Source organism: Flavobacterium soyae (assembly GCF_021245985.1).
Taxonomy (GTDB): Bacteria; Bacteroidota; Bacteroidia; order Flavobacteriales; family Flavobacteriaceae; genus Flavobacterium; species Flavobacterium soyae.
Genome location: NZ_JAJQXA010000001.1, coordinates 1 through 115,343 on the forward strand (window position 1 = coordinate 1; position 115,343 = coordinate 115,343).

The window sequence follows — 115,343 nt, forward strand, 5'->3', positions numbered from 1 at the left end:
CAAGGTGTCCCCTGACTGGGAAACACCTGCCGAAGGGCTTATCGTATAGGTATTCGAAGCATCATAGTTTGTAATTGTAAAACTTCCAGATGCCGTTAAGCATGTAGGCTGGATCACAGCGCTTAATAACGGAACTGCCGGGGTAGCATTCACTGTGACACTTACCGAAGTTCTTGCACTTTCACACCCAGTTACAGTTTGACTTACATAGTAAGTTCCTGTTACTAAAGTTTCTGTTCCTGTATATAATGTTCCTCCTGTTGAAGCGCTGTACCATTTTAAGTTTGTTCCTGTCGCAGTAAGATCACTTACGTTTTTAGCATCAACTGAACAGAAATTCTGTGCTGTAGCTGTTGGGGCTGAAGGTATAGGATTTACTGTTACTATCGCAGCAGTTGAAGAGGCACTTTGACATCCTGAAGCATTTGCTATTCTTACACTATAAGTCCCTGAAACAGATACAGTAATTGACTGAGTAACAGCTCCAGTTGACCATAAATAACTGTTCCCTCCGGTAGAAGTCAAAGTTACCGTTCCACCAGAACAGAATGTCGTTGAACCATCTGCTGTAATAGTTGGTGCTGCTGGTGTTGGGTTTACTGTTATTGATACTAAGATTCTCACACTTTCGCATCCGCTTACGGTCTGGCTTACATAATAGTTGCCTGATGCCAATACTTCTGTTCCCGAATAAAGTGTCCCGCCAGTATTTGCATTATACCATTTCAAATTGGTACCTGCTGCCACTAAATCACTAACTTTTTTATTCTCAGAGGTACAAAATGTTTGTGAAGAAGCCGTTGGTACAGCTGTATTATTTACTGTAACTGCCACTAAAGTTCTTGTACTTTCACAGCTGTTTAGAGTCTGGCTTACATAATAATTTCCTGATGTTAATGTTTCTGTGCCTGTGTAAAGTGTTCCTCCGCTGCTTGTACTATACCATTTCAAGTTAGTTCCGGAAGCAGTTAAATCACTAACTTTTTTAGCATCAATTGCACAAAATGTTTGTGAAGATGCTGTTGGCGCAGTTGTATTATTTACTGTAACTGCTACTAACGTCCTGGTACTCTCTCCACAACTATTAGTAGTTTGGCTTACATAGTAATTTCCTGACGTTAGTGTTTCTGTTCCTGTATAAAGTGTTCCTCCGCTGCTTGCGCTGTACCATTTTAAGTTTGTTCCTACTGCCACTAAATCACTAACTTTTTTAGCATCAGCAGCACAAAATGTCTGTGAAGATGCCGATGGCGCAGATGGCACAGTACCTATTGTTACCGCTACTAACGTTCTGGCACTTTCTCCACAACTATTCGCAGTTTGGCTTACATAATAATTTCCTGTAGATAAAGTCTGGGTTGACAGAAGGGCTGTACCGCCTGAAGCAGCGCTATACCACTTTAAATTAGTCCCAACAGCCACTAAATCACTTACCTTTTTATTATCAGAAGCACAAAAAGTCTGAGAGGAAGCAACCGGGGCTGAGGAAGTCGTATTAATAGTTACTGATACCTGAGTTCTTGAACTTTCACATCCATTTACAGTTTGACTTCCATAATAATTCCCTGTTGCCAAAGCTAAAGTTGATGAAAGAGCTGTTCCTCCATTTGCTCCACTATACCATTTTAAATTAGTTCCTGAGGCAACTAAATCACTAACTTTTTTATTTTCAGAAGAACAAAATGTCTGAGCAGAAGCCGTAGGTGCAGCTGGTGTAAAAGTTACTACTGTTACTGCAGAACTATTACTTGCACAGCCAGAACTATTTATTATTTTAACGCTATAACTTCCTTCGCTGTTAATTGTAATATTTCTTGTAGTTTCTCCTGTTGACCATAAATAACTGCCACCGCTTGCACTACTTGATCTTAAAACTGTATTTCCGGCAGTTGTACAGGTAGCTGAACCTGAATTAACGCTAATTGTAGGTGCAGCTGGCTGTGGGTTAATTGTTACCACTACCGGTTTTATAAACTGACATCCGTCAGTAGAAACTGCCTTTATATAATATGTTCCTGAAGCAGTAACAGCACTTGGTGCTGCATAAGCAATCGATGCATTTGCATCTGTCCAATACGAAAGTGTCATATTTGAAGTACTTCCAGCTGTAACAGCCGGTGCAGTTAAATCTACTGCAGCAGGTGCACAAATTGCAGCAGGATTCGTAACAACAAGAGTTGATGTCTTTGGTGTTACCGCTGCACTAGCTGAATTGTTAGCAGTATTAGTGTCTATTGAAGCTGGTAATGAGGCAGTATTTGTATAGTTACCTGATGCATTTACTGTTGCAGTAATTTTTAATGTCACAGATGTTTGCGCCTCTACATCACCAATACTCCAAATACCTGTCGCCGAATCATAAACACCTACTGATGGTGTTGAACTAACGTAAGTATAACCCGAAGGAAGTAAATCATTTACTGAAACTCCAGAAACATTATTACCTCCTAAATTACTCACCGTAACAGTAAATTCAACTGCAGACCCTATACATGGTGCTGCATTATCAACTGTTTTTGTAATTCCTAAATCTGTACATAGAGTAACGCTGACAGGCTTTGACTGAATTTGAGCTCCACAAGTTAAAGTTGAAGCTACGGAATATGACCCTGTTTTTACAGCCGTATAAATTGACGAATTAGCACCAGCTATAGCAGTCCCGTTAAAATACCATTGATAGGGTGCAAAACCAGCTGGTGTTGTTAATTCTGCTTTATTATTAGTACATCCGCCACCTGAAATATAAGTCAAAGTTGGGTCTTCCGGCTGAGCTGCAAAATTAGAGAAAAAGCCTGCCATTGAGAATCCCCCTCCCTGCTGTACAATTGAAACCGTTAATTTTGCTGCGCTTGAAATAGAAAGAACATTTGGACTGCCTATTTGAGTATCTTCAAAGTTTATCAAATACCAGCCTGTTGTTCCTAATTGATGACGGGCTGTAATACCGCTTATAGTCTCAATATTAGTTCCATTTACTGTTACAACATCTGCAGCACTTCTCAAAAGTATATATCCAAAATACGGTAACGTTCCCGTACCATAATTTCTAAACTTTGCTGTTTCTATAAAATTAGATCCTCCACATTCAGATACCGGGGCAATTGTCGAAATATCAACCTCACAAGATTGTGCCGTACCTGAATATACAACAACTTTCTTATCTGCAGAAACACGTGATGCCGAAAAGCTTGTATTCGACACACCATTTTGAAAAGTATGAAAACTCCCCGCTGTTGCCAAAGTAACACTGTTCGTAGCTACTAATGCACCTGTTGTTGAATAAGTATCTATTGTTAAAACTGTATTGTCTTTTGTTGCAACTACAGTTGTTTGCTCTGCAGTATCATTTCCTTTTCCTCTTTCAATAAAGTACTCCGTACCTAAAACTGATTCAGGCGGAACCTGATTAAAAGCCCCATCCCCACAGCCGCCCGGCATATCTATCGCCGCAGAAGTGTTCATTACAGAAGGATTTGAGGACTCTACCAATGTTCCTATTGCAGCTTTAAACAAATAACTTTGTCCTGCATTTAATGTAGCTGCAATAGCATTGTTAATTTTTACTGTTGTATTATTAGCAGTAGCCATAATACTATAAATTGGACGTTGATCTCCTAAGCTGCTAAAATTTCCTAAGCTGCCGTCTCTATAATATCCTATTCTAAAACGTACACCTATTCCTGCATCACCAAAACTGGTCAATGCTGCATTTCCCTTCAGATTCGCATCAACATTCTCTCCGTTAGTATAGTCATCAGAAGCAACATTTCGCATGTTTACAGATGTTGGCCCATCACTTGTCACTATTAACCCTGCCCCCGAGATTACCGTATTTAAAGCATTCATAGGAAGATCTTTCGCAAGTAGATTAAATCTGTAGACCGCCGGAGTTCCTTTTATAGCGGTTAAAGTTGTTACTAAAGTACCATCGCTCTTTGTTAACGTAATATTTACAATACTTGTAGAATTTGTTGCAATAACAATTTCATTTGCTTTACTAAAATATTGCCAGGGAGCCGGCGCGATATAATGTTTCGTGTAAAACTGAGCTGAAGCACTATAGCTGAGCAGTAAAAAAAGTAAAACAAGAAAATTTGGTTTGAAGAACTTAAACCAATTAAGAGTAAAGTTACGCATAGACAAACTTGGTGTTAATTTGTGTAATAGATATTCTAAAACCTGAATACCAAAAATTGATTCTCAGATTATTTAGCAGATACGAAAAATTGAAAGGATTGATTCTTAGATTATTGAAAGGATTTTTTTCAACATCATAAAAATATTTGGAAAGCGTTTGGACCATAATTATTTTAGGTTCAAGACACATAGTCGTCTTTGGATTAAATTAGTAGTTTTGGTGCCGCGAAAATATATAAACACCTCAATACTAGCTACATTACTCGACAAACTACCCAGAAAAACGTTGAAATACACATTTTATCGAAGTAAGTTAACCTTGACAGGTAAATAAACATGATAATTTAACAATGAAACAACAGAAAATTCTTAATTTTTTAATAAAAAATTAATATTCAGTAATTTAAGCAACAAATACGCAACATTATCTTACAAATACAGAAAAATCTAATTAATCACAAAACACATAAAATACTTATTATCAAGTAATTAATATTTGTGTCAAAAAATAGGGAATGTAAAAAAATTGTAATAAAATATTCCTATTTAGATTCTATCAAGAAATTTAATATTTCTCTTGAGCCCATCAAATTTTGTTCTTTTAATCGGTGAATTTTTAAAAACTTTTTGGAAAGTTTCTTCAGTAATCTCTGTCCAGTCTTTTTTAGAAAAAGAAATTAAATCCGGATTTGGGTTAAAAAGGGGCTCAGAATGCGGTTTAGAAAATCGATTCCATGGGCATACATCCTGGCAGGTATCGCAGCCAAACATCCAGTTATCGAATTTTCCCTGCATTTCATTTGGGATATTTTCTTTTAGTTCAATTGTATAATAAGAAATACATTTGCTTCCATCTACAATATAGGGCGCAAGAATTGCCTGAGTGGGACAAGCGTCGATACACGCAGTACATGAACCGCAATGATCTGTTACCGCATGATCGTATTCCAGATCTAAATCGAGAATAAGTTCTGCAATAAAATAAAAAGAACCCACTTTTTGGGTTATTAGATTGCTGTTTTTTCCTATCCATCCCAAACCGCTTTTTGCAGCCCAGGCTTTGTCTAAAACCGGAGCAGAATCAACAAAAGCACGACCTGAAACTTCACCGATATTCTCTTGGATTGAATAAAGAAATTCTTTTAATTTTTCTTTTATAACAAAATGATAATCCTGTCCGTAGGCATATTTCGAAATCTTATAAGCTTCGTCATTTTGAGATTCAGAAGGATAATAATTCAGCAAAAGAGAAACCACACTTTTAGCATCATCAACCAATAAAGTTGGATCTAAACGTTTATCGAAATGGTTTTCCATATAAGCCATTTGGCCATTATGATTATTATTTAACCATTTCTCAAGCCGGGGCGCTTCTTGTTCCAAAAAGCCTGCTTTAGATATGCCGCAAGAAATAAAACCCAATCTTTTGGCTTCTGCTTTTATAAATTTTGAATATGTTTCTTTTGAATTGATACTCATCGTTTAAAAAATGAAACTTGAACGTCAACAGGTTTTAGAGTAATCAGCGGATTAAATTGAATGACATCATTATTAGATCGAATGACGTATTTTTTTACAATTTGAGATATCGTTAAACACATTTCATAAATGGCAAATCCGGTTCCAATACACATTCTTGGTCCCGCACCAAATGGATAAAAATATTGCATCGACTCCTTTTTTTGCTCACCAAGAAATCTTTCCGGAATAAATTCATCCGGATTATTCCAATATTTAGGATTTCGGTGCAATTCATAAAAAGAAACTCCAATTAATGTACCTTTTTTAATTTTGAATTGAGCCAAAGAGTCATCTTCAAGATTTTGTCTGTCGGTAATCCAGGCTGGCGGATATAAACGCATAGATTCATTCAAAACGGCATTAGTATATGTCATTTTTTGAAGTTGTTCTATAATGTTCTCAGTTTGCGACTCAATCTCTATGATTTCATCAAATACTTTTTGCTGCACTTCCAGATTTCTGCCTAAAAGATAAAGTGTAAACGTTAACGCATTTGCGCTTGTTTCATGCCCTGCGATAAACAAAACTTTAATTTCATCGATCAATTGTTCAGTAGACATACTTTCACCAGTATCTTCATATCTGGTTTCTAAAAGCATGTTCAATAAATCATTAACTTCTTCTTTTGAAGCTTTTCTTTCTTCAATGATTTCCTGAATAATTCTATTATTCTCTTCAGCCAGCATGAGATGTTTCTTTACCTGACCACTTAATGAAAACCACCACGCTTTATGCGGAAGCCTAATTTCTTTAATTAAAAAATTCTGAACTTCCTCAATGATAAATTTGATTCGATGAAATTTATTTTCGGCAGTTGAAAGCTGAAATAAAGATTTAGCCACTACATTAAATGCCAGCTGGCTCATTACAGGGAAAAGATCAATAGGTTTATTATCCGTTAAATTATCTAATTCTGAACTAATCGTTTTATTCATATTATCCACCAGCTGATTCATCTTTTGCTTGTGAAAAGCCGGTTGAATAAGACGTCTTTGCTTCAACCAAAAATCACCATCGCTGGTTAAAAGCCCTTTTCCTAAATATTTAGAAAGGTATACGGATTGAAATTTAGACTTATGATAGTTCTTCTGGTTTTTAACTAAAATATATTGTGCAATTTCATTATCTCTTGACAAGATTATATACTTTGAAGAGCTAATTCTAATAGAAAAAGAGTCCCCGAATTTCTCAAAATACCTTTTATGGAAAGGAATCGGGTTTTTACGAACACCTTCGGCATCTTTAAAAAATCTGACTATTGATAATTTATTAGGGTAAGTATATTTTATATTATTAGACATAACAATTAGAATAAACCTCCTTGAATATTTGTGTTTATCTTTCCTAAATGTTTATAAGCTTTCTCTGTAACTTCACGTCCGCGAGGTGTACGCATAATAAACCCTTCCTGAATTAAAAAAGGTTCGTAAACTTCTTCTATAGTTTCACTGCTTTCAGATACGGCTGTAGCTAAAGTCGAAAGTCCAACCGGACCTCCCTTGAACTTATTGATAATGGTTAATAATATCTTATTGTCCATTTCGTCAAGTCCATGAGCATCCACATTCAATGCTTTTAGTGCATATCTGGCAATTTCAAGATCAATAGTACCATTACCTTTTATCTGTGCAAAATCACGAACTCTTCGTAATAATGCATTTGCAATACGAGGAGTTCCACGGCTTCTTCCTGCTATTTCAATTGCTGCTTCGAGATCAATTGGCATTTTTAATATACCGGCACTTCTCTCCACAATAGTCGTTAAAAGCTCTGTAGAATAATATTGTAAACGAGATGAAATCCCAAAACGAGCTCTCATAGGAGCTGTTAATAATCCAGAACGAGTAGTTGCTCCAATTAATGTAAACGGATTTAAATTGATTTGAACTGTTCTTGCATTTGGACCAGATTCAATCATGATATCAATTTTGAAATCTTCCATTGCAGAATATAAGTATTCTTCCACAATAGGGCTCAAACGATGGATCTCGTCTATAAATAAAACATCTCTTTCATCAAGATTAGTTAATAAACCGGCTAAGTCTCCCGGTTTATCCAGAACAGGTCCCGAAGTAATTTTGATACCTACTTCCAGCTCATTTGCAAGAATATTAGCCAAAGTCGTTTTACCAAGCCCAGGAGGTCCATGAAACAAAGCATGATCAAGTGCCTCACCACGCTGATTTGCAGCTGCGACAAAAACTTTTAAGTTCTCTAAAACTTGGTCCTGCCCGGCAAAATCATCAAATGACAGTGGACGCAATCTTTTTTCAAGATCTAATTCTTCTGGGTTATATCCTTTTGTAGTAGGATCTAGGTTCTCATTCATTCTACAAAGATATAGAAACTAATCAGTTTGTAAAACAGTAAATCTGAACGATTAAAACTTTAATTAAACAAAAAAAAACCGTCATTTCTGACGGTCTTTTGATATTTCTAGTGGTGTAAAACTTCTTCACCTTCTTTCATTGGTACATTTTGAGGAACAAAATCTACATCATGATTTGGGTTACTATAGTCATATGGCCAACGGTATACATGAGGAATTTCTCCTGGCCAGTTTCCGTGAATATGCTCAACTGGAGTTGTCCACTCTAAAGTTGTAGATTTCCATGGATTTTGAACTGCTTTCTTGCCGTAGAAAATACTACTAAAAAAGTTGTATAAGAATACTAATTGGAACGCCCCACCTACAAGAGCAAATGTTGTAATTAAAACATTCACATTTTGTAAATCATCAAATAATGGGAAGTTAGTATTTGTATAGTAACGTCTTGGTAAACCAGCTAATCCGATAAAGTGCATTGGGAAGAAAACTCCATAAGCACAAACCGCTGTAACCCAGAAGTGAATATAACCTAAGTTTTTGTTTAACATTCTTCCATACATTTTAGGGAACCAGTGGTAAATACCAGCAAACATTCCGTAAAGTGCAGAGATACCCATTACTAAGTGAAAGTGAGCAATTACGAAGTAAGTATCGTGAACGTTAATATCTAAAGTACTATCTCCTAAAATGATTCCAGTTAAACCTCCAGTGATGAAAGTAGAAACCATTCCGATAGAGAATAACATTGCAGGGTTAAATTGTAAGTTACCTTTCCATAAAGTTGTAATCCAGTTGAAAGCTTTTACAGCAGATGGAATTGCAATCAATAAAGTAGTAAAAGTAAATACAGATCCTAAGAAAGGATTCATACCAGAGATAAACATGTGGTGACCCCATACAATAGTTGATAAGAATGCAATTGCAAGAACTGACATAATCATCGCTCTGTATCCGAAGATTGGTTTACGAGAGTTCGTAGCCATAATTTCAGAAACAAGACCCATCGCTGGTAAGATTACGATATAAACCTCAGGGTGACCTAAGAACCAGAATAAGTGTTCGAATAATACTGGAGAACCTCCTTGGTAATGTAAAACCTCTCCTGCAATGTAGATATCAGATAAGAAGAATGAAGTACCAAAACTTCTATCAAAAATCAATAATAAAGCAGCTGACAATAATACCGGGAATGAAATAACACCAATAATAGCTGTTACGAAAAAAGTCCAGATTGTAAGTGGAAGCCTAGTCATAGACATTCCTTTAGTTCTCAAGTTAATAACTGTTACAATGTAGTTTAATGACCCCATTAATGAAGATGCAATAAAGATAGCCATTGAAACTAACCATAAAGTCATACCTGCTCCTGATCCTGGGATTGCTTGAGGTAAAGCACTTAATGGAGGATAAATTGTCCAACCTGCAGAAGCTGGTCCAGCTTCAACAAATAAAGAACATAACATTACTACAGCAGATATAAAAAACAACCAGTATGAAATCATATTCATAAATCCAGAAGCCATATCTCGCGCTCCAATTTGAAGTGGAATAAGTAAGTTACTAAAAGTTCCACTTAAACCAGCTGTTAGTACAAAGAATACCATGATGGTACCATGAATTGTAACTAAAGCCAGATAAATATCATTTGCCATAACACCATCAGGTGCAAATTTATCTCCTAATAAAACATTGAATATTTTAAAAGACTCTTCAGGCCACGCTAATTGCATTCTGAAAAGCAAGGACATTGCAATACCAATTACTCCCATAACAATACCAGTAATCAAGTATTGTTTAGCAATCATTTTGTGATCAATACTAAAAATATATTTAGTAATGAACGTGTCTTTATGATGATGTTCGTGCTCGTGATCGTGTCCGTGATCGTGACCGTGCGCTTCTGCTGACATATATGTGTACTTTAAATTTTCTTAATAATATTATTTCATAGCTACTTTAGCTACCGCAGCCTTAACAGTATCGATAACTGCTTTTACAGTATCTTTTACTTTAGCAGCAGTATCTGCAGCGGCACCTTCAACTCCTTCAGCCGGTTTTTCAGCAGCCGCAGCTGCTTTAATATCCTGAGCTAAAGTTGTTTTTTCGCTTAACCATTTTTTATAATCTTCCGGAGTATCTACAACAACTTTCATTTGCATGTTATAATGTGAAGCTCCACAGATTTTATTACATAATAATAAATAATCAAATGTATAAGGATCTAAAGCTGTTCCGCCTTTTGCAACTAACTCTACACTTTTTTCAGCTCTAAGTTTATTGATATTTGCCACCTTTTCAATCATAAATGGCAGCTCTCTGTACTCTGCAGTAGTATAAGTTGGAACAAAAGCAAATTCTGTAACCATTCCAGGCACACAGTTCATCTGCGCTCTAAAGTGAGGCATGTAAGCTGAGTGTAAAACGTCTTGAGAACGCATTTTGAAATGTACTTTTTTACCTTTAGGAATATGTAACTCAGTAACTACAATATCATCTTGAGAGTTTTTATCAGACATATCAACACCTAATGTATTTACACCTTCAATTAAACGTACGTTAGCTTTTCCTAAAACATTATCATTTCCTGCGTATCTAGCTGTCCATTTAAATTGCTGCGCATATAATTCAATCTCGACTACATCTTCATCTTTGTCAACAAACATAATGTTATTCCAAGCATATAATCCATAAAGGATTAAACAAGCTAAAACTACAGATGGAATAATACTCCAGATTGCTTCTAATTTATTGCTATCTGCAAAGAATAATGCTTTTTTATCTTTATGTCCTCTATTTTTAAAAGAGAACCAATATAACAACCCTTGTGTAATAACCTGTACAGTAAAGATTAAAACCCAAGTAATATTCATTAAATTATCTACTAAAAGTCCATGCTCAGAAGCAGGAGTATGAAGCGCCAAATTACCCCATTTTAGTAAGCCATAAATAGTAAATATATAAATGAATGCCAAAAAGCCAAACATAATATATCCCTGAATGTTATTGTCATTATCTGATGCAACTTGAGAATCGTCCGAAGAAGATCCTACTTGAGTAAGATCAAATATCTTGGTCAATTGCCATAATGCAACTGCTAATAAAACTAAAACTATAATTACCAACAAACTTGTCATCTGTTTACTTCTTTAAATATTAATAATGAAAATGTTTACTTTCTTCGATGAAAGGATTTCTTTTTGCAAGCAAAGGTGATTTAGTTAATGCAGTAAATACAACAAATATAAATAATCCTAAGAAGAAAAGAATTGACGCAATTTCAGGAACTCCGATAAACCATTTGTCTCCAACTGTACCAGGCATAATCATATTAAAGAAATCAACATAATGACCTAACAATATTACAACACCCGCCATAACAATAACCCAGCTAAGACGTTTAAAGTCAGTATTGATTAATATTAATAATGGGAAAACAAAGTTCATAACAACTGCACCAAAGAAAGGCAGGTTATATAATTGAATTCTTGTTACAAAATAAGTTACCTCTTCTGGAATATTAGCATACCATATCAACATGAATTGTGAGAACCATAAGTAAGTCCAGAAAACACTAATACCAAACATGAATTTTGCTAAATCGTGAATATGGCTTGTATTTACATACTCTAAATACCCTTTAGATTTTAAATATATTGTAACTAAAGCAATCGTAGTAATTCCACTTACAAAGAAAGAAGCAAAAACATACCATCCAAATAAAGTACTGAACCAATGAGGATCAAATGACATAATCCAGTCCCAAGACATAATTGACTCAGAAACAATAAAGAAAACTAAGAATCCAGCGGATAACTTAAAGTTCTTTTTGTAGTTAAGATCATCATTAGCTTCGTCTTGAGCTAAACAGTTTTTTCTTGAAAAATGACGGTATAAGTTCCATCCTAATAAAAAGATAAAAGCTCTACCAATCCAAAATGGAAAATTTAAATATCCTGATTTTCCTGCAATTATTTCATCATAATCAGCATGAGTAGGATCTGTAACATGCTCACCTAACCAGACAAAAATATGATTGAAGTGTAATCCGCATAAAACTAAGATTATGAAAAAGATGATAGAACCAGCAGGTAAATAAGCTGTAATACCCTGCATAACTCTAAATAAAACCGGAGACCAACCTGCCTGAGCAACTTGTTGAATAGCATAAAAAGCTAAAACCCCCATAGAAAGCAGTAAAAAGAAAATACAAGCTACATATAATGCAGACCAAGGCTTATTTTGCAATTGGTGCAATACGTGAGTCAAATGTTCTGTGTGTTCATCAGCAGCACCAACTTTTGCATGCTCTCCTCCTTTGTGTTCTTCATGTGAACCTTCGGCTGCAGCTTCATGATGTCCTGCTTCTTTATGAGAAACCTCTGCAGATTCCGCATGCGCAGCACCATGTTCTCCATGAGCCTCAGCAGCTAGTATTTTTTCAACTTCTTGAATATCTTTAGGTGCACTTAAAAAACCATACCCAATTCCTAATAGTCCAAGAACCATTAAGATGATAGAAAAAGTTTTTAATTTACTTGAAAATGTATACATATCTATTACGATCAGTTTGTTCAACAATTATAATTGGCTTTTTAGTTTTAGAACATAGTCAGCAACTAACCAACGTTCGTGGGCACTTAATTGATTTGCGTGTGAACCCATTGCATTTAAACCATAAGTTTCAACATGAAATATACTTCCTTCAGTAATATTTCTGTCTTTATAGCTAGGTACTCCAAGAAATTTTTCTCTTTCAACCAATTTACCTTTACCATTACCAGTCGCACCATGGCAGCTGATACAATAAATTTCGAAAAGCTCTTTACCTTTTCCAGAATTTTTTTCTTCTTCAGTCAAAGGAGATTTTAAATTAGCTTTTGCTAATTCATAACCTGCAGTCGAATTTTCATACTCATAAGGTTCAAAACCTCTATTAATAGTTCCTTCTACAGGAAGCTGTCCTTCTTTGTCTCCTTTAAATATTTTTGCTTCTGAATACGGCTCATAGGCTACAGACTCATACATATTCGGGAAATACTGATAGTTTGGTGCCGAATTATTGTGGCAAGATGAAACTAAAATAGTTATACCAACTAAAAGTGTTATTTTATATATCCTTTTCATAGCTACAATTAATTCTTTTCAATTACTTTAACTTCAACAGCTCCTGTACCTTCGAAAAAAGAAACAAGTTCTGCTTCATTATCGTTTACAGCAACTTCCATTAAGAAATGGTCATCTGTTGTTCTTACATCAGGATTCTCAGCTTGCTTAAATGGCCATAATCTACTTCTCATATAAAAAGTAATTACCATTAAGTGCGCAGCGAAGAACACAGTCATCTCAAACATAATTGGCACAAAAGAAGGCATATTCTGAATGAAACTAAAACTTGGTTTTCCACCAATATCCTGCGGCCAGTCATGAATCATAATATAACTCATCATAAATGTTGCAACAGAAATACCAACACATCCATATAGGAAAGCACAAATTGCTAATCTTGTTGGTGCTAAACCCATGGCTTTATCCAATCCGTGAACTGGGAATGGAGTAAAAACCTCTTCAATATGATGATGAGCAGCTCTGGTTTTCTTTACTGCATTCATCAAAATATCATCGTCATTATAAATGGCGTATATTACTTTATTACTCATGATGTGAATCTTTATTTGCTCTTTCTCTAATGTAATTATCTCCTGTTCCTTTCAAAATTGTTTTTACCTCTGCCTGAGCAATTACAGGGAATGTTCTAGAGTATAATAAAAACAATACAAAGAAGAAACCAATTGTTCCAATAAAAATTCCAATATCAACAAATGTTGGTGAGAACATTGTCCAAGAAGATGGAAGGTAATCTCTATGTAAAGAAGTAACAATAATTACGAATCTTTCAAACCACATTCCGATGTTTACAACGATCGAAATAATAAATGAAAACATGATACTTGTTCTTAATTTTTTAAACCACATAAATTGCGGAGAGAAAACGTTACAAGTCATCATTGACCAATATGCCCACCAGTAAGGTCCGGTAGCTCTGTTTAAGAATGCATATTGTTCATACTCTACACCTGAGTACCAAGCTACAAATAGCTCAGTAATGTAAGCCACACCTACAATCGAACCTGTAATCATGATAATGATGTTCATTAATTCGATATGCTGTAATGTGATATATGCTTCAAGGTTAGAAACTTTTCTCATAACGATCAACAATGTATTTACCATTGCAAATCCAGAGAATACCGCTCCAGCAACGAAGTAAGGAGGGAAAATTGTTGTATGCCATCCTGGAATTACAGAAGTAGCAAAGTCCATAGATACGATCGTGTGTACAGAAAGTACAAGAGGTGTAGCTAAACCGGCTAATACTAAAGATACTTCTTCAAAACGCTGCCAGTCTTTAGCTCTTCCGCTCCATCCGAAACTTAGGATAGAATAAACTCTTTTATTAAATGGAGTTATAGCTCTATCACGAAGCATTGCAAAGTCAGGTAATAAACCAGTCCACCAGAAAACTAATGATACCGAAAGATACGTTGAGATTGCGAATACGTCCCAAAGCAATGGTGAGTTAAAGTTTACCCATAAAGATCCAAATTGATTTGGAATAGGTAAAACCCAGTATGCTAACCATGGGCGTCCCATGTGAATAATTGGAAATAATCCTGCCTGAACTACTGAGAAAATAGTCATTGCTTCTGCAGAACGGTTAATAGCCATTCTCCAACGCTGACGGAAAAGTAATAGTACTGCAGAAATCAAAGTTCCAGCGTGACCAATACCAACCCACCAAACGAAGTTAGTAATATCCCAAGCCCAACCAACTGTTTTATTTAATCCCCATGTTCCAATTCCGGTAGATATGGTGTAAATTATACAGCCTAACCCCCAAAGGAAGGCTATTAATGCGATTGAAAATACAATCCACCATTGTTTATTTGCAGGCCCTTCAACAGGGGCTGCCACATCTACGGTTACATCGTGATATGATTTATCACCTATAACTAAAGGTTTTCTAATGGGTGCTTCGTAATGAGACGACATAATCCTTTATATTGTTTCTTAATTAATAATTTTTCTAAGTGTTTCTAACTTTAACATGGTAAACCACATTAGGTTTTGTTCCTACATGCTCTAACAAGTGATATGATCTATCATCAGCAGCTAATTTAGCCACTTTACTTTCAGCATCATTAACATCACCAAATATCATTGCTCCAGAAGAACAAGCACTTGAACAAGCTGTTTGGAATTCTCCATCAACAATTGGACGCCCTTCTTTTTTCGCATTTAATATAGTAGCTTGTGTCATTTGAATACACATAGAACATTTTTCCATAACTCCGCGAGAACGTACGTTTACGTCTGGGTTTAATACCATACGACCTAAATCATCATTCATGTGATAATCGAATTCACTGTTTTTGTTATACAAGAACCAGTTGAAACGACGAACTTTATATGGACAGTTGTTAGCACAGTAACGAGTACCAACACATCTGTTGTATGCCATGTGGTTTTGGCCTTGACGACCGTGAGAAGTAGCTGCAACCGGACAAACTGTTTCACAAGGTGCGTGGTTACAATGTTGACACATTACTGGCTGGAATGCTACTTGTGGATTTTCTCCAGCTTTTTCCATTTCATTAAAAGTAGATAATGAACTAGATAAACCAGCAATTTTTTCTTTTCTTTCGTTATCACCTTCAAAAGTACTTTCAGAAGAATAGTATCTGTCAATACGCAGCCAGTGCATATCACGGCTTCTTCTTACCTCTGCTTTACCAACAACTGGTACGTTGTTTTCAGCGTGACAAGCAATAACACATGCTCCACATCCTGTACAAGCATTTAAGTCAATCGAAAGATTAAAATGATGACCAGTAGTACGATCAAATGATTCCCATAAATCAACAGTAGTTGCTTTAACTTCCTGGTGATCTAAAGATACCATTGGTTGTGGGTTCCAATGTTCAGCATTTTCTTTATTAAATACGTCCAGAGTAGTCTCTTTAATGATATCTCCTCTACCCATTAATGTTTTCTGCCCTTGAACACAAGCAAACTCATGCTCTCCATTTGCTTTAGCAATAGAAACAGATTGAACACTATTGAAATTTTTATATAAAGCGTAAGCATTTAAACCTACTTGCATTTCTTCTTTTAAAGCCGCTTTACGACCGTAACCTACAGCTAAACCAACTGTTCCAACTGCTTGACCTGGCTGAACAATTACCGGAACGTTTTCTAATTTAGAACCATCAGCTGTGGTAATAGTAGCATAACTACCATTTAAACCTCCGTTAGCAACAATTTCATTTGATAACCCTAATTTTTTAGCATCTGCATTTGAAACTGTAACATAGTTATCCCAAGAAACTCTTGTAATAGGATCCGGAAACTCTTGCAGCCAAGGGTTGTTTGCATGTTGTCCATCACCCATTCCTGTTTTAGTATACAATACCAATTCAAAGTCTCCCGCAGATTTTGATTTTGCAAGTGCACTTGCAGCACCAGCGAAATCAAACGAACCACCAGCTAAAGCAGTAGAACCAATTACAAAAACACCATCATGTAAAACTTTATTCCAAGAAGAACCAGCAATGATTGCTCCAGAATTAACCTTTAAATAATCATAGAAATTACCCGGTGTTCCGTTCAATGACAATAAAACATCTTGAAATTGTTTTGTATCAAAGATTGGACGAATTGTAGGCTGAGTTAAACTGTAAGTTCCTTTTGTTATTACCACATCACCCCAGGACTCTAAATAATGAGGCGCTGGAGCAGCAATTGTAGTTATAGCAGCAGTTTCATCTTCTTTTAAAGAAAAAGCAACTGATGTTTTAACTTTTTTCAATCCAGAAACAAAAGAAGCAGAATCAGCTAAAGTATAAGCAGGATTAACGCCACTCATAATTAAAGTATGAACACTTCCTGCATTCATATCTTTTAATAATTGTCCCACAACAGCATTAGAACCTTTTCTAATTTGTCTGGTTCCTGCAGTACTAAAAGCTTCACTAGCCAATGCCTGATTGATAGCTAAAACTAATAATTGTGCATTTTTATCTTCGATTCCTGATACCAAAATTCCTTTTGTACCAGAAGCTTTTAATTGCTGTGCTGCTTTTACAACTTCTGCTTTAAATTTAGCATCTAAAGCAACCGGAACAGAAGCACCAACAACGATATTATAAATTTGAACTAAAGCTTGTTTTTGATCAGCTGTACTCATAGGTACACGCTTATCAGCAGCAGCTCCAGATAATGTCATATTTGATTCGAACTGAAAGTGACGAGACATTTTTCCGTTTTGAGGAATACGTCCTTTTGCATATCCAGCATCATATCCGCCACCTTGCCAGTCTCCTAAGAAATCAGCACCAACAGATACAATTAATGAAGCTTTTGAAAAGTCATAATCAACCAAAGCTCTCTCTCCATATACAGTTTCGAATGCATCTAATGCATCAGAAGAAGAAACCGCATCATAAACAACATGTTTTGCATTTGGGTTTTTAGCAATAAACTCACCTATTAATTTCTCAGTAGATGGACTTGCTAAAGTATTAGTTAATAATACTACTTGACCTCCTTTTGCTTTTGCATCAGCCAAACTTGATTTAATTTTTAAATCAACAGCTGACCAGCTGCTAGCTTTTCCATCCAATTTAGGTGCTTTCAAACGCATGCTGTCATATAATCCTAAGATAGATGCATGAATTCTTGCATTGGCTGAAAACTTAGCTCCGGAGATAGTATTGTTTTCAATTTTAATTGGACGACCCTCACGAGTTTTTACCAAAAGGTTAGCAAAATCAAAACCATCAAAAACAGTAGTTGCATAATAATCTGCAACCCCAGGAATGATTTGCTCTGGTTGTAATACATAAGGGATAGACTTGTGCACAGGACCTTCACAAGCAGCAAGTGTAACTGCCGCAGTACTAAATCCTACGTACTTTAAAAAGTCACGACGTGAAGTTCCAGATGAAGCTAAAGCATCTGCATTTCCCAAGAATTCATCTGTAGGAATTTCTTCAACAAATTCGTTATTTCTAAGCGCCTCAACAATAGAACTATTTTCTAGTTCTTCAACACTTTTCCAGTATTTTTTGTTTGATGACATTGTATATAAATATTAAAATCTTAATAATTCGATTAATAGTGGCATTTACCGCATTCTAAACCTCCCATTTGCGCTGCAGTTAATTTCTCTACACCGTATTTTTTAGAAAGTTCAGCATGAATTTTATCATAATATGCATTTCCTTCCATCTTAACATCAGTTTTTCTATGGCAATCAATACACCATCCCATTGTTAATTTAGAGTATTGCTTCATGATTTCAAATTCCTGCACTGGACCGTGACAAGTTTGACATTCAACTCCAGCAACAGAAACGTGTTGTGAGTGGTTGAAATAAACAAAATCAGGAAGATTGTGAATACGAACCCATTTTACAGGCTGTGTTTTTCCGGTATAAACTTGTTTAGTTTTATCCCATCCAACAGCATCGTATAATTTTTGAATCTGAGCATCATAAAATGCTTTGCTGTACTCAGCAGTAGCAGTTGTTTCTGCAACTTCAGAAATATTTTTATGACAGTTCATACAAACATTTAAAGAAGGAATACCAGCAGTTTTACTTACACGTGCAGCTGAGTGACAATATTTACAATTGATCTCGTTATCTCCTGCGTGAATTTTATGCGAATAGTGAATTGGCTGAATTGGTTCATAATTTTGATCAACACCAACCTGCATCAAGTATCCATATACAAAATAACCACTAGCTAAAAGCAAAAATATAGAAGTAACTAATACTAAAAATTGGTTTTTAGCAAACGCTTTCCAAATTGGAATTCTGCCCTCTTTTGGAGCCACTTCAATTCCATTATTACTAGCAACTTTAGTTAATACTTTGTTCACCATAAACAACATAACAACCAAAATAGCCATCACTAAAGCAAGAGCTCCTAAAATAATATTATTAGAAATTCCACTTCCTTCAGCCTGAGGACCAGTTGGTAAAGCAGTTGCAGTTCCAGCAGGTTTTTCAGGTATAGGCTGAGAAGTATAAGCGATAATATTATCAATATCAGCTTCTGCCAATTGTGGAAAAGAAGTCATTACTGACTTGTTGTTTTCCTCAAAAAGTTTAACAGCAACAGGATCTCCTGATTTAATCATATCAGAACTGTTGTGTACCCACTTGTAAATCCATGCCATATCGTGCTTAGAAGCAACACCTCTTAAAGCAGGACCAGTTGATTTAGCATCTAATTTGTGACATGCAGCGCAATTTGCATTAAAAAGTTCTTTCCCTTTTACCGGATCACCACCAGCAGATGCCGCAGCAGGAGCCGCAGCAGCTTCAGTCGCCGCAGCAGCAGCAGCAGGATCTTGAGCAAATGAAGTTAGGGAGAAAATCAACGTTAGCGACAAACTAAGTAATAATTTTCTTGAGATCGAATTATGGTTACCCACCTTTTTCATATAGTATAATAATTATCTACTAATTTTTGGTATGATTTTTTCTGTAATAAATCAGACAAAAACTAATACCTTCTTTTAAAACTTGCACAAAAATACGACTTATGAACTATTCTCAAAACCTTAAAATAGTCTTAAATATCAATTTATATCAATTCTAAATAATATTAAAATTTCGCATACAAACTTTAAATAGTATTTTTGCATAAAAACCATCACATTATGAGAATTTTAACCTCTTCAAAAAACGTTTTCTTAACATTCACAATGCTGACATTGGCATATAATATTCATGCTCAAAGCCAAAATTTAACACTAAATCAAGACCCAAAGTTTGAACAATTACTGAACGACAAACGTAAATTTAACACATCAATAAGTACAAACGATTCTTATCGAATTCAAATTTTTAGCGGCAAAAGTGAAGACGCAAAAAAGACCTTGTCTGACTTTAAAAGAGAATACACAAATATTGATGGCACCATAATTTTTAACACTCCAAATTACAAGGTTATTGTAGGGAATTTTAAATCAAGAATAGAAGCAGAACGAAATTTAGCTGACATCAGAAAAAAGTACAAAAGTGTATTTTTACTTAAACCAGGAAAGTAAAAATTACAAACACTTAAATAACAAATAAAGGTAACTCTAACTGAGTTACCTTTATTGTTTTAATACAACTCTATATAAGGCAGCACTATTACACTACCAAATTATTTCTGGAAATATTTTTAACTTAATTTTTATCAATTTTAATTAACGTCCTTCTTATTTCTAACTGCAGCCAGCACTTCAAACATTTCTTCTTTCACCCCCACTAAATCTTCCCGAAAACTCTGGTTGGCAAAAAGACATTCAACAGTTGCTTTTCCCATAATTCTCCCCATCTCTACATCACTATGCCAATGTGCATTACAAACAACACGGCTTTCTCCAAAATCATATCCTCGTTTTAGTATTGCCTCTTTATTATGTGGAAAAATTTCAATTAAAATCAACGACCAGGCACAGCCAACAGCTGCATGACCAGATGGGAATGAACCAACTTTTCTCAATATTTCTTCCTGATCCGGTGTACAGGTTCTTGAACTATTAACAACAAATGGACGTACACGATTATAATAATTCTTTGCTGCATACGTTGACAACCCGGCATCTGTCATTACCCTGCGCATAAGTGTATAAAGTTTAGGCGTATTTTGCTCATCAATCTCAATTTCCAAAACAGCCCCAAAACATTTAGCCGCAATAGGGAATGACAGATCTGCATCGCTGGCAGCTTTCAAAAAACGAACCTTATCATTAGATTCAACTGCCTTTTTTGCATATTCTAAATCAATTTCATAAGCTCGAGAGGCAATCTCCGGCGGCGGCGACAGCAGCTCCAAACTATTCGGCATTTCTTCTTCAGATAAATATCCATACAACAAACCAGGCATAATTGCCCTTAGCTGTTCAACGGTCGTAAATTTAGAAATAACATTATTACGCTTAAAACTTTTACGAACAAGCTTACTAATAATATGAATTATTTTTAATCCCATATCCAACATTCATCTAAACTTCTACATATACCTGTTTTCTCTTAATTTTAATTACAATCAAACCTAAACATCAACAAACCTATTAATATCTAAAACCTTAAAACAAAGAAATAAATAATTCAGGAATCACAACACTCCTGTTTTTCAATATTATGTTTCATATTATAAGATGCAACATATTTTATTATCAAATTCCAAAATATACTAAACAAAAAAATCCCGATTGCTCGGGATTTTTTACAGATTAAAATATACTAAATTATTTCAATTTCTTTTTAATGGCTACTTCATGGTAAGCTTCAATAACATCATTCATTTCGATATCATTAAATCCTTTAATTTGGATACCACAATCGTAACCTTTACTTACTTCCTTAACATCATCTTTGAATCGTTTTAAAGCAACCAAGTCACCTGTATGAACTACAACTCCATCTCTAATAACTCTAATTTTAGAAGTTCTTAAGATTTTACCATCTGTCACCATACAACCAGCGATTGAACCTACTTTAGAAATTTTGAAAATCTCACGGATTTCAGCAGTTCCTAAAACTTCTTCTTTCATTTCAGGAGCTAACATTCCTTCCATCGCATCTTTCAAGTCATCGATTGCTGCGTAGATGATAGAATAGTAACGGATATCGATTTCCTCTTTATCGGCAAGCTGTCTTGCATTTCCGGCAGGACGAACATTAAATCCAATAATAATCGCGTCTGATGCAGAAGCCAGCATAACGTCTGTTTCTGTAATTGCACCAACTCCTTTATGTATAATATTAATTTGAATTTCTTCAGTAGAAAGTTTAGAGAACGAATCTGACAATGCTTCAACAGATCCATCAACGTCTCCTTTAAGTATTACGTTCAATTCCTTAAACTGACCAAGAGCGATACGACGTCCAATTTCGTCAAGTGTAATATGACGCTGCGTACGTACAGATTGTTCACGCATTAATTGAGAACGTTTAGATGCAATTTGTTTTGCTTCTTTTTCGTCTTCAAATACATTAAACTTATCACCCGCTGTTGCAGCTCCATCTAAACCTAAAACAGATACCGGAGTCGAAGGACCAGCTTCTAAAACAATATGTCCTCTTTCATCATGCATCGCCTTAACTTTTCCATGATGTTTTCCTGCCAGCATGTAGTCTCCAACTTTAAGAGTTCCGTGCTGAACTAAAATTGTTGATACATATCCTTTTCCTTTATCTAAGAAAGCTTCAACAACTGTTCCTTGAGCCGCTTTATTTGGATTAGATTTTAAATCTAAAATTTCAGCTTCTAATAAAACTTTTTCTAATAATTCTTTTACTCCTGTTCCAACTTTTGCAGAAATATCATGTGACTGAATTTTTCCACCCCAATCTTCAACAAGTAAATTCATACTAGCCAGACGCTCTTTGATTTTCTCAACATTAGCATTTGGTTTATCAATTTTATTGATTGCAAATATAATTGGCACTCCCGCAGCTTGCGCATGAGAAATAGCTTCTTTTGTTTGCGGCATGATATCATCATCCGCCGCTACTACAATAATAGCAATATCGGTAACCTGAGCTCCACGTGCACGCATCGCGGTAAACGCCTCGTGACCTGGTGTATCTAAGAATGCAATTTTTTGACCATTATCAAGAGTTACTCCGTAAGCCCCAATGTGTTGCGTAATACCTCCAGACTCACCAGCAATAACATTTTCTTTACGGATATAATCCAGTAAAGATGTTTTACCGTGATCGACGTGACCCATTACAGTAACGATAGGCGCTCTGGTTACTAAATCTTCTTCTTTATCTTCAACAACCTCGATTGCTTCTTCGATATCAACAGTAATAAACTCAACTTCGTAACCAAATTCATCAGCAACAATAGTTAATGTTTCAGCATCTAAACGCTGATTCATCGTTACCATGATTCCAAGAGACATACAAGTTCCAATTACTTTAGTAATCGGCACATCCATCATGATTGCAATTTCACCAACTGTAACGAATTCTGTAACTTTAATTGTTTTACTTCCTTCGTCAAGAGCTCTTTGCTCGTCATCAGATTTCTGACGGTGTGTTTCTCTCTTATCTCTTCTGTATTTAGCAGCTTTAGATTTACCTCCTTTACCCTGAAGTTTTTCAAGAGTTTCTCTAATTTGGTTTTTTACCTCTTCCTCAGTAGGTTCAACTTTTGCAACAATTGCCGGACGGTTTCCTTTTACAAAACCTGGTCTTGCACTTCTGTTAGCATTAAAGCCTCCGCCTCCTGTATTTGGAGTAATTTTATTAGGATTTGGTGTTCCCGGCGCATTTCCTGTCGCAGGTTTTGGCGCACCCGGCGTACCAGGTTTAGGAGCGATTCTTTTACGCTTATTTTTATTAGCGTTATTATTGTTTCCTGCTCCCGGAACTCCAGGTTTATTTGGAGTAATTTTCGGTTCTTCCTTCTTTTTCTTAGGCTTGTTAAATTGAGATAAGTCAATTGTCTGCCCAGTAAGAGTAGTTCCTGATAATTTTTGATATTGGGTAGTGATCGTTTCTTCAGCAGTTGCAGGATCAGTTGAAACAATTGGCTCCTGAGCTGTTTTAGAATTCTCAGCTTTTACTTCTTTTTTCTCTATAATAATTGGTTTTTCCACCTTTTTCTCTTCAGATACTACAGAAGCTGCAGGCTCAGATGGTGTAGTTTCTTTTTGAACAGGCTTTTCTGTTTGAGATGGAGCAACAGCTTTAGGCTCTTCAGCTTTAACTGGTTCTTCTGGAGAAACTGCAGGTTTTTTTGGATTTAAATCAATTTTACCAACTTGAACAGGTCCGGTTACAACAGCTCTCGCTTTAATGATTTCTTGTTGTTTCTGACGTTCTTCGTCTTGTCTGCGTTTGTCCTCGATTTCTTTCTCACGTTCAACACGCAATGCTTCTTTTTCTTTTCTTTTCTCTTCTCCTACTTCTTTAGAAGCTTCCTTATTCCCCTTATCGCCCGCAAATTGGCTTTGCAGGATATTAAATTCACTGTCAGAAATTTTAGCATTTGGATTTGCATCAATAGCAATTCCCTTATCTTTTAGATAATCAACAGCTCTTTCTAACGAGATATTTAATTCCCTTAAAACCTTGTTTATTCTTATTACTCTCTCTTCAGACATATAACCTTTTTATTATTACCTTTTTCGTTGTGTTGTTAGAGTTTAGGATAACTAGCTATCAAACTCTTCTTTTAGTATTTTCATAACATCAAGAATTGTTTCCTCTTCTAAGTCTGTTCTTCTTACTAAATCTTCTACTTCTTGTTTTAAGATACTTCTAGCTGTATCTAAACCAATTTTTGCGAATTCTTCGATAACCCAGTCTTCGATTTCATCTGAAAACTCTGTTAATTCAACATCGTCATCGTCTTCGCCATTTGCAGTATCACCTTCTCTGATTACATCTAACTCATAACCCGTTAGCTGACCTGCTAATTTAATATTATGACCTCCTCTACCAATTGCTTTAGAAACTTCTTCTAATTTCAAGAAAACTTCTGCTCTTTTGTTTTCTTCATCAATTTTGATTGAAGAAACTTTTGCAGGGCTCAATGCTCTTGTAATAAACAATTGAATATTGTTTGTATAGTTGATTACATCGATATTTTCGTTTCCTAATTCGCGAACGATACCATGAATACGGGATCCTTTCATACCAACACACGCTCCAACAGGATCAATTCTGTCATCATAAGAATCTACAGCAACTTTTGCTTTTTCTCCCGGAATACGAACTACATTTTTAACTGTAATTAAACCGTCAAATACTTCAGGAATTTCTTGTTCAAATAATTTTTCCAAAAACTTCTCAGAAGTTCTGGACATAATAATTTGTGGTTTATTTCCTTTTAACTCAACGCTTTCAATGATTCCACGAACATTATCTCCTTTACGGAAAAAGTCAGATGGAATTTGTTTTTCTTTTGGAAGTACAATTTCGTTTCCTTCATCGTCAACTAAAATAACAACTCTTGGACGCACGTGGTGTACTTCGGCAGTATAAATATCTCCAATAATGTCTTTAAACTGCTTATAAAGATTTGTATTATCGTGTTCGTGAATTTTAGATATTAAGTTTTGACGCAAAGCCAAAATAGCTCTTCTTCCTAAATCAATCAATTTAACCTCTTCAGAAACCTCTTCACCAATTTCAAAATCCGCCTCGATCATTCTTGCTTCAGTCAAAGTAATTTCTTCGTTTTCAAAATCCAGATCTTCGTCAGCAACGATAACTCTTCTTCTCCATATCTCCATATCCCCTTTGTCAGGATTTATAATGATATCGAAATTATCATCAGAACCGTATTTTTTCTTCAATGCATTTCTAAACACGTCCTCTAAAATTGCCATAAGCGTTACACGATCAATAAGTTTATTATCTTTAAACTCTGAGAATGAATCGATTAATGCTAAATTTTCCATGCGAATTCTTTAATTAAAATGTTACTGTAACAACTGCCTCTTTAATTTCTGTATAAGGTATCTGTTGTTCTTTTTGAACTGTTTCCTTTCCTTTTCCTACTTTTTTCGGTTCTCTTGCCTCCCAAGACAAAATTATAAAAACATCGTTAGCTTCTATCAATTCTGCTTCAATTTTTTCATTATTTGTAGTAACAATCAACGTTCTACCAATATTTTTCTTGTATTGTCTTATCAATTTCAAAGGAGAACCAACTCCAACTGATGCTACTTCAAGCGAAAAATCCTGTTCTTCACGATCCAGATTATTCTCGATTGCACGACTAATATCGATACAATCCTGAAGTGCAACTCCATTATCTCCGTCTAAACCAACACTAATTTTAAAAGAATCTGAAACCGCAAGATCAATCAAAAAGATCGATGGCTTTTCCAGAAGAGCTTCTGTAATTAATTCGTTTACTTTTTCCTTAAATGTCATAATTTTATAAAAAGAGGGGACATTTAGTCCCCTCATTATTTAGATTTTAATAAATAACGGTGCAAATATAGTGATTTTTTTATAAATCAAATAAATAGATTGCTCTAAAAATATTTCTTATCTTTATAGAAGCATTCAAAACATATTATTCAAATAATTTAACCCGAAAATTATGAAACGAATTTTAGTACCTACTGATTTTTCAGAACATGCAGAACACGCCTTAAAAATTGCAGCTCAAATCGCCAAAAAAAACGATTCTGAAATCATTATTTTACATATGCTCGAATTCCCGCATCAAACTAATGATGCAATATTTGGAGGTGTAGGCATTCCCGAAACCATGCTTTTTATGCAAAAAGCAAACGAAACTCTTGACACAATCTCACAAAGTTCTTTCCTGGATGGGATTCAGGTTACAGAAATTGTAAAAATGGACAGGCCAATTCACGGCATCACACAAGTAAGCAAAGATTATAACATTGATTTAATCATTATGGGTTCACACGGCTCTGCCGGAGTTGAAGAATTACTAATTGGTTCAAATACTGAAAAAGTTGTAAGAAATTCTGAAATTCCTGTTTTAGTTATCAAAAAAGACATTTCAGATTTTAACGTCCAGAATATTGTTTTCGCCTCTGATTTTACAGAAGAAACTAAAAAACCGTTTGAAAAACTTTTAAACTTTTCAAAATCATTTGATGCAAAAATTCATCTGGTTACAATCTGCACACCAAACAGCTTTAAACCCACACATGTAATCGAAAAAGCAATTAATAATTTCACCAATCATTTCAATCTTACAAATTACGATACACATATTTACAATGACACCAATATTGAAAAAGGAATTATCAATTTCTCTAACAGTATAAATGCCGATGTTATTGGAATGTGCACTCACGGAAGAACCGGTTTTGCACACTTCTTCAATGGAAGCATAAGTGAAGGATTAGTAAATCACGCGGTAAAACCCGTTATTACCCTTAAAATTTAAACCAAAATCCTAATGAAGAAATAACACTTGTTTTTTAAATTTATTCCATAAAAAAAGCCTCTCGATTGAGAGGCTTTTATGTTGGTCTACTAGGACTCGAACCTAGAAAGACTGCACCAAAAACAGTTGTGTTACCATTACACCATAGACCAGCAATGCTGTTAAGCGGGTGCAAAATTAAACCTTTATTTAACTTATGCAAATTTTTAAGTCAACTTTTTTGCATAAAAAAAAGCCTCTCGATTGAGAGGCTTTTTATGTTGGTCTACTAGGACTCGAACCTAGAAAGACTGCACCAAAAACAGTTGTGTTACCATTACACCATAGACCAGCAATGCTGTTAAGCGAGTGCAAATTTAAGGTTTTATTTAGTTTGCACAAACTTTTTAGTCAAAAAAAATGCTTTTTTTCATTTTTTTTCATTTTAAAGCCGCGTACTTTCTTCAAAGCACCTTATACACAACACATTAATCTTTACAGATAGTTTTATAGAATTTTTTGTTAATGCTCGTTTCTTTACGCAAAAAAACATTTTCTTTGTAGACTAGAAAAACACACAAAATTTTAACTCCTAAATATGGCACAATTCAATTTCAATAAATGGAATACTATTATTGGTTGGTTTGCATTTGCAATCGCTTTAATTACCTACACATTAACTGTCGAACCTACAATGAGCTTTTGGGATTGCGGCGAATATATTGCCACAGCAGCTAAACTAGAAGTTGGCCACCCCCCGGGAGCACCTTTATTCCAAATGATGGGCGCATTCTTTGCCATGTTTGCAACAGATGCTCAGCATGTGGCCTTAATGGTAAATATGATGTCTGTTTTTTCTAGCGCATTTACAATTTTATTCATGTTTTGGTCTTCGTCTATGATTTTAAAGAAAATCATAGCACGTTTTACCGAAATTAATCAAAATAATTCTATTGTAATTTTAGGAAGTTCTTTTGTAGGAGCACTAGCCTATACTTTCTCTGACAGTTTTTGGTTTAATGCTGTCGAAGCAGAAGTTTATGCAATGGCTTCCTTGCTAATAGCATTACTTTTTTGGCTTGGATTACGCTGGGAACAAGATATGGACAAACCAAAAGGAAACAAATGGTTATTAATCATCTCTTTGGTTATTGGTCTTTCATTTGGAGTTCACTTTATGGCGTTATTAACGATTCCGTCAATTGGATTTCTTTACTACTTTAAACATTACGAAAAAGTTACAATTAAAAACTTTCTTATTGCCAATGTGGCTGTAATAGGAATTTTGTTGTTTATATTCAAATTACTTCTGCCTTTAACGATGGCATTCTTTGGTAAAACCGAAATTTTTATGGTAAACAGTTTAGGACTTCCTTTTAATTCCGGAACTATTTTCGTGGTTTTACTTTTAATTGCTTTCTTCTATTTTGGATTAAAATTTACCAGACAAAAAGGATTGATTTTTTATAACACCATTATCCTTTGTATCTTATTTATATTAATTGGTTTTTCTACCTGGATCATGTTACCTGTTCGTGCAAATGCCAATACAGTAATCAACGAAAACAAACCATCTGATGCTGCCGAGGTTTTAGCCTATTATAATCGTGAGCAATACGGTGTAAACCCATTATTTTACGGCCCGCAGTATACTGAAGTTTTTTCCGGTCTTGACGCTAATGTTCCATATTTAGACAAAAAACCTAACTACGAAAGAGATTATAAAACGGGTAAATATATCATTACCAACAATTATAAAAACGCAGAACAAAACAGCGACGATAATCAAAAAACGGTTCTGCCAAGAATGTGGAGTACAGAAACCGGACACATTCAAAACTATATCAATTTTACAAATCCTCCTAAATTTCGAATCAATCCAAACTATAATTATGAGGATGATTTAGGTAAATACGGAATTGATCCAAGCCAATTAACAGAAGAAGAATATAATAAGGCAATAGGGCAGCTTCGTAATGAGGTTGAAAAAACAATTGGTGAATTTAGAAACGCCTATGCCCAAAAACAAATTGACAATGAAGGCTATGTTAAGTTCCTAAATAGCTATAAAGATTATTTAATTATAGAAAAACCTTCTACTGTAGATAATTTCAGTTTTATGTTCGAATATCAATTTGGATATATGTATTGGAGATATTTAATGTGGAATTTTGTTGGACGTCAAAGTGATGTTCAGGGAAAATACGACAATTTAGATGGAAACTGGATTAGCGGAATCAAAGCTCTTGACTCTATTCATTTAGGTTCTCAGGACAAATTACCCGCTGATGTTTTAAACAACAAAGGGCGTAATGTTTATTATTTCATTCCTTTCATTTTAGGCTTAATCGGAATAATGTATCATGCTAATAAAGATCTTAAAAGCTTTTATGTTCTTCTGGCACTATTTTTATTTACCGGAATCGCATTAAAAATCTATTTGAACGAAAGACCTTTTGAACCTCGTGAAAGAGATTATGCTCTGGTTGGATCTTTCTATGTTTTTGCAATCTGGATTGGCTTCGGGGTTTATTCTTTATATGAAAGTATTCAAAAATATATTGCTCCAAAAATTGCCGGACCAATTATTATTGCAGGAAGTTTATTGGCAGCGCCGGTTTTAATGGCTTCTCAAAACTGGGATGATCACGACAGATCAAACAGATACACTGCTGTTGCAATGGCAAAAGCATATTTGAGTTCGTGTGACAAAGATGCTATTTTGTTTACCATTGGTGACAACGATACGTTCCCTCTTTGGTATGCACAGGAAATCGAACATTTTAGAACTGATGTTAAAATCGTAAATACGAGTCTTTTCATGACAGATTGGTACATTGATCAAATGAAAGCCAAATCATATGAATCTAATCCCTTACCGATATCATTTACTCACGATCAATATGTTGGGGATAACTTAGATTATGTAGCTCATATACCGAAGATAGAAACACGCTGGAATATAAAAGATTTTCTTGATTTTATTAAAAACCCAAAATCAACTGTAGGTTTACAAAACGGACAAACAATTCATTTTTATCCAACGAATAAAATTAGAGTGAATGTTGACAAAAACATCATTATCAAAAATAAGATTGTAAATCCTAAATACAATGATTCAATTGTTCCTTATATGGATATTGACATTAAAGGAAGTGCACTTTATAAAAACAGACTGATGATGCTGGACATCCTGGCTAATAACAACTGGAAACGTCCAATTTATTTTAGCGGAGGAGCTTTTGATGATGAAGATTATTTATGGTTAAAAGACTATCTGCAGTTAGACGGAATGGTTTACAAATTAGTTCCTGTTAGAAACGTACCTTCTAAAGATGGCGGGCCTATGGATATGGGACAGATTGATGCCGATAAAATGTACGATATCGTGATGAAATGGGACTGGGGCAACAGCGAAAGCGAAAAAATCTATCACGATCCAGAAACCAGAAGAAACAGTATTACATACCGTACAAATTTATCTCGTTTAATGAATGAACTTATTGCCGAAGGCAAAATTGACAAGGCCAAAAATGTAATCAATTTAGCAATAACTAAAATGCCACTGGACAAATTTGGTTATTACTCTTTAGTAGAGCCATTTGCTGGTGGATATTACAAAGTAGGAGAAACGGCCAAAGCGCACGATTTATTAGATAAACTGGTTAATAAATACAAGGAAAACTTAAATTATTATGCTACCCTGCCTCCAGGTGACCAAACTGATCTGGCAATGGATATTATTACAGATATTGAACGTTACAGAAGTTTACTTCATGTTATGAAGGAAAATGAAGACAAAGTTTTCTATGAAAAACATAAAACAGTATTTAATACGTATGTAAATGTTTTTGAACGTTTTGGACGCGAAAAAGAATAATAATATACGAAAAATATATTGATTAAAAAAATGCAGTGCTTCTTGATAAAAAGCGCTGCATTTTTTATTTTTACATAGATATAAATAAAACCAAAATGAGCTTTTATTGGGTAAAAACTAATTCATTTATTAAAAAGGTGTTTTCTAAATATTGTTGGGATATTCCAAACAACGAAAAGAAAATATACTTAACGTTTGATGACGGCCCAACCCCAGAAATTACAGACTGGGTTTTATCTGAACTAAAAAAGTTTGATGCAAAAGCGACTTTCTTCTGCATTGGAAAAAACATTAAAGCAAATTTGTCTTTATTTGAAAAACTAATCCGAGACGGGCATTCTATTGGAAATCACACTATGAATCATGTAAATGGCTGGAAAATTCACACAAACGATTATATCGAAAATGTAAATAACTGCGCCAAGATTTTAGAAGAAGAAATAAAACCTAACAATTTAATATTTCGCCCGCCTTACGGGAAAATCAAAAAAGCGCAATCTAAAATTTTACGAAAACTAGGCTATAAAATAATTATGTGGGATGTTTTAAGCGCCGATTTCGACCAAAGTATAACTCCTGAAAAATGCCTTGAGAATGTTACTAAAAATGTAAAATCAGGGAGTGTAATTGTATTTCATGACAGCATAAAAGCATCGCCAAATTTAAAATTTGCTTTACCAAAAACACTGCATTTTTTAAAAGAGAATGGATATAAATTTGATATTATTCATTAGAAAATCAGAACAATATCTTATTTTCGGAAGTTTTTATACATCGAATTGATCCTGAACAATCCCGATAAGTGTATTTGCGTCAAGTTCTCCGGATTGTCTCCAGATCATTTGCCCTTCTTTATAAATCATTAAAGTCGGAAGTCCTTTAATTCGTAATGCTTCGGCCAGTTCCTGATTTTTATCGACATCAATTTTAATTACCTTCGCTTTGTCTCCAAGCGCAGCCGCGACATCCTTTATTACCGGATGCATCAATACTGATGATTCGTTCCAATCTGTGTAGAAGTCAATTAGCACTGGAACCTGAGCATTTATTAGTTCTCCAAATTTTGACATAAAACCAAAAATTTAATTCTTTTAATCTATTAAAAAGATATAATTAATACAAATGTAGCATTTTTAACGAATTAAGCCACATTCTTGCCTTTTTTTAGTTCAATCACCGTGATTTCAGGCATAATTCCAACTCGTCCCGGATAGGCATGAAAACCAAATCCGCGGTTTACATAAACATATCTGCCGGCTTCTTCATAAAGCCCTGCCCATTGTTTATAAATATATTGCGCCAGACTCCACTTAAAATATCCCGGAATTTCAATTCCAAACTGCATTCCGTGTGTGTGTCCTGATAACGTTAAATGAAAGTTTTTAGGGTGTTTTTTAATTTCATATTCCCAATGACTTGGATCATGGCTCATCAACACCTTAAAATCATCACGGTGAAGATTTTCTGAAGCCTTATTAAGATCTCCTGCCTTTTTAAAATTCTTTCCCCAGTTTTCAACACCAACCAAAGCAATTTTATCAGCTCCTTTTTGAATATATTTATTTTCGTTTAATAAAAGATTAAATCCTATTTTACCATAAAGATTCTTGATTTCTGCGAAGTTTTCATCTTTTTCTTTTTCAGATGGCCAGGTCACATACTCTCCGTAATCATGATTTCCTAAAACAGCATATTTCCCGTACTTGTAATCTTTAATTCTGCTAAAAGTTTCCAGCCACGGGTGCATTTCTTTGGCATGCGTATTTACAATATCTCCGGTAAACAAAATTATGTCTGATTCCTGTTCATTAATCAAATCAACTGCATATTTAATTTTATCAGGATTATCAAAACTTCCGCTGTGTACATCTGAAATCTGGGTTATTTTAAAACCATCAAATTCATCTGGAAGATCCGGAAAGAATATAGTCTGCTTAAATACTTTAAAATTATATTTTCCCTCAAAAATCCCATAAATCAAAGACAAAAACGGAACCGCTGCTAAACCTAAAGCTAACTGGCTGACAAATTTTCGTCTGTCCGGCATCATTTCTTTTCGAGGCGTATTGTACATGCAGTAATTTAATATACTGGTCCCAATCCTAAAAATATCTTCTCCAAACATTATCAGCGTAAGCAAAATTTTGGGAACATAAACCAATAACATTAATCCCATAGTAAACATGGTTTGTCTGGTCTGCCCAACAGAACGGTCAAATTGCGTAAAGGAATATATAATGAAAACTAAAAGCAGTACACTTATAATTTGATAGCTGATCAAAACCCATCTTAATTTGATTAAAGTACGAAAGGCTTGATACGAATAGAACTCAATAAACAGAAAGAGAGCACATAGAATTACAAAACGAAGGATCATTTATTTACAGTTTTAAGCAAAGTAACAAAGAATGAAAATTTAATCGCTTTTTATTATCAAAAATTTAACTCAAATAATAGCAAAAGCCGATAGATTTCTCTATCAGCTTTTGCAGCCAAATTATTTAAAACCTTTAGTCTACAACAAAGTTTATTTAATAAACTTATATTGTGTTATTTTTGTGCTTTTGCTGCCTCTGGCTTAGCTTCTGCTTTTTTAGTTTTTTTATCGGCTTTTTTATCTTTTTTAGCCGTTTTTGCTTCTTTAGCCGGAGTCTCTTTTACTGGAGCTGTCTGAGCATTTACCATTACAGTTGTTCCTAAAACTGCTGCTGCTAATAAAACTATTTTTTTCATGATTATAGATTTTGTGATTACTATTTCTTTATTTATACCTCAAAGATAGAATCAGTAAATGAAGACAAAATGAAGATTGAACCAATCAGAAAAAATTAACTTTTAATTGTGTTTTTGCATTTCCGGAAACAATAAAGTAAAAGTTGTTCCTTCGTTTATAATAGAGGTAACTTTAATCTCAATATGATGAAAAACAGCTATACTCTTAGCAATTGCAAGACCTAACCCCTGCCCTTCCTGATCAGAACTTACTCTGGCAAATCGGTTGAAGATATTTTCAATTTGCGATTCGTTTAAACCAATGCCAAAATCTGTAATTGAAATAATATATTGATTTTGCAAAAAGCCATCAGAAACAATAATACTTCCGTCCTGCTTATTATACTTTATGGCATTTGTAACTAAATTATAGATCAAAATATGAATTAAGGTTTTGTTTCCCTTAAAAGCAAAATCATATTCCATTTTATTAACGAACTCAATGCCTTTATCGTCAATACGATCCTGAAGATCTTCCTGAAGATCCTTTATAATTTCCTGAAAACTGATATTTTCGCTGGCTTCATATTGATTGTTTTCAATCCGTGAAATCAGCAGTAAATTATTGATGATTTTTTTCAGCATATCAAGCGTTTTCAATGAACCTGCGATTTTATCCACCGCATTATCATCTAAAGAATCATTTTGCAGTAAATTCTCCAGTTTGTTTTTCAATAAAGCAATCGGGGTCAAAAGTTCGTGAGAAACATTAGAAATAAACTGTTTTTCTTTTTTAAAAAGCTCTGCAATACGATTCATCATTTGGTTTAAAACCAAATCTAATTCTCTAAAATCTCTTGATTTTGCTTTTATCGGAGTATGATCAAAAACCTCTGGTTCGTTGACCCGCCTTATTTTAGTATCAATAATTTTATAAAACGGTTTCAGTAAATATTCGATATAAAAAGTATCTGCCAAAAAAGTAACCAGAAGAATAACTACCAAAACAACTATTATAAAAAACTTTATAATAAAAGTAAGGTCTTTTACTTCGCTTAAACTGCTCCCTATTTCGAGTTGGTAATCTTCATTTTGATAACTAAAGTGATGCTGCAGAATTCGGTATTCATTTTCTTCACCTTCAATAATTCGATATTCATTACTAAAAGTTGTTCGCTTTTGATGTGTCTTTATGGGAACTCTGGAAAGAACCAAAAATTCGCTGTGAAGTGTAGAAAACTGCGAATAGGTTTCGGTCGAATCATCTGCATTTTCGATAAAATCATTAATTTCCTGCTGATTTAAATGATCGATGAATTTCTTTTTCTTTTCAATTAATCCATTATTAATGTGTCTGTAAACCACATTTTCGACCAAAATAGGAAGCATGAGCCATAAAATCAAAATCACCAACAATCTTGTTAGTGCATTAAATATGGCCAATTGATGTTTTATCTTCACAAAAAATCTATTTATTCATTAATACGGTAACCCACATTTCGAACGGTTTCAAACCAATCAATCGAAGTATGTTTGTCTAATTTTTTTCGAAGGTTACGAACGTGTACGTCTATAAAATTAGAATCGGAGTTTACCTCCAGAATATCGCCCCAAATATGTTCTGTTAATTGTAATCTCGTAATTACCCTGTTTTTATTCAAGACTAAATATTGAAAAATATCAAATTCTTTTTTAGTTAAACTTAAAGGCACTTCATCAAAACTCACTTTATAATCCTGAAGCTGCAGTAAAAATCCGTGAATACTTAAATTGTTTAAAGTAAAACCATGAATCCTGCGAATTACGGCAAATAATCTCGCAGCCAATTCTGTCAATGCAAAAGGCTTCGTCAAATAATCATCCGCACCTAGATGAAGCCCGTTAATCCTGTCATCTAATTCTCCGCGGGCCGTTAGCACAATTACCGCAATTTTTGATTTTGTTTTTCGAATAGTCTGTAAAACTTCAAAACCATCTCCATCAGGCAATCCCAAATCAAGCAGCATAGCATCATAATCATTACTGGCAAACTCTTCAAGAGCATCGGCGCAGTTATTTGCAATTTTACAAATATAACCTGTGCTGCACAGAAAGTCGTAAACCTCTACAGCAAGTTCTTTATTATCTTCAACAATCAAAACATTCATAAATAGGGCGTTTAAACGCAACTAAAATTAAATCAATTATCAAAAATCCAGTTACGTGTTATTAAAAAATTAACGAATAAAAAAAGCCGACAAATTTCTTCATCAGCTTTCTTCAATCGCATTCATCATAATCATTATTCCTGTTTTGCCTCCGTTACAATGCTTCGAAAACAAAACGAGAGTAATTCTTATTTTTTCACATTTGCAGCTTCGTCTTTTGGAGCCTCAGCTTTTGCCTTTTTGTTTCCTTTATGATGGTGTTTTGTTGCTTTAACCTCTTTTGCGGGCGCTGCCTGAGCTGGAGTTGTTTGAGCATTTACCATTACAGTTGTTCCTAAAACTGCCACTGCTAATAAAATTAATTTTTTCATGATTTTAAATTTTTAAATTAACCAACCTTTTATTCTAAATTATTTTTTTTCTTATTTTGTCACTTTTACTGCTTCTGCTTTTGGAGCTTCACTTTTTACTGATTTTGTTTTTTTATCTGTTTTGCTTTTTGGGTGTTTTGTTGCTTTAACTTCTTTTGCAGAAACTGTTTTGCCATCTTTTGCAGGAAACGCATGAACCATTGCACCTGTTCCTAAAACTGCTACTAATAACATCAATAAATTTCTCATGATTTCTAAAATTTAAATTAATTACCTTTTATTTTACAGATCAAAATTACCCCCATAACATGAAGACAAAATGAAGAAATCCCTGTATAAAAAAAATTAACTTGACATTAACGCTTTGCTGGTTTTTGAACCATATAAGTTATATAAGTTTATTTAATACATAGGACACAACTAATCGTTATGTATTAAAATGCGGAGACGCACTGCAGTGCGCCTCTACTAAAATGAACTTATATAACTTATATGGTGGAAAAAATCTATGGTGGAAAAAAAATCTTCTTAGTCTAATTTTTGAGGACTCAATTGTTTATTTTTACAGACTAATATTTTTTATATGTCAACTCAAAAACGCCTTTTTCTTCTAGATGCTTATGCATTAATTTTTCGCGGTTATTATGCTTTTATAAAAAACCCGAGAATCAACTCAAAAGGAATGGACACATCTGCAATTATGGGTTTTATGAACTCACTTTTGGATGTTATTAAAAGAGAAAAACCAGATCATTTGGCCGTTGCTTTTGACAAAGGCGGAAGTCATGTAAGAACAGAAATGTTCGTAGAATATAAAGCTAATCGTGACGCAACGCCTGAGGCAATTAAAATTGCTGTTCCGTATATTCAGGAATTGTTAAGAGCAATGCATATTCCGATAATTGAAGTCGAAGGCTGTGAAGCCGATGATTTAATTGGAACCATTGCCAAACAAGCCGAAAAACAAAATTATAAGGTTTTTATGGTAACACCGGATAAGGATTTTGCGCAATTGGTTTCTGAAAATATTTTCATGTACAAACCTGCCCGTATGGGTAATGGAATCGAAATTTGGGGAATTCCTGAAGTTTTGGCAAAATTCGAAATCGAAAGACCAGACCAAGTAATTGATTTTCTTGGAATGATGGGCGACGCTGTAGATAATATTCCAGGATTACCGGGAGTTGGTGAAGTGACCGCCAAGAAGTTCCTGAAAGAATTTGGTACAATGGAGAATCTTTTAGAAAACACTCATTTACTAAAAGGAAAAATGAAGGAGAATATCGAAGCCAATAAAGACAAAGGTATTTTGTCTAAAAAACTGGCAACGATTATCTGCGACTGTGATGTTATTTTTAATGAAGATGACTATGAGCTTTCTCGCCCTGATATTGAAAAAACAGATGCTATTTTTCAGGAATTGGAATTTAGAAGAATGGCTGAGCAGTTTGACAACTTGTTTAAAGTTGGCGGCGGAAATGAATTAGCAAACAATAATCCGGCTGCCGAAGCTAAATTATACAAAAAACCACAACCAAAGAACGAAGACCAATTTGATCTTTTTGGCGGAGGCGGAACTACTCTTGATGAAAGTGCCGAAGCTGCAAGAAATTCGTTTTATAATACTTTAGAAAATACTGAACATTCTTATCAAACCGTACAGGGCGATTTAGGAATTAAATTGCTTTTACAAAATTTACAAAAGCAGACTTCGGTTTGTTTTGATACTGAAACAACTGGAATCGATGCCCTGCATGCAGAACTTGTGGGTATGTCTTTCTCTTACGAAAAAGGAAAAGCTTTTTATGTTCCGTTTCCGGAAAATCAGGAAGAAGCAAAAGTTTTAGTAGATAAGTTTGTTCCGTTTTTTGAAAATGAAAACATCGAAAAAATTGGACAGAATTTAAAATACGATTTAAAAATCCTTGCTAATTATGGCGTTACGGTAAAAGGAAAACTTTTTGACACGATGATCGCACATTATCTGATTAATCCGGATATGCGTCATAATATGGATATTTTAGCTGAAACATATTTAAAATATTCTCCAAAATCAATTGAAACTTTAATTGGTAAAAAAGGAAAAAATCAGCTTTCAATGCGCGATGTTCCTTTAGAAGATATTAAAGAATATGCTGCAGAAGATGCCGATGTTACTTTACAATTAAAAGAAATTTTTACAACAGAATTAGACAATACCGAAACTAAAAAACTGTTTGATGAAATCGAAATTCCGTTAGTAAGTGTTTTAGCTGCAATGGAAACAGAAGGAATTCGCCTGGATGTTGATTTCTTAAAACAAATGTCTGGAGAGATGGAAATTGAAATCAAATCTTTAGAAGAACAGATATATGAAACTGCCGGTGAGAAATTTAATCTTGCCTCTCCAAAACAATTAGGAGATATTTTATTTGATAAACTTAAAATTGGCGGAGCAAAGCAAAAGAAAACCAAAACGGGTCAATATGCAACCGGAGAGGAAGTTTTGACTTATTTAGCAAACGACAATCCTATTGTAAAACAAATTTTGGACTGGCGTCAAATGGTGAAATTACAAAGCACTTATATTTTGGCTTTGCCGGAACAAGTTGACAAAAAAACATTACGCGTTCATACCGATTATATGCAGACTGTTGCGGCTACGGGACGTTTGAGTTCTAATAATCCGAATTTACAAAACATTCCAATTCGTACGGAAAGAGGACGTCAAATTCGTAAAGCTTTCGTGGCGCGCGATGAAAACCACACTTTAATTTCTGCCGATTACTCGCAAATTGAATTACGAATTATCGCTGCTTTGAGTGGTGAAGAAAATATGATTGCAGCTTTCCAAAACGGTGAAGATATTCACAGAGCTACTGCAGCAAAAGTTTTTGATGTAGCGCTTGAAGAAGTTTCACGCGAACAAAGAAGTAATGCTAAAACGGTAAACTTTGGAATTATATATGGTGTTTCTGCTTTCGGATTAAGTAATCAGACTTCATTATCTCGCGGTGAAAGTGCAGCTTTGATTGATGCTTATTATAAAACATATCCAAGATTAAAGTCTTTTATTCAGGAGCAAGTTGAATTTGCCCGAGAAAAAGGATACGTACAAACCATTTCTGGTCGCCGTCGTTATTTAAAAGACATCAATTCTGCCAATGCTGTTGTTAGAAGCGCTGCAGAACGAAATGCTGTAAATGCACCAATTCAGGGAAGCGCTGCCGATGTAATTAAGATTGCAATGATCAACATTCACAAAAAATTACAAGACGAAAACTGGAAATCTAAAATGTTACTCCAGGTTCATGATGAGCTTGTGTTTGATGTACACAACGACGAATTAGAAAAAATCCAGCCTATGATTAAACACGAAATGGAAAATGCTTTTAAAATGACAGTTCCGTTAGAAGTTGAACTTGGATTGGGTAAAGATTGGCTGGAAGCGCATTAATTATAATTTTAGATTTTTAGAGTGTTGATTTTAGATTTATGAATCAAAAACCTGCACAATCTTGTCTTTGCGAGGAACGAAGCAATCTCATTGGCTAGATCAAGTTTTGTGTCTTATTGTAGTAAGGCTGCTTCATTCCTCGCAATGACACACAAATAATAGATAACAAAAAGGACTGTTCTTTCGAACAGTCCTTTTTGTTGATTATATTTTTTTATTTAAGCTTTTCTTGTTGATTCTCGTTCTTTCAACTTTGTTTTGATAACGATTGTTTCGTAATCAGAAGTTTCGCCTTCTGGCTCTTCCAGTCTTTCGATTAATTTTTTTGCAGCAACTTCGCCAATTTCAATTCCGTGCTGGCTTACTGTTGTTAAACTTGGCGACAAACGTCTTGAAGCTAAAATCCCATCTGCAAAACCAATTATCGAAATATCTTCCGGTACTTTATATCCTTTTTTCAAACTTACTCTTAAAGCTGCAACTGAATCATTTTCATCTAAAGCAAAAATCGCATCAATTTTTTGATCAAAAATCGAATCAATTTTAGCTTTCATATCATCTTCAGAATCGGTACGAAGAATAATTTTTTCGTTAACCGGAATATTATTGTCTTTTAAAGCTTTTAAATATCCATCGGCTCTTAATTTTCCAACACTTAAATTATCTACAGAAGAAATTAAAGCGATATTTTTACATCCTAAGTTAATTAAATGCTGAGTTGAGTTTAAAGCAGAATCAAAATCATCTACTACAACTTTATCACATTCTACTTCATCAGCAATCCTATCAAACATTACAATCGGCGTTCCGTCATTAATAATAGCCGAAAAATGATTGTAATCTTGCAGTTTTTGCGCTTCCTCAGAAACAGAAAGAATAAATCCGTCAATAGTTCCGTTGCTTAACATTTCAAGCGTATGAACTTCTTTCTCTAAAGATTCGTTAGAAATACACGTAATTACATTATATCCTTTTTTATCAGCTACTTTTTCAATTCCGCTAAAAACTTTAGCAAAAAAAGAGTTTAATATATTAGGTATAATTACACCAATTGTTTTCGTTTTACGGTTCTTTAAATTCAGACCAATAACATTCGGTTTATAATTTTTGAGTTTGGCATACTCCTTAATCTTCACCTTCGTCTGCTCACTAATTTCTGGGCTGTCATTCAATGCTTTAGACACAGTAGACACAGAAACACCCAGTTCCTTCGCAATTTGTTTTAGAGTTGCTTTAGCTTTCATCTAATAAAAGTTTATGTAATTAATACAAATATAGTAGAATTACCGAAAATAAAACAAAAAACACCTACCACTATTTGAAATTATAAGATCTATTCAAAATAAATCAGGGAAAGAAGATTTTTCTGAAACTGCATCTCTCAAAATTTCATTAACAACCTTAATAAAAAACCTATTATGAAAAACGAAGTTAAAATTCAGAAAGTCAACCCAAATTCAAAAGATTTTGCAGGAGTTACTATAGTGAGTACTCCAACTGGATTGAATATCGCAAAAAATCCGTCAAAAATCCTACCAGTTGCTGCAGGATTTAATACAACTGCCGCATTTAGTATCACAGCAATCTGAAGCTTGCAATAAACCATTATGACACTGCAAGTGGTCGATATGGCCAATATATTTATTGTTTAGTAAAAAATAAGCTTAATTTTGAATCGCCCTCGCGTTATTGTGAATACGGTTTTTTTATAGTTTTGAAAATAAAAACTGAGAGCCTGATTTTCAGGATATAAAATATTCTTTTCAGGTATTTGGTTTTAAAATAATTAATTGTACTTTTGCATCCCCTTTATTGGGGATGGAATGTTTAATTAAAATAATATTATGGACGCATTAAGCTACAAGACAATTTCAGCTAGCAAAGCCACTGTAACTAAAGAGTGGATTGTTGTTGACGCTGAAGGTCATAACTTAGGACGTCTTGCTTCAAAGGTTGCTATGATCTTAAGAGGTAAGTACAAGCCAAGTTACACACCGCACGTTGACTGTGGAGATAACGTAATTGTTATCAACTCAGAAAAAATTAACCTTACAGGTACAAAATTGAATGACAAAATTTACATGCGTCATACAGGTTACCCAGGAGGACAAAGAACTTTAACTGCTAAAGTATTGCAAGCTAAAAACCCTGCATTATTAGTAGAAAAAGCTGTAAAAGGAATGTTACCTAAAAACAAATTAGGGGCTGAACTTTTTAGAAATCTAAATGTTGTTGTAGGTGCTGAGCATACTCACGGAGCTCAAAAACCTAGAACTGTTAACCTAAATGATCTTAAGTAATGGGAGTTATTCACAAAATCGGTAGAAGAAAAACCGCTGTTGCACGTGTATACGTTTCTGAAGGAACAGGAAATATCACTGTAAACAAAAAAGAATTCGCAACTTACTTTCCAACTGCAACTTTACAATACAAAGTTTTACAACCATTGTCTATGACAGAAAACGTAAACAACTTTGACGTAAAAGTAAACGTTTACGGAGGTGGTACAACTGGTCAGGCAGAAGCTGTAAGAATGGCATTAGCACGCGTAATGTGTGAAGTTAACGCTGAAAACAGAGGAATCCTTAAACCAGAAGGTTTATTAACAAGAGACCCAAGAATGGTTGAGCGTAAGAAATTCGGTCAGAAGAAAGCTCGTAAGAGATTCCAGTTCTCTAAACGTTAATATTACCTGTCTTGTTCAGATGGGACAAGACATTATCAATTATTTATTGAAATTAAAAAACACAGTTATTGTTGCTCTCCTATCGAGGTAGGATATAGTTTAGCATCTAAATGGGTTGAGTCTTAAAGTCGAAAGTCTTAAAGTCTTAAAGCTTAAAGCCTAAAGCATATTGCCTAAAGCCAAAGTTCAAAACACATTGCTAATCAACAGAACGTAAACTAGTACAAAAATGGCAAACAAAATAGAAGTAAAAGAATTACTAGAAGCAGGTGTTCACTTCGGACACATGACTAGAAAATGGGATCCAAACATGGCTCCTTACATTTATATGGAGCGTAATGGTATTCACATTATCAATCTATATAAAACTGCAGCTAAAATTGAAGAAGCTAACGAAGCTTTGAAAAAAATCGCTGCATCAGGTAGAAAAATCTTATTCGTAGCTACCAAAAAACAAGCAAAAGACATCGTTGCTGATAAAGCAAAGGCTGCAAACATGCCTTACATCACTGAAAGATGGCCAGGTGGAATGTTGACTAACTTCGTAACTATCAGAAAGGCAGTTAAAAAAATGTCTTCTATCGATAAAATGAAGAAAGATGGTACTTTCAACACTCTATCTAAAAAAGAGCGTTTGCAAGTTGATCGTCTACGTGCTAAATTAGAGAAAAACTTAGGTTCAATCGCTGATATGTCTAGACTGCCTGCAGCATTGTTCGTAGTAGATATCAAAGCTGAACACATCGCAATAAAAGAAGCTCAAAAATTAAACATTCCAGTTTTCGCAATGGTTGATACGAATTCTGACCCAAGAGAGGTTGATTACGTTATTCCTGCAAATGATGATGCTTCTAAATCAATTGACAAAATTTTATCTTTAGTGACTACTGCAGTAATCGAAGGTCTTTCTGACAGAGGTTCTGAAAAAGAAGTTGAAGCTGCTGAAGAAGCTCCTGCTGTTGAGGCTGAAGCTGCTCCTGCAACTGAAACTGAAGAATAAATCAAATTTTAAATTCCAAATTTTAAATTCCAAAATCCAAATACAAAATTAAAAACGTTATGTTGATAATTTATTAAAATTGGAGTTTGGGATTTAAAAGCTGGAATTTTTTACTTTTAACATTAAAAATTCAAAATATTATGTCAACAATTACTGCTGCAGACGTAAATAAATTAAGACAATCTACAGGTGCCGGAATGATGGACTGTAAAAAAGCTTTGGTTGAAGCTGAAGGAGATTTCGATAAAGCTATACAAATCCTTAGAGAAAAAGGACAAAAAGTGGCTGCTAACCGTTCTGACCGTGAGTCTGCTGAAGGAGCTGCTGTTTCTTTTATCAATGCTGACAACACTAAAGGAGCTATCATCACTTTAAACTGCGAAACTGACTTCGTAGGTAAAAATGAAGCTTTCGTTGCTTTAGCTAAAGATTTAGTAGAAAGAGCTATCAACTTCTCTTCTAAAGAAGAATTATTAGCTTCTGATTTCAACGGAATTACAGTTGCTGAGAAATTAATCGAGCAAACTGGAGTTATCGGTGAGAAAATCGAAATCGGTGGTTTCGAAATTTTAGAAGGTGCTTACGTTGGATCTTATGTTCACGTTAATAAAATTGCTGCTTTAACTGCAATTTCTGCTCCAGTTGCAAACGCTGAAACTTTAACAAAAGACATCTCTATGCAAGTTGCTTCTATGGGGGCTGATACATTATCTTACAAAGATTTTGATCCTGCTTTCGTTGAATCTGAACTTGCTGCTCGTATTGCTGTAATCGAAAAAGACAATGAAGAAGCAAAACGTTTAGGAAAAACTTTAAAAAATGTTCCTAAATACATCTCTTTCTCTCAATTAACTCCTGAAGTTATCAAACAAGCTGAAGAAGATGCTAAAGCTGAATTAAAAGCTGAAGGTAAACCAGAACAAATCTGGGACAAAATTCTTCCAGGAAAAGTACAACGTTTCATTTCTGACAACACTACTTTAGATCAAGAAAAAGCTTTACTAGATCAAAACTTCATCAAAGATGACAGTAAAAAAGTTGGTGATTACGTAAAAGGATTCAATGTTGAAATTACAGGTTTCAAAAGAGTTACTTTAGGTTAATATATTATTTTTTCAATATTAAAAAGCCCGAATATTATGTATTCGGGCTTTTTTATTTTCATCTGCTAAACTATAGGAAAGTTTCTGGCTCGCATCAAAGCATTGGATTCTGGTTCCCGTCCTCTAAAATTTTCATACATTTTTTCATTATCAATCGTATTTCCAACACTCAAAACAGTATCGTAAAGGCGTTTAGATACTTTTTGATCAAAAGGCCCGTCTCCTTCCAGAAAAGCTTCATAAGCATCAGCATTAATTACATCTGCCCATAAATAGCTGTAATATCCGGCTGCGTACCCGTCACTTGAAAAAATATGTGCAAATTGTGGAATTCTATGACGCATCACAATTTCTGAAGGCATATTGATTTCTTCTAAAACCTGCTTCTCAAATTTATACGGATCAATAGTTTCGGTTGTTAAATGGAGTTTCATATCTACAAAAGAACTTGAAATCGTTTCGACTGTTGCAAAACCTTCATTAAAATTCGCTGCCTTTTCTATTCTTTCTACCAAAGACTCTGATAATGGCTGATTAGTTTTATAATGAAGAGCAAACTTATTCAGAACTTCCGGAGCCGCCAGCCAATGCTCTAATAATTGAGATGGAAACTCTACATAATCTCTCGCAACCGAAGTTCCTGATAAACTCGGATAAGTAACATTTGAACACAAACCATGCAGAGCATGTCCAAATTCGTGAAATAAAGTTGTTGCATCATCCCACGAAATTAAAACCGGTTCATCAGCATTTCCTTTTATAAAATTACAGTTGTTAGACACAATCGGAAGTGTTTTACCTTCTATTTTTTGTTGATCTCTATGCGAATTCATCCATGCACCTGAACGCTTTCCTGCGCGCGCGTATGGATCAAAATACCAAAGCCCGATTGGTTCTCCGGTATTTTTATTGTTCACTTCCCAAACACGAACATCAGAATGATAAACAGGAACATCAAATAATTGTTTAAAGCCTAAATCAAACAACTCACCAGCAGTCCAAAACATTCCTTCACGTAAATTTTCTAACTGCAGATATTGTTTTATTTCATTTTGATCTAAATCGTATTTTGCTTTTCGAACCTTTTCAGCATAATAACGGTAATCCCAAGGCTGAATTTTAAAATTTCCGCCTTCTTCATCAACCATTTTCTGCATAGCCGAAACATCATTTTTTACCTTTTCAACAGCCGGCGTCCAGACAGACTCCATTAAATCTAAAGTTTTCTGCGGATCTTTGGCCATTTTATTAGACAAACTCCATTCGGCAAAATTCTTAAACCCTAATATTTGAGCCTTCTTTGCCCGTAATTGCAAAATCGAAACAAGTACTGCATTTGTGTTATTTGCATTCTCGTTATCACCTCGTTTTACAAAAATTTCAAATGCTTTTTCTCTTAAATCTCTTCGGTCTGAGAAAGTTAAAAACGGTTCAATAGAAGATCTTGTATTACCAATACATCCTAAAACATCTAAATTTCTTTCTTTAGCTTCTGCAATTGCTGCATTTTTAAACTCTTCTGGCAACCCGTCTAAATCAGCTGCAGATTTCAATTCTAAAAACTGATCATTCTCTTCTGCCAATAATTTTTGACTAAAAAGCGTAAAAAGCCCAGCTAGTTCCTGATTAATTCTGGCTACTTCCTCTTTATCTTCTACATTTAATTCAGCTCCTTCTCGAACAAAATCGGTATAATAAAGCCATAGCAAACGCTGTTGTTCATCGTTTAATTTTTTACTGTTTTCAGATTTATACAGTTTTTCAATTCTTGAAAACAACTTCTCGTTTTGATATAGTTTATCGTTAATCTCTGCCAGTTTTGGAGACATTTCAGTATCAACCGAATTAAATTCAGGACTACTTAAATTAGACCTGTAAATTCCGTAAACAGCATGAATTCTATCCAGTTTCTCACCTGAAAGTTCTAAAGCTGCAATCGTATTATCGAAACCAGGTTCTTCTGAATTATTTGCAATTGCATCAATTTCATCTAATTTCTCCTGAATAGCAAACTCAATGGCAGGTTTAAAATCTGAAATTTTATATTTTGTAAAATCAGGAACACCCCCATAAGGTCCTTCCCATTCCTGAAGTAACGGATTATCTAAATCAATTTGTTTTTTCATAATAAAATGCATTAATAAATTTCTATCAGGTTTATTTTCCAAAAAAGAAATACCGACAGAATCTCAAAATTAACCAATCAAAAGCAAACTTCAAACGAACTAATTAACCCATTTCGAACATTTGAAGAAATAGTTTAATTTTGGAACATCATAACCAAAATAACATGTTTAAAAACCGAAAAGAAATTGTTTTTGTAATTCTAGCAGGAATATTTATAACTAATGCCGTTGTGGCCGAACTTATTGGAGGAAAATTAATTCAGATTGGCCCTTTTGTAATGAGTATAGGGATTTTGCCCTGGCCGATTGTTTTTCTAACAACCGATTTAATTAATGAATACTTTGGCGAAAAAGGAGTAAAAAAGCTCTCTTTTATAACAGCTTGTTTAATTGCTTATGCTTTTCTCATTTTATTTATGGCAATTGTAATTCCGGCAGCAAAAGGAATCAGCCCCGTAAATGATGAACAATTTGAAGCCGTTTTTGGACAGAGTATGTGGATTATTTTTGGAAGTATAATTGCTTTTATGGCATCACAATTAATTGATGTGTGGATTTTTTGGTTTTTTAAAAATAGAACCGGTGAAAAGAAAATATGGTTAAGAGCAACTGGCTCTACGGTTATTTCACAATTGTTTGATTCTTTCATTGTTCTTGGAATCGCTTTTTGGCTTCCGGGTAAAATCGATTTTGACACTTTTATTTCGTCTGGATTAATTGGATATACTTTTAAACTAGCAATAGCTATCTTATTAACCCCAGCAATTTATTTAGGTCATTATTTGATCAGAAAATATTTAGACGAAGATCCTGTAAACAAAGGATAAAAAAACACATTTAGGTCATGAAAAAAAAATTGCTTGCTTATTTTATTCTCTATAACCTATTTCTTTTTCAGTTGTGGCAATGACAAAAAAACAGCCTAGAAAAGTCATTCAACCTGTCAATAAGCTGACACCAGCTGCTATGAAAATACCCCACAAAGTTTCATCAAAAAGTATAACTGCCCCAAAAGAGTTTGACTCAAAAAAACTGTTGCTCCAAAAAAACCATTTTCGGTTAAAACCCCAATAGAAATAAATACTCTAAACCCTCAAGCGCCTTCAACCACCTCAATAAAAAAGCAAGCCAACGAAGAATTATTGAATTTTGTCAATATTAGAAAAATGCAAAATGGGTCAGACTATGGCTCAAAAGCAGCTAACAGAACATTTTGAAATTCAGGAAGAAGCCGTTAAACTAGTAAAAAGCGTAACCAAAACCGCAGAAAATGAATTGTCTGTAAAATGGCAGTCTACGTGGTTTGTTGAAAAGTTTCTGATGCAGAACTTGAAGACGGCAAAATGAAAGTAGTCTTTAAAGCTAATAAAATGTACACTTCCGGCAATGCTATTGGAATTAAATACAATAGAAAAATCTATACTAATTTAATCATCGTTGGACGTTCTGCCTATATTCCGAGTGTAAAAGGATATAGCTGGCAGATTGGAAGATAAAGAAAGAGAAATTTTACCACATCCAAAGAACATTAGATTAACCTGAAAGCCAACGTATTACAAATAAAATATTAAAATAATGAGGGAAAACTGATTATAAAACCTAGGTTTTCTGAAGAAAGATTTTATTTTTGCTAAAAATTTAACAAAAACAAATCTACCAAAAATGAAAAAACTAAGTATTTTTTTTGTGTCTGTATTGGCACTAGGATTATCAGTATCTTGTAGCAGTAATGACGATGATAAAGCGTCTTTAGAAGGTAAATGGGAAGTATACCAAAACGGAACCATTGTTGACGGAAAAGAAAAATTAACTCCAGTAGTTTCTGAAGGAGGTTGCAACAAAGATGTTTTTGAAATTCAAGCAGGAGGAACATTCATCGACCATTATTCTCAATATAGCAATTCAAAATGTAATGATTATTCTGAAAATGGAACTTGGACTAGAAAAGACAATACCATAACTATTAAATATGACGGTGAGAGTTCTGTAAATGATGCAGAAATCTTAGTATTAAATGAAACAACTTTAAAGCTTAAATATACTTACACTAATCAAAGCGAAACAACTGAAATATATGTAGTTGAATTCAAACGTATATAATTTCTTCAAAACTTTTTTAAAACCTCAAACTTCTTTCGTTTGAGGTTTTTTTATACATTTAAAATAAAAATGGAACCAATAAGATGCGGCTGGTGCTCCGCCAGCGATTTATATAAAAAATATCACGACGAAGAATGGGGAACTCCTGTTTATGACGACCCTACTATTTTTGAGTTTTTAATTCTAGAAACTTTTCAAGCAGGTCTAAGCTGGATTACTATTTTAAATAAAAGAGAAAACTTCAAAACTGCTTTTGACAATTTTGATTATAAAAAAATTGCCAATTATTCTAAAGATAAAATCGAAGAATTAATGCAGAATACAGGAATCATTCGCAATAAACTTAAAATTAACTCTGCCGTTTCAAACGCACAGGCTTTTATGAAAGTCCAGGAAGAATTTGGAAGCTTTTCAGATTATATTTGGAAATTCACTGACGGAAAACCTATCAACAATAACCCAAAAACGTTAAAAGATGTTCCCGCTACGACTCCACTTTCAGATGCAATCAGCAAAGATTTAAAAAAACGCGGATTCAAATTCGTAGGTTCAACCGTTATTTATGCTCACATGCAGGCCACCGGAATGGTCAATGATCATATCGAAGACTGCTGGACGAGAACAAAGTAAAAGTTTTTGTTTCAGGTTTCAAGTTTCAGGCTGCCATGTTATCGTAGATAGAAACAAAAAATTCTACTCAAACGCAACTTGAAACCTGAAACTTGAAACTTTTTTTAACTGCCAAACAAAAATTACATATATTTGCTTCACACTTTAGGGGTGTCTACAACTTGTAGGCTGAGATTTTACCCTCTGAACCTGATCTAGTTCATACTAGCGTAGGGAAAAGTAAGATGACTTCTGCACGCATTTTTATGCGTTCTTGTAGCCATTCCTAAGGTTAAGGTTCACCAAAGTGAATCTTAGATAAACCAAAAAACAAAGGAATGGAACTAAAAATCAATCAACAAACCAAACATTTCAATGCTGAATCGCTAAGCGTTCAATCATTGCTCGATCTCGAAATTCCGCATAAACAAAACGGAATCGCCGTTGCTGTCAACAATACTGTTGTTCCAAAAAACAAATGGAACGAAGTCCTCGTACAAGAAACTGACGAAATTTTAATCATTTCTGCTACGCAGGGAGGTTAATAAATTCCAAAAAAGAAATTCCAAATTCCAATTAAATACTGAACGTAGACGCACTGCAGTGCACCTCTACGAAAACTTCAAACCTGAAACAAAAACACTATGACAAACGAAGAACAAATATCCAGAACTCCATTTCCCAATTCTAAAAAGGTTTATATCAACGGAGAAATTCATCCAATAAAAGTAGCCATGCGCGAAATTACTTTGAGTGATACTAAACTTTCAAATGGCGGAATTGAAAAAAATCCACCCGTAACAGTTTATGACACATCAGGTGCTTACACAGATCCAAATATTGAAATTGATATTAGAAAAGGATTACCACGCTTACGCGAAAGCTGGATTCTGGATCGAAATGATGTTGAAATTTTAAGCGAAATCACATCAGATTATGGACAAAGCCGTTTACGTGATGAAAGCCTGAATCATTTACGATTTGAATATTTACATCAGCCAAAACGTGCTAAAAAAGGCGCAAACGTAACGCAGTTGTATTACGCCAAACAAGGAATTATTACTCCAGAAATGGAATATATCGCAATCCGAGAAAACCAACGCATTGAGCTTTTAAACGAGCAGACCAAAGCCATGCAATGCCAGCACGGCGGTCATAGTTTTGGAGCTAATACACCAAAAAGCAAAATCACTCCAGAATTTGTTCGTGCAGAAGTTGCCTGCGGAAGAGCCATTATTCCAAACAACATTAATCATCCGGAAAGCGAACCTATGATTGTGGGACGTAATTTCCTTGTAAAAATCAACGCAAATATCGGGAACAGCGCTGTGACTTCCAGCATCGAAGAAGAAGTTGAAAAAGCTGTTTGGGCCTGCCGCTGGGGCGCTGACACCATTATGGATTTATCTACCGGAAAAAATATTCATGAAACCAGAGAATGGATTATTCGAAATTCTCCAGTTCCAATTGGTACCGTTCCAATTTATCAGGCACTAGAAAAAGTAAAAGGAATTGCCGAGGATTTGACTTGGGAAATTTTCCGTGATACTTTAATCGAACAGGCAGAACAAGGTGTTTCTTATTTCACAATTCATGCCGGGGTTTTGCTTCGATACATTCATTTAACTGCAAATCGTGTAACGGGAATCGTTTCGCGCGGTGGTTCAATTATGGCAAAATGGTGTTTATTTCATCATAAAGAAAACTTTTTGTACACACATTTTGAAGAAATCTGCGAAATCATGAAACAATATGATGTTGCTTTTTCTTTGGGAGATGGTTTACGTCCGGGCTCAATTGCCGATGCTAACGATGCAGCTCAATTTGCAGAATTAGAAACTTTAGGCGAATTGACAAAAATTGCCTGGAAACATGATGTTCAGGTTTTTATTGAAGGCCCGGGACATGTACCAATGCATATGATTAAAGAAAACATGGACAAACAATTAGAACATTGCCATGAAGCTCCATTTTATACTTTAGGTCCTTTAACGACTGATATCGCACCGGGTTACGATCATATTACATCGGCAATTGGAGCTGCTATGATTGGCTGGTACGGCTGTGCGATGCTGTGTTATGTAACACCAAAAGAACATCTTGGTTTACCAAACAAAAAAGACGTAAAAGATGGTGTGATCACTTATAAAATTTCGGCTCATGCTGCAGATTTGGCAAAAGGTCATCCGGGAGCGCAATATCGAGATAACGCTTTGAGTAAAGCCCGTTTTGAATTCCGTTGGGAAGATCAGTTTAATCTAGCTTTAGATCCAGATACAGCAAGAGAATTTCACGATGAAACGCTTCCTGCAGATGGCGCAAAAGTGGCTCATTTCTGTTCTATGTGCGGCCCTAAATTCTGCTCTATGAAAATATCTCAGGAAATTAGGGATGTCGCTGCCGCAGAAAAAGGAATGCAGGAGAAATCAGAAGAATTTATTGAGCAGGGGAAAGAGATTTACATTTAGAGTTTTAGAAAATAGAGAAAAAAAAATAGAAGAAAGAGAAAAAGATATGGTTGTGATTTCTAATCCATTTGCTGCTGCAGATGAAATCAAAATAATTCATTCTTTATTTGAAGAAGGATTGTCTTTACTTCATATTCGGAAACCTGATTTTTCTGAGTTGGAAATGGCGCAGTTTATTCATCAAATTGAGTTTGAATTTAGAGATCGAATTGCTTTGCACGGTCATCATTTATTGGCAGAAGATTTTGGAATTAACAGAATTCATTTTTCTGAAAAAGAAAGAAACCGCATTCATGATTTTCCTGCAAGGTTTTCAAAACCTTGTAGGTATAAATGCAAATCAATTTCAACATCAACACATTCGATAAAAGATTTTAATTCTCTGGAAAATGATTTTAATTACGCATTTCTAAGTCCGGTATTTCAAAGTATTTCAAAGGAAAATTATAAGCCAAAAACAGATCTTTTTGAAGCATTAAAATCAAGAACAAATTATAAAACAAAAGTGATCGCTTTAGGCGGAATCGATTCTGAAAACATTCAAAAAACAATGGAAAATGGATTTGATGATACCGCACTTTTAGGAAGTATCTGGAATAACGAAAACCCGGTAAAACAATTTAAATTATGTCAGCAAATCGCCCTTTCGTACTTACAATCGCAGGTTTAGATCCGTCTGCGGGCGCTGGTCTTTTGGCAGATATCAAAACCTTCGAACAGCATAAAGTAAATGGTTTTGCAATTTCAACAGCAAATACGATCCAGACCGAAAATACATTTTTTGAAATTCAATGGACTGATTTGAGTTTTCTTATCCGTTCTATTGAAACGTTCTTTTTAAATTATAAAATCAGTGCAGTTAAAATTGGGATTGTCTCTACTTTATATGATTTAAACCGAATTGTTTCGACAATAAAAATGCTGTCTCCTTCAACTAAAATTGTTTGGGACCCTGTTCTTAGATCGACAACAAAATTTGAATTTATGACAATTAAAGATTATTCAGATTTGCATAAAATCTTGTCTAAGATTGATTTGATTACACCGAATTACAATGAAATTGAGATTTTATTTCCGGGGTTTATTTCAAAGAATCTTCGACCGCAAAATGAGATTCCAACACATATTTTATTAAAAGGCGGACATAACGAAAACTCAATTGGAACCGATACATTATTTCTGAAAAATGAAGTTTACAATTTATTTCCATCAGAAAAAAAATGCTTTGAAAAACATGGTTCCGGCTGTGTACTTTCTTCTGCGATTGCTTCCAACTTAGCCTTAAACCAAAATATAACAGAAGCCTGCAAAAATGCTAAAATATATATCGAAAAATACCTGAGTTCAAATTCAACATTAATTGGATATCATTATGTATAACAAGCTACAATACATTTCACAAGGCGAAACCAGCAAAGAACAATTGTACAATATTCATCAGGCTCTGGATGCCGGTTGTAAATGGGTTCAAATGCGTTTTAAAAATCAAACGACTAAAAAAACATTTGCTTTAGCAGAAAAGGTAAAGCCTTTATGCGAAGAGTATCTTGCTAATTTTATTATAAATGATGATCTGCATCTCGCTGAACAGATTGCTGCAGATGGAGTTCATTTAGGATTAACCGACATGAAAATCGATGAAGCACGCGCAATTCTGGGTTCAGCCAAAATTATTGGAGGGACGGCCAATACTTTTGAAGACATTCAAAATCATGTCAAAAATGGCTGTGATTATATTGGTTTAGGCCCTTTTCGGTTTACTGTTACAAAAGAAAAACTAAGTCCTATTTTAGGATTGTCAGGGTATTCCGAGATTCTTCAAAAAATGAAAAAAAATAAAATTGAAGTCCCTGTTTATGCCATTGGCGGTATTACATTAAAAGATGTAAATCCATTAATAGATATCGGAATCCATGGTATTGCCGTTTCTGGAATCATTACAGAAAGTGATGAAAAGGAAAAATTAATTCAACAACTATACGAAAAATTATATGCAGACATCATTGTTTAATATAGGAGATAAAAACTTTAAATCCCGTTTGTTTTTAGGAACTGGAAAATTTGGATCAAACAAAGAAATGGAAGAAGCAATTTTAGCTTCAGAAAGTGAATTGGTTACCGTTGCCTTAAAACGCATCGATTTAGAAACTGAAACAGATGCTATTCTTTCGCATTTGCAACATCCGAATATTAATTTACTGCCGAATACTTCCGGAGCAAGAAATGCAAAAGAAGCTGTTTTTGCTGCTCAATTAGCTCGTGAAGCACTTGAAACAAATTGGGTAAAGCTGGAAATTCATCCAGATCCAAAGTATTTAATGCCTGACCCAATTGAAACTTTAAAGGCTACTGAAGAATTAGCTAAACTTGGTTTTTTTGTTCTGCCTTACATTCATGCTGATCCTGTTTTATGCAAACACTTAGAAAGTGCGGGAACAACTGCCGTGATGCCTTTGGGATCACCAATTGGAAGCAATAAAGGTTTAAAAACTATTGATTTTCTAGAAATTATAATTGAACAAAGCAACGTTCCTGTTATTGTAGATGCCGGAATTGGCGCTCCATCTGACGCTGCGAAAGCAATGGAAATTGGCGCCGATGCTGTTTTGGTTAATACTGCAATTGCCGTTGCCGGAAATCCAAAATTAATGGCCGAAGCTTTTAAAGAAGCGGTAATAGCAGGAAGAAAAGCCTTTGAAGCAAAAGTAGCCAATCAACAAAATTATGCTGTGGCTTCAAGTCCTTTGACTTCATTTCTTTATGAATAAAGTTTTATTTCACGCAGATTTTGCAGATTTAAGCAGATTAAAATTGATTTTTATTTATTGCTTATCTGAAAAATTTTCATGAAAACGATTCATATAAAAAGAAAGAAAATTCTTTAATTTTGAATTCTAATTAAAATTAAGAATTAATGACTGAAAATGAAATATCATATCTCATACGAGGAGCAATTTTTAAAGTATATAATAATTTAGGACCTGGATTATTTGAGTCTGTTTATGAAAGTTCCTTGTTTTATGAGCTAGAAAAATTAGAACTAAAGGTTAAAAAGCAAGTAGAAATTATTATTAATTATGAAGAAATAATATTAGACGCTGCTTTTAGACTCGATTTGCTAGTTGAAAATAAAGTAATAATTGAATTAAAATCTGTCGAAGAATTAGCACCAATACATTACAAACAAATTGCAACCTATCTCCGACTAACTAATATAAAATTAGGATTACTTGTAAACTTTAATACTCTTAACATCTTAAATGATATAAAAAGAGTTGCCAATAAAATATAAAAAAAGAATAAAAATCAATTTTAATCTGCTTAAATCTGCAAAATCTGCGTGAAATAAAAACAATCCAAATGAACACATTCAAATCAATTTTTGAGCAATATAATTGGGATATTATTCAATCTAAAATATACCAAACCACATCAAAAGATGTCGAGCGAACTTTGGCAAAAACCAAACTCAATCTCGATGATTTTTTGATTTTAATCTCCCCTATTGCTCAAAATTATTTAGAAGAAATGGCGCAGAAATGCCATGAAATCACCAAAAAACGTTTCGGTAAAACGATCCAAATGTATGCGCCGTTATATTTGAGCAACGAATGTCAAAACATTTGTACTTATTGCGGTTTTAGTTTAGACAATAAAATCAAACGAAAAACACTCTCTGATGCAGAAATAAAACTCGAAGTCGAAGCTTTAAAAAAAACAGGCTTTGACCACGTTTTATTGGTAACAGGTGAAGCGAATTATACAGTTAATATTAATTATTTCCTCAACGCAATTGCTTTAATTCGCGAAGAGTTTTCGATTATTTCTGTTGAAGTACAACCGCTTTCTACCGAAGATTATGAACGTTTACATAATGCCGGAGTATATTCGGTTTTAGTTTATCAGGAAACATATCATCAGGAAGTTTACAAAAAGTATCATACAAAAGGCAAGAAATCAAATTTCGATTATAGGCTTGAAACTCCAGATCGAATTGGAACGGCGGGAATTCATAAAATTGGTTTAGGTGTTTTATTAGGTTTAGAAGACTGGCGAACCGACAGTTTTTTCAATGCGCTGCATTTAGATTATCTTCAAAAAAAATATTGGCAGACAAAATATTCCGTTTCTTTTCCGCGCCTCCGCCCCGCTGAAGGAATTATCGAACCAAATTTTATTATGGATGATAAAGATTTGACACAATTAATCTGCGCTTATCGTTTGTGGAATGAAGATCTTGAAATTTCGATTTCGACACGTGAAAACGAAAAATTCAGAAACAATATAATTCCAATTGGTGTTACGAGTATGAGTGCAGGATCAAGAACAAATCCGGGCGGTTATGTCGTTGATCCGCAATCTTTGGAACAATTCGAAATCAGTGATGAACGTTCTGCAGAAGAGATTTCAAAAATTATAAAAAATGCAGGTTATGAACCCGTTTGGAAGGACTGGGATAAAAGTTTTGGTTTAAATTCCAATATTAAAATCCCAATCTAAAATCAACAATCTAAAATCTAAAATCAAAAGTGAGCATTATTAAAGAATTCCTCCGTTACAACAGACAAACTATTCTTCCTGAAATTGGCGATGAAGGTCAGGAAAAATTAAAAAAAGCACGAGTTTTAGTAATTGGTGCGGGTGGTTTGGGATGCCCAATTTTACAATATATTGCAACTGCCGGAGTTGGCTTTATAGGAATCATGGATTTTGATACGATCGAAATTCATAATCTCCACAGGCAGATTTTATATACTGAAAATGAAATTGGACAATTTAAAGCAATTGTGGCTAAAGATGTTGTTTCAAAGCTGAACCCGTTAATTGAAGTCGAGGCAATTCAGGAAAAATTAACTTCTCAAAATGCATCAAAAATTATGCAGCAATATGATGTTATTGTTGATGGCTCAGATAATTTTGCAACAAGGTATTTGGTGAATGATACTTGTGTTGAGCTAAACAAACCTTTAGTTTATGGAAGTATTTTAAAATTTGAAGGGCAAATTGCTGTTTTTAATCATAACGGAAGTAAAAACCTGCGTGATTTATTTCCAGAAATGCCCGACTCAAAAGATGTTCCGAATTGTAATTTGAATGGTGTTTTGGGAACTTTACCCGGAATTATTGGAAATATGATGGCGCACGAAACGCTCAAATTAATTTTAGAATTACCTTCTTTAAAAAATGAAATTATAATTTTTAATACCCTAAACTGGAATTTTACGAAACTGAATTTCTAGAAAACAAGTGCGTCTCCAACCTTAATATTTCCTGCATTCAAACTCACGAGATTAGTCCCAAATAAAACGGAATTATCTACATTTCTATACTTACTTAAGGTTTTTAAAGGTTCTTTTTTTAAACGTCCATTTTCTGGATCATTATTAACCATAATGCATCTTCCGCAAGGTTTTATGTTTTTAAATTGAACTTCTCCAATCTTGAAAGTATTAAAGCCATCTTCCTCATGTTCATTTTGACTGCTGATTACAATATTTGGACGAAATCTTTTTATGGTGATTTTTTCATCGAGTTTATCATTCAAAAAATCCAGGCTTTTTGATCCAATTAATAAATAAGGATAACCGTCAGCCAAACTCACATTAAAAGTTTCTTTTAATCTCGAACTTTCATGTTTGCGGCTTCCAATTTTTATGATTTTGACTAGTTTACATTCAAAACCCAGATGCTGGCTAAACCATTTTGATGCAGCATGATTTACCTCAACAACTTCACTTTTATCATCCCAAACATTAACTTTTATGACGTTTTCCAAATGTTCGTTTATAGAAAATTCATGCTTTTGATCCTGAAAAGTAATACTGATTTTTCCATCTGAAATCTGCGGATAAAACTGGCTCATAATCCGATGTTCTCTTTGCGTTATCATTTGATTATCAGCATCAATCAACATCCATCTACGATCGTTTTCGAATCCCATTTCTTCGGCCAGAGCAGATTGAACACTAATTCCCGCCAGGCTTTTTATCGGATAAATATAAATTTCTTTTACAACATGAACTGCACTCATTTTTATTTACTTTTTAAAATGGACATAAATTCGTCACGATCAATTTCGCGACATCCTAAACTATCTAAATGCGGGTTATAAACCTGGCAGTCTAATAATTTATAATTCTCTTTTTTTAAATGATTTACCAAATATATAAATCCTACTTTTGAAGCATTTGATACTTTAGAAAACATACTTTCACCACAAAAAACATGGCCTAAATCTATTCCGTACAAACCGCCTACTAAAACTTCATCCTGCCAAACCTCAACAGATTTTGCAATTCCCTCTTTATGGAGTTCGCAATAAGCTTCGATCATTTCATCAGAAATCCAGGTTCCGTCCTGACCGTCGCGCAATATCTTTTGGCAGTTTAAAATTACATCTTTAAAAGAGGTATTAAAAGTAACAGTAAAAATATTCCTGTTCAAAATGTTACGCATGCTTTTAGAAACAATTAATTCATCTAAAAACAAAACCATACGCGGATCCGGGGCCCACCAAAGAATCGATTCACCCTCGTTAAACCACGGAAAAATTCCGTTGTTATACGCCAATTTTAATCGTTCCGGGCTCAAATCACCGCCAACGGCCAGAATACCTTCTTCATCGGCTTCTGAAACGGGTGGAAAATATAAATTATCAAATAGAAAATACATTTTTTTTAAATAATCAATTTTTAAATTCCAATATAAATTGAAATCTCAATACTGAAATTCCAAATTCCAAAATTCTGCAGTCTTGTCATTTCGACCGTAGGGAGAAATCGCACAAGCAATTCTACAACGTGAATCGACAATCTTTGACGAGTTTCGTGTGCGATTTCTCCCTACGGTCGAAATGACAGACTTTGTGCTTAAACTTTATATAAAAAATTCCAAATCCCAAATTCAAGCGAATGAATTGGAATTTGGAATTTATGTTTTAAAATTTAAACTTTCTTAGAACGGTAAATCGTCTGGTTCTTCTTCGTTTAAATTTGCAGCTGGGGCAAAAGCTTCTGCAGCAGGAACTGACGGAGTTTGTGCAGGACCTTCTGGTGCCATTCTTTCGATTCTCCAGCCTTGAATACTATTGAAATATCTGGTTTCTCCTTGCGGATTAACCCATTCTCTTCCTCTTAAATTGATAGAAACTTTTACTGCCTCTCCTAGTTTATAGCTGCTTAATAAATCGCATTTATCTTGTGTAAATTCGATTAAAATGTGCTGTGGATATTGCTCATCTGTAGTAACTACTAATTCTCTTTTTTTGAATGAAGCACTAACTTGCTGCTCAGGATTAACCACTTTTACTTTTCCTATAACTTCCATCTTCGTCTATAATTAAATTGTTTCTATTCTTATTTTTTAGCTAAAAGCACTTTCCATGCCGATTCTATATCATCATTATTCAGATATTTTTTGGCTTCTAAGTGTATTTTTTCCTGATCATCTGAGCTTAAAACTCCTTTTACAGAAAAATTTTCTTTCACAAATATACTAACTTCTTCTTTTGTAGGCAAGGCTTCTATATTTCCTAATTTTCCAAGGTCATTCCCATTAAACACAGGGCTTTGTTTAATAAAATCAGGAATTACATCAACCCCAACACCTAAAGTTGTCAGCGGTTTTGGCACTTCAAAAAGCCCCTCATTCGATCTTGAATACCAATTTGCCCCGAGTCTTGAAACCAAATCTATTTTATGCTGATCGATTGCTCCGTTTTCATCTAAAATTGATTCATGAATATGAATTTTTACTACTTCACACAAAATCAAATTTCCTGCTCCTCCTTCTGTTCCTAACGGAATAATCTGCGTTATCTTGCATTCAAACTGAACTGGAGATTCTTTTACGCGATAGGGTTTTACTAAATCTGACGGAACCTGCGTTAAACCTGCTTTTATAAATTCATTTACACCTTCTCCATACTCTGTACTTGCTAACGAAGTCTGCTGTACCAAATCATAATTTACTACATTTATTACAACTTCACGAGTTGCCTCTGCATTAATTAAAGTATGTTTTACGGTATTGTCACGCACACGTCTTGAAGGTGAAAAAACCAGAATTGGCGGATTAGCACTAAAGACGTTAAAGAAACTAAATGGCGACAAATTTGGAATTCCCTTCTTGCTTATTGTACTTGCAAAAGCAATTGGCCGCGGCCCTACCGAACTTTGCAAATAAGCGTGCAGCTGGGGCGTTGATATTTCTTTTGGATTGATGCTAATCATAATTTTCTAGTTTAACCGAACCTCATTTCGGTCATACAAAAGTAGAGAAATCGTTCAATTCAAAGAAATAGTTTTAGAAGATAAAAACAAAAAATCTTTTAAAGCCCTGCAAAATATAAAATGTGTTAATTTCGTTATATTTATACCTCAAAAATTAATTTATGCGTTTTTCTGAAAGTAGAAATACAACTCGCTGGGTCATAATTCTTATTTCCTTTTCAATCATTACTTTGATTCTTTGGAATACCTATACATTTTTCCAAATTTTTAAAAATGAGCAGCGATTAAAAATGAATCTTTGGGCTAATGCGCAAAAAAAAATTATCAACTCAGATGAAGATACTGATCTTGATTTGCCGCTTGAAATCATAAATAACAACACTTCGGTTCCTGTAATGCTGGTGATGTATGATAAAATTATCAATTCTGTAAATGTTCCTGAACATATTATAAACGACAAAAAAGAATCGATATCATTTTTAAATACGCTGAAAAGTGAAAATGACCCCATTATAATTGAGTATGCACCGGGAAAGTTTCAACAAATGTATTATGGAAACTCTGCTTTGCTCAACAAACTTAAATATTATCCTGTCGCTCTGTTATTAATCATTTTTTTGTGCGGTGCTCTAATTTACAATTTTTATAAAAGCACTAAAATGGCAACGCAGAATAAATTATGGGCGGGAATGGCAAAGGAAACGGCACATCAAATTGGTACACCTTTATCTTCTTTAATTGGATGGGTTGAGATTTTAAAAACCGAAGAAATTGACCAATCGATAACCATAGAGATTCAAAAAGATGTTGAACGTTTGCAAACTATAACAGATCGTTTTTCTAAAATTGGCTCTGTTCCTGTTTTGGAGCCGCACGATATTGTCAACGAAACTTTAAACACATATGAATATTTACAATCTCGTTTTTCTAAGCAGGTTTCATTCTCCTATCAAGTTCCCGAAAAACTTATTTTTACTTTAATTAACCCAACGCTTCACAGCTGGACGATTGAAAACTTAGTCAAAAATGCGATTGATGCAATGAAAGGAAAAGGAAGTCTGGAGCTTGCGATCGAACAGGATTCTCACCATGTAAAAATAAACGTGAAAGATTCCGGAAGCGGGATTTCAAAAAAACAATTCAAAACTATTTTTGAACCTGGCTTCACGACAAAAAAACGCGGCTGGGGATTAGGGCTTTCTTTGACTAAAAGAATTGTCGAAGAATATCATAATGGAAATATTAAGGTTTTACATTCTGAAATTGGAAAAGGAACTACTTTTCAAATCAGTTATAAAATAGTTGATCCTCTTTAAAAACAGAAATAAAAAACACCAGCTCATAATTCTGAATTGGTGTTTTTTTTTGCATTGACAAGACTCCGACTTCGTTCAGTCTGACAGTTATTTTTAAAGATTTGCCTGAATGTCTTTTGCTAAATCTTCAAATTCTTCTTTTGAAAGAGAAACTTTATTTTGAAAACGCATTTCATCCATATGGTTTAACGGAATCAAATGTACGTGTGCATGAGGAACTTCTAAACCTACAACTGCAATTCCGATTCTTTTGCAGGGAACCGTTTTTTCAAGTGCAGCCGCAACTTTTTTAGAAAATTTCATCAAACCTAAATACAGTTCGTCATCCATATCAAAAATTTTGTCTATTTCTTGTTTCGGAATACAAAGTGTGTGTCCTTTAGCATTTGGGTTAACATCTAAAAAAGCTAAAAAATTATCATCTTCAGCAATTTTATATGCAGGAATCTCTCCGTTTACTATTTTAGTGAATATGCTGCTCATTGTTTAATCGTTTAACTGTTTATCCGGTTAACCGATTAAACAAATAAACGGTTAAACTTTTTAAAATCTTAATAGTGTGATTGCTTCGTTCCTCGCAATGGCTTAGTCTCTTGAGATTTCCAGAATTTCAAATTTCAAAACACCGTTTGGTACTGTAATTTCAGCTACTTCACCAACAGATTTTCCTAATAAACCTTTTCCAATAGGAGAAGTTACAGAAATTTTTCCTGTTTTTAAATCTGCTTCACTTTCTGCAACAAGTGTATATTTCATTTCCATTCCGTTGCCTTGGTTTTTAATTTTTACATTAGAAAGCACCAAAACTTTCGAAACATCTAATTGTGATTCGTCAATTAATCTTGCGTTAGAATATACTTCTTCTAACTTAGCAATTCTCATTTCTAATAAACCCTGCGCTTCTTTTGCAGCATCATATTCGGCATTTTCAGATAAATCGCCTTTGTCTCTTGCCTCTGCTATATCTTGAGATGCCTTAGGACGCATTACGCTTTTTAAATGCTCCAACTCATCTTTCAATTTTTTTAATCCCTCTGCGGTATAATAAGATACTTTACTCATAACTTCATCGTTTACATAAATAGAAAAAATCCCATCGGGACGGGATTTTGTATTACAAATATACTATTATTTTTAATAGTACATAATTATATGTTAATCATATAAAAATCAAATCTAAATAAATTATTTTTGTTTAACTAATTCTTATTAAAATAATGAAAAAAATCTGGCTCTTAATTCTTTTCGTTTCTGCGCTTGTTGCATGCAGCGACAGCGAACGCAGTAATAAAAACCCTTATATACCTAATTACACCGTTAATTTGTCTGTAGACATGAACCTGCCTGCTTATTCAAATCTTAAATTTGTAAGTAACGGTGTTATTGTTCCTAATTACGGAGCAAAAGGAATTATTATTTTTAATGCAGGAAGTGGTTATAATGCATTTGATGCAGCATGCCCTAATCAAGAATTAACTTCTTGTGTTGCAATGACCATTGATGGTATAAATGCCGTATGTTCGTGTGATAAAACTTCTTATAGTTTGTTTACCGGACTTGGAGGAAAAGAATATCCGCTAAAACAATATAAAGTTCAGGTAACCGGAACTGTGATTCACGTTTACAATTAAAAATAAAAAAGCCTGAAAGTTTAAATTTTCAGGCTTTTATTTTTTAGAATTTCAATGTTAATCCAGCTAAGAAATTAATTCCTGCCTGCGGGTAGTAGTATGGATAAATATCCCACATTGCTCCATTTGAAACATATTTTTTGTCTAAAATATTATTTACTAAACCTGTTATTGTAATTGATTTAAAGATTGCTCTCGGTTTTATTTCATAAGAAACATTCAAATCATTTACAAAATAATCAGCAAGTTTTGCTTCTGGCAATTCGATATTATTCATGTATTGTTCGCCAACATATTTTTGCAATAGCGAAATGTGCAAATTCTCGATTGGACTGTATACAATTATATTTCCGGCGATAACTTCTGGAGAATAAGCAATTTTAGTGGTTCCGTAATATTGTCCTTCAACAGCCAAATCAACATTTTTATTACTGCTAAGCGTAAAATTTGGTCTAAGGATAAATTTGTCTGAAAGCGAAATCGTTGCATCAAATTCAAAACCTAATCTATAACTTTTTTCAGTATTTGCACGAATTGGCGATCCAACATCATCTAATCTTCCGGTTAAAATCAACTGATCTTTATAACCCATATAATAGAAATTAGAATTCAACTGGAATTTTTCTGAATTAAATCTCCAGCCTAATTCAAAATCGTTTAGTTTTTCCGGTTTTACATTACCGCCTTCATAATCGGTTCTGTTTGGTTCACGATTCGCACGAGCGTATGAAAAATACAGGGTATTTTTTTGATTGATTTCGTAATTCAAACCCGCTTTCGGATTAAAGAAATTGAAGGTATCATCCACTAAACCAGTTTCAGGACTATCTGCTTTATATTCTACTCTTCTATATTGTAAATCACCATAAAAGCTTAATTTTTCTGTAAACTGATAATTAGCTTTTGCGAAGATATTTCCATCAGTTTTTGTAGAAAAATCATCATAATAATGATCTCCCAATTCTGACTGCGAAGCGTATCTTGCCCAAATTACTTTTCCATAATGATCTCCTTCATATTTATTCCAGCCGCCGCCAAGAATAACATCTAGTTTTTCATCTTTGTATTTTGCTGAAAATGTAGTTCCGTAAAAATCATTATCTAACCATTTCTGACGTACTAAATCTGTTGTTATAATTGCTCCAACAGGATTTAAATTATAATCAGCCATAGGGGCATCTTCTTTATAATTTTCATAATAACCCTGCCCTTTTGTATAATGTAAAGCTAAATTAGTACTCCATTTATCCGAAAAAGATTCACTCCAGTGCAGCTGATAATGATTTTGTTTGTAATTATCTGTTTCATTGTCATAAAAACGAACATTTCCGGCTTCATCAGTGTACATTCCGGCAGAATTAAAAGTACGATCTGAATTTAATGTCGCAGCATCAATTCCGTTCCAGGATTGATATGTTTTCTCCGTTCCGCCAAAAACCAAAGCTTTAATTAAAGTTGTTTTTCCAACATAAGTTCCCTGCAGGAAATAGGATTTCAAGTCAGAACTCGCTCTGTCAACATAACCATCAGATTTAATTCTGGACAAACGTCCTGCCAATTCAAAATGATCATTTAGCAGACCAGTGCTGAATTTTACTGTTTCTTTTTGAGAATTAAAACTTCCAAACGAGCCTGAGACTTCTCCAGTTGGTTTAGATGCATAACTATCTGTCAGCATATTTAAACTTGCTCCAAAAGCAGAAGATCCGTTTGTAGAAGTTCCTACTCCGCGTTGCAACTGTAAACTTTCTACAGAAGAAGCAAAATCGGGCATATTTACCCAGAAAGTTCCCTGACTTTCGGCATCATTATACGGAATTCCGTTTATGGTAACGTTTACTCTTGTAGCATCGCTTCCGCGGACTCTGATTCCGGTATAACCAATTCCTCCTCCTGCATCAGAAGTTGTAACTACAGACGGCAGATAATTCATTAAGACTGGAATATCCTGCCCAAGATTTCTAAATTTAATTTCCTTTTTATCCATATTACTAAACGTAACCGGAATTTTAGCCGTAACACGAACTGCCGAAACCAAAACATTATCAAGCTGATTTACTTGAGTTGAATCTTGTTCCTGTCCGTAAGAGAATAGAGTAAAGAAAATAGAGAATAGAATAAAGAAAATAGATTTGGTTCTGATTTCATTTTGAACCTTAGAACCTTTGTACTTCTGTGCCTTAGCACCTAAAAAAAAAGTTTTCATTCGTAAAGAATTACGAATAAAAGGGGGAATTATTCTTTTGTTAAATTAATAAATGTGTTTCCCGACAAGACAAATTATTTACACTCGAAATTGTCGTTTTTTCCCTTAGCAACATTACTCGCTCAGGTTCTTTGGGTATGATCTCAGCTCGTTATTTAGAGCACCCCTTTGAGACAATGCAAATATAGAAAAGTATTGAGAAAAATGTATTAAGTATTAAGATTTTTAGTTTTTGGCTTCTTAATACTTCATTCTATAGTCTTAATACTAAAAATCAGGTTTTCTCCTCGATTGTTTAAGGTCAGAAATATTCTTTTTGTCTTTGATTCTTTTCTTGATTACCGATTTTGGAATCTTTGTAGCTTTTCTAACTTTGGACACAAACAAACCTTTTTTGACAATTTCTAAAAAACGTTTTATAACTATTTCTTTATTTTTAAGCTGACTTCTGTCTTCGTCACAATTTAAAATTAAGATATTTTCTATTGTTAAACGAGCTGCAATATTAGTTTGCAAAAGCAGTTTTTCTTCTTCCGATAAAGCTTGTGATGCATTTAAATCAAAAGACAAAACCACTTTTGATGAAACTTTATTTACATTTTGTCCGCCCGCTCCACTGCTTCTAACGGCTTTGAAATTTAATTCTGATATAATTTTATCGCTATCCATTATTGTGGCTGATGCGCCGGTTTTAGTAAATCATTTACGGTTTTCACCGGATTAAAAGTAATTAACGGAACTGCCACAAAAACAGTTAACCAATTTGCCATTGAACCATTCCATAATCCCGGAAGTTCGTAACTTTTTACTGGTTTTCCTTCAACACTTTTTTCTACAATAAAGCCAGATTTTTGATCTACAAATTGTTTCAGGTCAAATTTTTCACCTTTATAGTTCTTAATTCCGCAAACTAAATCAACCGGATTAAAATGTGTAGCTTCTTCTAAAATTTCAAGCTGTTTTTTATTTGCTAAATCAACTTGAGAAGTTTCTACAATTTGCAGAGAAGTTTCGCCTTTTTCATTCATCACCCAAAACGGCCCGCCGCCTGGTTCTCCTTCATTTTTAACCATTCCACAAACTCGAATTGGCCTGTCTAATAAATCTTTAATTTTAGCAATTTTATTCTCAAAAGTAAATTTATTAAAATCTTTAGTCATTTTAATGTTTAGCTTTTGCACTAAAAAATCTACAATTACCGGGATATTATTTTCATTTATTTGATTCTTTTCTATTGCATCCAAATAACCAAATACTTTTTGCTGTACGGCAATTAAAATACCTCCTAAAGCTTTTTTGTACAGTGTAATTTGCTCAATATGATTTTGAATTACATTATCAATGTTTTTAATGAAAATGATATCTGAATCAAGATTATTTAGATTTTCAATCAGAGCACCGTGTCCGCCTGGTCTAAAAATTAGATTGCCATCTGCATTTCTGACAATTTTGTTTTTAGCATCAACATTAATAGAATCTGTGCTTTTATTTTGGTAAGAATATCCAATATTAATTTTTGTTCCAGAAGGTTTTTCTATTTTCTCTCTAACCTCATCCACCGCTTTTTCAAACAAATCCTGATGAATTTCTGAAACTGTAAAATGTAAATTTGAAACACTTTTTGATGTAGCATAATGCACACATTCATTTAAATGTTCTTCAATAGGATTTGCAATATGCGTTTTATATAAATGGAAAGGCAAAACTGCTTTTGGCTTGTTTGCGAAGTTAAAGTAGTCCTGAGACAATAATAATTTAATAAAATAGTAATTTTTATAGTCTCTTTCTAAATTTTCAAAATCAGGATAAATTTCTTTTAGCTTTTCATGAACTGCTTCAAAAAAAGGGAACTTATCCATCCCGATAATAAAAATAGCAAGTTCTTTATCTTTTTTTCTGTTAATATAAGCGTTTATAGTTTCTTTTTCGATATCAAAATCGTTCAAAAAAGCACTTAAAAACTTGAACATTCTTGTTGCGGCACCAGATGCAGGAACAAATTTTTTAATTTTTAATTTTTCTTTCTGTTGATCAAAAAAAGAAGCTTTTTCTGCAAAATCAGTTTCAGACAAACTTAAGATTCCATTGTTTACTGTTGCCGGACTAATTAAGTTACTTTTTGCTATTCCTTTTTTAAATATTTTTAATTGCTTTAAAATATTCTCGAAAGGGATTCCGTGGTTGTAAATTTCAACAAAATCTTCAGATGAAAGTCCTTTTTCTTTAAAAGCACTTAAAGCGTTAATAATCATTGTAGCTTTTGCTAAACGGCTTTTTTTATCGCCCGAAAGCGTTATAAATGGTTTGTTTGTATCTATTAAAGTTTGTTTGAAAACAGAAAATACCGTTTCTCTTCCTTCTGGAGTATCTCTAATATCGTCTTTTTCCCAAGGAACGTCTATATCTGTCAGGAAAAACAAATCATAATCATGTTCTAATGCGGCTTTATTTAAAATAGGGTCGCAAAAACCATAATATACCTCAGAAAAAACTTTGGTAACCATTAAATTAGTATCACAAAACAAGTATTTTTTAGCTAATAAAAGTTTTTGGTTTTCTAATGTTGCTTGCCCATAAGCAATAGGCATCATATCATCAGCAGTACAAATATGCTGATTTTCTTCCCATTTTTCCTGCAGGTAATCGCGTGCAAATTCTGGAACCCATTCAGTTTCATAATAATCTGCAAGCTGTTTTGCTAAAGTTGTTTTACCTGTACTTTCAGGTCCAAATAAAGCAATTTTTATTATTGTTGTTTTTTGCTGTCTAAGATCTTTTTCCATTCTAAATAAGCTGAAATAGCCAAAATTGTAAAAATTAAATACTGAAGTGACAGCATCCCTAAGCCGCGATAAGCATAAAGAGGCACTACAATAATATCACCGATAATCCACAATGTCCAGTTTTCTATTTTTTTCCTTGCCATATACCACATTCCTGCAAAAAATATCCCAGACGATATCATATCGACATAATTGTCATTGTGTATTTCGTAATCGAAATATTTATAAATCCCGAAAACTACGAAAATGGTCACGAAAAACAATAAAACCCCGATTATTTTTTCATTAAAATTTGTTCTTGTAATAGGAAGGTTATCTTCAACCGTTCCTCCTTTTGCCCAAACATACCAGCCATAAATACTCATAACTGAGAAATATCCATTAATAATCATATCGCCAATATAACCGGCAACATATAAAAGATATACTGAAATTACGGTGGCAATTAAACCTGTTGGATAAACCCAAATGTTTTCTTTTTTAGCAAACCAAACACTTAAAATCCCAAAAACAAAGACTAAAAACTCCAAAGCAATATGCCATAACGGAGTATTTTTATAACTATCAAGAAAAAAGTCAATCATTTTTGCGGTATTTGTGGCTGTTAAATTTTATTTATGAATCAAAAAAATGACTGTCGTTTTCAAAAGCAGTTCCAATAACTACTAAATCTGCACCGGCTTTATATGCCTTTTTAATTCCGTGCAAATCTACAATTCCTCCTCCAACAATTACAGGAATTTCTATGTTTTGAGCAATTAATGAGATCATTTCCAGCGGCACCGCTTTTTTTGCTCCGCTTCCTGCTTCTAAATAAATTAATTTGTTTCCGAGCATTTCGCCTGCCTGAGCTGTTGCTAAAGCCAAATCAAAATTTTCGCGGTTAAGCGGTTCTGTTTTACTAACGCGTGCAACTGCAGTTTCATTGCCGCTTTCGATTAAAATATATCCTGTTGAAATAACTTCAAGCTTTGTTTTTTTAAGAATTGGCGCTGCCTGAACCTGATATTCTATTAAATAATCCGGATTTCGGCCAGATAATAGAGAAAGAAACAAAATAGCATCGGCCTGCGGAGAAATCTGCGATGGATCACCCGGGAAAATTATAACCGGCAGATTTGTTTTTTGTTTTAACTGCGTAATTAAATCTTCTAAAATGGTACTTTGAACAATGCTTCCGCCTACAAAAATATGTGTTGCAGGAGATTGGTTTATTTTAAGTAATAAATAGTCTAAATTTTCCCAAACAATTTTGTCAGGATCCAGAAGAATAGCCAATAGTTTTTGCCCGTTTTTCTTAGCCCCTAAAATTTGTTGGTGAATCGTGAGTGTTTTTTGCTCCATAACGGCAGTAAAAGTAAAAAGTTTTTAACGTAGAAGAACTATTTTGAATGAATTATATTTGTAAAGTCTCTGTTAATATCCAAAGAAAACAAATATGATCGCAACCGAATTATTAGAAAAATATGGTGCCTTAAAAAAGTCTTTCGAAAAAAATGAAATCATTTTTGAAGAAGGAAATCTGCCAACGCATTATTATCAGATAATTTCGGGTGAAATTAAAATGAGCAATTACAATGATGACGGACGCGAATTTATTCAGGGTATCTTTTATAAAGATCAGTCTTTTGGCGAGCCTCCATTATTTTTAAACCAAAAATATCCGGCTAATTCTATTGCGGTTGAAGGCAGCGAAATTTTGCTGCTCCCAAAATCAAGTTTCTTGAAACTGCTGGAAGAAAACCCTGCAGTAAGCATTAAAATAATCGAAAATCTTGCGCAGCGTTTGTATTATAAATCTATTATGGCTGCCGAAATTTCTACACACGAGCCTGAGCATAGAGTATTAAAACTAATCGATCACGGAATTGCATATTTTAATTTTAAAAAAGATAAAAATGGATATTTAATCAATTTTACCCGACAGCAAATTGGAGACTTAACAGGTTTACGTGTAGAAACCATTATTAGAGCTATTAAAGCTCTGGAGAAAAAGGGCGAATTGAAGATTATTAACCGAAAAGTATATAGATAAAATAGTTTCTGTTTTATGATTAAAATCATAAAACGCAGCAGTAAAGTGCGTGTACCTTTGTAGTGTAAAAATCTCAATATCATGACACTATATCAAACAACATTCGACATTTTTAATAGAAATTATATGGGTTCTGCTGCGATGGCAGTAATTGGCCAAAGCTGTTTAGGCGGTGCTGCTGCAATGTATGTTTTAGCAAACGGAACCTCAATTCCTCAAATGATTCAGCTTACAATTATTGTATTGGCTTGTATCTTTGTAAACACTTCAATTTTGGCACAAATGAAACATAAAGTAGTTTTTAACCTTTTAATTCTGAGTTCAATTTTAAGTGTTTTATTTATCCTATTAAACACTACTGTTCTGTGAAAAAACAAATAGAGAATAGAGCTGATGTTTCTTTCTTAGTACATCAGTTCTATGCAAAAATAAGGGACGATAAGGAAATTGGCTTTTATTTTAATATGATTATAAAAGATTGGGACGCGCATTTGGAAAAACTGACTGATTTTTGGGAAACTAATTTGTTTGCCGTAAAAAAATACAAAGGAAATCCGCATGCTGTTCACAATGAAGTTGATACGCATTTTGATGGAAAAATTACGGCTAATGAATTCGGAATCTGGCTTAATCATTGGGCTCAGACATTAGAAGAGCATTTTGAAGGCGAAAATGTGGAAACATTAAAAAGACGCGCCCGTAAAATGAGTACTTTTTTGTACGTGAGTATGTTTGAACATCGAAAAAAAGAAAGTGAAGTTTAATGTCATTGCGAAGAACGAAGCAATCTCATTTGCTAAATTAATTAACGTTCTTGTTAGTGCGATTGCTTCGTTCCTAGCAATGACCAAACTTTGTGATTATTTCTCAAAAGCATAAACCAAAGTAAAATTCCCTTCAAAATTATCTGATTTGATTTCTTCATAATGCACATTAAAATCTTTTATTAAATCATCAAAATGAAGGCTTGCCTGCACTTGAGATTCATTTAAAGAGAAATCATCAACTTTGATATGATCTTTAAAACTGATTCCTTTTTCATTTCTAATTTTAAAGATCGCTTCTTTTGCACCCCAGATTACAGTGAGTTTTTTAACGTATTCTCCTAAAACATTTGAATTTAAATATTCGAATTCAGTATCAACAAATTTATCAGCAATGCGAAGGATTTTTTCGCGCTGTAATTCCATATCGATTCCTACGGTTTCATGGCTTATAATTATGGCCGAAAAATGATACGAATGTGTTATTGAAATATAATTATGACAATCAAAATAAGGTTTTCCAAATTCGTCATAATGCAAATCTTTATCTGTAAAGCCCATTTCCTGAATCAGCATGCGAACACTTAAAAAAGCACGTTGATGCATTTGTGATTTCATTCCGTCCAGTCTCTTTTGCGTTTTTTCTTTCAACACAACTTTGCTCAATAACTCCTCTAAGGATTCTGTTATTTCCCAAATTAAGATTTTAGTCGTTTCATTAAACTGTATGGTCTGAAATAAAGGCATTTCTTTTTAATTATAAATTATGAATGGTTAATTGTAAATTATATTCTTTCAAATTTAGCTCTTCGAGACAATGTGTATTTAAGATTGTTGTTAAATGAACTTATATCACTTATATGGTGAAAAATAATTCTCAAAGTAACTTTCTAAAGATTAAGAAATTAAAGATTTCACAAATCTTACAGAAAGTAGTAAAATTCAAAAGGTATTATGTAAATTTGCAAAAATTTTACAATTATACAAATATACTATAAATGAGTACTACAACTACGCCTTTTGTGGCTTACAAAGTAAAAGACATTTCTCTGGCTGCTTGGGGAAGAAAAGAAATTGAACTAGCTGAAGCTGAAATGCCAGGTTTAATGGCTCTTCGTGCTGAGTATAAAGACGAACAACCTCTTAAAGGTGCTCGTATTGCCGGATGTTTGCACATGACGATTCAAACTGCTGTTTTAATCGAAACTTTAATCGCTCTTGGTGCTGAAGTTACCTGGTCTTCTTGTAACATTTTCTCTACTCAGGATCAGGCTGCTGCTGCTATTGCTGCTGCCGGAATTCAGGTTTATGCCTGGAAAGGTCTTGATGAACAATCATTTGACTGGTGTATTGAGCAGACTTTATTCTTTGGCGAAGACAGAAAACCATTGAACATGATTCTTGATGACGGTGGAGATTTAACTAATATGGTTATTGATCGTTTCCCAGAATTGGTTCCTGGAATTAAAGGTCTTTCTGAAGAAACTACAACTGGTGTTCACAGACTTTACGAAAGAGTAAAAGCCGGAACGTTGCCAATGCCTGCAATCAACATTAACGACTCTGTTACTAAATCTAAATTTGATAACAAATACGGTTGTAAAGAATCTGCTGTAGATGCTGTACGTCGTGCTACTGACTTAATGTTAGCTGGAAAAAGAGTAATCGTTTGCGGATACGGTGATGTTGGAAAAGGAACTGCTGCTTCTTTTAGAGGTGCTGGTTCTATTGTAACTGTTACTGAAATCGATCCAATTTGTGCTTTACAAGCTGCAATGGACGGTTATGAAGTTAAAAAATTAAATACTGTAATTGCTAATGCTGATATCATCATTACAACTACAGGAAATAAAGATATCGTTCTTGGAGAGCATTTCGAGCAAATGAAAGATAAAACTGTTGTTTGTAACATTGGTCACTTCGATAACGAAATTGATATGGCTTGGTTAAACAAAAACCACGGCGCATCAAAAATCGAAATCAAACCTCAGGTTGACAAATACAACATCAACGGAAAAGATATCATCATTCTTGCTGAAGGTCGTTTAGTAAACCTTGGTTGTGCTACAGGTCACCCAAGTTTTGTAATGAGTAACTCATTTACAAACCAAACTTTGGCACAAATCGAATTATGGAACAACAGCGCAGCTTACAAAAATGAAGTTTACATGTTACCAAAACATTTAGATGAAAAAGTTGCTGCTTTACACTTAGCTAAATTAGGCGTTGAACTAGAAGTTTTACGTGACGATCAGGCTGCTTATATTGGTGTTCCGGTTGAAGGTCCATTCAAACCAGAATACTACAGATACTAAGAAATTTTAGATTTCTGATCTTAGATTTTAGATTATCTAAATACATATTCAAACCCGGCAGATTTTAAAAATCTGTCGGGTTTTGTTTTTTAATCTATGATCAGAAATCTACAATCTAAAATTTATATTTTAGTATACTGCGGTTTCAAAATATAAGTATATTTTTGAAAACCAAAACCAAATTATGAAAACACGCCTGATTGTATTAATAATCATAATATTACCCCTTTTTATATCTGCACAAAATTCTGATCCCTCAAAACCTGAATTGCAGCATACAATGTACCCATGGATGGAGCCAAAGCTTTCCAAAATGGAAAGTACAAAAAACCTTTCTAAAGGTAAAGTACAAAGAGCGAAAAACAGAATTGCGCGAGAAGAACAAAAACTAATAAAGCTTGGGCAAGAAGAATGGAAAATAGAATTGGATTTAAAAGCGCAGCTTGAAAATTTAAAGCAGCTTGAAAATTCTTCAGAAAAGAGCAATGACCCTGATCATCAAAAAAATATTGAAAAAGCAAAAATACGGATAGCCAAATCACAGGAAAAATTAAATAAGGCCAAAATTGAAGTAGAATTAAGCGCTAAAACACTGAATGATTATGAAGTAGCTTTAAAAGACGCTAGACTTACTAAATACGGTTCTTAAAAATATTTCAAACCCGACAGGTTTTAAAAACCTGTCGGGTTTTCTTTTTAATTTAAATTAATTATCTCATTTCTCGTGTGTTTGTCAAATATAAATATACATTTGGTCCATCAAAAACAAATCCTAATCTAAATAATGAAAACACGTTTTATTCTATTACTATTATTACTACTTCCAATTTTTGTTTCTGCACAATTTAGTAATATGCAAGCGCAGGCAAGAAGTATGCATACACAAATGAATATGCAAAACCAAAAATGGGCAAGCGAAAGGGCAGCAGCAAATCAACAATGGCAAATGAGAAATATGATGTCGCAGAAAGTTTCTAAAATTGAAGCCGCTGAACATAAATTAGCTAAGGAAGAAAAAAACAAACAAAAATTAGAAAAGAAGAAAGAAAAACTAGAAGCAGATTTAAAAACAAATCAGGATCAATTAGCTAATCTTAAAAATAATTCAGAAAACAATGCTGACCTTCAAAAAGAGATTGAAAAATCTGAGGAAAAAGTAAACAAGTCTAAAGAAAAATTAAACAAAAGCAGAACAAAAATTGAATCTAGTTCAAAAAAGGTTGAGAGCTTAAAAAAAGAAGTAGAAAAATACAAAACCGAAAAAGAAGAATTACAGAAAAAACAAGAAGAAGAGAAAAAATTAAAAGAAGAAGAAAAAGCTAAAAAAGAAAAGGAAAAGCAGGAAAAGAAAGGGAAATAAATCAAACATGCTTTTTTAATATCCAAAATCAATTTAGGAGAATGGCAACTCAATACCATTTCAAAACCCAACAGTAAAAAACTATTGGGTTTTGTTTTTTAAACTATTTCAAGAAAGTAATAAATCTATTAGAATATTTCGTTTTCAAAAACGTTGTATTATATTTATTGTAAATATTTTATTATGAAAAATTATCTTTTACTCTATTTATTAGCCTTTTTGAATTGTTCTGTATTTGCACAAAATAATGACATCTGGGTTTCATTTCCCAACAAAGACACAACTCAGATCGGATTTAAAGATAAAAATGGCGTTATTAAAATTGAACCAAAATTCACAGGCTTTACAATCGCTCACAAATTTGAAAATATTATTGCCGTAACAGAAGAAGAAAATGGAAAATGGAAAAGCTATTATTTAACGAAATCAGGAAAAATAATTGGACGAGACAGTTTATACGTTTTTGACAATGGCCCCGATTGTGAAAACGAAGGCTTTATAAGATTTACAGATCGTAAGACTGATAAAATGGGAATGTTTAATGGAGAAGGAAAAATTGCAATTCCTGCAGAATACAGCAATTTAACTAAAGTCAAAAACGGAATGTTCATAGGATTAAAAGATGCCAAAAAAGAAATAGATGGAGAACATTTTTTCTGGAAAGGAGGAAAAGAATTCTTAATTGATACTAATAACAAAATCCTGGTTGAAAATTTCCCTTATAATGATGATCTCAATTTTTATTCATTAGAGAAATCAAAAGAACCAAATAAAGATGAAATAAGAGAAAATTTTCTTGGTATCGACGGACAATATTATTCCTTTATAAGTTATGATAAGGAATTTAAATCCTGGCTAAAAAACACTTTGCTTAAAGATATGTCTAAAACCAATTTAGAAAAACATTCTTTTGACAAAATTATCTATTGGAAAGAACCAATGGGCTGGGTAAGTGAATCTAAAACTAAATTTATCAATCAGAATTATACCTATTTAAAATTAAAACTGCAGGAACTCAAAAATCCAAAAACGGATTACTTTGTCTCTTCTGACGGATTAAATCAGTTTATTTTTGAATCAAGCGAATACGAAATATATTTCAACAATTGTAATGAATCAAAAGATTGGATATATCCAGTTAAAAACATTGTGATCAATCCAAAAAATAAACTTGAACACGGACAAGATCATTTTGAATTTTTAAGAACTGAAAACGGATATAAATTGATAAGTGTTTCTTCAAGAAAAGATAATCTTAAATAATTCTTTCTCGTTTCATACAAAGCTTAACTTTGTGTAAAACGTGAAATCATGAAGAATTTTTTATTTTTATTTATTGCCATTATCTTCGAAATCATTGCAACATCGGCATTAAAAAAATCTGAGCAGTTTACGCAGCTTTTGCCTAGTATTATTACGGTTGTTGGTTATTTTGCTGCGTTTTATTTTTTAAGTTTTGCCATCAGAACTATTCCGGTTGGTTTTGCTTATGCAATTTGGTCTGGAGTTGGAATTGTTTTAATTACAATCATTGGTGCCATTTTCTTTAAGGAAATTCCAGATTTACCTGCGATAATTGGGTTGAGTTTAATTATAATTGGCGTGGTTGTCATTAATGTTTTTTCAAAAACTACGGCGCATTGACATATAATGCCACGAAGTCGCTAAGACACAAAGTTTTTAATCTCGTAATTCTTTTTAGAGTAACAATACTTCAAAAAAACTTCGCGCCTTTGTGCCTTTGCAGCAAAAAAACTCAGCAAGTTTCGGATTTTATACCTGCAAAAACCAATCGATCTTTGCCTTATAAAATTGAATGAAAATGAACACACAGGAAAACATCAATTATAATCGTATTGCAGATGCCATCGATTATATCAAAGCAAATTTTAAAGAGCAGCCAAATCTTGATGAAGTTGCAGAGAAAGTGCATATGAGTCCGTTTCACTTTCAGAGGCTTTTCAGTGATTGGGCAGGAACAAGTCCGAAGAAATTTTTACAGTATACCAGTTTAGAACACGCCAAAAAATTACTCAAAGAAAATCAGGCAACTATTTCTGAAACTGCATATGAAACGGGACTCTCAGGCACAAGCCGACTTCATGATTTATTTGTAAATATTGAAGGAATGACACCGGCCGAATATAAAAATGGCGGAAAAAATCTGGAAATAAATTATAGTTTTGCTGAAAGTCCGTTTGGGAATATTATTGTCGCTTCAACTCAAAAAGGCGTTTGTTTTATGGCTTTCGCCGAAGATGAAACTATCGGGTTTAATGATTTAAAACACAAATTTCCGAATGCTGCTTTTTCTCGAAAACTTGATTTAGCACAGCAAAATGCACTTTTCATTTTCCAAAATGACTGGAGTAAATTGTCTGAAATAAAACTGCATTTAAAAGGGACCGATTTTCAACTGAAGGTTTGGGAAACTTTATTAAAAATTCCGATGGGGCAGCTTTCTACTTATGGAACTATTGCGCAGAAAATTCAAAAACCAAATGCTTCCCGCGCCGTTGGGACTGCAATTGGAAATAATCCTGTCGCATTTTTAATTCCATGTCACCGCGTAATTCAATCTTCAGGAGTTTTCGGCGGTTATATGTGGGGAAATACGCGAAAAACGGCCATAATTGGCTGGGAAGGTGCGCAGGTAAATCCTCAATTATAAAATTATTATCAATTTATTGATATAATATTTTCAACGCAAAGTATATCCGTAGAGACGCACCTCGGTCCGTCTAATTAATCTATGTCGACAATCTTTGCGTAGACGCACTGCTGTGCGTCTCTACGGATATGCTTTGTGTAAATTATTCTTCATGTAAAAATTAATCCTATTTAAATTATTTATGCAAAATATACAGTCAAAAATTGCTTCTCAAAATTGGGAAAGCATTACCGAATCTATACACGAAAATGGCTTTGCTATTCTTCCAAATATTCTAAACAACGAACAATGTGAAGATTTAAAATTCGATTATGATAATCCAAATTTATATCGAAAAACGGTTGTTATGGAACGTTATCGATTTGGTTTGGGCGAATACAAGTATTTCAATTATCCCCTGCCCGATTTAATTCAAAATATTAGAACTTCGATTTATCCTAAATTGGCACCAATTGCAAATTCCTGGATGAAAGCTTTGAATATCAACACCATTTTTCCTGATAAACATTCAGCATTATTACAGCAATGTCACGATAATAATCAATTGAAAGCGACCGTTTTAATTTTAAAATATGGAGAAAGCGGATTCAATACTTTACATCAGGATTTATATGGCGATATTTATTTCCCCATTCAAATTGTGCTTTTCCTCTCTGAACCTGATGAAGATTTTACCGGAGGCGAATTTGTATTGACACAGCAAACGCCAAGATTGCAGTCAAAAGCTATTGTTTTAAAACCTAAAAAGGGTGATATTCTGGTTTTTACAACAAATTTCAGACCTGTAAAAGGTACAAAAGGTTATTATCGGGTGAATATGAAACATGGGGTTAGTGAAGTTCATTCAGGCGAAAGATATACGCTGGGAATTATTTTTCACGACGCATTATCCTAAAATATATAGACATGCAATATCCGTAGAGACGCACAACAGTGCGTCTACGCAACGTGAATTAAAAAAGAAAGGCAATTTCTCACGTAGATTTAAACAGATTTTTTAATCATTATAATCCTTTAAATCTGTGGCAAAAAATCTAACGTTACGTAATTAATCTATGTCGACAACCTTTGCGTAGACGCACTGCTGTGCGTCTCTACAGAATAAAATGTGCTAAAATTATGATTGAACACAATAAAATTTCAGATTCAGATCTTCGGAATAAAATTAAAAATGCGGAGATTTGTTTCGGCGGCAACCGAAAACTAAAAATCTACGGAACTTTAAAATGTTCTTCGGGAAAAAGAATGAAACGAGAAAATAGGGTTTTCTTTTCAACTGAAAATGAAGCAAAACAAAATGGTTTCAGACCTTGTGGACATTGTATGAAACCTGAATATTTAAATTGGAAAAATGGACTTATTTAATCCTGAAATAAACAAAACAACGAACTTACTTCCCAAAGATGGAACTGTAAATTATTATGGAAAATTGTTTTCGAGAGAAGATTCTAATCGCTATTTAGATGTTTTATTGAACACAATTGAATGGAGAAATGATGAAGCCATAATCTTTGGAAAATTAATTTTGACTAAAAGAAAAGTAGCTTGGTACGGCGATCAGGAGTTTGAATATACCTATTCGAATACCACAAAAAAGGCACTTCCGTGGACAAAGGAATTATTGGAATTAAAGAAAATAATTGAGGCTGAAACTGGCGAGACTTTCAATTCCTGCCTATTAAATTTATATCATTCCGGCGATGAAGGAATGGCCTGGCACAGCGATGCCGAAAAAGATTTGAAAAAGAATGGTGCTATTGGTTCTGTAAGTTTTGGTGCCGAAAGGAAATTTGCTTTCAAACATAAAGAATCTAAAGAAACAGTTTCTTTGATTTTACAACATGGAAGTTTATTGGTTATGAAAGATGAAACACAGACGCATTGGCTGCATCGACTGCCGCCAACAAAAACAACTTCAAAGCCTAGAGTAAATTTAACTTTTAGAACTATTGTAAGGTAGATTTATTTCTTCTTTTTTGGGGCAACGTTTTGGTAAGAAAGCTTTAAAGCATCTTCAAACATTTCTGGTCTGACTTTAGAAAGTTCTACAATTGTCCAGCCTTGTTTTCCCCATTTGTTTGGAATTGGATAAAAAATCATTTCGCTTGAGGCGCAAAAAACAGATTGATCAATTTCGTTTAATTTTAAAACTGCCCGATTATTTTTTTCATCAAAAGTGGCGAATATCTTTTTGTTTACCCTAAAAGATGTTTTTTCAAAATGCGGTTCTTCAACTGCATTTTCAAAGGATAGAGCTAATTTTCTAAATTCTTCAATATTGACCATCGCATATCAATTTAATAGATCTGGCAGGTTTTTAAAACCTGTCGGGTCTCTGGTGACTATATCTTACCAACCTTGATTCAAACCATTTTTTAAAACTTCATCATATTTTTCTTTATCAAAAGAATATAAGTTTGGGGCTTTGTGTGCCACATTATTTTTCTTTTCATCCAATTTTGTCAGAATTCCGATATTGGTTATTTTTCGCATAAAATTTCTTCTGTCAAGTTTTTTATCCAGAATTGTTTCATACAATTTTTGCAGTTCCGGCATTGAAAATTTTTCCGGAAGTAAATTGTAACCTATTGGCATTAAATTCAGTTCAATTCTAAGCGTATCCAGAGCTTTATTAAGAATTTCTTTGTGGTCTAAAATGAGTTCGGGAACCTCTTTATGATCGATCCATTCAATTATTTCATTAGAATTTATTCGGTTTGGGACAATTTTTAAAAAATCTACCAAAGCATAATAGCCAATTGTTACGAAACGACGTGTCAGCCATTTGCCTTTTTCGGGATCGATATTTAAATATTTTAAAACCTCTTTCCCAAAATGATCATCATTCCGTTTAATTTTTCCAAATGCTGCAAACTGTCTTAAAAAAATACCTTCGACTCCGGTTCTTTCATTTAAAACGGTGACTGCTGCTGTATCAATATCCTGATCTATCGGAATAAACCCGCCCGGCAAAGACCATTTTTCACTATGCGGAACTTTAATCAGCAAGACTTTTAATTGATTATCATGAAACCCAAAAATGACGCAGTCTATGGAAAGTCCCGGCTGATAATTTTCGTTATTTTCTATAATAAATTTCAGCATTTGAGTTTTTAATTAATACCTCTTTCCGTTTTTTATTTAAACTTGCAATTTACTTTATTTTTCAAAGACTGCAGCATTTTTATAGCAAGTAAGTCTTTTTTAAACAATTATGCATTGAAAAGTCAAAAGTGTAAAAATCACAATTTTAGTTAAAATTACGAAATGAATTGAAAAAATAAGTACATTGCGTCATAATAACACATTTGACTGACAAATTGTTGAAATTTAAATTTTAAGAAAGAAAAAGATTACAAGTTTTTAATTTTGAAATCCTTCAATAAAATAGAATTGAAATTTAATGAACGAGATTATGAGCATCAACCCGCTAAAAAATATCAACAAAAAAATTAGAACAAAAATCTGGTCTTCTTTCGGATTTGTATCTAAAACTTATCTTCTTGAAGCCTCATTAAAATATAGTGAAGAGCAGGAAAGAATTTTTAATCAGGTAATTGAAAGAGAAGTAAAAAATAAAAAAACAAAACGCGAAGCTCTTGATAAAGCATTGCTTGAATCCTATAAAGGAATTGGCGCTATGGATTTTATAAATACCGTTTTAAAATAATTCAAAACCTTTATAAAATCCATAACGCCAATTTTAATTGACATTCTATATTATTGTACTAATTCAAAATCTGATTTTAGTTTAATATCTGCTGATGAAGCTCCAATCAGTACTTCAAAATCTCCTGGCTCTGCCGTCCATTCCAGTTTATCATTGTAGAAAGAAAGTTTTTCTTTATCGATTGTAAATTCGATTGTTTTAGTTTCTCCCGCATTCAATTTCACTTTTTGGAAATCTCTTAATTCTAAAACTGGACGAACTACTGATCCGAATTTGTCTTTTAAATATAGCTGAACCACTTCTTCTCCGACAGCTTTTCCAACATTTGATAATTGAAATGAAACTTTAATTGTTTCGCTGCTTTTGATTTTTGTCGAAGATAATTTCAAACCAGAATAATCAAATTTTGTATAACTCAAACCGTATCCGAAAGGAAATTTAGGAGAGTTTTTTAAATCGATATAAGCTGAAACATAGTTTGTTGCATTTTCATTTTTAGCTGGTCTTCCTGTGCTAAAATGATTGTAATAAATTGGAATCTGCCCTACTTCTCTTGGGAAAGTCATTGGCAGTTTTCCTGACGGGTTGTAATCTCCAAATAAAACATTTGCGATTGCATTTCCAGCTTCAGTTCCTAACCACCAAGTATATATAATTGCAGGAACATTATCTGCTGTCCAATTGAAAACTAGTGGTCTTCCGGCATTTATTAAAACTACAACTGGTTTTCCTGTTGCCTGAATTGCTTTTACTAAATCTTCCTGAACACCCGGTAAATGTAAATCGCTTCGGCTTTTTGCTTCACCGCTCATATCGCGTCTTTCACCAATACTCAAGATTACTACATCTGCCTGCTTAGCGGTTTCAACTGCTTCGGCAAAACCATCTTTATTATCTCCGTCAACTTCACAGCCTTTTGCGTAAAGTAATTTTGTGTTTTTACCTACTTTATTTTGTAAACCATCCCATTGCGAAACTACCCATTTATCGTAATTTACATCTGGAAGTTCAACAGACCAGAATCCCATATTGGCTTTGTATTCTTTTACCATTGGGCCAATGAATGCAATTGTTTTTACACTTTTAGAAATTGGTAAAGTCTGGTTTTCATTTTTCAATAAAACGATACTTTTTTCAGCTACTTCAAGTGCCGCTTTTCTGTTTGCCGGATTTGCTAAAACTTTCTCTGCTCTTTTATCATCAGAATATCTGTAAGGATCATCAAATAAACCTAATTCAAATTTTTTGCGAAGAATACGTTTTACAGCATCGTCAACCAAATCGATAGAAACCCTGCCTTCTTTTACTAACTGTGCTAAATTATATCGGTATGCATTACTTTCCATATCCATGTCACTTCCGGCAGTAATTGCAGAATATGCAGCTTCTTTAAGATCTTTTGAATAACCGTGAGCGACCATTTCTCCAATTGATCCCCAGTCTGACACTACAAATCCCTGAAAGTTCCATTTTCCTTTTAAGATATCTCTTTGTAAATGTGCATTTCCAGTTGCAGGAATTCCGTTTACATCATTAAAAGAATTCATAAATGTTGCTGCTCCGGCATCTAAAGCGGCTTTAAAAGGGGGTAAATAGGTTTCAAGAAGCATTCTTTCGCTCATATCAACTGAGTTATAATCCCTGCCTCCAACTCCTGCTCCATAAGCAGCGAAGTGTTTTACACAGGCCATAACAGAGTTTAAATCTCCTAATTTATTTCCCTGAAAACCTTTTACTCTTGCATAAGCAATTTTAGATCCTAGATAAGTATCTTCTCCTGCACCTTCCATTACACGTCCCCAGCGCGGGTCACGGCTAATGTCTACCATTGGTGCAAATGTCCAGTGAACTCCGCTTGCAGCAGCTTCTTCTGCAGCTACTCTGGCTGCTAATTCAATGGCTTGTAAATCCCAGCTTGCAGCTTCGGCTAACGGAAGCGGGAATGTTGTTTTGTATCCGTGAATAACGTCCTGACCAAACAACAACGGAATTTTAAGTCTTGACTGCATGGCCAATTCCTGATATTGTCTGGTATATTTTGTTCCGATGATGTTTAGCATCGAACCTATTAAACCTTGTTTGATTTCGGCTTGTTTGTTAGGGTTTATTGTAATTGGCCCCGTTGCCTGATTGTCTCCCGTGTATTGATTAAGCTGACCAATTTTTTCTTCAATTGTCATTTTCTTCAACAGATCATTTACTTTTTGATCTATTGTTTGCTGCTGGGCCGCCGCAAAAAACGAGACCATTAACAAGGCAAATGTGGTTATTTTTTTCATGTATTTAATTTTGGTTACCAAACGTAAGTTGCAACTGCACCAGCGTTTAAAGTAGTTGAAATTTGTTTTTGATTGTATTTGATATTGAATGTTTCTGCCGAAGTCCCGTCGTTTTCTACAATTAAAACTGTTTGTCCAGATGGCGTTTTGAAAGCTGCGTTGTATAAGTTTCCAACAATATTACTTCCAATTCTTACTGAACCTTCGGGAACAAATTTAGAAGCATGTCCAATAATATAATAACCAACTTCACGCTTAATATTTTGATTTTGATCGATCATTAAAGCACCTTTACAAGTTGAACATCCGCCTGGTGTAAATGGTTTATAATTTTCATCGTTTGCCAATCCCCATGAAAGTGCATTTTTACTCCAGTTACGCATTGAACCAATGACAACATTTTTTACACTCCATTTTAAATCATTTTCAAAACTGCTTCCTGATCCTGTGTATTGTTCTGTAAAGTATAAATCTTTGTTTGGAAATGCATCGTGAACTGTTGACAATGCGCTGATATCTCCTTCGTATAAGTGAAATGCTGAACCTGCAACAAAAGGGTTAGCTTTTACATCTTTTAAAATAGTTAAAGGATATTCTGGTTTATTACAATTGTGGTCGTAAACTATAATTTTGGTTTTGATTTTTGCTTTCGCGAAAGCGGGACCTAAATGATTCCCAATAAAATCTGCCTGTTGCTCTGCCAGCATTAATAAACTTGGATTATTTCCAGGATGCAGCGGCTCATTTTGTGGTGTAATGGCATCAATAACAATTCCGTGAGATTTCATTGCCTGGATGTATTTTACAAAATACTGGGCATAAACCTCATAATATTTGGGCTGCAGGCTTCCTCCTTTTGAGCTTCCGTTGTCTTTCATCCAAACTGGAGGCGACCAAGGTGAACCCATAATTTTTATTTGCGGGTTTATTGCTAAAATCTCTTTTAACAAAGGCACTACATCATTTAAATCCGGACCAAGATTAAAGTGTTCCAGTTTTAAATCTGTTTGTCCTTCGGGCATATCATCATACGAAAAAACTTTTTCATTCAAATCTGAAGCTCCAATACTAATACGCAGGTAACTTAAACCAATGGCATCATTTTTTCTGGAAAATAATTCCTGAAGCAAGGCTTCTCTTTTTGCTTTATCCAGTTTTAAAATTGTTTGAGCGCTTCCTCCGGTTAACGAAAATCCGAAACCTTCGATGGTTTGAAATTTTTCAGAAGGATTTACTTCAATGGTTTGGTTTGAATTAGTTTCTGTACCAAAAACTAAATCATCCTGTTTTTTAAGTTTTGAAGATTCATCTGCAGTAGTAATCCATGATTCTGCTTTTCCAGGATTGGCAGCTGCATTTTTTGAAGATCCGCATTTTATCTGCATCGCAATAAGCGGCAGTAAAAGTAAGATTTGAAGTTTTTTGCTGCTATTTTTCATTTTTAATCTATTTCTATTAAGACAGGTAAATGATCTGACGGATATTTTAAATCTTTAGAATCACTTAAAACTGCATGTTTTTGAATTTTTAATCCACTATTTTTAGAGATAAAAATATAGTCTATCAATAATGTAACTGGTTCATTATGTTTGAAATCATTAAATGTTCCTGATGGTCCAAAAGGTTTTTCTATTGAAACATCTCTAGTATCATCCATCACTTTTTTTATTTCTGCAATTTGCGGCGTGTTTGGTTCTGAGTTAAAATCTCCCATTAAAAACGCCGGGTATTTCTTTGTGTTTACTTCGCTTATTTTTTTTAAAACAAGCTGTACTCCTTTTACTCTTGCTTCTTCGCCCATATGGTCAAGGTGCAGGTTAAAAACCCAGAACGTTTTTTTTGTTTTTAAATCTGTAAAAAGTGCATACGTACAAACTCTGTTGCAAGCTGCATCCCAGCCTCTTGAAACTACGTTTGGTGTTTCCGAAAGCCAAAATGTATTGGAATTCTGCACCTTAAAGCGATCTTTTTTGTAATAAATAGTACAGGCTTCTCCCGTTCCGTTTTCTTCTCTTCCTATTCCAAATCTGTTATAATTTGGAAAAGCGGCTGCGATATCTATTACTTGATTTGGGGTTGCTTCCTGAACTCCAAAAATTTCCGGACCATAAAATTGTATTTGAGAAGTAAAATAATCTTTTCGTTTTGGCCACGCATTTTCTCCGTCTGATGCTACATCTAAACGAATGTTGTAGGTCATAATTTTTAAATTTTGACCATAAAATGAAATACTTACAAAAAGTAAGAATAATACTAAAATAAATTTATTTGTCTTTTTCATAATTTTTAAAATTTTAATCCGTAAAGCTAATGTTTATCTAGCCTTAAAGGATAAAACTTATTTAAAACTTATGTTAATTATATACTCTCACATAATCAACTTCGAAAGTTGCATTAGTGAAATTTGGATCAACTGTTCCTCCAAAATTTCCTCCCATTGCTAAATTTAAAATCAGGAAAAAGTTTTGGTTAAATGGAGTTGAACCTGAATTAGCATAGGTGTAAAACAACTTATCATCTACATAGAACTTAATGCTTTCTGCAGACCAATCTGCTGCATAAACATGAAATTCTGTTGTTGAATTTGCTACTGTTATTGTAGCTGTATCAGGTGTATTTCCTGAGCGTCCAGGCGAATGTAATGAAGAGTGGTTCACGTTTGGATTATTTCCAACTGATTCTAAAATATCTACTTCACCGCATAATGGCCATCCTGCCGTATCAATATTGTCACCCAGCATCCAGAATGCCGGCCAGGTTCCACCGCCAACAGGTAATTTTGCCCGAACTTCGGCCCTGCCATATTTAAACGAAAATTTTCCTTTTGTAAGCATTCTTGTCGATGTATAATGGCTTCCCATATACTCTTCTTTAATTGCTTTAATTTTTAGGGTACCATTTGAAATAATTACATTTTCAGGGCGGCTTGTGTAATATTCTAATTCATTATTTCCCCAGCCGTCTCCGGTTCCAGTGTTATAACCCCATTTTGATGTATTTGGAACACCGTCAACATCAAATTCATCTGACCAAAGTAATTTTCTGGCAACGTATATATTTACTGAAGAAGTTGAGCTGATAAACTGTCCTGAAGCATTATAAGCTGAAACAATTATAGAATATGCTTTTGTTCCTGCAGTTGTAAATGTATATGTAAAATCTCCGCTTGTAATTTCTTTAAGCTGATTGTCTATTAAAACTTTATACGAAATTGCATTCGCAGCATTAATCTTTAAGTTCACTTTACCGCTTCCGTCCCCGTCAGGATTTGCTGCGGTTTTACCCACAACTTCAACCTGAACAGTAAGGTTTGAAGGGGCAGGATTATCCAAACCTCCATCTGAACTATCGTTACTACTGCTGCAAGACTGAAATATCAGCAGTAAAATAAATGTTAGAATACCTGCTTTGTCCATTATATTTTTAATTTTTTTCATTTGAAAATCAATTTTACGTTGTCTTTAATTTATTTCCAGGTGTAAGTTCCAACAGATCCGGCCTCAAGAGAAGTTGTGATCCATTTATCATTGAATTTGACATTGAAAATCTCACTTCCTGACGAGTCATTTACAACTACTAAAACTTTTGATCCAGATGGCGTTATAAAGGCGACGTTTTGTAAACTTCCGCTTGAAGTACTTGCAATTCTAATAGATCCTGCAGGAACAAATTTTGATGCATGTGCAATAATATAATAGGCAACATTACGCTGAAAATTTTCTGTTGAAGTTACTGTCAATGCTCCTTTACACATCGAACAGCCGCCATTTGTATGAGGCTGAAAAGATCCGTCGTTAGCTAAATTCCATTCTAATGCGTTTTTGCTGTAATTTCTCATCGAACCAACAATTACATTTCGAACGTGCCATTTTAAATCTCCTGCAAAATCACCCGCCGAAGAAGTCCATTGTTCTGTAAAATACACATTTTTAGCTGGATAAGAATTGTAAACATTTGTAAGTGCGCTGATATCTCCGGCATATAAATGGAATGCTGATCCGTCTACGAATGGAAATGCATCGGCATCAGCCAAAATTGCTTTTGGATAATTTGGGTTATCGCAATTGTGATCGTAAGCAATAATTTTTACACTAAGGTTTGCTGCTTTAAAAGCCGGCCCTAAATTATTTTTAATAAAGTTAGCCTGCTCTGCTGCAGACATATACATACTTGGGTTATTTCCGTCATGCAAAGGCTCATTTTGCGGTGTTATTGCATCAATTGTAATTCCTTCGGCTTTCATCTGCTGAATGTATTTTACAAAATATTTAGCATAAACATCATAATATTGAGTCTGCAGTTTTCCTCCAATAAAGCTGTCTTTGTCTTTCATCCAAAGCGGCGCTGACCAAGGTGTTGCTAAAATTAAAATTTTGGGGTTAATCGCCAGAATTTCTTTTAAAAGTGCAATTACCCCGGCTTTGTCTTTGTCTAAACTAAATTTTGCTAAAGTTAAATCAGTTTCGCCAGCTGCAAGGTCATCATACGTAAATGGTGCAGCATTTAAATCAGACGCTCCAATACTGATTCTTAAATAACTAATTCCTATTGAATTAGCTCCAGAACCAAATAATTCTTGTAAAAGTGCACTTTTCTTGGCAGCAGTTAACTGATTGATTACATCTGCACTTCCGCCGGTTAATGTATACCCGAAACCATCAATAGTCTGATATTTTTGAGAGGCATTAACTTCAATATTTGTATAGGTATTGACAACTGTTCCAAATCCTAATGTTCCGGTTTGTTTTGCTAATAATACGCTTTGGTCTCCTTTTGTTAACCAGAAATCAACATCGTTTGTTACTACTACAGGCGGGTTTACTACAGGCGGGTTTACCACAGGATCGACAGCATCGTTTGATGATGAGCATTTTACCTGAGAAAATACTGCTATTGAGAAGAACAGTATTTTTATAGTGTTTTTAAAATTTAGTTTCATTTTTAATAGTTTTTAGTTTCCCAATTTAGTATACAATAGTTTGTATTGCGTGTGCCGGGATAGTTATAGTATTTTGTGAATTGTGGTTTATTAAGGTGTAAACAATCTCATTATCTGATTGGTTCATGACAATGGTTATTATTTTGTCATTAGAATTTTTAAAAGATGTGCTTATTAATTTTTTGTCGCTGATTGTCTCCATTATTCTTTTAGCTTTTGGCTGAATAAATTTCGAGAAATGTCCAATGTAATAGTACATCGGTGTGTAGATTAATTCATCTTTTGTGGTGTCGGCGTGAATTGGTGAAAAACAAAAATTTCCAACATGATTTGGACCTCCGTTTTGATCCAGAAGAATATTCCAGTCTGTCCAGCCAACGGTTCCGTTATTGAAATCGTTGATCATGTTAAGTCCGTATCGTTCTGCATTTCCCCAAAACTGAAATCTCGAAGCATCAAATTTTTCGATACATCCTTCTGTAAAAAGTAAATTTTTATTTGGAAAAGCCTGGTGTACTTCACCTACTGATTCGAATTTTGGTGTTCCGCCGTTCCATGTTTCATACCAGTGGAATCCAATTCCCCATGCATATTTTGAAACTGCAGGATCTGAAAAAACAAGATTGGCTCTTTTGGTTAACATATCTCCGCGATTGTGATCCCAGATTATAACATTTTTAGAGCTAAGTCCTTCTTTTTCTAAAGTTGGCCCAAGAAAGTTTTTAAGAAAATCTCTTTCTGCTTCTGGGGTATAAATACAAGATTCCCAACGTTGTTTTGCCATTGGCTCATTTTGAATGGTTAATCCCCAAACAGGGATTCCTTCTTTTTCATAAGCTCTTATAAATTTAACATAATAATCTGCCCATGATTGTGCAAACTCTGGCAACAAAACGCCGCCGTGTAAAATATCATTATTGTCTTTCATGAAAGCTGGGGGACTCCACGGACTAACAAATAAGGTTAATTTCCCGCCGGCAGTTTCAATTGCTTTTTTTATTAATGGAATTCGATATTTTCGATCGTGATCAATGCTGAAGCTTTTTAAATCTTTATCACCTTCGGCAACATAGGTATAACTGTCACTGCTAAAATCGCAGCTATGGATATTCGTTCTGGCTAAAGTATATCCTATTCCTTTATTTTTATCGTAATAAGCGGTTAGGAATTCCTGCTGCTTTTTTGGTGATAGTTTTGCAAATACTTCAGCGCTTGCGTCTGTAATGGCACCGCCAATTCCTAAGAAAACCTGATCTGTTTTATCGGCATCTAAAGTAACAGAAACCGTTGATTTTGTTTGTTGTGCAGCAGATTTTGAAATTAAATTATCTGATAATGATAATCTCAAATTGGTATTTTCGGCTGTAGTATAAACCGTGATTTTTTTATTTGTTTTGGATGCAGAAACAGCAGTGCCATTTGCAGTTTTTGATGTTGAACAACTTACTTGCAAGATTATTATTGAAACTAATAAGATTCTATTGATGGTTTTCATTGTTGCTTCAAAAAACATTTTATTTCAAATTAAAAATTGAGGGCTGAGTTAGATGATTCAAATCAGCCCTCTTCTGTTAACTCAAAAAATATTAATAAACAAGCGTTTGTATAGCGTGTGCAGGAATTTTGACTACTGTTTTTTCTGCTGCTATTATCAAATTATATGTAATTTCTTTATCTGTTTTGTTCATTACGATGGTTGCCATTGTACCATCAGTATTTAAAAATGATGTACTTAATAAACCGCTTCTGCTTACTGCAGAGCTGACTCTTTTTGCATTTAATCGAATGAATTTTGAAAAATGTCCTATGTAATAATAAGATGGCGTGTAAATTAATTCTCCTGTTGTTGTATCGGCATGGATTGGTGCAAAACAGAAATTTCCAACGTGATTAGGTCCTCCATTTTGATCTAAAAGAATATTCCAGTCTGTCCATCCAGCGGTTCCATTATTGAAATCGTTAATCATAGAAATCCCGTAACGTTCTCCGTTACCCCAAAGCTGATATTTTGCGGCATCAAATTTTTCAACACATCCTTCTGTAAACAATAGCTTTTTGTCCGGATATGCTTCATTTACTTTTGCAACGTTGTCAAACATTGAATCTCCTCCAGACCAGTTTTCGTACCAGTGAAAACCCATTCCCCAAACATATTTTGCAGCTTCGGGATCAGAATAAATTACACTTGCCCTGTGATTCATTAAGTCACGATTGTGATCCCAGGCGATAATTTTTTTATCTCCAAGTTTTTCTCTTTTCAAAGTTGGACCTAAGAAATTTTTAATAAAATCTCTTTCAGCTTCGGCTGTGTAAATGCAAGATTCCCATGTTTGAACCGCCATTGGCTCATTTTGAGTTGATGTTCCCCAAATTGGAATCCCTTCTTTCTCATATTCTTTTATAAACCTGACATAGAAATTTGCCCAGGTTTGATAATATTCTGGCAATAATGTTCCTCCTTTTAATACGTTTCCGTTACTTTTCATGAAAGCATTTGGAGACCACGGTGCAGCATATGTCAATAATTTTCCTCCTGCAGTCTGGATTGCCTGTTTGATTAACGGAATACGAAATTGCCTGTCGTGATCAATAGAAAACGTTTTTAAATCTTTATCTCCTTCTGCGATATAAGAATAGCTTCCACTGCTAAAATCAGAACTTTGGATCGTGGTTCTTAGCAAAGAATAGCCAATTCCTTTTTGTTTATCGTAATAGGCATTTAAGAATTCTATTTGTTTTTCTTTTGAAAGTTTAGCAAAAATCTCAGCACTCGCATCAGTAATGGCACCTCCAATTCCCATAAAGGTTTGAAACTTTTTAGACGGTTCTACAAAAACAGAAATCTCCGTTTCAAGAGGCTGTTTTGATACTGAAAAAGTCAAATTATCTGTTGATGTTAATCTCAGTTTTGAATTTTCGGCAGTTGTATAAACCGTTATCTTTTTCCCGTTGGTTGTAAATTCTTTCTTTGCTTTTGTCTGCTGCGCAAGAGCGGTGACTGTAAACAAAAAGCACAGAAATTTTAAAGTATTTTTTTTCATTCTTTTCTTTGATTTTTTAATTCTAAAAGAAGTTTTCAGAAACTCGTTCTCTGATTGCTTAGGATTTAAAAATAGCCCATACTCATAATGATTATGGGCTATTTACAACCAAACTTAAACTTAACTTAAACTTTTATTTTCCTCTTAATTCGACCTTAGTAATGGTAATACCATCTTTTGTAAATGTGTTACCTCCTGATCTGATTAAAAGATATATTTTTCCGGTTTCAGAGAATTTAACAGTATTAGAAACTGTACCAGTTGCATCATTTTTAACACAGCCTACTGTAGATAATTTACCTGAAAATGCTGCTTTAGCACAACCGTCCCAAGTACTTAATCCCATTACTTTATTGTCTTTATACTCAACTCCCGATTTAGGAACTGATTTACCGGCGTAAACTTCAAACCAGGTTTCATCAGAACCACTTGGAGAAGAAACTAACATATCAATTGTGTATTCTTTGTCTTTTACTACATCAATTGCCTGATAAATTCCTTCTTGTGCCCATCCTCCTGGTGAGTGAATAGTTGCACTTTTGTTAGCATAAGACCAAAAAGCTGCCCCAGTTGCACTTAAATTTAAAACAGTCCATTTTGCCTGATCTGCAGGAGTTTCAAAAAATCCTCCCTGAACTAAATTCCCTTTAGCTGGATCTGTTGTTGCCACAACAATTTGAGCTGTTGCAGTTCCTGACGCTCCACCTGCTCCAATTGCTGTATGTGTAATTGTATAAGTTCCCGCATCAGGCAATGAAATTGTTTCAGTCATTTTACCTTGATAAGCACCGTCGCCGGTATTCCATTTTGATAAAATAACACCTTTTGGCTGTGCAGTTAAAAGATATGTATTTACAGCTCCTGCAACTGGTGTTACAGTAAATGAAGCATCAACACTTGCAGCTGTTAAACCGTTATTTGCAGGATCATCCTCACAGCTGGTAAGCGAACCTAATACTATTGCAAGCATTAGGTAAGCACCTCTTTTTAAAATTATATTTAGGCTCATTTTCTTATTGGTTTTTGGTTAGATAGTTATTTTAATTATTGATAGTTAGGGTTTTGTTTCAATTTAGTCCCTGTCAATTCTACATAAGGAATTGGGAAAATTTCATCAGTTCCAGCGTTAAAACCTCTATCTGCTAAAGCTGCTGCTGCATCGCCCCATCTTACTAAGTCAAAGAACCTGTGTCCTTCACCAGCAAGTTCCATTCTTCTTTCATTTTTAATAGCTGCTAATGTTACTGGAACTGAAGCAAGTCCAACTCTGGCTCTAACAGCATCTAATAATGCCTGAGCTCTTGTACCAGTTGCTCCTAAAGCTTCAGCTTCCAATAAATAAGTATCTGCTAATCTGATAACATAAGAGTTTTGTTTGTAGTTCAGCTCAGCCGCTCCACCACCTGTACGAACATCTGATTTTCTTGGTAAAAATTTATTCAGGAAATAACCTGTGTCTTGGTAACCAGGAATATAATCAGCACTTCCCGCAGCTTTTAAAGCTTTTAGGTCGAAAATAGTTGCACCAAATCTTGGATCATTCTTCATTGCATCATACAATTTTTGTGTTGGTATACTAAAACTCCATCCTGAAGGAAGATCAGCAGCTGTAGAGTTTGCAGGTCTGGAATAACCTCTAGGACCTACCATTACATTTAATGAGTTTCCTTCATCCCTTCCAGAACCCCAGAATCCCCAATCAGAATTTCCTGCACTAGTGTGAGACACTTCAAGAAGTGATTCTGAATTGAATTTATTAGCTACCACCCATAGATCACTGAAATTAGCCAGTAATTTGTTTCCATATTGATTTGGCTGACCAGGCGTACCGTTTACCTGAGCAAGAATAGCTGCAGCCTCTGCATTTTTTCCGTCATATAAATAAACTTTTCCAAGTAATGCCTGAGCAGCTCCTCTTGTTAAACGACCAGATCCTGTAGCTGCATCAACAGTAGTTGGTAAAGCCGGAATAGCCTCTAATAAGTCTTTTTCGATTTGAGCATAAACTGCTTCCGGAGCTGATTGCTCAACATTTAACATTGTTGATGTTGTAAGAGGTTCCAAAATCAATGGAATGTTCTTAAACATTCTTACTAAGTTGAAATAGTACAATGCTCTTAATGCTTTAGACTCTCCAGTGAATCTAACTTTTAATGCATCTGACATATTAACTCCAGACATTTTTGATAACAAAACGTTTGCTCTGTAAATACCTTGGTAATGATCATTCCAGAAACTTCCGGGAATAATTAATGAAGTTAATGAGTGAGTAGAGAAATTTTGAATTCCCTGACCATCCGAAGCTCCACCACCACCAGCGTAGAAATCATCTGAACCAGCATTTAGCATTGCTACAAGATTTTCAAAACCACCTGTATTTTTTCTTAATGGATCATAAACACCAACAAGAGCAGCTGTAGCCTGTTGTTCATCTTTATAGTAACTAGTTGATAAGAAAGATCCTTTTGGGTCAATGCTCACGAAATCTTCAGAACAAGATCCTCCTAAAGCAGCCAAAGCAATGACAGCGTATATGTATTTAAATTTATTTTTCATGATTCTTTAATTATTAAAATTGTACGTTCGCTCCAAGCATGAAAGTTCTTGCTTGTGGATAAACACCTCTGTCTACACCAAATACCTGACCTCCAATTTCCGGATCATATCCTGTGTATTTTGTGATAGTGAATAAATTTTCACCTGTTAGATAGAAGCGGATTCTGTCTGCTCCAATTTTAGAAGAAAGATCAACTGGAAGAGTATAACCTAACTGAACAATTTTCAAACGAACATAATCACCGCTCTCCAGGTAGAAATCAGACATTTTGCTGAAGTTACCATTTCCGTCATTATTAGCAAGTCTTGGGTAATCATTTGAAGTTCCTTCTCCTGTCCAGCGACCTAAAGCTTCTGTTTGGTAATTTGCATTTAGGATATCTAATCTGCGTAATCCCTGGAAAATTTTGCTTCCGGCAGCACCTTGAGCAAATGCCATAAAATCAAATCCTTTGTAATCTAAGTTTACTGTTAAACCGAAAGTATATTTAGGGATACTGTTTCCTAAGTATTGTTTGTCGTCATCAGAGATAGATCCATCTCCGTTGTTATCAACCCAGCGGAAATCCCCTGGTTTTGCATTTGGCTGGATTAAACCTCCTGCAGCATTTGTGTAAGCATTGATTTCAGCTTGATTCTGGAAAATTCCAGCTGTTTTGTATCCGTAGAATTCATTGTATGAATGACCAACCTGAGTTCTTGTAACAGGTCCCATAGATTGGAAAGAAGCATCTCCAATGATAAAGTTATTAGATGCACCAACGTAAGTAATTTCGTTTTTCAGGTAAGCAATGTTTCCGTTAACTCCTAAATTAAAATCACCAAGTCTTTTCTTGTAACCTAACTCAAACTCCACACCGCTGTTGTTCATATCCGCAACGTTAGCCCATGGCTGTTCAGCAACTCCAACATATCCAGGAATTACAACCGGTCTCAAGATTCCTGTTGTTTTCTTTTTGTAGTAATCTAATGTTATATTAAAATCGTTAAATAATCTTGCATCGATACCAATACTTGCCTGAGAAGTTTCTTCCCATTTCAAATCTGGATTATCAAGAGTTACGTTAGCATAACCTGTTGTGATAGCACCTGTATTTCCAAAAGAATAGTTATAACCTCCTGATACTAATGATATATATCTGAAATCAGCAACCTGGTCATTACCTACAACTCCATAACCTCCTCTAATTTTTAAAAGGTTTACTACGTTATTCTCTTTCCAGAAACCTTCTTTTGAAACTACCCATCCTAAAGAGAATGACGGGAAAACTCCAAATTTATGATTCTCTCCAAAACGAGTAGATCCATCACGACGAATAACTCCGGTTACAAGATATTTCTCCATATAATCGTAGTTTAAACGACCGAATAAAGATGTTACTTTATGTTGAACGAAATCATCTGTAGCGCTATTTCTGTCTGCTTGTGGAATATCAAACTTGAAAGATGCGTCACGATAGTCAGTAATAGGCAAACCAAACATTGTAGCTCCAACATAACCTCCGATGTTATCAACATAAGATCCTTGACCAGCTAAAACATTTACATTATGATCTCCAAATTTGTTAGAATAAGTAAGAACGTTTTCAATATTCCAATTGAATGATTTATTGTTATTTTGATAATAACTATTTTTAAGAACATTCACATTTGCGCTTAAGAAATATACCGGTGTAAAACCTTGATCTCCCCAGTAAGAAAGTTTGCCTCCCAGTGTAGATCTCACTTTTAAATGTGGAGTAATATTAGCTTCTAAATAAGCATTCCCAACGAAATCATCAGACCATCCATATCTTCCTAATCTTGTCTGGATATACCCTAATGGGTTTGTCATCTCCTGACCCACAACGCTTGAAATTCCATAAGGATTTCCGTTTGCATCACGAACTACAGGATTTGTAGAATAAGGTGCCGCATTTGCAACAGCAGGATCTGTAACTACTAATGGAGTTAATGGATCAAGGTTTATGGCTGAACTTAAAGGTCCGCCAAACTCACTGTTTGTATTTCCAATTCCAACCGTTTTTTGTCTTGTATAACCAAAAGTTTGTCCGAATGTAAAATACTTAGATATTTTATGAGTAGAGTTTAAACGGAAATTCTTTTTAGTATAATTAGAAATTTCTGTAGCAACAATACCTTCCTGGTCCTGAATACCAAATGATGCATAAAAAGTAGAGAATTCCCCACCGCCGCTAATACTTAATTCATGAGTGTATCTGAAAGCACTGTCATTAAAAATAGCATCCTGCCAGTTTGTTCCTTTTCCTAAAGCAGAAGGATTAGAGTATAAGATTGAACCTCCATCAGCAACTGATTTTTCATTCATAATAGTTGCATATTCGGCAGCATTCAATAAATCTAATTTTTTTGCTGGAGAAGATACCCCTGCAAAACCACTGTAGTTTACTGTAATTTTACCTGCTTTACCTTTTTTTGTAGTAACCAAGATTACCCCAGTTGCAGCACGAGTACCATAAATTGCCGCAGAAGCTGCATCTTTAAGCACCTCAATAGATTCGATATCTGACTGATTTAAGAAACCAATTCCTCCAGCATCAACAACGTTACCGTCAACAACCCAAAGTGGGTTATTTCCACCGTCGCCAAAAGTTGTAATACCACGTACACGGATTGTGGATCCCGCACCAGGCTGACCTGAACTTGAGGCAATTGTTACACCGGCAACACGACCTTGTAACGCCTGCTCAACTCTGCCGTTTGGTACTTTCTCTAAATCAGCAGCTTTTACACTTGAAATTGCACCTGTAACTACTGCTTTCTTTTGAGTACCGTAACCAACTACAACAACCTCATTTAATGATTGTGATTCTGGTTTTAATTGAATTGTAATTTTTGTTCTTCCGTTTACAGCCTCAGTAACTGTAGCATATCCTATAAAAGTAACTGTCAAAACTCCGTTTGAAGGCACCTGCAGCTGGAATTTCCCATCAAAATCTGATGCGGTCGACTTTGTTGTACCTTTTAAGACAACAGTTGCGCCCGGAACCGGCATTCCACTTTCATCGTTTATCATTCCATTTACCGTGACATCCTGAGCCGCAGCTATAACCGAGAATAATAAAGACGAAACACAAAAAATAAGTAATTTTGTTAATTTCATTTTTCTAAAAATTTTGGTTAATTAATTAGTAATTTGATGCAATAATAATGTTATTTTTTTACTATCAACATTTAAAATTCATTACAAAAACACATCAAACTAAAATTTTACACATTACAAAAACACATCATTTTTTTTATAAAAAACTGATTAACAAATATTTAAAAACAAAAAATAAGATGTTATGGAAATGTTAATTGAAAAAATAAACACTACAATTATATAAGATTGCTTATTTTTATGAACGAAATACTTTTCTACAACGTGATAGTAAAGAAAAACCCCTTGTAAATATCTATAAACAAACAACTTAGTCACTAAAAAACAAATTAAACCGAATAATTAATGAAATTAACGATATCCTATTTTTATATTACTTTTTTTACATTATTCACAATTACCGTTTTTGGACAGGTTAAAAACATCGGATTGCCAGATGTAAGAAATTACAAGCGTAATGAATATAAAGGTGGAACCCAAAACTGGAATATCGATCAGGATAAGAATGGAAATTTATATTTTGCCAACAATAATGGTCTTTTGCAGTTTGACGGTTCTTCCTGGAGAAAATATCCACTGCCAAATTTAACTTCTGTACGATGTTTAAAGATTGATAACTCAGGAAAGATATTTGTGGGAGGTTATAATGAATTTGGATATTTTCAGCCCAATAATAAAGGAAAACTTCAATACACATCACTTTCTAAAAAAGTTGATAAAAATAAAATCAAAATCATTGACTTTATATGGAAAATTCATTCCATAGATAATCAAACCGTTTTTCAGTCTTTTGCCAGGGCTTATATCTTTAAAAAGGGAAAACTAACCATATTAAAAGCCCCAAAACGTTTTCAGTTCTCATTTGTAGTAAACAATAAACTTTATTTTCAAGATGTTGAAAAAGGAATTTTAGAATATAAAAACGGTAAACTATATGCTCTTCCAAATACAACAAACCTAAATAATACTGAAATCTGGGCAATGTATTCTCTTGGTAAAAACAAAATCTTAATTATTACATTAGAAAAGGGATTGTTTATCTACGAGAATAACGCCTTAACCCAATGGAATACGGAAGCCAATAATTTTGTAAAAAGAAACAATTCGCTCGGAGGTGTTATCATAAACAATAGATTTATTGTTTTAAATTCGGTTTTGGATGGAATTGCTATCTGCGATTTTGAGGGTAAAATCATTCAACATATAAATCGAAAAAAAGGACTACAAAACAACACGGTTTTAACTTCATTTATTGATAATAAAAACAATCTTTGGCTTGGGCTGGATAATGGTATCACTTACGTTAACGAAAGTTCCCCCTTTACTTATTTTGGATTTAGTTATGACATCAGCACCGTTTATGCTTCTGTTATTCATCAGGGAAATTTGTATGTTGCAACCAATCAGGGTGTTTTTTATCATGCCTGGAATAATAGCTTTAAGGAAGATGTTTTTAAGCTTGTTGAAGGAACAACTGCTCAATCATGGAATGTACAGGTTATAGACAATGAATTAATTTGTGCCAATAATAGAGGGGCACTAATAATTAAAGGAGGAAAAGTAACTAATGTTATAGATTCGAAAGGGTATTTCGGATTTAAGAAAATTCCAAATCATCCTGGTTTTTTTATTGGCTCAAATTATGACGGATTTGCTGTTTTTCAGAAAACTCCAAATGGGTTTGTATTTAAAAATCAAGTCGCGGGATTTGACAAATCATCAAATAGTTTTGAACTGGATCAATCTTATTTATGGCTTAAAAAAGACGAATCTATATATAAAATGTCTTTAAGCGATGATCTGACAAGGTTTTCAAGCATAAAAAAAATTGACCGCTTAACAACCCAGTTTAAGAATATAGGAAGTCTTCAAAAAATTGACGGCAAAGTATACTTTCAAACAAATAATCATTTTTATAAATATTCCTCAGAACAGGAAATATTCTACGAAGACAAAAAACTAACCGGTCTTTTTAAAAATATCCCGATCATAAAAGCACTAAGCGAAGATTCACAGTCAAATTTATGGTACGCTTATGATGAATCTTTGGGTGTATTAATGAAACAGAATAATAGTTATAGAAATATCGTTGCACCATTTTCTAATTTAACCGGTAACCTGGTCAATAGTTATCTTTCAGTAAATACGATTGATTCTAAAAATATCTTCATAGGATTAACAGACGGTTTAGCTCATTATGACTCTGAACTTTTAAACAATTTTGTAACAAAACCAAAAGCTTTCATTCGCAGTTTTTCATTTCCGGGCGATACTATAATCCTAGGAAATAATCAAAACAAGAATGAAAACATACGAATTCCTTATTCATCAAATCATGTTCGTTTTACTTTTTCATCGCCAACTTATGAGAACCTTGAAAATGTTCAGTTTTCTTACCAATTGGAACCTTTTGATGAAAAATGGAGTAATTGGTCAACCATTTCAATTAAAGAGTATACAAACCTTCGCGAAGGCGATTATGTGATGAAAGTAAAAGTGCGAAATAGTTATGGGGTCCAGTCTGAACCATCAACAATTTCTTTTACTGTTTCTCCGCCTTGGTATAGGCACTTTCTGGCTTTTATGCTATATTTTGTTCTATTAATAATTGCCATTTATGTAATTTCTAATCGAATTAAAATGAAAATTAGAAAGAATAAATATTATGAAACTATCGAACAGCGAAGGCTTTATCTTGAAAAAGAATCAAGAATTAGACAGGAACAATACGATCTTGAAAAAGAAATCGAAAAATTGAAAAACGACAAACTGCAAATAAAGATTCTGGCAAAAGACAAAGAACTGGTTAACAATTCTTTACAAGTAGTAAAAAAGAATAAAATCTTAAACGGAATTATTCATAAACTGAAAGAGATTGATGTCGAGGCGCTGGACGATTCAACTAAGTTTCAGGTCAGCAAACTAAACAAGAGCATTGTAAAAGAGGTAAATACAGATAAAAGCTGGAAAGATTTAGAAAAACATATTAAGAATGTTCACTTTGAGTTTTTAAAACGCTTAAAGGAAAAATATCCAACAATTTCTCCCCGCGAACTCGATTTATCGACTTATTTATTAATGAATATGTCTACCAAAGAAATTGCCGAAATTATGAATATTTCAACCGGTGGAGTAGAATTAGCCCGTTATCGTTTGAGAAAAAAACTCGGATTAAATAAAAAGGAAAACCTGATTGGTTTTTTAATGAGTATTTAAATAAAAAGACCTTCTTGTTACAAGAAGGCCTTTCTGTTTAAGAAATATATTGTAAAGTTCTCTCGAGAGCCATTCCTCTCGATCCTTTTATCAGAATAGTATTGTCCTTAAATTGAATAGTTTTTAGATAATCTGCAAAAGCATCAAAAGTTTCGAAAAACTTAATAGTATCATTCAAAATTTTATCTTCATAGAATGCTTTTCCAATCAAATAACAAAATGATTCTTTTTGATTTAATAAAGAATCTACAATCAGTTTATGTTCCTGCGGGCTCTCATCGCCTAACTCAAACATATCACCCAGAATCATAATTTTATTATTATTTTCTAACTGAAGAAAATTCGCAATTGCAACTGCCATACTGCTTGGGTTAGCATTGTAGGCATCCAAAATAATTTGATTAGAGCCTTTATTCAGCAATTGAGATCTGTTATTTTCCGGAATATAATTTTCAATGGCATGTTTTATCGCAGCATCATCTACTTTAAAGTATTTTCCAATTGCAGCAGCGGCATTAATGTTATTAGCATTGTAAAGTCCAATTAAATGCGATTCAACCGTAAAATCATTATAGTCAATAACCACAAAAGGATTTGCCTTTATATCTTTAATTTTTAGATCTGCGTTTTCTTTATTTATTCCAAAAGTGAAGGATTTTATGCCATTTGATTTTTCAATTTGAATAGCATCTTCAAGATTAACAAAAGCAATTTTATTGTTTTTTGATAAGTATTGATACATTTCGCTTTTTCCTTCAATAACCCCCTGAACGCCGCCAAAACCTTCTAAATGTGCTTTTCCAAAATTGGTAATATAACCAAAATCAGGCTGGGCGGTTTCACACAAAAATTCGATTTCTTTTTTGTGATTTGCCCCCATTTCTACAATTCCTATCTCTGTTTCTTTTGTAAAAGAAAGCAATGTTAAAGGAACTCCAATATGATTATTTAAATTCCCAATAGTAGCTTTAGTTTTAAATTTTTGAGATAAAACAGCATTTATCAATTCTTTTGTCGTAGTTTTTCCATTACTTCCTGTAAGCGCAATAATAGGCAGTTTTAAATAGGCACGATGAAACTTTGCAAGTTCCTGAAGCATTTCTAAGCTGTCGTTTACCAAGATCGTTCTCTCATCAATAAAATAAGATTCGTTATCAATAACAACATATAAAGCACCTAAATCAAGCGCTTCTTTAGCAAACGTATTTGCATCAAAATTTTCGCCTTTTATAGCAAAAAACATAGACTCTTTTTCAATTTTCCTAGTATCAATTGAAAGTGATCTGCATTTTAAAAATAAGTTATGAATTTCCTGAATATTCATTTATAACACTTTAAAATTATAAAAATAAAAAAATTCCAAATTCCAAAATCTGAATATTCAGTATGGAATTTGGAATTTTTTTATTGAGTTTTTTAACTTTAGTTTCTTGGTGATTTTCTTCTTTCAGTTTTAGCACCAACTCTAGACATTGCACATCTAAATCCAATGTAATCAGTTGCCATATCCTGAGGGAAATATCTTCTTTGAGCCGGATCTAACCAGTAAGCTCTATCTCTCCAAGATCCTCCTTTGTAAACTCTTACCTTATCATCGATTAAAGTAGTACGTTTACTAGAGTTATCATATTTTCTAATCATTTTTCCTAAACTGTCAACTGTAACGTTATGTTTAGGAGAGTTGTACATTGCCTGATCAGCTTTAGGTCCAGACTCAGAATCTCCAAAGTCAAAGAATCTTGAAGATTGTTTATCTCCGTCTCTATAGTTGATGTTATCGCTTGTACTGAAATTTTGTCTTAAGTAAGTTTCCTGCTCATCAACCGGAACCTGAGCAATTTCTCCAGGAAGGTTTCTTGCAATTACTTTACCATTACTTAAAGTATCGTATTTAATTGAAGTAGTCGAAACGATTTCAATTTTACCATCTTTACCAATTTTGTTTTTAGCGTATTGATTTCCTCTGTAGTAGTTAAAATCATTTGCTTCATTATCAATAATAGGTCTGTAAACATCGGCAACCCATTCTGCTACGTTTCCTGCCATATCGTATAATCCAAAGTCATTTGCACTATAGCTTTTTACAGCATTTGTAATATCTGCACCATCATCAGACCAACCAGCAATTCCACCGTAATCACCGTTTCCTTGTTTAAAGTTAGCCAATTGATCCCCTTTGTTTTTACGTTTTGCTGAACGTGTATAATCTCCAGACCAAGGATATTTCTTTTGTCCTTTATAAATATTATATTCTCTTTGTCCAACATCAGCAGCAGCAGCATATTCCCATTCTGCCTCAGTAGGAAGTCTGTATTCTGGTAAAATTACACCAGAAGAACGTTGTGCATAAACATTATGCTCTTCAGGAACAGTACCATCTTTTCCTGCTTTTGGTCTTTTTCCAGCTGGGTTTTTCTTTAAAACCAACTCTTCGTTTCCACCATAAGTAGTAGTTGGAGAAGCTAAGTAAGTTTCTGTATTAAATAAGCTTTCAGCACTAACATCTTGTGTTTTAGCTCCTTTTTTAAGATACCCGTTTTTTTCTAAAACAGCTTCGTTTACACGGTCTGTTCTCCATTTACTAAATTCAACAGCCTGAATCCAGTTAACACCAACTACAGGATAGTTAGCATAAGAAGGATGTCTTAAATAGTTATTAGTCATCGTTTCGTTGTATCCTAAACGATTTCTCCAAACTAAAGTATCTGGCGATGCCCCTTCGTAAATATTTTTGTAATTTTCTTCTGTTGGAGGAAAAACTTTCTTCAACCACTCAAGGTATTCTAAGTACATACCATTCGTAACTTCAGTTTCATCCATGTAGAATGATTGAACGTGTTGTTGAGTTGGTGTGTTATTCCAATCGTGCATAACATCATCCTGTACTTTACCCATAGTAAACGTACCTCCTTCAACAAAAACTAAACCAGGACCAGCCTGTTGTTTTTTCCCAGCATTTCTAGCAGCTGTTCCATTCTGACTATCTACATCCCAGCCAGTTGCTCTAGAAGCGTGACTCGAACTCGATTTTTTGCTACAACTAGCCGTGCCCAACATCAATACCATTGACATCATTAATTGCAAGACTACAATTTTGTTTACTTTCATACTCATTCTTAGGTGATAAATTTAGGTGCTGCAATATAATAATTAACATTTAATTAGCAACATCTGTTCTAATAATTTTATTTAGCTGTTTTTTACCAGAAAATAACCTATAGTTACGAACGCAAAAATATACTTTTTATTATTACTATAACATTAAATACTATATTTTTACTTACTAATTTTATTTTAATTAAATTTCGGTTTTTAAGCTAATGAAACAAGCCATAATCTTATACATTTTTCTACTTCCAATCTTATCATTTTCCCAGATAAATGGGAGCTTAACACTCGATTGGCAGAGTAAAAAAGAGATGAATTACGGCGACAGCAAAATCATTATTCCCTACTTTTCCGGAAGCGCTTTTCGCTTCGACTTTACAAAAAAAAGCATAACACTGCTGCTTAATCTGCATCAGTCAACCGTCGCAGACAATAGTTCTGTAGAAATTACAAATATAAATTTCGAATCGGTTTCGAGAACTGATTTAGGAGATTTAGCCATAGAAAATATTCCAAATAAGACAACTGAAACGATAAAAATCACTAATTCAAGAGATACAAAACAAGCTTTTCTGTCTCTTTATCCTATTATAAAAGACGGAAACAGTTTTAAACGAATAAGGTCTTTTTCTTACAAAATTAGTAATGTTTCAGCAAAAAGCAGCAATTCTTCAGCATTTCAAAAAGCAGCAATTATTTCAAATTCTGTTTTAGCTTCTGGAGACTGGTATCGATTTTATGTAGAAAAATCCGGAGTTTATAAAATCACACGAACATTTCTGCAAAGCCTGGGTTTTGATCCAAGTACAACTGACCCCAGAAGAATTAAAATTTATGGAAATGGAGGAAGAATGGTCCCTTTGGCTAACAGCTCTTATTACCCGGAGGATTTAACCGAAAATGCCATTCAAATTATTGGTGAAGGCGACGGTACTTTTAATAACGAAGATTATATTCTATTTTATGCAGAAGGTGTAGAAAACTGGAACGATGAAAGCCAGACTAATTTAAACCTATATAGTAATAGGTCTTATTATTATGTTACTGCATCGGGAAATGATGGAAAAAGAATTGCGAACCTGACTCAGCCAACACCCAACAGCACTTTAGAACTAAACACGTTTGATGACTATCAATATCATGAAATCGATCAGACCAATATTGTTCATCTGGGGCGTCAATGGCTGGGAGAATCATTTGACATTAATCAGGAACAGGAATTTAGTTTTAATTTTCCAAATCTTGACACCACCATACCTGTAAAAATTGAATTAAACGCAGCTTCGGCCGCTTTTACACCAACTTCATTTATTGTTACTGCAAACGGACAAAATATCGCAACATTAAATTTTGCAAGTTTAACAGCAAGTTCAGAAATTAAATATCTGACCAACAAACTTCCCGCAAACACTACATTTACAGGTGCCGAAAGTGTAAAAATAAGACTTACCTATAATAATAATGGTGTGCCCGGCTCAAAAGGATATTTAGATTATATTAATCTAATTGCAAAAAGAAGACTTTTAGGAATAGGCAAACAATTTAAATTTCAATACAATTTAGCCGGTTCAACAGCAGGAATTGTAAATTATACTATTGGGAATGCTTCGGGAATTTCTCAAATTTGGGATATTACAGACCTATATAATGTATCAAAAGTTGAAAATGCAAATCAAGCCTCTTTTAGCTTTAAAGCTAATCTGGGTGAAATTAGAAACTACATCGCTATTGATCCTGCCGATTATTATACTCCATTAAAAGAAGGCCAGTCAAAAATCGCAAATCAAAATTTAAAAGGAACACTCTTAAAAAACAATCAAAACAGTTTTCAGGATATTGATTACGCCATTATAACTCCAAAATCTTTAGCCTCACAAGCCGAGAGACTGGCTAATTTTCATCGAAACAATTCAAATTTAATTGTAAAAGTAATTTCATTAGAAGATATCTATCAGGAGTTTTCATCAGGCAAACAAGATATTGCTGCAATTAGAAATTGTGTACGATATATTTACAACAATGCTTCTTCTTCAGATAAAAGAATAAAATATGTAAACTTATTTGGTGATGCATCTTATGATTATAAAGATCGTATTTCGAACAACACTAACGTTGTACCTATATATCAATCTGTGGTAAGTAATTCTACAGGTGAAGCCGCATTTGCTTCTGACGATTTTTACGGACTTATGGATTCTAATGAAGGAATTGTTGCATATCCTTTTGGCGGAATTGACATTGCTGTTGGCCGAATGTTAGTGTCAGACAATGCGCAGGCTCAGGAAATGGTTAATAAAGTTCTGGAATATCACGACACAAAATCATACGGAAACTGGAGAAATAATTTTGTTTTAATCAGTGATGATTCTGACCAAAGCTCTGATGCTTCATTACAATCCCGTCAAAATAGTTTAGCCGATGTAATAGCTGCTGAAAAACCATTTTTAAACATCGACAAGGTACTTCTAGATTCTTATACACAAGAAGCTTCTGCCGGCGGATCAAGATATCCAAAGGCAAGAACTGATATTTTTAATGCTTTTGAAAAAGGCGCTTTGGTTTTTAATTATTTAGGCCACGGAGGTGAAGATGGATTAGCAGGTGAAAGAATCTGGGAAAAATCAGACGGGCAAAACCTGAACAACCAATATAAGTATCCATTATTTATAACAATTACCTGCGAATTTTCAAGATTTGATGACCCTACCCGGCCAACTGCCGGCGAATATACTTTTTGGAACCCAAAGGGCGGAGCAATTTCTATGCTGACAACAATTAGAACTATTGGGCAATTTAATGCCGAAAATTTCAACGATAGTTTAAGCAAAAACCTATTATCATACGGCTCAAATCAATACAATAGTATTGCAGAATCGCTGCGAATTTCAAAAAATGAAAACCCAAGTTCTTCGAGTAATGTTGTTGTATATATAGGAGATCCGGCTTTGATGTTAGCCATTCCGAAACCGCGAATTAATTTAACGAAAGTAAACGATATTGTGATTTCACAGCCTATTCCTGACTTCAAATCCTTATCAAAAATTAAAATTTCGGGTGAAATTACAGATGAAAACAATGTTCTTTTAAGCAATTATAATGGGGAACTTGCTACGGCTATTTTCGACAAAATGATTACCTCTTCGACTTTAAATAATGATGGATATAGTCCTGCAATGTCATTTAAAACCCTTGGAGAAACTATATTTAGAGGAAATGCCTCTGTAACCAACGGCCAGTTTGAGTTTAGCTTTGTTGTACCTAGGGATATCCGTATTCCTGTTGATAACGGCCGAATTAGTTTTTATTCCAAAAGAAATCAAATACTTGAGAATCAATCAGGCTACAATAATGTGATAAAAATTGGGGGAATAAATGAAAATGCACCCCAGGACAATATAAGTCCAAAAGTTAAGTTATATATGAACGATGAAACTTTTGTATCTGGCGGAATTACAAATGCATCGCCTTTTCTGTTAGCGTTTTTAGAAGATGAAAATGGTATAAATACAGCCAGCGGAATTGGTCATGACATCATAGCAGTTCTGGATGGAGACGTAAGTAACCCGTATATTTTGAACGATTATTATCAAACAAAATTAGATGATTATACGAATGGAAATTTACGTTTTCCGTTACGAAATTTATCTGCCGGATTGCATACAATTAGTTTTACGGCATGGGATGTTTATAACAATCCCGTAACAAGCGAAATACAATTTGTTGTGGTTGGTGATGAAGAATTAAAATTGACACACGTGCTCAATTATCCTAATCCTTTTTCAACATACACACAATTTTGGTTTTCACACAATAGACCATATGAACCTTTAGATGTTCAGGTTCAGGTTATGACAATTACAGGCAAAGTGGTTTGGACAAAAAACCAGATCATTACAACCGAAGGCTTTTTATCAAGGGAAATAACATGGGATGGAAAAGACGATTTTGGCGACCGAATTGGAAAAGGAGTTTACATTTACAAACTGACTGTAAAATCGAACTTAACAAACAAAAAAGCAGAAAAATACGAAAAACTTGTCATTCTATAATATTATATATATTTGTAACATAAATACCATTAGTCCCAAAAATGAGAAAAATATCACTTTTATTAATTTGTTTATTAGTAATTTCTTTCGCCAAAGCCCAAAACATTGAACCCATTACAACCGGTGTTCCCTTTTTATTAGTCGCAGCCGATGCAAGAGCAGCCGGTTTAGCAGATCAGGGAGTTGCCACTTCTTCAGATGCTTTTTCCCAACAATGGAATCCTGCAAAATATGCTTTCGCAGAAGATGCACAGGGGCTTTCAATAAGTTATACCCCGTATTTAACTGATCTTGCCAACGATATTTCGCTTGGACAATTGACGTATTACAACAAAATCAATGAAAAAAGTGCCTTTGGGGCAAGTTTTCGTTATTTTGGTTTTGGAGGAATTGAACTAAGAGAAACCGGAGACCCAAACGAAGCAACAAGAGAAGTAAGTCCTAATGAATTTGCATTAGACGGTTCCTACTCTCTTAAATTAAGTGAAACCTTCTCGATGGCAGTTGCCGGTAGATTTATCAGTTCAAATTTAAAAATTCCTTCTGGCGAAGTTGATGCTTCGGCTGCAAGTTCATTTGCTGTAGATGTTGCCGGATTTTATCAATCAGAAGAAATTGCATACAGCGATTTCAACGGAAGATGGAGAGCAGGTTTCAATATTCAAAATTTAGGTCCAAAAATCAGCTACGATAATGATGATTTAAGCTCAAACTTTTTACCAGCCAATTTAAGATTAGGAGGAGGTTTTGATTTTATTTTAGATGATTATAATAAAGTTAGTGTTAGTGCTGAATTTACTAAACTATTAGTTCCAACTCCACCGGGACCAGGAACCCCTTACGATGCAGACGGAGACGGTGATTTTACAGATCCGGGTGACATTTCGCAGGCTGAAGCAAACGCAATCAGCTATAACAAATACAAAGACACCGGCTGGGTAGAAGGAATTTTCAAATCATTTGGAGATGCTCCGGGAGGTTTTAGTGAAGAAATTAAAGAAATAACGTATAGCGCAGCAGCAGAATATATGTATCAGGATTCCTTTGCAATGAGAGTAGGATATTTTCATGAAAGCCCTGAAAAAGGTGCCAGACAATTTTTCTCTCTCGGAGCAGGATTTAAATACAGTATGATAAAAGTTGATGTTTCATACTTATTCTCTGCATCAAAAGTTAAAAATCCTTTAGAAAATACACTTCGTTTCTCTTTAACTTTTAACTTTGGCGACAAATACGAAGTTTATTAAACAAATAATATAAAAAAACAATTACAATCCAAATTTCTAAATTTTTAGGAATTTGGATTTTTTTTCCCATAAAAACAATGAAAGAAATTAGCATTACATCGTCATTTACTATTTACGATAACATCAATGAGCTTTCGCAGGACATACAAGATTTAATGAATCAGGCTATCGAAATTCGTAAAAAAGCTTATGCCCCTTATTCACAATTTAGAGTTGGAACTGCCCTGCTTCTCGATAATGGAAAAATAATTTTAGGATCTAATCAGGAAAACGCCGCATATCCGTCAGGATTATGCGCAGAAAGAACGGCTATTTTTTATGCAGGAAGCGCTTATCCCGAAGCCAAAATTTTAAAAATGGCAATTACAGCCGCTTCAGATACAAATCAAACCCAGGCTCCAATTCCACCATGCGGTTCTTGCCGTCAGTCGATTGCAGAATATGAAATCAGGCAGGACACCCCTATAGAAATTTATTTTATGGGCGAAATTGGTGAAGTTTACAAATCTGCATCCCTAAAAAATCTGCTCCCTTTTATGTTTGATAAAAAGTTCTTGTAAAAAAAAGCCAAAAAAGACCTTTTAAATTTTAGTTCTTAAATGGAATGTCTTATTTTTGCATCCCGACCTTTCGGGCGCAAATTTGTGGGAGGAAACTATTTTGCGTTACAGGCAACAATTGATAACACAAACAACTTTAGCAAAAGAAAGAATTCAGATGAAAGAAGTTACAAAAGAGGTATATTTAAAGTGGTACGAAGACATGCTGCTTTGGAGAAAGTTTGAAGACAAACTTGCAGCATTATACATTCAACAAAAAGTTAGAGGTTTTTTACACCTATATAATGGTCAGGAAGCTGTATTAGCAGGCGCTCTGCACGCTATGGACCTGACTAAAGACAAAATGATTACTGCATACAGAAATCACGTTCAGCCAATTGGTATGGGAGTTGATCCTAGAAACGTAATGGCAGAACTTTTAGGAAAAGTAACAGGAACTTCTAAAGGCATGGGAGGTTCAATGCACATCTTTTCTAAAGAACACCGTTTTTACGGAGGCCACGGAATCGTAGGTGGTCAAATTCCTGTTGGTGCAGGATTGGCTTTTGCTGATAAATATTTCAACACCGGCGGAGTTACAATGACATATTTTGGTGACGGAGCTGCGAGACAAGGTTCTTTACACGAAGCTTTTAACATGGCTATGTTATGGAAATTACCAGTCGTATTTATCGTTGAAAACAACGGTTATGCAATGGGAACTTCTGTAGAAAGAACTGCAAACCACACTGATATCTGGAAATTAGGTTTAGGTTATGAAATGCCTTGCGGACCTGTTGACGGAATGAACCCAGTAAAAGTTGCAGAAGCAATGCACGAAGCTATCGAAAGAGCGCGTCGTGGAGACGGGCCAACTTTCCTTGAAATGAAAACCTACCGTTACAGAGGACACTCAATGTCTGATGCTCAATTATACCGTTCTAAAGAAGAGGTTGAAGAGTACAAAAAAATTGACCCAATCACTCAGGTTCTTGATGTAATTTTGGATCAAAAATATGCTACAGAAGAAGAAATTGAAGTAATTGACCAAAGAGTTAAAGACTTAGTTGAAGAATGTGCGAAATTCGCTGAAGAATCTCCATATCCAGACTTACAACAATTATACGATGTAGTATACGCACAAGAAGACTATCCATTTACACCTCATAAACTATAACATCATGGCGATTAAAGTAACAATGCCTCGTTTGAGCGATACTATGACGGAAGGAACGGTAGCGACTTGGTTAAAAAAAGTAGGCGACAAAATTAGCGAAGGAGATATCTTAGCTGAAATTGAAACAGACAAAGCAACAATGGAGTTCGAATCTTTTAACGAAGGAACTCTTTTACATATTGGAATTCAGGCTGGAGAAACTGCTCCTGTTGATTCATTATTAGCAATCATTGGTAAAGAAGGAGAAGATATTTCTGCTCTTTTAGCTGGTGGTGATTCTCCTGCTGCTGAAGCTCCAAAAGCAGACGCTCCTGCTGCAGAAGCAAAAACAGAAACTGCTGCCCCTGCAAAAGCTGCAGCTGAATTGCCTAAAGGTGTTATAGTAGTAACTATGCCGCGTTTGAGCGATACTATGACTGAAGGTACAGTAGCAACTTGGTTGAAAAAAGTGGGCGATACTGTAGCTGAAGGTGATATTTTAGCAGAAATTGAAACAGACAAAGCTACTATGGAGTTTGAGTCTTTCAATGCTGGAACATTATTATACATCGGAATTCAAGAAGGAAACACTGCTCCTGTTGACAGCTTATTAGCTATTATTGGACCAGCTGGAACTGATATTTCTGGAATTGCCGACAATTATACTGCCGGAGGCGCTGCAAGTGCTCCTGCTGCTGAAGAAACAAAAGCTGCTCCTGCTGCCGAAAAAGCACCAGAAACTGCTGTAGCTGACAACTCTAACGGAGGAAGAATTTTAGCTTCACCTTTAGCTAAGAAAATCGCTTCTGACAAAGGAATTCAATTAAACCAAGTTAAAGGTTCTGGAGAAAACGGACGTATCGTAAAAAGCGATATCGAAAACTTTACTCCATCTGCACAAGCACAAACTACTGCTTCTGCACCAGCTGCCAAAGAAGAAGCTTCTGCTCCTGCTGCTGCAAAAATATTTGTTCCTGCCGGAGAAGTTTACACAGAAGAGATCAAAAACTCTCAAATGCGTAAAATTATCGCAAAACGTCTTGCTGAATCATTATTTACTGCACCTCACTACAACTTAGTGATCGAAGTAAGCATGGACGAAGCTATGGGCGCAAGAGCAACAATCAATACTGTTCCTGACACAAAAGTATCTTTCAACGATATGGTAATTAAAGCTTGTGCTTTAGCCTTGAAAAAACACCCAAAAATTAACTCTCAGTGGAAAGAAGACGCAATCATCATCAACCACCACGTAAATATTGGTGTAGCTGTAGCGGTTGAAGACGGATTAGTAGTTCCTGTATTGAAATTTACAGACGCTATGAGTTTATCTCAAATTGGTGCCGCTGTAAGAGATCTTGCGGGAAGAGCTAAAAACAAAAAACTTGGGCCACAAGAAATGGAAGGAAGTACTTTTACAGTATCTAACCTTGGAATGTTTGGTATTACTGAATTCAATTCAATTATCAACCAGCCAAACTCTGCAATCCTTTCTGTAGGTGCAATTGTTGAGAAACCAGTAGTTAAAAACGGTCAAATCGTAGTTGGAAACACAATGATGTTATCATTAGCTTGTGACCACAGAACAATTGACGGTGCAACTGGAGCTCAGTTCTTACAAACATTAAAACAATACATCGAAAGCCCAGTTACAATGTTGGCGTAATTTCCTATGTCAGCCTGAGCGAAGTCGAAGGTAATATTTAATTAAATCCCGTTTTGTTTATTCAAAACGGGATTTTTTGTTTAATTTTCATCCTCAAAATTCAATACTTCATAATATGAAAAAACTAGCCTTTCTAATCTTGTTTCTTACAGCAATAGCCTGCCAGAAAAAAGAACAAACAGAAAAACCAACCAGCGTTGTTGATGAGCACAGTTATTCTAAACCAGAACTTGCTGTAGTTAAACACCTTGATCTTGACATCAAAGTTGATTTTGACACACAGACAATTTCAGGAAAAGCTTCGTGGACGATTGACAACATCAGCAAAGGAAACGAGATTATTTTCGACGAAAACACACTAAACATTACCAAAGTAACTTTAGGTGACGATGAAAAAGAAACCAAATTTGAACTAGGGAAAGACGTCGAATTTCACGGAAAACCTCTTCACATTACCATTGAACCAAATACAACCAAAGTAAACATCTATTACAGCACAACTAAAGATGCTGTTGCATTACAATGGCTTTTACCGGCACAAACTGCAGACAAAAAGAAACCTTTCCTTTTCTCTCAAGGAGAAAGCGTTTGGTCAAGAACATGGATTCCATGTCAGGATTCACCGGGAATTCGTTTTACCTATAATGCAAAAGTTACCGTTCCTAAAGATTTATTAGCCGTAATGAGCGCTGTAAATCCGCAGAAGAAAAATGATACCGGAGTTTATACTTTTAAACAAGACAAAGCAATTCCGTCTTATTTAATGGCGATTGCAGTTGGAGATATTGAATTTCAATCTATCGACAACAGAACCGGAGTTTATGCTGAACCATCAATGCTGAAAAAATCGGCTTGGGAATTTGCAGAACTTGGAAAAATGGTTGTCGCTGCAGAAAAACTTTACGGCCCTTACCGTTGGGGACGTTATGATGTATTGGTTTTACCTCCAAGTTTCCCTTACGGAGGAATGGAAAATCCAAATTTAACTTTCTTAACTCCGGGTGTTATTGCAGGCGACCGCTCGTTAACTAGCTTATTAGCACACGAATTAGGCCACAGCTGGAGCGGAAACTTAGTTACAAACGCAACCTGGGACGATATTTGGTTAAACGAAGGTTTTACAACTTATGTAGAACACCGTATTGGAGAAGCTATTTTTGGGAAGAAAGAATTTGAAATGCAAAATGTTATCACCAACAAAGAATTAGTTGATAATGTAGCAGAATATGGAGATACAAGTCCAGATACAAGACTTAAAGTTTCGCTGACAGGAAGAAACCCTGACGACGGAATCAGTCAAATTCCTTACGTAAAAGGATATGCCTTTTTAAGAGTTATTGAAAACGCTGTTGGACGTGACAAATTCGATCCGTTCATTAAGAATTATTTTGATTCACATGCTTTCAAATCAATTACTACAGAAGATTTCGTGAAATATTTAAACGAAAACCTTATCAAAGGCGACAAAACATTAGCTGATAAAATCAAATTAGAAGACTGGATTTACAAACCGGGAATTCCATCAAATATTCTTCCAGTAAGTTCAGTGGATTTTGATGCTATCGACAAAATTCAAAAAAGCTGGAGAGAAACTGGTGTTGCAGGTTTAAGCAAAAAAATTACAACTACAGCAGAAAAACAGCACTTTATAGATCATCTTCCTGCTGATATCACAGCAAAAGAAATGGAAGCAATTGACAATGAATTCAACTTTACAAAAGGCGGAAATTTCATCATCAAGCGCCAATGGTTTGTTCAGGCACTAATTCACCAATACAAACCTGCTTATCCTGCAATTGAACAATTTTTAATTGGAATCAGCAGAACAGGATCTGTGATGATGCTTTATAAAGAAATGGTAAAAACACCTGAAGGAAAAGTTTGGGCACAACAGATTTTTGACAAAGCAAAATCCGGTTATCACGCAACAACTATTCAGGCTGTTGAAGGTATTTTGAAATAAAAGATAATTACGAATAACTCCGTTTTATAGCTGCATTTCAATTTGTATTTCATATCCCAGAGGGATTTCATATCGGTAGAAAAAAATATAACGCATTAAAATTATTTGTCCCTCCGGGCAATGTCATTAAGTTAAGCTTTTAGAAAATAAAATTATTGCAAATCAAATCCGTGTTTATCTGCGTTTTTACGAAGTAAATCTGTTTTATCCGCGTCACAATTAGACGCTGATTTTACTGATTCGCTAAAGCGAAAACGCTGATAAAAACTGATTTTTCTAATGACTTTCTTAATTAAACTGTTAAGTAATTTTATAGATTTCCTCTTAACTTAATGACATTGCCCGTCAGAGACTATACGTTATGTCGAATTGGTCTAGTTCCTGACGGAACAATAAAAACGATCGTAATTTTTCTTTCTACCGATATGAAATCCCTCTGGGATAAATTATAATTATTTAAATCCTGATTATATTTTTAGGGAATTTACAAAACAAAACTGTATACTAAGACCAAAAGCCGAGACCGTGACTGAAAACTGAGACTGAAAACTAAATTTTATTCTTCGCTTCAATCCATTTTGACATATACATTGTGCTTTTATAAGCATGAAACTGCAATAAATTACCCATAAAATTATGAAGACGATGACTTTTGGAATCCGCCAATAATGAATTTACCAAAGACACCAATTCATTTGAATATTTATCTTTCTGATAACATTCATTAATAATGGCAACACCGTTTTTTTGAGTTTGTTTCCAAAGATTTTCATCCTGATAAAGTACAATTGCTTTTTTGGCAAATTCAAGCACATCATCTTCTATAAATCCGCTCCAAGGTAAATTTGCATGCATCGCTTCTGAACCAATTGAAGTAGTTATACTTGGCGTTCCGCATTGCATGGCTTCTAATAATTTCCCTTTTAAACCAGCCCCAAAACGAATTGGTGCCAAAACAACTCGTGCTTTCTTCACCACTTCGTTTGCATCCTCTGCTCTTCCCATAATAAAAAAACCATTTTTAGGCTGATGCAGCTGCAATACTTTTTGTGACGGATAAGCGCCATAAACTTCTAAAACAGCTTCGGGAAATTCCTCTTTTATCGAAGGCCAAATCGCTTCTTTTAAGTATTGAACTGTATTCCAATTGGGCTCATGAAGAAAATTTCCAATAAAAACAAAATTCTTACGGTCTTCAAATGAAGGCAATTTCAAAAGATCATTCTCAGACATTTTATCTACTAAAAAAGGAAGATAGAAAAGTAAAACTTTATTTATTCCGAAAACATCTTGAAGGATATTCATTTCAAATTCAGAAATAATCAAAGATAAATCACATCTTAAAATACTGGCAATTTCTCGTTTTGCCACTTCTTCAGAAAACAAATCTACTATTTCAAAATCTCGATTTTCTTTAAAAGCTTTTTGTCGTGCCGTTCGCAGACAATGCAAATCTTCAGTATCTAAAATTCTGATTGCATTTGGGCAGTTTTCAGCTACCCGCCAGCCGAATTGTTCCTCGATCATAAAACGATCAAACAAAACAACATTGGGATTTAATTCGATTATAAAATCATCAAAGCTGGCAGAATTGAGTTCGATACTTTTTTTGGCAACTCCAAATTCAGACAAATTAACCATAAAATCGCTGTCTAAAGCCGCACTGGCAAAAGTGATTTCAAATCCATTTGCTGCGAAAATAGAAATTAACTGCATCATCCTTCCGCCTGCCGCAGAAGAATTTGGCTCAGGCCAGACAAATCCAATTATAAGAAGTTTTTTTAGCTGATTCATTGTAATATATTTCAACTTACAAAATAATGCTTTTTTGAGCGTAATTGCACGATATTTCCTGATTTTAGTAATAAAAAACACTAATTTTGCAAGAACTAAAATGTCGGGAAATTATGTTGGGATT

99 protein-coding genes, 2 tRNA genes and 1 riboswitch (1 of these 102 running past the window's edge) are annotated in these 115,343 nt (G+C 34.2%); of the genes, 47 read left to right on the forward strand and 54 right to left on the reverse strand.

The features are described from left to right. The 12 genes from LUU93_RS00005 to LUU93_RS00060 form a co-directional block, all read right to left on the reverse strand. Positions 1-4,137, reverse strand: a 4,137-nt coding sequence (locus tag LUU93_RS00005) for an Ig-like domain-containing protein (protein WP_498072024.1), incomplete at its 3' end; no start/stop codon positions are given. 546 nt (positions 4,138-4,683) lie between these two features. Beyond that, entirely contained in the window at positions 4,684-5,616 is a 933-nt protein-coding gene (queG, locus tag LUU93_RS00010) for a tRNA epoxyqueuosine(34) reductase QueG (RefSeq protein WP_232675812.1), read from the reverse strand. Beyond that, positions 5,613-6,959, reverse strand: coding sequence for a cytochrome P450 (locus LUU93_RS00015; RefSeq protein WP_232675821.1), 1,347 nt, complete (start codon positions 6,957-6,959; stop codon positions 5,613-5,615). The genes queG and LUU93_RS00015 overlap by 4 nt, the downstream gene beginning before the upstream one ends. 5 nt (positions 6,960-6,964) lie before the next feature. Then, positions 6,965-7,987: a Holliday junction branch migration DNA helicase RuvB gene (gene ruvB / locus LUU93_RS00020; RefSeq protein ID WP_232675830.1), complete on the reverse strand. Its 1,023-nt coding sequence runs from the start codon at positions 7,985-7,987 to the stop codon at positions 6,965-6,967. Between the two features lie 107 nt (positions 7,988-8,094). Beyond that, positions 8,095-9,897 (reverse strand): cytochrome c oxidase subunit I, encoded by a 1,803-nt coding sequence (locus tag LUU93_RS00025; RefSeq protein ID WP_056208200.1) that lies wholly within the window; start codon positions 9,895-9,897, stop codon positions 8,095-8,097. Between the two features lie 30 nt (positions 9,898-9,927). Next, a complete protein-coding gene (locus LUU93_RS00030; protein WP_232675832.1) occupies positions 9,928-11,121 on the reverse strand; it encodes a cytochrome c oxidase subunit II in 1,194 nt (397 codons plus the stop codon). Between the two features lie 19 nt (positions 11,122-11,140). Next, complete coding sequence (locus LUU93_RS00035; protein WP_232675839.1) at positions 11,141-12,538, reverse strand: cation-translocating P-type ATPase; 1,398 nt, start codon at positions 12,536-12,538, stop codon at positions 11,141-11,143. A gap of 27 nt (positions 12,539-12,565) precedes the next feature. Further along, the gene (locus LUU93_RS00040) at positions 12,566-13,111 is read right to left on the reverse strand and encodes a c-type cytochrome (protein WP_232675848.1); all 546 of its coding nucleotides are present in this window, start codon (positions 13,109-13,111) and stop codon (positions 12,566-12,568) included. A gap of 8 nt (positions 13,112-13,119) precedes the next feature. Continuing rightward, the gene (locus tag LUU93_RS00045) at positions 13,120-13,644 is read right to left on the reverse strand and encodes a DUF3341 domain-containing protein (RefSeq protein WP_232675856.1); all 525 of its coding nucleotides are present in this window, start codon (positions 13,642-13,644) and stop codon (positions 13,120-13,122) included. Beyond that, entirely contained in the window at positions 13,637-15,037 is a 1,401-nt protein-coding gene (nrfD, locus tag LUU93_RS00050) for an NrfD/PsrC family molybdoenzyme membrane anchor subunit (protein WP_232675863.1), read from the reverse strand. The genes LUU93_RS00045 and nrfD overlap by 8 nt, the downstream gene beginning before the upstream one ends. 34 nt (positions 15,038-15,071) lie before the next feature. Continuing rightward, on the reverse strand, positions 15,072-18,125 hold the full coding sequence (locus LUU93_RS00055; RefSeq protein ID WP_232675874.1) for a TAT-variant-translocated molybdopterin oxidoreductase: 3,054 nt from the start codon (positions 18,123-18,125) through the stop codon (positions 15,072-15,074). 32 nt (positions 18,126-18,157) lie between these two features. After that, a complete protein-coding gene (locus LUU93_RS00060) occupies positions 18,158-19,495 on the reverse strand; it encodes a c-type cytochrome (RefSeq protein ID WP_232675877.1) in 1,338 nt (445 codons plus the stop codon). A 219-nt stretch (positions 19,496-19,714) separates the two neighbouring features. Here LUU93_RS00060 and LUU93_RS00065 point away from each other — a divergent pair, with 219 nt between their 5' ends. Continuing rightward, positions 19,715-20,104 carry an SPOR domain-containing protein gene (locus LUU93_RS00065; RefSeq protein ID WP_232675879.1) on the forward strand — a complete coding sequence of 130 codons (390 nt, stop codon included), beginning with the start codon at positions 19,715-19,717 and terminating at the stop codon, positions 20,102-20,104. Between the two features lie 140 nt (positions 20,105-20,244). Here the strand turns inward: LUU93_RS00065 and LUU93_RS00070 are convergent, their stop codons facing one another. From LUU93_RS00070 to rimP, 4 genes are all read right to left on the reverse strand, one after another. Continuing rightward, positions 20,245-21,036, reverse strand: coding sequence for an acid phosphatase (locus LUU93_RS00070; protein ID WP_232675881.1), 792 nt, complete (start codon positions 21,034-21,036; stop codon positions 20,245-20,247). A 259-nt stretch (positions 21,037-21,295) separates the two neighbouring features. After that, on the reverse strand, positions 21,296-24,166 hold the full coding sequence (infB, locus tag LUU93_RS00075) for a translation initiation factor IF-2 (protein WP_232675896.1): 2,871 nt from the start codon (positions 24,164-24,166) through the stop codon (positions 21,296-21,298). A 51-nt stretch (positions 24,167-24,217) separates the two neighbouring features. Continuing rightward, on the reverse strand, positions 24,218-25,468 hold the full coding sequence (gene nusA / locus LUU93_RS00080; RefSeq protein WP_232675907.1) for a transcription termination factor NusA: 1,251 nt from the start codon (positions 25,466-25,468) through the stop codon (positions 24,218-24,220). 13 nt (positions 25,469-25,481) lie between these two features. After that, entirely contained in the window at positions 25,482-25,946 is a 465-nt protein-coding gene (gene rimP / locus LUU93_RS00085; RefSeq protein ID WP_232675915.1) for a ribosome assembly cofactor RimP, read from the reverse strand. A gap of 172 nt (positions 25,947-26,118) precedes the next feature. Between rimP and LUU93_RS00090 the strand changes: the two genes are divergently transcribed. Then, positions 26,119-26,943, forward strand: a complete 825-nt coding sequence (locus LUU93_RS00090; RefSeq protein ID WP_232675917.1) for a universal stress protein — start codon at positions 26,119-26,121, stop codon at positions 26,941-26,943. An 81-nt stretch (positions 26,944-27,024) separates the two neighbouring features. Here LUU93_RS00090 and LUU93_RS00095 read toward each other — a convergent pair. Together LUU93_RS00095 and LUU93_RS00100 are read right to left on the reverse strand one after the other, a co-directional pair. Continuing rightward, positions 27,025-27,095, reverse strand: a tRNA-Gln gene (locus LUU93_RS00095). A gap of 108 nt (positions 27,096-27,203) precedes the next feature. Then, positions 27,204-27,274, reverse strand: a tRNA-Gln gene (locus LUU93_RS00100). A gap of 246 nt (positions 27,275-27,520) precedes the next feature. On the opposite strand from LUU93_RS00100, the gene LUU93_RS00105 reads away from it, so the two are divergent. Both LUU93_RS00105 and LUU93_RS00110 read left to right on the forward strand, forming a co-directional pair. Continuing rightward, positions 27,521-30,802: a glycosyltransferase family 117 protein gene (locus LUU93_RS00105; RefSeq protein ID WP_232675927.1), complete on the forward strand. Its 3,282-nt coding sequence runs from the start codon at positions 27,521-27,523 to the stop codon at positions 30,800-30,802. A gap of 95 nt (positions 30,803-30,897) precedes the next feature. After that, positions 30,898-31,536, forward strand: coding sequence for a polysaccharide deacetylase family protein (locus tag LUU93_RS00110; protein WP_232675929.1), 639 nt, complete (start codon positions 30,898-30,900; stop codon positions 31,534-31,536). Positions 31,537-31,569: 33 nt separating this feature from the next. Here LUU93_RS00110 and LUU93_RS00115 read toward each other — a convergent pair whose 3' ends face one another. The 7 genes from LUU93_RS00115 to LUU93_RS00145 form a co-directional block, all read right to left on the reverse strand. Then, positions 31,570-31,872: a thioredoxin family protein gene (locus LUU93_RS00115; RefSeq protein ID WP_053474396.1), complete on the reverse strand. Its 303-nt coding sequence runs from the start codon at positions 31,870-31,872 to the stop codon at positions 31,570-31,572. A 71-nt stretch (positions 31,873-31,943) separates the two neighbouring features. Beyond that, entirely contained in the window at positions 31,944-33,179 is a 1,236-nt protein-coding gene (locus tag LUU93_RS00120; protein ID WP_232675931.1) for a metallophosphoesterase, read from the reverse strand. 173 nt (positions 33,180-33,352) lie between these two features. Next, positions 33,353-33,535, reverse strand: coding sequence for a hypothetical protein (locus LUU93_RS00125; protein WP_232675933.1), 183 nt, complete (start codon positions 33,533-33,535; stop codon positions 33,353-33,355). Positions 33,536-33,637: 102 nt separating this feature from the next. Beyond that, positions 33,638-34,975: a sensor histidine kinase gene (locus LUU93_RS00130; RefSeq protein WP_232675935.1), complete on the reverse strand. Its 1,338-nt coding sequence runs from the start codon at positions 34,973-34,975 to the stop codon at positions 33,638-33,640. Positions 34,976-34,986: 11 nt separating this feature from the next. Then, positions 34,987-35,661 carry a response regulator transcription factor gene (locus LUU93_RS00135; protein WP_232675937.1) on the reverse strand — a complete coding sequence of 225 codons (675 nt, stop codon included), beginning with the start codon at positions 35,659-35,661 and terminating at the stop codon, positions 34,987-34,989. Positions 35,662-35,849: 188 nt separating this feature from the next. Beyond that, entirely contained in the window at positions 35,850-36,032 is a 183-nt protein-coding gene (locus LUU93_RS00140) for a hypothetical protein (protein ID WP_232675939.1), read from the reverse strand. A gap of 51 nt (positions 36,033-36,083) precedes the next feature. After that, positions 36,084-36,281, reverse strand: coding sequence for a hypothetical protein (locus tag LUU93_RS00145; RefSeq protein WP_232675941.1), 198 nt, complete (start codon positions 36,279-36,281; stop codon positions 36,084-36,086). Positions 36,282-36,615: 334 nt separating this feature from the next. Between LUU93_RS00145 and polA the strand changes: the two genes are divergently transcribed. Further along, positions 36,616-39,468 (forward strand): DNA polymerase I, encoded by a 2,853-nt coding sequence (polA, locus tag LUU93_RS00150; RefSeq protein ID WP_232675949.1) that lies wholly within the window; start codon positions 36,616-36,618, stop codon positions 39,466-39,468. 218 nt (positions 39,469-39,686) lie between these two features. Here polA and LUU93_RS00155 read toward each other — a convergent pair whose 3' ends face one another. Beyond that, positions 39,687-40,712 carry a LacI family DNA-binding transcriptional regulator gene (locus tag LUU93_RS00155; protein WP_232675950.1) on the reverse strand — a complete coding sequence of 342 codons (1,026 nt, stop codon included), beginning with the start codon at positions 40,710-40,712 and terminating at the stop codon, positions 39,687-39,689. A gap of 174 nt (positions 40,713-40,886) precedes the next feature. Between LUU93_RS00155 and LUU93_RS00160 the strand changes: the two genes are divergently transcribed. The 5 genes from LUU93_RS00160 to tsf all read left to right on the forward strand — a co-directional run bounded on the left by LUU93_RS00160 (position 40,887) and on the right by tsf (position 44,257). Further along, complete coding sequence (locus tag LUU93_RS00160; RefSeq protein WP_232675952.1) at positions 40,887-41,057, forward strand: hypothetical protein; 171 nt, start codon at positions 40,887-40,889, stop codon at positions 41,055-41,057. Positions 41,058-41,312: 255 nt separating this feature from the next. Next, complete coding sequence (gene rplM, locus LUU93_RS00165) at positions 41,313-41,768, forward strand: 50S ribosomal protein L13 (RefSeq protein WP_232675962.1); 456 nt, start codon at positions 41,313-41,315, stop codon at positions 41,766-41,768. Continuing rightward, complete coding sequence (rpsI, locus tag LUU93_RS00170) at positions 41,768-42,154, forward strand: 30S ribosomal protein S9 (RefSeq protein WP_012023687.1); 387 nt, start codon at positions 41,768-41,770, stop codon at positions 42,152-42,154. The genes rplM and rpsI overlap by 1 nt, the downstream gene beginning before the upstream one ends. A gap of 229 nt (positions 42,155-42,383) precedes the next feature. Next, a complete protein-coding gene (gene rpsB, locus LUU93_RS00175) occupies positions 42,384-43,154 on the forward strand; it encodes a 30S ribosomal protein S2 (RefSeq protein WP_232675970.1) in 771 nt (256 codons plus the stop codon). A gap of 140 nt (positions 43,155-43,294) precedes the next feature. Further along, entirely contained in the window at positions 43,295-44,257 is a 963-nt protein-coding gene (gene tsf / locus LUU93_RS00180; protein WP_232675975.1) for a translation elongation factor Ts, read from the forward strand. Positions 44,258-44,322: 65 nt separating this feature from the next. On the opposite strand, the gene LUU93_RS00185 is transcribed toward tsf, so the two are convergent. Continuing rightward, positions 44,323-46,383, reverse strand: coding sequence for a M3 family metallopeptidase (locus LUU93_RS00185; RefSeq protein ID WP_232675983.1), 2,061 nt, complete (start codon positions 46,381-46,383; stop codon positions 44,323-44,325). Positions 46,384-46,547: 164 nt separating this feature from the next. Here LUU93_RS00185 and LUU93_RS00190 point away from each other — a divergent pair, with 164 nt between their 5' ends. The 14 genes from LUU93_RS00190 (at position 46,548) to LUU93_RS00255 (ending at position 56,800) form a co-directional block, all read left to right on the forward strand. Continuing rightward, positions 46,548-47,210 carry a queuosine precursor transporter gene (locus LUU93_RS00190; RefSeq protein ID WP_232675992.1) on the forward strand — a complete coding sequence of 221 codons (663 nt, stop codon included), beginning with the start codon at positions 46,548-46,550 and terminating at the stop codon, positions 47,208-47,210. Between the two features lie 358 nt (positions 47,211-47,568). Next, complete coding sequence (locus LUU93_RS00195) at positions 47,569-47,730, forward strand: hypothetical protein (RefSeq protein ID WP_232676001.1); 162 nt, start codon at positions 47,569-47,571, stop codon at positions 47,728-47,730. After that, positions 47,727-47,879, forward strand: coding sequence for a hypothetical protein (locus LUU93_RS00200; RefSeq protein WP_232676003.1), 153 nt, complete (start codon positions 47,727-47,729; stop codon positions 47,877-47,879). Before LUU93_RS00195 ends, LUU93_RS00200 begins: the two co-directional genes overlap by 4 nt. A 166-nt stretch (positions 47,880-48,045) precedes the next feature. Beyond that, the gene (locus tag LUU93_RS00205; protein ID WP_232676005.1) at positions 48,046-48,483 is read left to right on the forward strand and encodes a lipocalin-like domain-containing protein; all 438 of its coding nucleotides are present in this window, start codon (positions 48,046-48,048) and stop codon (positions 48,481-48,483) included. Positions 48,484-48,552: 69 nt separating this feature from the next. Further along, positions 48,553-49,113 carry a DNA-3-methyladenine glycosylase I gene (locus LUU93_RS00210; protein ID WP_232676007.1) on the forward strand — a complete coding sequence of 187 codons (561 nt, stop codon included), beginning with the start codon at positions 48,553-48,555 and terminating at the stop codon, positions 49,111-49,113. Positions 49,114-49,249: 136 nt separating this feature from the next. Further along, a riboswitch (TPP riboswitch) is annotated at positions 49,250-49,346 on the forward strand. An 84-nt stretch (positions 49,347-49,430) separates the two neighbouring features. Then, positions 49,431-49,637, forward strand: a complete 207-nt coding sequence (gene thiS, locus LUU93_RS00215; protein ID WP_232676015.1) for a sulfur carrier protein ThiS — start codon at positions 49,431-49,433, stop codon at positions 49,635-49,637. Between the two features lie 99 nt (positions 49,638-49,736). Beyond that, positions 49,737-51,560, forward strand: coding sequence for a phosphomethylpyrimidine synthase ThiC (gene thiC, locus LUU93_RS00220; RefSeq protein ID WP_232676024.1), 1,824 nt, complete (start codon positions 49,737-49,739; stop codon positions 51,558-51,560). Next, positions 51,532-52,230 carry a thiamine phosphate synthase gene (locus LUU93_RS00225; RefSeq protein ID WP_311202616.1) on the forward strand — a complete coding sequence of 233 codons (699 nt, stop codon included), beginning with the start codon at positions 51,532-51,534 and terminating at the stop codon, positions 52,228-52,230. Before thiC ends, LUU93_RS00225 begins: the two co-directional genes overlap by 29 nt. Continuing rightward, positions 52,188-52,940 (forward strand): hydroxymethylpyrimidine/phosphomethylpyrimidine kinase, encoded by a 753-nt coding sequence (locus LUU93_RS00230; protein WP_232676025.1) that lies wholly within the window; start codon positions 52,188-52,190, stop codon positions 52,938-52,940. The genes LUU93_RS00225 and LUU93_RS00230 overlap by 43 nt, the downstream gene beginning before the upstream one ends. Next, positions 52,933-53,571, forward strand: a complete 639-nt coding sequence (locus LUU93_RS00235; RefSeq protein WP_232676036.1) for a thiamine phosphate synthase — start codon at positions 52,933-52,935, stop codon at positions 53,569-53,571. Before LUU93_RS00230 ends, LUU93_RS00235 begins: the two co-directional genes overlap by 8 nt. After that, positions 53,552-54,328, forward strand: coding sequence for a thiazole synthase (locus LUU93_RS00240; RefSeq protein WP_311202617.1), 777 nt, complete (start codon positions 53,552-53,554; stop codon positions 54,326-54,328). The genes LUU93_RS00235 and LUU93_RS00240 overlap by 20 nt, the downstream gene beginning before the upstream one ends. 146 nt (positions 54,329-54,474) lie before the next feature. Further along, complete coding sequence (locus LUU93_RS00245) at positions 54,475-54,852, forward strand: GxxExxY protein (protein ID WP_232676039.1); 378 nt, start codon at positions 54,475-54,477, stop codon at positions 54,850-54,852. 68 nt (positions 54,853-54,920) lie between these two features. Further along, entirely contained in the window at positions 54,921-56,060 is a 1,140-nt protein-coding gene (gene thiH, locus LUU93_RS00250; RefSeq protein ID WP_232676048.1) for a 2-iminoacetate synthase ThiH, read from the forward strand. Between the two features lie 29 nt (positions 56,061-56,089). Further along, a complete protein-coding gene (locus tag LUU93_RS00255; RefSeq protein WP_232676050.1) occupies positions 56,090-56,800 on the forward strand; it encodes a HesA/MoeB/ThiF family protein in 711 nt (236 codons plus the stop codon). Here the strand turns inward: LUU93_RS00255 and LUU93_RS00260 are convergent. From LUU93_RS00260 to LUU93_RS00275, 4 genes are all read right to left on the reverse strand, one after another. Then, positions 56,797-57,591 (reverse strand): MOSC domain-containing protein, encoded by a 795-nt coding sequence (locus tag LUU93_RS00260; protein WP_232676059.1) that lies wholly within the window; start codon positions 57,589-57,591, stop codon positions 56,797-56,799. The two genes, LUU93_RS00255 and LUU93_RS00260, sit on opposite strands and share 4 nt — an antisense overlap. Positions 57,592-57,593: 2 nt before the next feature. Beyond that, positions 57,594-58,232 (reverse strand): leucyl/phenylalanyl-tRNA--protein transferase, encoded by a 639-nt coding sequence (gene aat, locus LUU93_RS00265; RefSeq protein ID WP_232676070.1) that lies wholly within the window; start codon positions 58,230-58,232, stop codon positions 57,594-57,596. A gap of 282 nt (positions 58,233-58,514) precedes the next feature. After that, complete coding sequence (locus LUU93_RS00270; RefSeq protein ID WP_232676073.1) at positions 58,515-58,886, reverse strand: DUF3127 domain-containing protein; 372 nt, start codon at positions 58,884-58,886, stop codon at positions 58,515-58,517. Positions 58,887-58,915: 29 nt separating this feature from the next. After that, positions 58,916-59,791 (reverse strand): flavin reductase family protein, encoded by an 876-nt coding sequence (locus LUU93_RS00275; RefSeq protein WP_232676075.1) that lies wholly within the window; start codon positions 59,789-59,791, stop codon positions 58,916-58,918. A 161-nt stretch (positions 59,792-59,952) separates the two neighbouring features. Between LUU93_RS00275 and LUU93_RS00280 the strand changes: the two genes are divergently transcribed. After that, positions 59,953-61,107 (forward strand): sensor histidine kinase, encoded by a 1,155-nt coding sequence (locus tag LUU93_RS00280; RefSeq protein WP_232676085.1) that lies wholly within the window; start codon positions 59,953-59,955, stop codon positions 61,105-61,107. A gap of 93 nt (positions 61,108-61,200) precedes the next feature. On the opposite strand, the gene LUU93_RS00285 is transcribed toward LUU93_RS00280, so the two are convergent. Together LUU93_RS00285 and greA are read right to left on the reverse strand one after the other, a co-directional pair. Then, the gene (locus LUU93_RS00285) at positions 61,201-61,590 is read right to left on the reverse strand and encodes an HIT family protein (protein WP_232676087.1); all 390 of its coding nucleotides are present in this window, start codon (positions 61,588-61,590) and stop codon (positions 61,201-61,203) included. Positions 61,591-61,692: 102 nt separating this feature from the next. Continuing rightward, complete coding sequence (greA, locus tag LUU93_RS00290; protein WP_056208083.1) at positions 61,693-62,169, reverse strand: transcription elongation factor GreA; 477 nt, start codon at positions 62,167-62,169, stop codon at positions 61,693-61,695. Positions 62,170-62,324: 155 nt separating this feature from the next. On the opposite strand from greA, the gene LUU93_RS00295 reads away from it, so the two are divergent. Next, the gene (locus tag LUU93_RS00295; protein ID WP_232676089.1) at positions 62,325-62,738 is read left to right on the forward strand and encodes a Rieske (2Fe-2S) protein; all 414 of its coding nucleotides are present in this window, start codon (positions 62,325-62,327) and stop codon (positions 62,736-62,738) included. Between the two features lie 43 nt (positions 62,739-62,781). On the opposite strand, the gene LUU93_RS00300 is transcribed toward LUU93_RS00295, so the two are convergent. The 5 genes from LUU93_RS00300 to LUU93_RS00320 all read right to left on the reverse strand — a co-directional run bounded on the left by LUU93_RS00300 (position 62,782) and on the right by LUU93_RS00320 (position 69,071). Next, complete coding sequence (locus LUU93_RS00300) at positions 62,782-64,944, reverse strand: TonB-dependent receptor (RefSeq protein ID WP_232676099.1); 2,163 nt, start codon at positions 64,942-64,944, stop codon at positions 62,782-62,784. 267 nt (positions 64,945-65,211) lie between these two features. After that, positions 65,212-65,613, reverse strand: a complete 402-nt coding sequence (gene arfB / locus LUU93_RS00305) for an alternative ribosome rescue aminoacyl-tRNA hydrolase ArfB (RefSeq protein WP_232676101.1) — start codon at positions 65,611-65,613, stop codon at positions 65,212-65,214. Continuing rightward, a complete protein-coding gene (locus LUU93_RS00310) occupies positions 65,613-67,727 on the reverse strand; it encodes a DUF4301 family protein (protein WP_232676103.1) in 2,115 nt (704 codons plus the stop codon). The genes arfB and LUU93_RS00310 overlap by 1 nt, the downstream gene beginning before the upstream one ends. Continuing rightward, positions 67,691-68,311 (reverse strand): nicotinamide riboside transporter PnuC, encoded by a 621-nt coding sequence (pnuC, locus tag LUU93_RS00315; RefSeq protein WP_232676113.1) that lies wholly within the window; start codon positions 68,309-68,311, stop codon positions 67,691-67,693. Before pnuC ends, LUU93_RS00310 begins: the two co-directional genes overlap by 37 nt. A 31-nt stretch (positions 68,312-68,342) precedes the next feature. Beyond that, positions 68,343-69,071, reverse strand: a complete 729-nt coding sequence (locus tag LUU93_RS00320; protein WP_232676115.1) for a phosphoglycerol geranylgeranyltransferase — start codon at positions 69,069-69,071, stop codon at positions 68,343-68,345. Positions 69,072-69,165: 94 nt separating this feature from the next. Between LUU93_RS00320 and LUU93_RS00325 the strand changes: the two genes are divergently transcribed. The 3 genes from LUU93_RS00325 (at position 69,166) to LUU93_RS00335 (ending at position 70,526) form a co-directional block, all read left to right on the forward strand. Continuing rightward, positions 69,166-69,762: a Crp/Fnr family transcriptional regulator gene (locus tag LUU93_RS00325; RefSeq protein WP_232676117.1), complete on the forward strand. Its 597-nt coding sequence runs from the start codon at positions 69,166-69,168 to the stop codon at positions 69,760-69,762. Between the two features lie 81 nt (positions 69,763-69,843). After that, a complete protein-coding gene (locus LUU93_RS00330; protein WP_232676119.1) occupies positions 69,844-70,131 on the forward strand; it encodes a hypothetical protein in 288 nt (95 codons plus the stop codon). Next, positions 70,128-70,526 (forward strand): group III truncated hemoglobin, encoded by a 399-nt coding sequence (locus LUU93_RS00335; protein ID WP_232676121.1) that lies wholly within the window; start codon positions 70,128-70,130, stop codon positions 70,524-70,526. Before LUU93_RS00330 ends, LUU93_RS00335 begins: the two co-directional genes overlap by 4 nt. A 96-nt stretch (positions 70,527-70,622) precedes the next feature. Here the strand turns inward: LUU93_RS00335 and LUU93_RS00340 are convergent, their stop codons facing one another. After that, on the reverse strand, positions 70,623-71,273 hold the full coding sequence (locus LUU93_RS00340) for a 4'-phosphopantetheinyl transferase family protein (protein WP_232676130.1): 651 nt from the start codon (positions 71,271-71,273) through the stop codon (positions 70,623-70,625). Between the two features lie 251 nt (positions 71,274-71,524). On the opposite strand from LUU93_RS00340, the gene ahcY reads away from it, so the two are divergent. The 9 genes from ahcY (at position 71,525) to LUU93_RS00385 (ending at position 78,832) form a co-directional block, all read left to right on the forward strand. After that, a complete protein-coding gene (ahcY, locus tag LUU93_RS00345; RefSeq protein ID WP_232676132.1) occupies positions 71,525-72,841 on the forward strand; it encodes an adenosylhomocysteinase in 1,317 nt (438 codons plus the stop codon). 184 nt (positions 72,842-73,025) lie between these two features. Next, the gene (locus LUU93_RS00350) at positions 73,026-73,490 is read left to right on the forward strand and encodes a hypothetical protein (protein WP_232676134.1); all 465 of its coding nucleotides are present in this window, start codon (positions 73,026-73,028) and stop codon (positions 73,488-73,490) included. A gap of 135 nt (positions 73,491-73,625) precedes the next feature. Continuing rightward, the gene (locus LUU93_RS00355; RefSeq protein ID WP_232676136.1) at positions 73,626-74,201 is read left to right on the forward strand and encodes a hypothetical protein; all 576 of its coding nucleotides are present in this window, start codon (positions 73,626-73,628) and stop codon (positions 74,199-74,201) included. Between the two features lie 183 nt (positions 74,202-74,384). Continuing rightward, positions 74,385-75,464, forward strand: a complete 1,080-nt coding sequence (locus LUU93_RS00360) for a hypothetical protein (RefSeq protein WP_232676138.1) — start codon at positions 74,385-74,387, stop codon at positions 75,462-75,464. A 48-nt stretch (positions 75,465-75,512) separates the two neighbouring features. Beyond that, positions 75,513-75,845, forward strand: coding sequence for a DMT family transporter (locus tag LUU93_RS00365; protein WP_180856338.1), 333 nt, complete (start codon positions 75,513-75,515; stop codon positions 75,843-75,845). Between the two features lie 178 nt (positions 75,846-76,023). Then, positions 76,024-76,872 (forward strand): bifunctional helix-turn-helix domain-containing protein/methylated-DNA--[protein]-cysteine S-methyltransferase, encoded by an 849-nt coding sequence (locus LUU93_RS00370; protein ID WP_232676140.1) that lies wholly within the window; start codon positions 76,024-76,026, stop codon positions 76,870-76,872. Positions 76,873-77,053: 181 nt separating this feature from the next. Beyond that, positions 77,054-77,767 carry a 2OG-Fe(II) oxygenase gene (locus tag LUU93_RS00375; protein WP_232676142.1) on the forward strand — a complete coding sequence of 238 codons (714 nt, stop codon included), beginning with the start codon at positions 77,054-77,056 and terminating at the stop codon, positions 77,765-77,767. Between the two features lie 224 nt (positions 77,768-77,991). Next, positions 77,992-78,237, forward strand: coding sequence for an Ada metal-binding domain-containing protein (locus LUU93_RS00380; RefSeq protein WP_232676144.1), 246 nt, complete (start codon positions 77,992-77,994; stop codon positions 78,235-78,237). Further along, the gene (locus LUU93_RS00385; protein WP_232676146.1) at positions 78,224-78,832 is read left to right on the forward strand and encodes an alpha-ketoglutarate-dependent dioxygenase AlkB family protein; all 609 of its coding nucleotides are present in this window, start codon (positions 78,224-78,226) and stop codon (positions 78,830-78,832) included. Before LUU93_RS00380 ends, LUU93_RS00385 begins: the two co-directional genes overlap by 14 nt. A 2-nt stretch (positions 78,833-78,834) precedes the next feature. On the opposite strand, the gene LUU93_RS00390 is transcribed toward LUU93_RS00385, so the two are convergent. Continuing rightward, the gene (locus LUU93_RS00390) at positions 78,835-79,158 is read right to left on the reverse strand and encodes an MmcQ/YjbR family DNA-binding protein (protein WP_232676148.1); all 324 of its coding nucleotides are present in this window, start codon (positions 79,156-79,158) and stop codon (positions 78,835-78,837) included. 63 nt (positions 79,159-79,221) lie between these two features. Next, complete coding sequence (locus LUU93_RS00395) at positions 79,222-79,977, reverse strand: NUDIX hydrolase (RefSeq protein ID WP_232676150.1); 756 nt, start codon at positions 79,975-79,977, stop codon at positions 79,222-79,224. 298 nt (positions 79,978-80,275) lie between these two features. On the opposite strand from LUU93_RS00395, the gene LUU93_RS00400 reads away from it, so the two are divergent. Beyond that, positions 80,276-80,542 (forward strand): hypothetical protein, encoded by a 267-nt coding sequence (locus LUU93_RS00400; RefSeq protein WP_232676152.1) that lies wholly within the window; start codon positions 80,276-80,278, stop codon positions 80,540-80,542. 50 nt (positions 80,543-80,592) lie between these two features. On the opposite strand, the gene LUU93_RS00405 is transcribed toward LUU93_RS00400, so the two are convergent. The 10 genes from LUU93_RS00405 to LUU93_RS00450 all read right to left on the reverse strand — a co-directional run bounded on the left by LUU93_RS00405 (position 80,593) and on the right by LUU93_RS00450 (position 96,481). Further along, positions 80,593-82,821: a glycoside hydrolase family 3 N-terminal domain-containing protein gene (locus LUU93_RS00405; RefSeq protein ID WP_232676169.1), complete on the reverse strand. Its 2,229-nt coding sequence runs from the start codon at positions 82,819-82,821 to the stop codon at positions 80,593-80,595. Between the two features lie 14 nt (positions 82,822-82,835). Then, a complete protein-coding gene (locus LUU93_RS00410; protein ID WP_232676171.1) occupies positions 82,836-84,260 on the reverse strand; it encodes a glycoside hydrolase family 30 protein in 1,425 nt (474 codons plus the stop codon). A 2-nt stretch (positions 84,261-84,262) separates the two neighbouring features. After that, positions 84,263-85,102: an endonuclease/exonuclease/phosphatase family protein gene (locus LUU93_RS00415; protein WP_232676172.1), complete on the reverse strand. Its 840-nt coding sequence runs from the start codon at positions 85,100-85,102 to the stop codon at positions 84,263-84,265. Between the two features lie 73 nt (positions 85,103-85,175). Continuing rightward, positions 85,176-86,258: a glycoside hydrolase family 16 protein gene (locus tag LUU93_RS00420; protein WP_232676174.1), complete on the reverse strand. Its 1,083-nt coding sequence runs from the start codon at positions 86,256-86,258 to the stop codon at positions 85,176-85,178. Positions 86,259-86,287: 29 nt separating this feature from the next. After that, complete coding sequence (locus LUU93_RS00425; protein WP_232676176.1) at positions 86,288-87,760, reverse strand: glycoside hydrolase family 30 protein; 1,473 nt, start codon at positions 87,758-87,760, stop codon at positions 86,288-86,290. A gap of 25 nt (positions 87,761-87,785) precedes the next feature. After that, positions 87,786-89,255, reverse strand: a complete 1,470-nt coding sequence (locus LUU93_RS00430; protein WP_232677809.1) for a glycoside hydrolase family 30 protein — start codon at positions 89,253-89,255, stop codon at positions 87,786-87,788. A 91-nt stretch (positions 89,256-89,346) separates the two neighbouring features. Further along, complete coding sequence (locus LUU93_RS00435; RefSeq protein WP_232676178.1) at positions 89,347-90,801, reverse strand: glycoside hydrolase family 30 protein; 1,455 nt, start codon at positions 90,799-90,801, stop codon at positions 89,347-89,349. A 133-nt stretch (positions 90,802-90,934) separates the two neighbouring features. Beyond that, complete coding sequence (locus LUU93_RS00440) at positions 90,935-91,810, reverse strand: PKD domain-containing protein (protein ID WP_232676179.1); 876 nt, start codon at positions 91,808-91,810, stop codon at positions 90,935-90,937. 35 nt (positions 91,811-91,845) lie between these two features. Beyond that, entirely contained in the window at positions 91,846-93,357 is a 1,512-nt protein-coding gene (locus LUU93_RS00445) for a RagB/SusD family nutrient uptake outer membrane protein (RefSeq protein ID WP_232676181.1), read from the reverse strand. A 13-nt stretch (positions 93,358-93,370) separates the two neighbouring features. After that, positions 93,371-96,481: a SusC/RagA family TonB-linked outer membrane protein gene (locus tag LUU93_RS00450; RefSeq protein WP_232676183.1), complete on the reverse strand. Its 3,111-nt coding sequence runs from the start codon at positions 96,479-96,481 to the stop codon at positions 93,371-93,373. Between the two features lie 345 nt (positions 96,482-96,826). Here LUU93_RS00450 and LUU93_RS00455 point away from each other — a divergent pair, with 345 nt between their 5' ends. Further along, positions 96,827-99,697 carry a triple tyrosine motif-containing protein gene (locus LUU93_RS00455; RefSeq protein ID WP_232676185.1) on the forward strand — a complete coding sequence of 957 codons (2,871 nt, stop codon included), beginning with the start codon at positions 96,827-96,829 and terminating at the stop codon, positions 99,695-99,697. A gap of 37 nt (positions 99,698-99,734) precedes the next feature. Here LUU93_RS00455 and LUU93_RS00460 read toward each other — a convergent pair whose 3' ends face one another. Beyond that, positions 99,735-101,021, reverse strand: coding sequence for a UDP-N-acetylmuramoyl-tripeptide--D-alanyl-D-alanine ligase (locus LUU93_RS00460; RefSeq protein ID WP_232676187.1), 1,287 nt, complete (start codon positions 101,019-101,021; stop codon positions 99,735-99,737). A 98-nt stretch (positions 101,022-101,119) separates the two neighbouring features. Further along, positions 101,120-102,805, reverse strand: coding sequence for a gliding motility lipoprotein GldJ (gldJ, locus tag LUU93_RS00465; RefSeq protein WP_232677810.1), 1,686 nt, complete (start codon positions 102,803-102,805; stop codon positions 101,120-101,122). Positions 102,806-103,017: 212 nt separating this feature from the next. Between gldJ and porU the strand changes: the two genes are divergently transcribed. From porU to LUU93_RS00495, 6 genes are all read left to right on the forward strand, one after another. Next, entirely contained in the window at positions 103,018-106,854 is a 3,837-nt protein-coding gene (gene porU, locus LUU93_RS00470) for a type IX secretion system sortase PorU (protein ID WP_232676197.1), read from the forward strand. 41 nt (positions 106,855-106,895) lie between these two features. Further along, positions 106,896-108,101 (forward strand): type IX secretion system outer membrane channel protein PorV, encoded by a 1,206-nt coding sequence (gene porV, locus LUU93_RS00475; protein WP_232676206.1) that lies wholly within the window; start codon positions 106,896-106,898, stop codon positions 108,099-108,101. A 77-nt stretch (positions 108,102-108,178) separates the two neighbouring features. Next, a complete protein-coding gene (gene cdd, locus LUU93_RS00480; protein WP_232676215.1) occupies positions 108,179-108,661 on the forward strand; it encodes a cytidine deaminase in 483 nt (160 codons plus the stop codon). A gap of 157 nt (positions 108,662-108,818) precedes the next feature. Next, positions 108,819-109,817 carry a pyruvate dehydrogenase (acetyl-transferring) E1 component subunit alpha gene (gene pdhA / locus LUU93_RS00485; protein ID WP_232677811.1) on the forward strand — a complete coding sequence of 333 codons (999 nt, stop codon included), beginning with the start codon at positions 108,819-108,821 and terminating at the stop codon, positions 109,815-109,817. Between the two features lie 4 nt (positions 109,818-109,821). Continuing rightward, positions 109,822-111,462, forward strand: coding sequence for a dihydrolipoamide acetyltransferase family protein (locus LUU93_RS00490; protein WP_232676225.1), 1,641 nt, complete (start codon positions 109,822-109,824; stop codon positions 111,460-111,462). Between the two features lie 115 nt (positions 111,463-111,577). Further along, the gene (locus tag LUU93_RS00495; protein WP_232676232.1) at positions 111,578-113,425 is read left to right on the forward strand and encodes a hydrolase/aminopeptidase; all 1,848 of its coding nucleotides are present in this window, start codon (positions 111,578-111,580) and stop codon (positions 113,423-113,425) included. 549 nt (positions 113,426-113,974) lie between these two features. Here the strand turns inward: LUU93_RS00495 and LUU93_RS00500 are convergent. Further along, the gene (locus LUU93_RS00500) at positions 113,975-115,219 is read right to left on the reverse strand and encodes a glycosyltransferase (RefSeq protein ID WP_232676235.1); all 1,245 of its coding nucleotides are present in this window, start codon (positions 115,217-115,219) and stop codon (positions 113,975-113,977) included. A gap of 113 nt (positions 115,220-115,332) precedes the next feature. Here LUU93_RS00500 and LUU93_RS00505 point away from each other — a divergent pair, with 113 nt between their 5' ends. Continuing rightward, on the forward strand, positions 115,333-115,343 hold the 5' end (the start) of the coding sequence (locus LUU93_RS00505; RefSeq protein WP_057117541.1) for a MiaE family protein. 571 nt of this gene lie beyond the right edge of the window; the window shows 11 of its 582 coding nt (coding positions 1-11); the start codon lies at positions 115,333-115,335; its stop codon lies off the right edge, out of view.

Bases quoted from the DNA above. Each gene is read 5' to 3' on its own strand.
- LUU93_RS00500 (WP_232676235.1), bottom strand. From the start codon at position 115,219: ATGAATCAGCTAAAAAAACTTCTTATAATTGGATTTGTCTGGCCTGAG.
- LUU93_RS00270 (WP_232676073.1), bottom strand. From the start codon at position 58,886: ATGGAAGTTATAGGAAAAGTAAAAGTGGTTAATCCTGAGCAGCAAGTT.
- rpsB (WP_232675970.1), top strand. From the start codon at position 42,384: ATGGCAAACAAAATAGAAGTAAAAGAATTACTAGAAGCAGGTGTTCAC.
- LUU93_RS00350 (WP_232676134.1), top strand. From the start codon at position 73,026: ATGAAAACACGCCTGATTGTATTAATAATCATAATATTACCCCTTTTT.
- LUU93_RS00025 (WP_056208200.1), bottom strand. From the start codon at position 9,897: ATGTCAGCAGAAGCGCACGGTCACGATCACGGACACGATCACGAGCAC.
- LUU93_RS00275 (WP_232676075.1), bottom strand. From the start codon at position 59,791: ATGATTAGCATCAATCCAAAAGAAATATCAACGCCCCAGCTGCACGCT.
- LUU93_RS00280 (WP_232676085.1), top strand. From the start codon at position 59,953: ATGCGTTTTTCTGAAAGTAGAAATACAACTCGCTGGGTCATAATTCTT.
- LUU93_RS00375 (WP_232676142.1), top strand. From the start codon at position 77,054: ATGCAAAATATACAGTCAAAAATTGCTTCTCAAAATTGGGAAAGCATT.
- LUU93_RS00230 (WP_232676025.1), top strand. From the start codon at position 52,188: ATGTCAGCAAATCGCCCTTTCGTACTTACAATCGCAGGTTTAGATCCG.
- LUU93_RS00360 (WP_232676138.1), top strand. From the start codon at position 74,385: ATGAAAAATTATCTTTTACTCTATTTATTAGCCTTTTTGAATTGTTCT.
- LUU93_RS00245 (WP_232676039.1), top strand. From the start codon at position 54,475: ATGACTGAAAATGAAATATCATATCTCATACGAGGAGCAATTTTTAAA.
- LUU93_RS00015 (WP_232675821.1), bottom strand. From the start codon at position 6,959: ATGTCTAATAATATAAAATATACTTACCCTAATAAATTATCAATAGTC.
- LUU93_RS00320 (WP_232676115.1), bottom strand. From the start codon at position 69,071: ATGGAGCAAAAAACACTCACGATTCACCAACAAATTTTAGGGGCTAAG.
- pnuC (WP_232676113.1), bottom strand. From the start codon at position 68,311: ATGATTGACTTTTTTCTTGATAGTTATAAAAATACTCCGTTATGGCAT.
- LUU93_RS00190 (WP_232675992.1), top strand. From the start codon at position 46,548: ATGTTTAAAAACCGAAAAGAAATTGTTTTTGTAATTCTAGCAGGAATA.
- LUU93_RS00210 (WP_232676007.1), top strand. From the start codon at position 48,553: ATGGAACCAATAAGATGCGGCTGGTGCTCCGCCAGCGATTTATATAAA.
- rpsI (WP_012023687.1), top strand. From the start codon at position 41,768: ATGGGAGTTATTCACAAAATCGGTAGAAGAAAAACCGCTGTTGCACGT.
- ahcY (WP_232676132.1), top strand. From the start codon at position 71,525: ATGAGTACTACAACTACGCCTTTTGTGGCTTACAAAGTAAAAGACATT.
- LUU93_RS00295 (WP_232676089.1), top strand. From the start codon at position 62,325: ATGAAAAAAATCTGGCTCTTAATTCTTTTCGTTTCTGCGCTTGTTGCA.
- LUU93_RS00445 (WP_232676181.1), bottom strand. From the start codon at position 93,357: ATGAAAAATAAATTTAAATACATATACGCTGTCATTGCTTTGGCTGCT.
- rimP (WP_232675915.1), bottom strand. From the start codon at position 25,946: ATGACATTTAAGGAAAAAGTAAACGAATTAATTACAGAAGCTCTTCTG.
- LUU93_RS00140 (WP_232675939.1), bottom strand. From the start codon at position 36,032: ATGAAAAAATTAATTTTATTAGCAGTGGCAGTTTTAGGAACAACTGTA.
- LUU93_RS00460 (WP_232676187.1), bottom strand. From the start codon at position 101,021: ATGAATATTCAGGAAATTCATAACTTATTTTTAAAATGCAGATCACTT.
- thiH (WP_232676048.1), top strand. From the start codon at position 54,921: ATGAACACATTCAAATCAATTTTTGAGCAATATAATTGGGATATTATT.
- LUU93_RS00060 (WP_232675877.1), bottom strand. From the start codon at position 19,495: ATGAAAAAGGTGGGTAACCATAATTCGATCTCAAGAAAATTATTACTT.
- LUU93_RS00385 (WP_232676146.1), top strand. From the start codon at position 78,224: ATGGACTTATTTAATCCTGAAATAAACAAAACAACGAACTTACTTCCC.
- LUU93_RS00120 (WP_232675931.1), bottom strand. From the start codon at position 33,179: ATGATCCTTCGTTTTGTAATTCTATGTGCTCTCTTTCTGTTTATTGAG.
- aat (WP_232676070.1), bottom strand. From the start codon at position 58,232: ATGTATTTTCTATTTGATAATTTATATTTTCCACCCGTTTCAGAAGCC.
- LUU93_RS00410 (WP_232676171.1), bottom strand. From the start codon at position 84,260: ATGAAAAATAGCAGCAAAAAACTTCAAATCTTACTTTTACTGCCGCTT.
- pdhA (WP_232677811.1), top strand. From the start codon at position 108,819: ATGAAAGAAGTTACAAAAGAGGTATATTTAAAGTGGTACGAAGACATG.
- LUU93_RS00430 (WP_232677809.1), bottom strand. From the start codon at position 89,255: ATGAAAACCATCAATAGAATCTTATTAGTTTCAATAATAATCTTGCAA.
- LUU93_RS00070 (WP_232675881.1), bottom strand. From the start codon at position 21,036: ATGGGATTAAAAATAATTCATATTATTAGTAAGCTTGTTCGTAAAAGT.
- polA (WP_232675949.1), top strand. From the start codon at position 36,616: ATGTCAACTCAAAAACGCCTTTTTCTTCTAGATGCTTATGCATTAATT.
- LUU93_RS00370 (WP_232676140.1), top strand. From the start codon at position 76,024: ATGAACACACAGGAAAACATCAATTATAATCGTATTGCAGATGCCATC.
- LUU93_RS00325 (WP_232676117.1), top strand. From the start codon at position 69,166: ATGATCGCAACCGAATTATTAGAAAAATATGGTGCCTTAAAAAAGTCT.
- infB (WP_232675896.1), bottom strand. From the start codon at position 24,166: ATGTCTGAAGAGAGAGTAATAAGAATAAACAAGGTTTTAAGGGAATTA.
- LUU93_RS00355 (WP_232676136.1), top strand. From the start codon at position 73,626: ATGAAAACACGTTTTATTCTATTACTATTATTACTACTTCCAATTTTT.
- LUU93_RS00400 (WP_232676152.1), top strand. From the start codon at position 80,276: ATGAACGAGATTATGAGCATCAACCCGCTAAAAAATATCAACAAAAAA.
- LUU93_RS00455 (WP_232676185.1), top strand. From the start codon at position 96,827: ATGAAATTAACGATATCCTATTTTTATATTACTTTTTTTACATTATTC.
- nusA (WP_232675907.1), bottom strand. From the start codon at position 25,468: ATGGAAAATTTAGCATTAATCGATTCATTCTCAGAGTTTAAAGATAAT.
- LUU93_RS00405 (WP_232676169.1), bottom strand. From the start codon at position 82,821: ATGAAAAAAATAACCACATTTGCCTTGTTAATGGTCTCGTTTTTTGCG.
- LUU93_RS00035 (WP_232675839.1), bottom strand. From the start codon at position 12,538: ATGTATACATTTTCAAGTAAATTAAAAACTTTTTCTATCATCTTAATG.
- LUU93_RS00440 (WP_232676179.1), bottom strand. From the start codon at position 91,810: ATGAGCCTAAATATAATTTTAAAAAGAGGTGCTTACCTAATGCTTGCA.
- LUU93_RS00055 (WP_232675874.1), bottom strand. From the start codon at position 18,125: ATGTCATCAAACAAAAAATACTGGAAAAGTGTTGAAGAACTAGAAAAT.
- LUU93_RS00285 (WP_232676087.1), bottom strand. From the start codon at position 61,590: ATGAGCAGCATATTCACTAAAATAGTAAACGGAGAGATTCCTGCATAT.
- queG (WP_232675812.1), bottom strand. From the start codon at position 5,616: ATGAGTATCAATTCAAAAGAAACATATTCAAAATTTATAAAAGCAGAA.
- porV (WP_232676206.1), top strand. From the start codon at position 106,896: ATGAGAAAAATATCACTTTTATTAATTTGTTTATTAGTAATTTCTTTC.
- nrfD (WP_232675863.1), bottom strand. From the start codon at position 15,037: ATGTCGTCTCATTACGAAGCACCCATTAGAAAACCTTTAGTTATAGGT.
- arfB (WP_232676101.1), bottom strand. From the start codon at position 65,613: ATGGATAGCGATAAAATTATATCAGAATTAAATTTCAAAGCCGTTAGA.
- LUU93_RS00365 (WP_180856338.1), top strand. From the start codon at position 75,513: ATGAAGAATTTTTTATTTTTATTTATTGCCATTATCTTCGAAATCATT.
- LUU93_RS00310 (WP_232676103.1), bottom strand. From the start codon at position 67,727: ATGGAAAAAGATCTTAGACAGCAAAAAACAACAATAATAAAAATTGCT.
- LUU93_RS00195 (WP_232676001.1), top strand. From the start codon at position 47,569: ATGGCTCAAAAGCAGCTAACAGAACATTTTGAAATTCAGGAAGAAGCC.
- LUU93_RS00490 (WP_232676225.1), top strand. From the start codon at position 109,822: ATGGCGATTAAAGTAACAATGCCTCGTTTGAGCGATACTATGACGGAA.
- LUU93_RS00125 (WP_232675933.1), bottom strand. From the start codon at position 33,535: ATGAAAAAAATAGTTTTATTAGCAGCAGCAGTTTTAGGAACAACTGTA.
- LUU93_RS00450 (WP_232676183.1), bottom strand. From the start codon at position 96,481: ATGAAATTAACAAAATTACTTATTTTTTGTGTTTCGTCTTTATTATTC.
- LUU93_RS00495 (WP_232676232.1), top strand. From the start codon at position 111,578: ATGAAAAAACTAGCCTTTCTAATCTTGTTTCTTACAGCAATAGCCTGC.
- thiC (WP_232676024.1), top strand. From the start codon at position 49,737: ATGACAAACGAAGAACAAATATCCAGAACTCCATTTCCCAATTCTAAA.
- LUU93_RS00115 (WP_053474396.1), bottom strand. From the start codon at position 31,872: ATGTCAAAATTTGGAGAACTAATAAATGCTCAGGTTCCAGTGCTAATT.
- LUU93_RS00420 (WP_232676174.1), bottom strand. From the start codon at position 86,258: ATGAAAAAAATTAAAAATATAATGGACAAAGCAGGTATTCTAACATTT.
- LUU93_RS00260 (WP_232676059.1), bottom strand. From the start codon at position 57,591: ATGAGTGCAGTTCATGTTGTAAAAGAAATTTATATTTATCCGATAAAA.
- LUU93_RS00235 (WP_232676036.1), top strand. From the start codon at position 52,933: ATGTATAACAAGCTACAATACATTTCACAAGGCGAAACCAGCAAAGAA.
- greA (WP_056208083.1), bottom strand. From the start codon at position 62,169: ATGAGTAAAGTATCTTATTATACCGCAGAGGGATTAAAAAAATTGAAA.
- LUU93_RS00390 (WP_232676148.1), bottom strand. From the start codon at position 79,158: ATGGTCAATATTGAAGAATTTAGAAAATTAGCTCTATCCTTTGAAAAT.
- LUU93_RS00200 (WP_232676003.1), top strand. From the start codon at position 47,727: ATGAAAGTAGTCTTTAAAGCTAATAAAATGTACACTTCCGGCAATGCT.
- LUU93_RS00240 (WP_311202617.1), top strand. From the start codon at position 53,552: ATGCAGACATCATTGTTTAATATAGGAGATAAAAACTTTAAATCCCGT.
- LUU93_RS00205 (WP_232676005.1), top strand. From the start codon at position 48,046: ATGAAAAAACTAAGTATTTTTTTTGTGTCTGTATTGGCACTAGGATTA.
- LUU93_RS00155 (WP_232675950.1), bottom strand. From the start codon at position 40,712: ATGAAAGCTAAAGCAACTCTAAAACAAATTGCGAAGGAACTGGGTGTT.
- LUU93_RS00330 (WP_232676119.1), top strand. From the start codon at position 69,844: ATGACACTATATCAAACAACATTCGACATTTTTAATAGAAATTATATG.
- LUU93_RS00425 (WP_232676176.1), bottom strand. From the start codon at position 87,760: ATGAAACTAAATTTTAAAAACACTATAAAAATACTGTTCTTCTCAATA.
- LUU93_RS00160 (WP_232675952.1), top strand. From the start codon at position 40,887: ATGAAAAACGAAGTTAAAATTCAGAAAGTCAACCCAAATTCAAAAGAT.
- rplM (WP_232675962.1), top strand. From the start codon at position 41,313: ATGGACGCATTAAGCTACAAGACAATTTCAGCTAGCAAAGCCACTGTA.
- LUU93_RS00395 (WP_232676150.1), bottom strand. From the start codon at position 79,977: ATGCTGAAATTTATTATAGAAAATAACGAAAATTATCAGCCGGGACTT.
- LUU93_RS00300 (WP_232676099.1), bottom strand. From the start codon at position 64,944: ATGAAAACTTTTTTTTTAGGTGCTAAGGCACAGAAGTACAAAGGTTCT.
- thiS (WP_232676015.1), top strand. From the start codon at position 49,431: ATGGAACTAAAAATCAATCAACAAACCAAACATTTCAATGCTGAATCG.
- LUU93_RS00110 (WP_232675929.1), top strand. From the start codon at position 30,898: ATGAGCTTTTATTGGGTAAAAACTAATTCATTTATTAAAAAGGTGTTT.
- LUU93_RS00380 (WP_232676144.1), top strand. From the start codon at position 77,992: ATGATTGAACACAATAAAATTTCAGATTCAGATCTTCGGAATAAAATT.
- LUU93_RS00135 (WP_232675937.1), bottom strand. From the start codon at position 35,661: ATGAATGTTTTGATTGTTGAAGATAATAAAGAACTTGCTGTAGAGGTT.
- LUU93_RS00065 (WP_232675879.1), top strand. From the start codon at position 19,715: ATGAGAATTTTAACCTCTTCAAAAAACGTTTTCTTAACATTCACAATG.
- tsf (WP_232675975.1), top strand. From the start codon at position 43,295: ATGTCAACAATTACTGCTGCAGACGTAAATAAATTAAGACAATCTACA.
- LUU93_RS00030 (WP_232675832.1), bottom strand. From the start codon at position 11,121: ATGACAAGTTTGTTGGTAATTATAGTTTTAGTTTTATTAGCAGTTGCA.
- LUU93_RS00185 (WP_232675983.1), bottom strand. From the start codon at position 46,383: ATGAAAAAACAAATTGATTTAGATAATCCGTTACTTCAGGAATGGGAA.
- LUU93_RS00105 (WP_232675927.1), top strand. From the start codon at position 27,521: ATGGCACAATTCAATTTCAATAAATGGAATACTATTATTGGTTGGTTT.
- gldJ (WP_232677810.1), bottom strand. From the start codon at position 102,805: ATGAAAGTAAACAAAATTGTAGTCTTGCAATTAATGATGTCAATGGTA.
- cdd (WP_232676215.1), top strand. From the start codon at position 108,179: ATGAAAGAAATTAGCATTACATCGTCATTTACTATTTACGATAACATC.
- porU (WP_232676197.1), top strand. From the start codon at position 103,018: ATGAAACAAGCCATAATCTTATACATTTTTCTACTTCCAATCTTATCA.
- LUU93_RS00040 (WP_232675848.1), bottom strand. From the start codon at position 13,111: ATGAAAAGGATATATAAAATAACACTTTTAGTTGGTATAACTATTTTA.
- LUU93_RS00090 (WP_232675917.1), top strand. From the start codon at position 26,119: ATGAAACGAATTTTAGTACCTACTGATTTTTCAGAACATGCAGAACAC.
- LUU93_RS00435 (WP_232676178.1), bottom strand. From the start codon at position 90,801: ATGAAAAAAAATACTTTAAAATTTCTGTGCTTTTTGTTTACAGTCACC.
- LUU93_RS00415 (WP_232676172.1), bottom strand. From the start codon at position 85,102: ATGAAAAAGACAAATAAATTTATTTTAGTATTATTCTTACTTTTTGTA.
- ruvB (WP_232675830.1), bottom strand. From the start codon at position 7,987: ATGAATGAGAACCTAGATCCTACTACAAAAGGATATAACCCAGAAGAA.
- LUU93_RS00045 (WP_232675856.1), bottom strand. From the start codon at position 13,644: ATGAGTAATAAAGTAATATACGCCATTTATAATGACGATGATATTTTG.
- LUU93_RS00340 (WP_232676130.1), bottom strand. From the start codon at position 71,273: ATGCCTTTATTTCAGACCATACAGTTTAATGAAACGACTAAAATCTTA.
- LUU93_RS00145 (WP_232675941.1), bottom strand. From the start codon at position 36,281: ATGAGAAATTTATTGATGTTATTAGTAGCAGTTTTAGGAACAGGTGCA.